Annotated in this window: 114 protein-coding genes (2 of these 114 running past the window's edge); 55 read left to right on the top strand and 59 right to left on the bottom strand. The window is 44.8% G+C overall.

What is annotated here, in order from left to right; translation table 11 throughout:
- The 5 genes from doeB to R7O13_RS01080 all read left to right on the top strand — a co-directional run.
- Positions 1 to 615, top strand: partial view of a N(2)-acetyl-L-2,4-diaminobutanoate deacetylase DoeB gene (gene doeB / locus R7O13_RS01100; protein WP_005373782.1) — the 3' portion only. 393 nt of this gene lie to the left of the window's left edge; the window shows 615 of its 1,008 coding nt (coding positions 394–1,008); the start codon falls outside the window, past its left edge; its stop codon occupies positions 613 to 615.
- A gap of 124 nt (positions 616 to 739) precedes the next feature.
- The gene (locus tag R7O13_RS01095; RefSeq protein ID WP_054576150.1) at positions 740 to 1,219 is read left to right on the top strand and encodes an Lrp/AsnC family transcriptional regulator; all 480 of its coding nucleotides are present in this window, start codon (positions 740 to 742) and stop codon (positions 1,217 to 1,219) included.
- A gap of 155 nt (positions 1,220 to 1,374) precedes the next feature.
- On the top strand, positions 1,375 to 2,895 hold the full coding sequence (locus tag R7O13_RS01090) for an NAD-dependent succinate-semialdehyde dehydrogenase (protein ID WP_017633578.1): 1,521 nt from the start codon (positions 1,375 to 1,377) through the stop codon (positions 2,893 to 2,895).
- A gap of 41 nt (positions 2,896 to 2,936) precedes the next feature.
- Complete coding sequence (locus tag R7O13_RS01085; protein ID WP_005373789.1) at positions 2,937 to 4,340, top strand: aspartate aminotransferase family protein; 1,404 nt, start codon at positions 2,937 to 2,939, stop codon at positions 4,338 to 4,340.
- 172 nt (positions 4,341 to 4,512) lie between these two features.
- Positions 4,513 to 5,034, top strand: a complete 522-nt coding sequence (locus tag R7O13_RS01080; protein WP_318302749.1) for a DUF2058 domain-containing protein — start codon at positions 4,513 to 4,515, stop codon at positions 5,032 to 5,034.
- Positions 5,035 to 5,126: 92 nt separating this feature from the next.
- Here R7O13_RS01080 and R7O13_RS01075 read toward each other — a convergent pair whose 3' ends face one another.
- From R7O13_RS01075 to R7O13_RS01065, 3 genes are all read right to left on the bottom strand, one after another.
- On the bottom strand, positions 5,127 to 5,741 hold the full coding sequence (locus R7O13_RS01075; protein WP_065275154.1) for a LysE family translocator: 615 nt from the start codon (positions 5,739 to 5,741) through the stop codon (positions 5,127 to 5,129).
- A gap of 77 nt (positions 5,742 to 5,818) precedes the next feature.
- On the bottom strand, positions 5,819 to 6,211 hold the full coding sequence (locus tag R7O13_RS01070; RefSeq protein ID WP_017819813.1) for a ribosome recycling factor family protein: 393 nt from the start codon (positions 6,209 to 6,211) through the stop codon (positions 5,819 to 5,821).
- A 19-nt stretch (positions 6,212 to 6,230) separates the two neighbouring features.
- Entirely contained in the window at positions 6,231 to 7,100 is an 870-nt protein-coding gene (locus R7O13_RS01065; RefSeq protein WP_005373812.1) for a LysR family transcriptional regulator, read from the bottom strand.
- Between the two features lie 105 nt (positions 7,101 to 7,205).
- Between R7O13_RS01065 and R7O13_RS01060 the strand changes: the two genes are divergently transcribed.
- Complete coding sequence (locus R7O13_RS01060) at positions 7,206 to 8,462, top strand: adenylosuccinate synthase (protein WP_005387066.1); 1,257 nt, start codon at positions 7,206 to 7,208, stop codon at positions 8,460 to 8,462.
- 370 nt (positions 8,463 to 8,832) lie between these two features.
- Complete coding sequence (gene ansB, locus R7O13_RS01055; protein ID WP_318302747.1) at positions 8,833 to 9,897, top strand: L-asparaginase 2; 1,065 nt, start codon at positions 8,833 to 8,835, stop codon at positions 9,895 to 9,897.
- A 76-nt stretch (positions 9,898 to 9,973) separates the two neighbouring features.
- Here ansB and R7O13_RS01050 read toward each other — a convergent pair whose 3' ends face one another.
- The gene (locus tag R7O13_RS01050; protein WP_005373820.1) at positions 9,974 to 10,810 is read right to left on the bottom strand and encodes a pyruvate, water dikinase regulatory protein; all 837 of its coding nucleotides are present in this window, start codon (positions 10,808 to 10,810) and stop codon (positions 9,974 to 9,976) included.
- Between the two features lie 251 nt (positions 10,811 to 11,061).
- On the opposite strand from R7O13_RS01050, the gene ppsA reads away from it, so the two are divergent.
- The 4 genes from ppsA to tyrS all read left to right on the top strand — a co-directional run bounded on the left by ppsA (position 11,062) and on the right by tyrS (position 16,726).
- Positions 11,062 to 13,434 carry a phosphoenolpyruvate synthase gene (gene ppsA / locus R7O13_RS01045; protein ID WP_005373822.1) on the top strand — a complete coding sequence of 791 codons (2,373 nt, stop codon included), beginning with the start codon at positions 11,062 to 11,064 and terminating at the stop codon, positions 13,432 to 13,434.
- A 170-nt stretch (positions 13,435 to 13,604) separates the two neighbouring features.
- A complete protein-coding gene (locus R7O13_RS01040; RefSeq protein WP_005373824.1) occupies positions 13,605 to 14,384 on the top strand; it encodes a hypothetical protein in 780 nt (259 codons plus the stop codon).
- A 193-nt stretch (positions 14,385 to 14,577) separates the two neighbouring features.
- Entirely contained in the window at positions 14,578 to 15,384 is an 807-nt protein-coding gene (locus tag R7O13_RS01035) for a response regulator transcription factor (RefSeq protein WP_021707696.1), read from the top strand.
- An 82-nt stretch (positions 15,385 to 15,466) separates the two neighbouring features.
- A complete protein-coding gene (gene tyrS, locus R7O13_RS01030) occupies positions 15,467 to 16,726 on the top strand; it encodes a tyrosine--tRNA ligase (protein ID WP_213866893.1) in 1,260 nt (419 codons plus the stop codon).
- 106 nt (positions 16,727 to 16,832) lie between these two features.
- Here tyrS and R7O13_RS01025 read toward each other — a convergent pair whose 3' ends face one another.
- Together R7O13_RS01025 and R7O13_RS01020 are read right to left on the bottom strand one after the other, a co-directional pair.
- On the bottom strand, positions 16,833 to 17,867 hold the full coding sequence (locus R7O13_RS01025; protein WP_213866892.1) for an ABC transporter substrate-binding protein: 1,035 nt from the start codon (positions 17,865 to 17,867) through the stop codon (positions 16,833 to 16,835).
- 137 nt (positions 17,868 to 18,004) lie between these two features.
- Entirely contained in the window at positions 18,005 to 18,370 is a 366-nt protein-coding gene (locus R7O13_RS01020; protein WP_054576155.1) for a DUF6559 family protein, read from the bottom strand.
- Positions 18,371 to 18,536: 166 nt separating this feature from the next.
- On the opposite strand from R7O13_RS01020, the gene R7O13_RS01015 reads away from it, so the two are divergent.
- The gene (locus tag R7O13_RS01015) at positions 18,537 to 18,791 is read left to right on the top strand and encodes a hypothetical protein (protein WP_017819806.1); all 255 of its coding nucleotides are present in this window, start codon (positions 18,537 to 18,539) and stop codon (positions 18,789 to 18,791) included.
- A gap of 101 nt (positions 18,792 to 18,892) precedes the next feature.
- Here R7O13_RS01015 and R7O13_RS01010 read toward each other — a convergent pair whose 3' ends face one another.
- Entirely contained in the window at positions 18,893 to 21,301 is a 2,409-nt protein-coding gene (locus R7O13_RS01010; RefSeq protein ID WP_318302745.1) for a beta-mannosidase, read from the bottom strand.
- 303 nt (positions 21,302 to 21,604) lie between these two features.
- Between R7O13_RS01010 and R7O13_RS01005 the strand changes: the two genes are divergently transcribed.
- Positions 21,605 to 23,191 carry a BCCT family transporter gene (locus R7O13_RS01005; protein ID WP_005373846.1) on the top strand — a complete coding sequence of 529 codons (1,587 nt, stop codon included), beginning with the start codon at positions 21,605 to 21,607 and terminating at the stop codon, positions 23,189 to 23,191.
- 62 nt (positions 23,192 to 23,253) lie between these two features.
- On the opposite strand, the gene R7O13_RS01000 is transcribed toward R7O13_RS01005, so the two are convergent.
- Entirely contained in the window at positions 23,254 to 23,982 is a 729-nt protein-coding gene (locus tag R7O13_RS01000) for a UTRA domain-containing protein (protein WP_005387087.1), read from the bottom strand.
- Positions 23,983 to 24,192: 210 nt separating this feature from the next.
- Here R7O13_RS01000 and R7O13_RS00995 point away from each other — a divergent pair, with 210 nt between their 5' ends.
- From R7O13_RS00995 to R7O13_RS00955, 9 genes are all read left to right on the top strand, one after another.
- Complete coding sequence (locus R7O13_RS00995) at positions 24,193 to 25,260, top strand: ABC transporter substrate-binding protein (protein WP_005373851.1); 1,068 nt, start codon at positions 24,193 to 24,195, stop codon at positions 25,258 to 25,260.
- Between the two features lie 12 nt (positions 25,261 to 25,272).
- Entirely contained in the window at positions 25,273 to 26,097 is an 825-nt protein-coding gene (locus R7O13_RS00990) for an alkaline phosphatase family protein (RefSeq protein ID WP_005373854.1), read from the top strand.
- A complete protein-coding gene (locus R7O13_RS00985; protein ID WP_318302743.1) occupies positions 26,094 to 26,984 on the top strand; it encodes an ABC transporter permease in 891 nt (296 codons plus the stop codon). The genes R7O13_RS00990 and R7O13_RS00985 overlap by 4 nt, the downstream gene beginning before the upstream one ends.
- 2 nt (positions 26,985 to 26,986) lie before the next feature.
- The gene (locus tag R7O13_RS00980; RefSeq protein WP_005373859.1) at positions 26,987 to 27,775 is read left to right on the top strand and encodes an ABC transporter permease; all 789 of its coding nucleotides are present in this window, start codon (positions 26,987 to 26,989) and stop codon (positions 27,773 to 27,775) included.
- Positions 27,772 to 28,791 (top strand): ABC transporter ATP-binding protein, encoded by a 1,020-nt coding sequence (locus tag R7O13_RS00975; RefSeq protein ID WP_318302742.1) that lies wholly within the window; start codon positions 27,772 to 27,774, stop codon positions 28,789 to 28,791. The genes R7O13_RS00980 and R7O13_RS00975 overlap by 4 nt, the downstream gene beginning before the upstream one ends.
- A 2-nt stretch (positions 28,792 to 28,793) precedes the next feature.
- Entirely contained in the window at positions 28,794 to 29,453 is a 660-nt protein-coding gene (locus R7O13_RS00970; protein WP_005373864.1) for an HAD family hydrolase, read from the top strand.
- Positions 29,454 to 29,645: 192 nt separating this feature from the next.
- A complete protein-coding gene (locus R7O13_RS00965; RefSeq protein WP_025767986.1) occupies positions 29,646 to 30,302 on the top strand; it encodes a TetR/AcrR family transcriptional regulator in 657 nt (218 codons plus the stop codon).
- On the top strand, positions 30,289 to 31,617 hold the full coding sequence (locus tag R7O13_RS00960) for an HlyD family secretion protein (protein WP_318302740.1): 1,329 nt from the start codon (positions 30,289 to 30,291) through the stop codon (positions 31,615 to 31,617). The genes R7O13_RS00965 and R7O13_RS00960 overlap by 14 nt, the downstream gene beginning before the upstream one ends.
- Positions 31,614 to 34,715 (top strand): efflux RND transporter permease subunit, encoded by a 3,102-nt coding sequence (locus R7O13_RS00955; protein WP_318302739.1) that lies wholly within the window; start codon positions 31,614 to 31,616, stop codon positions 34,713 to 34,715. Before R7O13_RS00960 ends, R7O13_RS00955 begins: the two co-directional genes overlap by 4 nt.
- A 507-nt stretch (positions 34,716 to 35,222) precedes the next feature.
- Here the strand turns inward: R7O13_RS00955 and R7O13_RS00950 are convergent.
- The 5 genes from R7O13_RS00950 to R7O13_RS00930 all read right to left on the bottom strand — a co-directional run bounded on the left by R7O13_RS00950 (position 35,223) and on the right by R7O13_RS00930 (position 42,397).
- Positions 35,223 to 36,062, bottom strand: coding sequence for a DNAase (locus R7O13_RS00950; RefSeq protein ID WP_318302738.1), 840 nt, complete (start codon positions 36,060 to 36,062; stop codon positions 35,223 to 35,225).
- 170 nt (positions 36,063 to 36,232) lie between these two features.
- Positions 36,233 to 37,081, bottom strand: coding sequence for a DNAase (locus tag R7O13_RS00945; RefSeq protein WP_213898019.1), 849 nt, complete (start codon positions 37,079 to 37,081; stop codon positions 36,233 to 36,235).
- A 395-nt stretch (positions 37,082 to 37,476) separates the two neighbouring features.
- The gene (locus tag R7O13_RS00940) at positions 37,477 to 37,743 is read right to left on the bottom strand and encodes a hypothetical protein (protein WP_054574537.1); all 267 of its coding nucleotides are present in this window, start codon (positions 37,741 to 37,743) and stop codon (positions 37,477 to 37,479) included.
- A gap of 324 nt (positions 37,744 to 38,067) precedes the next feature.
- A complete protein-coding gene (locus R7O13_RS00935) occupies positions 38,068 to 41,226 on the bottom strand; it encodes an efflux RND transporter permease subunit (protein WP_318302737.1) in 3,159 nt (1,052 codons plus the stop codon).
- Between the two features lie 13 nt (positions 41,227 to 41,239).
- On the bottom strand, positions 41,240 to 42,397 hold the full coding sequence (locus tag R7O13_RS00930; RefSeq protein ID WP_005387110.1) for an efflux RND transporter periplasmic adaptor subunit: 1,158 nt from the start codon (positions 42,395 to 42,397) through the stop codon (positions 41,240 to 41,242).
- A gap of 518 nt (positions 42,398 to 42,915) precedes the next feature.
- Here R7O13_RS00930 and R7O13_RS00925 point away from each other — a divergent pair.
- Both R7O13_RS00925 and R7O13_RS00920 read left to right on the top strand, forming a co-directional pair.
- A complete protein-coding gene (locus R7O13_RS00925) occupies positions 42,916 to 44,433 on the top strand; it encodes a phospholipase D family protein (RefSeq protein ID WP_318302735.1) in 1,518 nt (505 codons plus the stop codon).
- A gap of 90 nt (positions 44,434 to 44,523) precedes the next feature.
- Positions 44,524 to 45,111 carry a class I SAM-dependent methyltransferase gene (locus tag R7O13_RS00920; RefSeq protein WP_186585497.1) on the top strand — a complete coding sequence of 196 codons (588 nt, stop codon included), beginning with the start codon at positions 44,524 to 44,526 and terminating at the stop codon, positions 45,109 to 45,111.
- Positions 45,112 to 45,165: 54 nt separating this feature from the next.
- Here R7O13_RS00920 and R7O13_RS00915 read toward each other — a convergent pair whose 3' ends face one another.
- On the bottom strand, positions 45,166 to 45,636 hold the full coding sequence (locus tag R7O13_RS00915; protein WP_186585498.1) for an ASCH domain-containing protein: 471 nt from the start codon (positions 45,634 to 45,636) through the stop codon (positions 45,166 to 45,168).
- Between the two features lie 200 nt (positions 45,637 to 45,836).
- Here R7O13_RS00915 and R7O13_RS00910 point away from each other — a divergent pair, with 200 nt between their 5' ends.
- Positions 45,837 to 46,682, top strand: coding sequence for a tetratricopeptide repeat protein (locus R7O13_RS00910; protein WP_005373890.1), 846 nt, complete (start codon positions 45,837 to 45,839; stop codon positions 46,680 to 46,682).
- 13 nt (positions 46,683 to 46,695) lie between these two features.
- Positions 46,696 to 47,091 (top strand): DUF2391 family protein, encoded by a 396-nt coding sequence (locus tag R7O13_RS00905; protein ID WP_005373896.1) that lies wholly within the window; start codon positions 46,696 to 46,698, stop codon positions 47,089 to 47,091.
- 9 nt (positions 47,092 to 47,100) lie between these two features.
- On the opposite strand, the gene soxR is transcribed toward R7O13_RS00905, so the two are convergent.
- Positions 47,101 to 47,535, bottom strand: a complete 435-nt coding sequence (soxR, locus tag R7O13_RS00900; protein WP_005373898.1) for a redox-sensitive transcriptional activator SoxR — start codon at positions 47,533 to 47,535, stop codon at positions 47,101 to 47,103.
- Between the two features lie 201 nt (positions 47,536 to 47,736).
- Here soxR and R7O13_RS00895 point away from each other — a divergent pair, with 201 nt between their 5' ends.
- The 5 genes from R7O13_RS00895 to fusA all read left to right on the top strand — a co-directional run bounded on the left by R7O13_RS00895 (position 47,737) and on the right by fusA (position 54,464).
- On the top strand, positions 47,737 to 48,945 hold the full coding sequence (locus R7O13_RS00895) for an MFS transporter (protein ID WP_158155742.1): 1,209 nt from the start codon (positions 47,737 to 47,739) through the stop codon (positions 48,943 to 48,945).
- A 170-nt stretch (positions 48,946 to 49,115) separates the two neighbouring features.
- Entirely contained in the window at positions 49,116 to 49,997 is an 882-nt protein-coding gene (locus R7O13_RS00890; RefSeq protein ID WP_005387199.1) for a LysR family transcriptional regulator, read from the top strand.
- A 101-nt stretch (positions 49,998 to 50,098) separates the two neighbouring features.
- On the top strand, positions 50,099 to 51,103 hold the full coding sequence (dgcN, locus tag R7O13_RS00885; RefSeq protein WP_318303088.1) for an N-acetyltransferase DgcN: 1,005 nt from the start codon (positions 50,099 to 50,101) through the stop codon (positions 51,101 to 51,103).
- Positions 51,104 to 51,153: 50 nt separating this feature from the next.
- The gene (gene dgcA / locus R7O13_RS00880) at positions 51,154 to 52,146 is read left to right on the top strand and encodes an N-acetyl-D-Glu racemase DgcA (protein ID WP_318302733.1); all 993 of its coding nucleotides are present in this window, start codon (positions 51,154 to 51,156) and stop codon (positions 52,144 to 52,146) included.
- 293 nt (positions 52,147 to 52,439) lie between these two features.
- The gene (gene fusA / locus R7O13_RS00875) at positions 52,440 to 54,464 is read left to right on the top strand and encodes an elongation factor G (RefSeq protein WP_318302731.1); all 2,025 of its coding nucleotides are present in this window, start codon (positions 52,440 to 52,442) and stop codon (positions 54,462 to 54,464) included.
- Between the two features lie 75 nt (positions 54,465 to 54,539).
- Here fusA and R7O13_RS00870 read toward each other — a convergent pair whose 3' ends face one another.
- The gene (locus tag R7O13_RS00870; protein ID WP_005373920.1) at positions 54,540 to 54,734 is read right to left on the bottom strand and encodes a hypothetical protein; all 195 of its coding nucleotides are present in this window, start codon (positions 54,732 to 54,734) and stop codon (positions 54,540 to 54,542) included.
- Positions 54,735 to 54,921: 187 nt separating this feature from the next.
- Between R7O13_RS00870 and R7O13_RS00865 the strand changes: the two genes are divergently transcribed.
- Positions 54,922 to 55,734, top strand: coding sequence for an aminoglycoside phosphotransferase family protein (locus R7O13_RS00865; RefSeq protein ID WP_165439083.1), 813 nt, complete (start codon positions 54,922 to 54,924; stop codon positions 55,732 to 55,734).
- Here the strand turns inward: R7O13_RS00865 and nqrM are convergent.
- The 3 genes from nqrM to R7O13_RS00850 are packed head-to-tail and all read right to left on the bottom strand — an operon-like array spanning position 55,712 to position 56,716.
- On the bottom strand, positions 55,712 to 55,921 hold the full coding sequence (gene nqrM, locus R7O13_RS00860; protein ID WP_017635136.1) for a (Na+)-NQR maturation NqrM: 210 nt from the start codon (positions 55,919 to 55,921) through the stop codon (positions 55,712 to 55,714). The genes R7O13_RS00865 and nqrM overlap by 23 nt on opposite strands.
- Position 55,922: 1 nt before the next feature.
- Positions 55,923 to 56,429, bottom strand: coding sequence for a NifB/NifX family molybdenum-iron cluster-binding protein (locus R7O13_RS00855; protein WP_137282820.1), 507 nt, complete (start codon positions 56,427 to 56,429; stop codon positions 55,923 to 55,925).
- A complete protein-coding gene (locus R7O13_RS00850) occupies positions 56,426 to 56,716 on the bottom strand; it encodes a DUF134 domain-containing protein (protein WP_005373924.1) in 291 nt (96 codons plus the stop codon). Before R7O13_RS00850 ends, R7O13_RS00855 begins: the two co-directional genes overlap by 4 nt.
- Positions 56,717 to 57,214: 498 nt before the next feature.
- Between R7O13_RS00850 and R7O13_RS00845 the strand changes: the two genes are divergently transcribed.
- The 4 genes from R7O13_RS00845 (at position 57,215) to ompV (ending at position 61,128) form a co-directional block, all read left to right on the top strand.
- A complete protein-coding gene (locus R7O13_RS00845; protein ID WP_318302728.1) occupies positions 57,215 to 58,114 on the top strand; it encodes a proline/glycine betaine ABC transporter permease in 900 nt (299 codons plus the stop codon).
- Positions 58,107 to 59,336: a quaternary amine ABC transporter ATP-binding protein gene (locus tag R7O13_RS00840; RefSeq protein ID WP_213961014.1), complete on the top strand. Its 1,230-nt coding sequence runs from the start codon at positions 58,107 to 58,109 to the stop codon at positions 59,334 to 59,336. Before R7O13_RS00845 ends, R7O13_RS00840 begins: the two co-directional genes overlap by 8 nt.
- Before the next feature lie 260 nt (positions 59,337 to 59,596).
- Positions 59,597 to 60,130: a copper resistance protein NlpE gene (locus tag R7O13_RS00835; protein ID WP_005373930.1), complete on the top strand. Its 534-nt coding sequence runs from the start codon at positions 59,597 to 59,599 to the stop codon at positions 60,128 to 60,130.
- Between the two features lie 221 nt (positions 60,131 to 60,351).
- Positions 60,352 to 61,128: an outer membrane protein OmpV gene (ompV, locus tag R7O13_RS00830; RefSeq protein WP_017635134.1), complete on the top strand. Its 777-nt coding sequence runs from the start codon at positions 60,352 to 60,354 to the stop codon at positions 61,126 to 61,128.
- A gap of 75 nt (positions 61,129 to 61,203) precedes the next feature.
- Here the strand turns inward: ompV and R7O13_RS00825 are convergent, their stop codons facing one another.
- From R7O13_RS00825 to R7O13_RS00815, 3 genes are all read right to left on the bottom strand, one after another.
- Positions 61,204 to 62,871, bottom strand: coding sequence for an ABC transporter substrate-binding protein (locus tag R7O13_RS00825; protein ID WP_225491676.1), 1,668 nt, complete (start codon positions 62,869 to 62,871; stop codon positions 61,204 to 61,206).
- A gap of 160 nt (positions 62,872 to 63,031) precedes the next feature.
- On the bottom strand, positions 63,032 to 63,646 hold the full coding sequence (locus R7O13_RS00820; RefSeq protein WP_005373936.1) for an outer membrane beta-barrel protein: 615 nt from the start codon (positions 63,644 to 63,646) through the stop codon (positions 63,032 to 63,034).
- Positions 63,647 to 63,826: 180 nt separating this feature from the next.
- Complete coding sequence (locus R7O13_RS00815) at positions 63,827 to 64,711, bottom strand: LysR family transcriptional regulator (protein ID WP_005387224.1); 885 nt, start codon at positions 64,709 to 64,711, stop codon at positions 63,827 to 63,829.
- A gap of 93 nt (positions 64,712 to 64,804) precedes the next feature.
- Here R7O13_RS00815 and R7O13_RS00810 point away from each other — a divergent pair, with 93 nt between their 5' ends.
- Positions 64,805 to 65,686 (top strand): DMT family transporter, encoded by an 882-nt coding sequence (locus R7O13_RS00810; protein WP_005373940.1) that lies wholly within the window; start codon positions 64,805 to 64,807, stop codon positions 65,684 to 65,686.
- A 63-nt stretch (positions 65,687 to 65,749) separates the two neighbouring features.
- On the opposite strand, the gene R7O13_RS00805 is transcribed toward R7O13_RS00810, so the two are convergent.
- From R7O13_RS00805 to pncB, 4 genes are all read right to left on the bottom strand, one after another.
- The gene (locus R7O13_RS00805; RefSeq protein ID WP_154204187.1) at positions 65,750 to 66,529 is read right to left on the bottom strand and encodes a methyltransferase domain-containing protein; all 780 of its coding nucleotides are present in this window, start codon (positions 66,527 to 66,529) and stop codon (positions 65,750 to 65,752) included.
- 170 nt (positions 66,530 to 66,699) lie between these two features.
- Positions 66,700 to 67,218: a glycine zipper 2TM domain-containing protein gene (locus R7O13_RS00800; protein ID WP_005373945.1), complete on the bottom strand. Its 519-nt coding sequence runs from the start codon at positions 67,216 to 67,218 to the stop codon at positions 66,700 to 66,702.
- 214 nt (positions 67,219 to 67,432) lie between these two features.
- A complete protein-coding gene (locus tag R7O13_RS00795; RefSeq protein ID WP_033906302.1) occupies positions 67,433 to 67,792 on the bottom strand; it encodes a hypothetical protein in 360 nt (119 codons plus the stop codon).
- A gap of 320 nt (positions 67,793 to 68,112) precedes the next feature.
- Positions 68,113 to 69,423 (bottom strand): nicotinate phosphoribosyltransferase, encoded by a 1,311-nt coding sequence (gene pncB / locus R7O13_RS00790; protein ID WP_042523435.1) that lies wholly within the window; start codon positions 69,421 to 69,423, stop codon positions 68,113 to 68,115.
- A gap of 297 nt (positions 69,424 to 69,720) precedes the next feature.
- Between pncB and R7O13_RS00785 the strand changes: the two genes are divergently transcribed.
- The 4 genes from R7O13_RS00785 to R7O13_RS00770 all read left to right on the top strand — a co-directional run bounded on the left by R7O13_RS00785 (position 69,721) and on the right by R7O13_RS00770 (position 72,566).
- Positions 69,721 to 70,446: an NUDIX domain-containing protein gene (locus R7O13_RS00785; protein ID WP_005373953.1), complete on the top strand. Its 726-nt coding sequence runs from the start codon at positions 69,721 to 69,723 to the stop codon at positions 70,444 to 70,446.
- A 32-nt stretch (positions 70,447 to 70,478) separates the two neighbouring features.
- Positions 70,479 to 71,132: an isochorismatase family protein gene (locus R7O13_RS00780; RefSeq protein ID WP_213901398.1), complete on the top strand. Its 654-nt coding sequence runs from the start codon at positions 70,479 to 70,481 to the stop codon at positions 71,130 to 71,132.
- A 29-nt stretch (positions 71,133 to 71,161) separates the two neighbouring features.
- The gene (locus tag R7O13_RS00775) at positions 71,162 to 71,518 is read left to right on the top strand and encodes a VOC family protein (RefSeq protein ID WP_042523322.1); all 357 of its coding nucleotides are present in this window, start codon (positions 71,162 to 71,164) and stop codon (positions 71,516 to 71,518) included.
- A 154-nt stretch (positions 71,519 to 71,672) separates the two neighbouring features.
- Entirely contained in the window at positions 71,673 to 72,566 is an 894-nt protein-coding gene (locus tag R7O13_RS00770) for a DMT family transporter (protein ID WP_005373960.1), read from the top strand.
- On the opposite strand, the gene R7O13_RS00765 is transcribed toward R7O13_RS00770, so the two are convergent.
- Positions 72,567 to 73,307, bottom strand: a complete 741-nt coding sequence (locus R7O13_RS00765) for a DNA-binding transcriptional regulator YciT (RefSeq protein ID WP_054865466.1) — start codon at positions 73,305 to 73,307, stop codon at positions 72,567 to 72,569.
- 210 nt (positions 73,308 to 73,517) lie between these two features.
- Between R7O13_RS00765 and R7O13_RS00760 the strand changes: the two genes are divergently transcribed.
- On the top strand, positions 73,518 to 73,997 hold the full coding sequence (locus tag R7O13_RS00760) for a peptide-methionine (S)-S-oxide reductase (protein ID WP_017635126.1): 480 nt from the start codon (positions 73,518 to 73,520) through the stop codon (positions 73,995 to 73,997).
- Positions 73,998 to 74,035: 38 nt separating this feature from the next.
- Here the strand turns inward: R7O13_RS00760 and R7O13_RS00755 are convergent, their stop codons facing one another.
- From R7O13_RS00755 to R7O13_RS00740, 4 genes are all read right to left on the bottom strand, one after another.
- A complete protein-coding gene (locus tag R7O13_RS00755) occupies positions 74,036 to 75,091 on the bottom strand; it encodes an NAD(P)H-dependent flavin oxidoreductase (RefSeq protein ID WP_017635125.1) in 1,056 nt (351 codons plus the stop codon).
- Between the two features lie 187 nt (positions 75,092 to 75,278).
- Positions 75,279 to 76,682 (bottom strand): ethanolamine permease, encoded by a 1,404-nt coding sequence (gene eat / locus R7O13_RS00750; RefSeq protein ID WP_213872737.1) that lies wholly within the window; start codon positions 76,680 to 76,682, stop codon positions 75,279 to 75,281.
- Between the two features lie 11 nt (positions 76,683 to 76,693).
- Positions 76,694 to 77,578 (bottom strand): ethanolamine ammonia-lyase subunit EutC, encoded by an 885-nt coding sequence (gene eutC, locus R7O13_RS00745; RefSeq protein ID WP_137282829.1) that lies wholly within the window; start codon positions 77,576 to 77,578, stop codon positions 76,694 to 76,696.
- Complete coding sequence (locus R7O13_RS00740; protein WP_025768012.1) at positions 77,571 to 78,983, bottom strand: ethanolamine ammonia-lyase subunit EutB; 1,413 nt, start codon at positions 78,981 to 78,983, stop codon at positions 77,571 to 77,573. Before R7O13_RS00740 ends, eutC begins: the two co-directional genes overlap by 8 nt.
- Positions 78,984 to 79,167: 184 nt before the next feature.
- Here R7O13_RS00740 and R7O13_RS00735 point away from each other — a divergent pair, with 184 nt between their 5' ends.
- Positions 79,168 to 80,118 carry a helix-turn-helix domain-containing protein gene (locus R7O13_RS00735; RefSeq protein WP_213886201.1) on the top strand — a complete coding sequence of 317 codons (951 nt, stop codon included), beginning with the start codon at positions 79,168 to 79,170 and terminating at the stop codon, positions 80,116 to 80,118.
- A 44-nt stretch (positions 80,119 to 80,162) separates the two neighbouring features.
- Here R7O13_RS00735 and R7O13_RS00730 read toward each other — a convergent pair whose 3' ends face one another.
- Entirely contained in the window at positions 80,163 to 80,690 is a 528-nt protein-coding gene (locus R7O13_RS00730) for a TetR/AcrR family transcriptional regulator (RefSeq protein WP_005373975.1), read from the bottom strand.
- Between the two features lie 122 nt (positions 80,691 to 80,812).
- Here R7O13_RS00730 and R7O13_RS00725 point away from each other — a divergent pair, with 122 nt between their 5' ends.
- On the top strand, positions 80,813 to 81,034 hold the full coding sequence (locus R7O13_RS00725; RefSeq protein WP_213872739.1) for a hypothetical protein: 222 nt from the start codon (positions 80,813 to 80,815) through the stop codon (positions 81,032 to 81,034).
- 98 nt (positions 81,035 to 81,132) lie between these two features.
- Here the strand turns inward: R7O13_RS00725 and R7O13_RS00720 are convergent, their stop codons facing one another.
- A complete protein-coding gene (locus R7O13_RS00720) occupies positions 81,133 to 81,504 on the bottom strand; it encodes a VOC family protein (protein ID WP_213917181.1) in 372 nt (123 codons plus the stop codon).
- A 59-nt stretch (positions 81,505 to 81,563) separates the two neighbouring features.
- Positions 81,564 to 82,454, bottom strand: a complete 891-nt coding sequence (locus R7O13_RS00715; RefSeq protein ID WP_005388706.1) for a LysR family transcriptional regulator — start codon at positions 82,452 to 82,454, stop codon at positions 81,564 to 81,566.
- A gap of 109 nt (positions 82,455 to 82,563) precedes the next feature.
- Between R7O13_RS00715 and R7O13_RS00710 the strand changes: the two genes are divergently transcribed.
- Entirely contained in the window at positions 82,564 to 83,175 is a 612-nt protein-coding gene (locus R7O13_RS00710) for a LysE family translocator (RefSeq protein ID WP_033906294.1), read from the top strand.
- Between the two features lie 131 nt (positions 83,176 to 83,306).
- Here R7O13_RS00710 and R7O13_RS00705 read toward each other — a convergent pair whose 3' ends face one another.
- From R7O13_RS00705 to R7O13_RS00695, 3 genes are all read right to left on the bottom strand, one after another.
- Positions 83,307 to 83,516, bottom strand: coding sequence for a hypothetical protein (locus R7O13_RS00705; RefSeq protein WP_318302717.1), 210 nt, complete (start codon positions 83,514 to 83,516; stop codon positions 83,307 to 83,309).
- A gap of 105 nt (positions 83,517 to 83,621) precedes the next feature.
- Positions 83,622 to 85,220, bottom strand: a complete 1,599-nt coding sequence (gene groL / locus R7O13_RS00700; RefSeq protein ID WP_053304624.1) for a chaperonin GroEL — start codon at positions 85,218 to 85,220, stop codon at positions 83,622 to 83,624.
- 33 nt (positions 85,221 to 85,253) lie between these two features.
- The gene (locus R7O13_RS00695) at positions 85,254 to 85,544 is read right to left on the bottom strand and encodes a co-chaperone GroES (protein WP_005373989.1); all 291 of its coding nucleotides are present in this window, start codon (positions 85,542 to 85,544) and stop codon (positions 85,254 to 85,256) included.
- A 267-nt stretch (positions 85,545 to 85,811) separates the two neighbouring features.
- On the opposite strand from R7O13_RS00695, the gene R7O13_RS00690 reads away from it, so the two are divergent.
- Positions 85,812 to 86,162, top strand: a complete 351-nt coding sequence (locus tag R7O13_RS00690; protein ID WP_025768015.1) for a rhodanese-like domain-containing protein — start codon at positions 85,812 to 85,814, stop codon at positions 86,160 to 86,162.
- 93 nt (positions 86,163 to 86,255) lie between these two features.
- Here the strand turns inward: R7O13_RS00690 and R7O13_RS00685 are convergent, their stop codons facing one another.
- From R7O13_RS00685 to R7O13_RS00670, 4 genes are all read right to left on the bottom strand, one after another.
- Complete coding sequence (locus tag R7O13_RS00685) at positions 86,256 to 86,654, bottom strand: GFA family protein (protein ID WP_005388696.1); 399 nt, start codon at positions 86,652 to 86,654, stop codon at positions 86,256 to 86,258.
- Positions 86,655 to 86,905: 251 nt separating this feature from the next.
- A complete protein-coding gene (locus R7O13_RS00680; RefSeq protein ID WP_005373992.1) occupies positions 86,906 to 87,169 on the bottom strand; it encodes a DUF3012 domain-containing protein in 264 nt (87 codons plus the stop codon).
- 194 nt (positions 87,170 to 87,363) lie between these two features.
- The gene (gene fni, locus R7O13_RS00675; protein WP_005373993.1) at positions 87,364 to 88,383 is read right to left on the bottom strand and encodes a type 2 isopentenyl-diphosphate Delta-isomerase; all 1,020 of its coding nucleotides are present in this window, start codon (positions 88,381 to 88,383) and stop codon (positions 87,364 to 87,366) included.
- 238 nt (positions 88,384 to 88,621) lie between these two features.
- Positions 88,622 to 90,421, bottom strand: coding sequence for a sodium:proton antiporter (locus tag R7O13_RS00670; protein ID WP_318070575.1), 1,800 nt, complete (start codon positions 90,419 to 90,421; stop codon positions 88,622 to 88,624).
- Positions 90,422 to 90,861: 440 nt separating this feature from the next.
- On the opposite strand from R7O13_RS00670, the gene R7O13_RS00665 reads away from it, so the two are divergent.
- Positions 90,862 to 93,525, top strand: coding sequence for a DUF2339 domain-containing protein (locus R7O13_RS00665; RefSeq protein ID WP_395228943.1), 2,664 nt, complete (start codon positions 90,862 to 90,864; stop codon positions 93,523 to 93,525).
- An 88-nt stretch (positions 93,526 to 93,613) separates the two neighbouring features.
- Here R7O13_RS00665 and R7O13_RS00660 read toward each other — a convergent pair whose 3' ends face one another.
- Genes R7O13_RS00660 through flgB form a run of 12 tightly spaced genes read right to left on the bottom strand, consistent with a single transcriptional unit; the run spans position 93,614 to position 103,604 of the window.
- Positions 93,614 to 94,654 carry a flagellin gene (locus R7O13_RS00660; protein WP_005373996.1) on the bottom strand — a complete coding sequence of 347 codons (1,041 nt, stop codon included), beginning with the start codon at positions 94,652 to 94,654 and terminating at the stop codon, positions 93,614 to 93,616.
- Positions 94,655 to 94,672: 18 nt separating this feature from the next.
- On the bottom strand, positions 94,673 to 95,572 hold the full coding sequence (gene flgL, locus R7O13_RS00655) for a flagellar hook-associated protein FlgL (protein ID WP_005373998.1): 900 nt from the start codon (positions 95,570 to 95,572) through the stop codon (positions 94,673 to 94,675).
- 13 nt (positions 95,573 to 95,585) lie between these two features.
- The gene (gene flgK, locus R7O13_RS00650; RefSeq protein WP_005374000.1) at positions 95,586 to 96,959 is read right to left on the bottom strand and encodes a flagellar hook-associated protein FlgK; all 1,374 of its coding nucleotides are present in this window, start codon (positions 96,957 to 96,959) and stop codon (positions 95,586 to 95,588) included.
- Complete coding sequence (locus R7O13_RS00645) at positions 96,960 to 97,508, bottom strand: rod-binding protein (protein WP_005374002.1); 549 nt, start codon at positions 97,506 to 97,508, stop codon at positions 96,960 to 96,962.
- 10 nt (positions 97,509 to 97,518) lie between these two features.
- Positions 97,519 to 98,655 (bottom strand): flagellar basal body P-ring protein FlgI, encoded by a 1,137-nt coding sequence (locus tag R7O13_RS00640; protein WP_086026720.1) that lies wholly within the window; start codon positions 98,653 to 98,655, stop codon positions 97,519 to 97,521.
- Entirely contained in the window at positions 98,640 to 99,311 is a 672-nt protein-coding gene (gene flgH, locus R7O13_RS00635; RefSeq protein WP_017635111.1) for a flagellar basal body L-ring protein FlgH, read from the bottom strand. Before flgH ends, R7O13_RS00640 begins: the two co-directional genes overlap by 16 nt.
- Before the next feature lie 32 nt (positions 99,312 to 99,343).
- On the bottom strand, positions 99,344 to 100,129 hold the full coding sequence (gene flgG, locus R7O13_RS00630; protein WP_005374008.1) for a flagellar basal-body rod protein FlgG: 786 nt from the start codon (positions 100,127 to 100,129) through the stop codon (positions 99,344 to 99,346).
- Positions 100,130 to 100,153: 24 nt separating this feature from the next.
- Complete coding sequence (gene flgF / locus R7O13_RS00625; protein ID WP_005374009.1) at positions 100,154 to 100,885, bottom strand: flagellar basal-body rod protein FlgF; 732 nt, start codon at positions 100,883 to 100,885, stop codon at positions 100,154 to 100,156.
- A 12-nt stretch (positions 100,886 to 100,897) separates the two neighbouring features.
- Positions 100,898 to 102,094 carry a flagellar hook protein FlgE gene (flgE, locus tag R7O13_RS00620; RefSeq protein ID WP_017635110.1) on the bottom strand — a complete coding sequence of 399 codons (1,197 nt, stop codon included), beginning with the start codon at positions 102,092 to 102,094 and terminating at the stop codon, positions 100,898 to 100,900.
- 27 nt (positions 102,095 to 102,121) lie between these two features.
- On the bottom strand, positions 102,122 to 102,805 hold the full coding sequence (gene flgD / locus R7O13_RS00615) for a flagellar hook assembly protein FlgD (protein WP_005384410.1): 684 nt from the start codon (positions 102,803 to 102,805) through the stop codon (positions 102,122 to 102,124).
- Positions 102,805 to 103,239 (bottom strand): flagellar basal body rod protein FlgC, encoded by a 435-nt coding sequence (flgC, locus tag R7O13_RS00610; RefSeq protein ID WP_005374012.1) that lies wholly within the window; start codon positions 103,237 to 103,239, stop codon positions 102,805 to 102,807. The genes flgD and flgC overlap by 1 nt, the downstream gene beginning before the upstream one ends.
- A gap of 2 nt (positions 103,240 to 103,241) precedes the next feature.
- Positions 103,242 to 103,604: a flagellar basal body rod protein FlgB gene (flgB, locus tag R7O13_RS00605; protein WP_005374013.1), complete on the bottom strand. Its 363-nt coding sequence runs from the start codon at positions 103,602 to 103,604 to the stop codon at positions 103,242 to 103,244.
- 77 nt (positions 103,605 to 103,681) lie between these two features.
- Here flgB and flgA point away from each other — a divergent pair, with 77 nt between their 5' ends.
- The 4 genes from flgA (at position 103,682) to R7O13_RS00585 (ending at position 106,082) form a co-directional block, all read left to right on the top strand.
- Positions 103,682 to 104,479, top strand: coding sequence for a flagellar basal body P-ring formation chaperone FlgA (flgA, locus tag R7O13_RS00600; protein ID WP_064369423.1), 798 nt, complete (start codon positions 103,682 to 103,684; stop codon positions 104,477 to 104,479).
- A gap of 136 nt (positions 104,480 to 104,615) precedes the next feature.
- Positions 104,616 to 104,897: a flagellar biosynthesis anti-sigma factor FlgM gene (gene flgM, locus R7O13_RS00595; RefSeq protein ID WP_005374016.1), complete on the top strand. Its 282-nt coding sequence runs from the start codon at positions 104,616 to 104,618 to the stop codon at positions 104,895 to 104,897.
- 20 nt (positions 104,898 to 104,917) lie between these two features.
- On the top strand, positions 104,918 to 105,355 hold the full coding sequence (gene flgN, locus R7O13_RS00590) for a flagellar export chaperone FlgN (protein ID WP_005374018.1): 438 nt from the start codon (positions 104,918 to 104,920) through the stop codon (positions 105,353 to 105,355).
- Positions 105,336 to 106,082, top strand: a complete 747-nt coding sequence (locus R7O13_RS00585) for a lytic transglycosylase domain-containing protein (RefSeq protein ID WP_136976309.1) — start codon at positions 105,336 to 105,338, stop codon at positions 106,080 to 106,082. Before flgN ends, R7O13_RS00585 begins: the two co-directional genes overlap by 20 nt.
- Before the next feature lie 435 nt (positions 106,083 to 106,517).
- Here R7O13_RS00585 and R7O13_RS00580 read toward each other — a convergent pair whose 3' ends face one another.
- Positions 106,518 to 107,036: an NUDIX hydrolase gene (locus tag R7O13_RS00580; RefSeq protein ID WP_005374021.1), complete on the bottom strand. Its 519-nt coding sequence runs from the start codon at positions 107,034 to 107,036 to the stop codon at positions 106,518 to 106,520.
- Between the two features lie 277 nt (positions 107,037 to 107,313).
- On the opposite strand from R7O13_RS00580, the gene R7O13_RS00575 reads away from it, so the two are divergent.
- Both R7O13_RS00575 and R7O13_RS00570 read left to right on the top strand, forming a co-directional pair.
- Positions 107,314 to 107,580 (top strand): DUF333 domain-containing protein, encoded by a 267-nt coding sequence (locus R7O13_RS00575; protein WP_005374023.1) that lies wholly within the window; start codon positions 107,314 to 107,316, stop codon positions 107,578 to 107,580.
- Between the two features lie 249 nt (positions 107,581 to 107,829).
- Positions 107,830 to 108,486, top strand: coding sequence for a hypothetical protein (locus R7O13_RS00570; protein WP_005374025.1), 657 nt, complete (start codon positions 107,830 to 107,832; stop codon positions 108,484 to 108,486).
- Here the strand turns inward: R7O13_RS00570 and R7O13_RS00565 are convergent.
- Complete coding sequence (locus R7O13_RS00565) at positions 108,476 to 109,318, bottom strand: YdcF family protein (protein ID WP_213895810.1); 843 nt, start codon at positions 109,316 to 109,318, stop codon at positions 108,476 to 108,478. The genes R7O13_RS00570 and R7O13_RS00565 overlap by 11 nt on opposite strands.
- A gap of 131 nt (positions 109,319 to 109,449) precedes the next feature.
- On the opposite strand from R7O13_RS00565, the gene R7O13_RS00560 reads away from it, so the two are divergent.
- Entirely contained in the window at positions 109,450 to 110,820 is a 1,371-nt protein-coding gene (locus R7O13_RS00560) for an L-serine ammonia-lyase (RefSeq protein ID WP_017819764.1), read from the top strand.
- Positions 110,821 to 110,941: 121 nt separating this feature from the next.
- On the opposite strand, the gene R7O13_RS00555 is transcribed toward R7O13_RS00560, so the two are convergent.
- Positions 110,942 to 111,178 (bottom strand): hypothetical protein, encoded by a 237-nt coding sequence (locus R7O13_RS00555; protein ID WP_017819763.1) that lies wholly within the window; start codon positions 111,176 to 111,178, stop codon positions 110,942 to 110,944.
- Positions 111,179 to 111,426: 248 nt separating this feature from the next.
- Between R7O13_RS00555 and R7O13_RS00550 the strand changes: the two genes are divergently transcribed.
- The gene (locus tag R7O13_RS00550; RefSeq protein WP_005384388.1) at positions 111,427 to 112,302 is read left to right on the top strand and encodes a LysR family transcriptional regulator; all 876 of its coding nucleotides are present in this window, start codon (positions 111,427 to 111,429) and stop codon (positions 112,300 to 112,302) included.
- A gap of 68 nt (positions 112,303 to 112,370) precedes the next feature.
- Here R7O13_RS00550 and R7O13_RS00545 read toward each other — a convergent pair whose 3' ends face one another.
- From R7O13_RS00545 to R7O13_RS00535, 3 genes are all read right to left on the bottom strand, one after another.
- Positions 112,371 to 113,240, bottom strand: coding sequence for a LysR substrate-binding domain-containing protein (locus R7O13_RS00545; RefSeq protein WP_213893576.1), 870 nt, complete (start codon positions 113,238 to 113,240; stop codon positions 112,371 to 112,373).
- Between the two features lie 200 nt (positions 113,241 to 113,440).
- Positions 113,441 to 114,421, bottom strand: coding sequence for an OmpA family protein (locus R7O13_RS00540; RefSeq protein WP_104980396.1), 981 nt, complete (start codon positions 114,419 to 114,421; stop codon positions 113,441 to 113,443).
- 454 nt (positions 114,422 to 114,875) lie between these two features.
- Positions 114,876 to 115,343: the end of a M14-type cytosolic carboxypeptidase gene (locus tag R7O13_RS00535; RefSeq protein WP_017819760.1), read on the bottom strand. The gene runs 657 nt beyond the window's last position; 468 of the gene's 1,125 nt are visible here — the last part of the coding sequence; its start codon lies beyond the right edge, outside the window; it ends in the stop codon at positions 114,876 to 114,878.

Genomic DNA, 115,343 nt, shown 5'->3' with positions numbered 1-115,343 from the left:
TACCTAGTTCCTAAGTGCGATTTTGCGTTAGACATTCACTCAGGTGGTAAAACGTTAGATATCGTGCCGTTCGCCGCTGCCCATCGTCTCGACAATCTCGATCAAGAAGAAGCCTGCATATTAGGTGCAAAACTGTTTGGCGCACCTTACACCATGATCTTGCTCGAAATGGACGCCACCAGCCTGTATGACACTGCCGTGGAGTCTCAGGGAAAAATCTTTGTTACCACCGAACTAAGAGGAGGCGGAACCAGCACTCCAGAAACCATCGCTTATTCCGACCGTGGCATTCGCAACTTCTTACGCTTCTCAGGCAACTTGCCCGGTGACTACGAACAACCAACCCAACCAACTAAGTTATTAGATATGCCTGATGCAAGTTGTTATGTGCAAAGCCAGCACCACGGCATCACAGAATACTTATTTGATCTTGGCGATACCGTCAAAAAGGGCGATGTATTAGTGAGAATCTTCTCGACCGAGCGCACAGGTACCGCCCCCGTTGAGTACAAGTCACAGCGCAATGGTATTTTCGCGGCGCGTCGTTTTCCTGCTATGGTGAATATCGGTGACACTATCGCAGTTATAGCCGAAGACTGCGGCGAGATAGGCTGATTGAAAAGCCAACTAAAGAAATCAAAACAAATGGCATACCAGAAGCAAACTGGAAAGCACCTTATAACAGCGACCAGTCATCAGCCTTTCATGAAATGATTAGTATTCTACAGGGAGACTCATTATGCGCCTCGATCGCTACGACGTAAAAATTCTACAAATACTTCATGATAATGGTCGTATCACCAAATCTCACCTTGCCGAGGCCATCAACCTATCCGTGAGCCCTTGCTGGGAGCGCGTCAAAAAACTGGAAGAAGCAGGCATCATTGAAGGCTACGGAGCAAGAGTAAATACCGATATTTTGTTCAAACGAACGTCGGTTATGGTTGAAGTTACGCTCAAAGAACACAACGCCCAAGCGTTCAAACGCTTCGAGCAACTGGTTCAACATTCACCAGAAGTCACTGATTGCTATGCCACGGGCGGTGGTGTCGATTACATCCTTAAAATTCAGTCAGAAGATATCGACCAATATCAGCGGCTTATCGACAACTGGTTAGACTCAGATGTGGGCATTGAGCGCTACTTTACTTACATTGTGACAAAAACAATCAAACGTGATGCGGGCACATTCGAAGTAAACCAAAACGCTTTGTTATAAAAGGGAAAATGCGCATCAGACGTGAACAGAAAAAACACCATATTTAACGGCACTAAAAAGAAAGTTCTGACGTTTTAAACCTCGGTATCAGAAATTATTTCGGTCACTTCTCCATTACAGTTTCATTATGGACAACGATGCTGGGAGAAGGACTCATGACAGCACTGCACAGCTTACATGCAGAGGAATTAAAAGCCTCGCACGACATGATGGCGATAATGAAAGACGTACGTTTGGTGAGAGGTTTAGCGTACGTAAATGGCAAATGGGTAAGTGGTGATCAATTTCATCCGGTGGATAATCCAGCAGATGGCACGGTCATCGGTTACATCACTAAGCTTTCTCAGCAACAACTCTATCAAGCGATTGATGAAGCCGACCAAGCCTTTCGTCAATGGCGAAAAATGCAAGCAGAAGAGCGCGCTGAAATTCTCATGCGTTGGCACGACCTGATTCTAGAATCAAAGCAAGATCTTGCTCATTTGATGGTGATGGAGCAAGGAAAAATACTAGGTGATGCTGTAGGTGAGATTGACTACGGCGCATCCTTTGTTCGTTGGTTTGCCGAAGAATCACGCCGCTGTTATGGCGAAACCATCCCAAGTCATATTCCGAATGCGCAGCTATCAACGGTGCGCGAGCCAATTGGTGTCGCAGCACTGATTACGCCATGGAACTTTCCTAATGCCATGATCACACGCAAAGCCGCAGCCGCACTAGCAATAGGCTGTCCGGTGCTCATTAAGCCCGCCAGTGAAACGCCTTTTTCTGCGTTAGCGTTGGCAGAGTTAGCAGACCGAGCTGGCTTTCCACCTGGTGTATTTAACGTGATCACTGGCGATGCGGTGATGGTGTCACAAACCTTGTGTCACTCCGATAAAGTCAAAGCGCTCTCGTTCACAGGCTCAACTCGAGTAGGCAAACTATTGCTACGCGACGCGGCACAAACCGTGAAGAAGTGCAGTATGGAGCTCGGTGGTAACGCCCCTTTCATCGTGCTGCCAGATATGGATGTCGAGCAAGCAGCCAAAGCCGCCGTGGATGCGAAGTTTCAAACCGCAGGACAAGACTGCTTGGCCGCAAACCGTATTTTCGTCCCTGACGATAAGTACGAAGCGTTTTTGGAAGCGTTTGCCAAAGAAATGAGCCACATCGTTTTGGGCAATGGCTTAGACGAAAAAACCACCATGGGACCGCTTATTAATCGCACTGCGGTGGATAAAGCGCATGATTTGGTGCGTGACGCGCTCGACAAAGGCGCGCGATTGGTAGCGGGATACCACCAGCCCGTACCAGGCGAAAATTTCTTCGCGCCGACATTGCTAGCCGATGTAACCCCTGAAATGGCGGTGTATCGCGAAGAGAATTTTTGTCCTGTGGCAGGCGTATTGCCTTACCAAGACTTAGATACCGTGATTGAAATGAGCAACGACACTGAGTACGGCTTAGCTGCCTATGTTTATGGTCACGATATTCACCAAATTTGGCACTGCATGCGCGGTTTGGAGTTTGGCATGGTGAGCGTGAACTCCGTCAAAATGACAGGCCACCCTATCCCATTCGGCGGCGTGAAACAGTCTGGTCTTGGACGAGAAGGAAGCCGTCACGGATTTGAAGAATACAGTGAAATCAAATACTGCTGCTTAGGCGCTTTACCAACCGTCAGTGGCAGTTGAGGCACGAAATATGGATATCCAATTATTCGAGGAGAAGGATCATGAGTAACAAAACCCAACAACTTTTAGAGATCGATCGTCAGAGAGTATTTCATGCCTCAACCCACCTGAAGCAGTATGCGGCCGGGGAGCTTTCGGGAAGAATTATCTCGAGCGGAAGCGGAATACGCATCACCGATTCAGAAGGCATCGAGCTGATAGACGGCTTTGCCGGGTTGTATTGTGTAAACATTGGCTATGGCAGGACCGAAATGGCCGATGCGATTTATGAGCAAGCCAAAGAACTGGCGTACTACCACACTTACGTCGGTCATACGAACGAAGCGCTCGTGACACTGTCAGATCGCATCATCAAAATGGCGCCTGAAGGCATGAGCAAAGTTTACTACGGCATGTCAGGCAGCGACGCGAACGAAACTCAACTTAAGTTGGTGTGGTATTACAACAATGCTCGTGGTCTACCAGAGAAGAAAAAAATCATTTCGCGTGACCGCGGCTACCATGGTTCAAGTATCGCGTCCGGTTCAATGACAGGTTTGCCGCTGTTCCACGCCCATTTTGATTTACCACTTGAGCGCATCAAACACACCATCGCGCCATATTATTATCGCCGTGAAGACGAAAGTATGTCTGAGCTCGAATTCTCTCAATATTGCGCAGATCAACTCGAAGCGATGATCTTGGAAGAAGGCCCAGAAACGGTAGCAGCAATGATTGCAGAACCAGTGCTCGGTACTGGCGGTATTGTGCCACCACCAGCAGGGTACTGGCAGGCGATTCGCAAAGTACTCGACAAATACGATGTACTCTTGATTGCGGATGAAGTGGTGTGTGGCTTTGGTCGCCTCGGCTCCGATTTTGGCTCACTCCACTACGACATGAAACCAGATCTCATCACGGTAGCGAAAGGGTTAACCTCAGCGTATCAACCGCTGTCTGGCGTGATCGTCGGTGAACGAGTTTGGAGTGTGCTAGAAAACGGCACCGACCAATGGGGCGCTATCGGACACGGTTATACCTACTCTGGTCACCCAATGGGGGCGGCAGCCGCGAACTGCAACCTCGATATCATTGAACGTGAAGGCTTAGTGCAAAACGCGGCCGAAGTCGGCGCTTACTTGCAGCAACGTATGGCAGAGACGTTTAACGATCATCCATTAGTCGGTGATACTCGTGGCGTTGGCTTGTTGCATGCGTTGGAGTTTTCTTCAGACAAGCTTCGCCGAGCACACTTTGATCCAAACTTGAAAGTAGGCCCGCAAATCGCGGCGGCCTGTTTAGAGCAAGGCTTAATCGCTCGCGCTATGCCACATGGTGACATCCTCGGTTTTGCTCCACCGCTTATCGCGAATCGTAACGATATAGACACCATTGTCGACAAAGCGCATCAAGCGGTAAACAAAGTGATGGATAACCTCGTCACATCTAAACAGTGGCAGCCATAACCCACCTAGATTTCAGTAATGCTCGCGGGCTTTGGAGAAGGCCCGCTTTGCATTTTCCATTAAAGAGACAACAAGCCAACCAAACATTTTAGACCCATAGAAAGCACTATTATTTACTACAAGTGGCAATAGTGGGTAAAATGCCCAAAATTGCGCACTAACTGGATGAAACATGGCAAAACTTACCCTTCAAGAACAAATGCTGAAAGCTGGCTTAGTTAATGAAAAGAAACTAAAGAAAGCGAAGAAAGGCTCAAAAAAATCACGCGTTCAAGCACGCGAAGTAAAAGCGGCGGTTGAAGAGAATAAACGCCAACAGTTAGAGCGTGATAAACAATTGAGCGAGCAGCAAAATGCTGAGCGATTAAACAAAGAGATCAAAGCGCAGATCAATCAATTGATTGAGATGAACAAGATCGACTTAAAAGATGGCGACATCAAATACAACTTCACTCACGGTACGCTAGTGAAATCACTTTATGTAGATTCACTTATCCGCGAGCAGTTGATCAAAGGTATTTTGACAATCGCAATTTTTGGTGAAAGCTATGTTGTCATTCCACGTGGAGTAGCGAATAAAATTGCTCAACGTGATGAGTCCGTCATCATCGAACAAAAAGAACCTGAATCGGACATTCCAGCAGAAGACGATCCATACGCAGATTTCGTCGTGCCTGACGATTTGATGTGGTAACAATAAATAATCGATGCATCAACTAAAAGAGCCGCTGATGTAACATCAGCGGCTCTTTTTATAGAAAAATAATCTACGGAGATGATGTGTTGTTATTGCTTACTTAGTAGCAAATTCGCCCCTGATGCAGCTAAAAACAACGAACATCCGCGATTGAAACGTTTCGCCATTTTTGGATTTGAAAACCAGTGCCTCAAGTACAAACCAAAGATGGCATAGATTGAAATGGCGACCATTTCTAATATCAAAAACGTGGAGCCAAGGGCAAAAAACTGCTCTTGAACGTTGGCATTGGCATCAACAAATTGCGGCAAGAATGCAGTAAAAATAAGTATCGCTTTCGGGTTGCCAACAGCGAGCGTAAATTCTTGCTTCGCAAGTCCTGCGTAATTGCGCGAATTGTCCAAGTCAGAGATCGGGCTGGACTCTGAACGCCAAAGGTTAAAAGCAATCCACAGTAGATACAGCGCTCCTACCAACTTTATTGCCAAAAATAGCATTTCTGACGTATACAAAATCACAGCCAGACCTGATGCAGACAACGCAATCATCGCTGAAAAAGCAGCAATTCTGCCTAAACTGGCCGTAAACGCGGCCCTAAAGCCGTAACAACGCGCATTATTCATTGCCAATAAATTGTTTGGGCCTGGAGCCATATTTAGAGCGAAGCAAGCAGGAATAAAAAGGAGAAGCTGCCAAATATCCATAATAAAATGGTCTTAGTGAGTGATTTTGATCGGTACCCTAACATCTGTTAATAAAGTGAGTAAACCACAAACCGATCTTAAAGCAACTCAGCATCAAATCGTGCCGTGCGAGCTTGAACTAACGTGCAGTTCGTTTCAGCCATCAGCTCCGCTAGGGTGATGTTTGGGTTTTGTCTCACCAAACGTATCAACTTCACGTCCAAAGGTTCCAATTTGTCTTGGTGAGCAAGTAGAGCTTGTTCGATCTTGTTGATCGCAAATCGCATCGTCTCTGCTTCTTCGTTTTTGAGATGCTCTAAAAACGCTTTTACATCCAAAGCCTCGCCTGAGATTTGCCAATGACGAGATCGTCTAATTCGCTTAAGATCGCACTGTTTTTCTGCTGCGAGTGTTTTCGCTCGCTTGGCATGGTCGCCCCCAATACGGTGAATCAAGGATGGGAGCGAAATCGTAATCTTCGTCTCTTTCATGGCCTTTTCTTTCATCGCCTTAGCCCTCAACCACCGACACATTCTCGCCAACCCAAGCCAACAACTGTTTTGCCGCTTTGGATAACACCTGATTTTGACGCACGATGTAGCCGAAATCAGTGTTTGGAAAACTTGGCAAAGGCGTAACTTCTCGAGAAAGCTTTAATCTCGGATCGAGCGAAAAATCCGGCACAATAGCAGTCCCAAACCCCGCTTCCGCCCAGTCGATTTGTGCTTCCACACTGCCCACTTCCATCACGCGATGCTTAGGCAGATTTAGTTCAGGTAAAGACGCATCAATCAGCTCTCGGGTTCGAGTATCGTGCCCTAGCAGGATCAGCGTCTGGCTCTCTTTTCGATTGTCTTGCCACTCAAAAATGTTATCGCCAAACGCACACCAGTGAATTTGCGTGAGAGGCGTAAAATGCAGCGGTTGACTCTCTTTTTGTGCGATAACAAAGCCGATATCGGCACGCGCACTTTTCACCAAATCCACCGCTTGAGAAGATGTGGTATTGAACAATGCCAAGTCGATCCCCGGATATTCACTTTTGAATTGCTGAAATGGTTTGATAAGCAGTAAACGTGAAACAATATCGCTCGCCGCAATAGAAAGCGTCCCCTGCGTAAGATCGTTGATGGCATTGAGATCCGACTGACAAATTTGCAGCTCATTAAGCATCCGCTGCGCCGTAGCTAACAAACGCTTCCCCGCTTGCGTCAACTGCACGGGATTTCGCTCAATCAATTTCGTGCGCGTGGCTTGCTCCAACTGCTTGATATGCAAACTTACGTTCGGCTGCGTCATGTGCAGTTCCGTCGCTGTTTTACCAAAGTGTTTTACCTCTGCAAGAGTTACGAAGGTTCGCAGCCAGTTCAAATCTAACATTGCCAATTCCGATATGAAATTCTTATCAAGTTAATGAGTATAATTAATTTCTCTTATTATGGCGAACACCTTAAGATTTTTGCATCTGTTTTTGGAGATTAAATTATGTCGTCTATCGTTGTTGTGGGTGCAAACTGGGGTGATGAAGGCAAAGGCCGCATCGTTGACTTTTTGGCAGAGCAAGCTTCTGCGAGCATTCGTTTCCAAGGTGGTAACAACGCGGGTCACACCGTGGTTAACGATCTAGGTACGTTTAAGCTGCACCAGCTACCAAGTGGCGTATTCAACCCAGACTGTTTGGCAGTGTTAGGTCCGGGTATGGTTATCAGCCCTGCGTTGCTGTCTCAGGAGATTGCGGAAGTTGAAGAAGCGGGCGTAAAAGTGAATATGTGCATCTCTGATCGCGCAACACTGTGTCTACCTCTACACGCACTAGAAGATACGCTAGAAGAACAACGTTTAGGCGACAAAGCATACGGTTCAACTCGTCAAGGTATTGCACCTGCGTATGGTGACCGCGTAATGAAGAAAGGCATCCTAGTTGGTTGGTTGAAGCAACCAGAAGTATTGGTTGAACGCCTTCAATTCATGATGGATTGGAAACTGCCGCAACTGCGTGCACTTTACCCGACGTTCGAGTTTGAACAAACCGCTGAAGAACTGGCGAACTGGCTGCTAGAAGTCTCTGCACCTTGGCGCGATTCAATTTGCAACGTAACGCTTCCTCTAAAAGAACTACAAGCGAAAGACAAAACTCTATTGTTCGAAGCGCAGCTTGGCGCGGGTCGTGACCTTGTTTACGGTGAGTACCCTTGGACAACATCTTCTAACGTTGTATCAATGTACGCGGGTATCGGTAGTGGCCTTCCGGCACTTCGTCCTGAACGCGTTATTGCGGTTGCAAAAGCATTCAGCTCATCAGTAGGTACTGGTACGTTGATCACTGCAATGGAAGAGCAAGACGCTTTCCGCGAACTTGCTGGCGAGTTCGGTGCAACTACGGGTCGTCCACGCGACATGGGCTACTTCGACGCAGTCGCTACGAAGAATGGCGTTGAACTGCAAGCCGCAACTGAAATTGCACTAACGAAAGTAGACTGTTTGACTGGCCTTAACGATCTGAAAATCTGTGTTGGCTACGAAGGCGACCACAGCAAAAACCCAATCTGGCCTCAAACTGCCTCTCTTGCGCCAATCTACGAGAAGATGGAAAGCTGGAGCGAGGACATCACAGGTTGTCGTAAGTTTGAAGAGCTTCCAGTAGCAGCACAGAAATACGTTCTACGCATTGAGGAACTCATGGGCGTACCAGTAAAAATGGTGTCTGTGGGTCCTGGTCGTGAACAAATGATTATGCGATAAGATGTGAATTAACACATCATTGGCAAGCGGCTTTTATCTGTTCCGGGGTAAAGCCGCTTTTTTTTACACTGTAAACTTTGGAAAATTGCACGGCTGAATTCATGTTTAATAACCTCATCACGAGACTCCTACCTCCTTTATTTATAAATCAATAAATTATAGGACTTAACACGTTGTGCACGTTACTAGCACATCTCACTTGTTAAAGAAGCACGTCAATTAGGTTAACTGGTTGATTTGATATTCTTTAAGTGATTAGTTGATCACGATCTTCATCTGCAATTTGTTGAACTAGTACTCAAAAAATCTAACCCGCTGTTTTTAGGATAGATGAGTTCCCCAACATCCAACCTAACAGCAGGTGATTCCCATGACGAAAAATCTTTTCCGCCTCAGTACGATAACCCTTGGTTTGTGCCTTAGTTCTTTGTCTTTCGCGCAATCCGATCTTCCGAACATTAAAATTCTTGCCACTGGCGGCACCATAGCAGGCGCAGGTCAATCTGCAACAGAATCAAACTACACAGCAGGTAAAGTCGGCGTTGAATCATTGATTTCTGCGGTGCCGAGTATGACCAAGATTGCCGATATTTCTGGAGAGCAAGTGGTCAGTATCGGTTCACAAGATATGAATGATGAAGTGTGGCTAAAATTATCGAAAAGAGTTAATGAGCTACTCGCTCAAGATGATGTTGACGGCATCGTCATTACTCATGGTACGGATACGTTAGAGGAAACCGCTTACTTCCTTGATCTGACCGTCAAGAGCAAAAAGCCTGTCGTGATCGTCGGTGCAATGCGTCCTTCCACCGCAATGAGTGCTGATGGACCAGTCAACTTATACAATGCAGTCGTAACAGCCACCGATGAAGATTCAGAAGGACGTGGCGTGCTAGTCGCAATGAATGACACGATTTTCGATGCGCGAGATGTGACAAAAACCAATACAACCTCCGTCAGCACTTTCCAGTCACCCAACTTTGGTGCTATCGGCTACATTCATAATAGCGATGCCAAATATCAACGAAGCCCAGAGCGTAAACATACGACAGAAACCCCATTCGATGTATCAAAGCTTACTAAGTTGCCTAAGGTCGGTATTGTTTATAACTATGCAAATGCCTCCAATTTGCCAGTGAAAGCCTTTGTGGATGCGAAGTTTGAGGGCATCGTAAGTGCTGGTGTCGGTAATGGTAACTTGTACCACACTGTGTTTGATGAGCTAGAGAAAGCGAGTAAAGATGGCGTTGTTGTTGTAAGAAGCTCCCGAACGCCTAGCGGCTCAACCACTTTGGATGCTGAAATTGATGACGAAAAATATGGCTTTGTTGCCGCTGGTACATTGAACCCGCAAAAAGCACGTATCTTACTGATGCTGTCACTGACTCAGACCAAAAACTATCAAGACATCCAAAAGATGTTCCAATACTATTAATTCTGTCTAAGGTTCATTTGATAGAGGAGGTACACACCTTACCTCCTCTTACACATCGCGACATGAGCGTCTCTTGTTAGCCAAACAAGCGACGCTTCATTCCTGCTTTTTCCAGAATACGCGTAGTAATTTCCTCAACAGACAGAGAGGACGTATTGATATATGGGATCGCCTCTCTTCTAAACAAAGCCTCAACAGTGTCTAGCTCCAGCTTGCACTGCTCTGTGCTAGCGTAATCACTTCCAGACAAACGATTCTCACGGATTTCAGTCAAGCGCTCGGGATCGATCGTCAGCCCAAACAACTTATGACGATGGATCTCAAATTCAGGCAACAAACGCATCATCTTCACATCTTCCGCAATGAACGGATAGTTCACAACACGTAAACCAAATTGCATCGCCATGTACAAGCTAGTCGGCGTTTTTCCGCTGCGCGATACTCCCAGCAGGATAATATCGGCTTGTTCCAACCCTTTTAGCGTGATGCCATCATCATGCGCCAATGTGTATTCAATAGCCGCAATACGGTCAAAATAGGTGTCGGAATCTTTCCCCACGCTGCGAGAACGCTGCAACTTAGGCTTTGGTGCCATCTGAATGTCGTCTTGCACTTTCTGCACAATACTCTCCAAAACATCGTAACTGTATGCCGGCGCTTCAAGCAGCATTTCACGTACTTCTGGAACGACAATTGAGAAAAAGACCAGAGGTTTGACGCCATTGCGCTGGTAGGAAGTTTCAATTTCTTTGACTACGTCAGTAGCTTTGTCCTGGCTTTCAACAAACGGAAAGGTTTTTTCGTTAGGAATGAACGGAAATTGACCGAGAACAACATGCCCTAATGTCTCACATGTTATCGCCGTACCGTCAGAAACATAGAACACATCACGACTTTGGTTATTTATTTGCATTTCTGTTTAATTTTTCAAAATCTTTTGAGTAGGATGGTACACATAATATTAATAAATCAGTTTGGCTTTCAGTTAGGTTCACCACAGCTTTAAAAATTCTTTTGAATTTTTTTCAGCCAGAACGTAATCGTTTGCCTTTGATATCAATCTAAATGAAGCAATGTATGGTCAACGTGTAATAACCGCCAACATGCGTTTGTTTAGATCGATTTAAGTCCCCCTACTAAGCTGCAATGTTTCTGGAGAAAGACATGCAAAAGAACACCCTCTGGTTCAATGGCCTATCCATGGATGATGTCGACAAAGTCGGCGGTAAGAATGCTTCACTTGGCGAAATGGTTTCTAACCTAGCAAACGCAGGCGTTTCTGTACCAAATGGTTTTGCGACAACCTCATACGCGTTTAACCAATTCCTTGACCACGAAGGTTTGGATGAGCGTATTCACCAATTACTCGATGAACTAGACGTTGAAGATGTAGAAGCTCTGCGTAAGACAGGTGCAAACATTCGTCAATGGGTATTAGAGGCCCCTTTCCCTGCGGACCTTGAACAAGAAATTCGTGAAAACTACCAAGAACTGATCGAAGGCAATCCTGAGCTTTCAGTCGCAGTTCGTTCATCTGCTACGGCAGAAGACCTACCTGATGCTTCTTTTGCTGGTCAGCAAGAAACGTTTTTGAACGTGAAAGGCATCGACGCAGTACTAGAAGCAACTAAGCACGTTTACGCTTCTCTATTTAACGACCGTGCGATTTCTTACCGCGTTCACCAAGGGTTCGACCACCGTGGCATCTCGCTATCTGCGGGTATCCAACGAATGGTGCGTTCAGATAAAGCCTCGTCGGGTGTTATGTTTACACTAGACACTGAATCGGGTTTCGACCAAGTTGTCTTCATCACCTCTTCATGGGGTCTAGGCGAGATGGTCGTTCAAGGTGCAGTAAACCCTGACGAGTTCTACGTTCACAAGCCAATGCTTGAAGCAGGCGAACACCCAATCGTTAAGAAAACATTTGGTTCTAAGTTGATCAAAATGATCTACTCAGATAACCAAGAAATCGGCAAACAAGTTGACATCGTTGATACTTCTGATGAAGAGCGCAACACGTTCTCATTGAACGACGACGAGATTAAAGAGCTCGCAAAACAAGCAATGATCATCGAAAAGCACTATCAGCGTCCAATGGACATTGAATGGGCAAAAGATGGCATTGATGGCAAGCTGTACATTGTTCAAGCGCGTCCTGAAACCGTATGTTCACAAACGGAACAAAACGTGATTGAGCGCTACGAGCTACAAAACAAAGCGGATGTTTTAGTTGAAGGTCGTGCAATCGGTCAGCGCATCGGTAAAGGCGTGGTTCGCTTGGTTGACTCTCTGGACCAAATGTCTTTAGTCCAAGAAGGTGACGTGCTAGTTACAGACATGACTGACCCAGATTGGGAACCAGTGATGAAAAAAGCATCTGCAATCGTAACCAACCGTGGTGGCCGTACTTGTCACGCTGCCATCATCGCTCGTGAGCTTGGTATTCCTGCAATCGTTGGCTGTGGCGATGCGACAAGCAAGTTAACCGATGGTGCAACCGTGACCGTATCTTGTTCTGAAGGTGAAACGGGCTACGTTTACCAAGGTGAACTTGAATTTGATGTAAAACGCTCTTCTGTTGATGAACTGCCACTGCTACCAACAAAAGTGATGATGAACGTGGGTAACCCTGATCGCGCGTTTGACTTCGCACAAATTCCAAATGAAGGTGTTGGTCTTGCTCGTCTTGAATTCATCATCAATAAGATGATTGGTATCCACCCGAAAGCATTACTTAACTTTGATGCACAAAGCGATGAGCTAAAAGCAGAAATCACTCAGCGTATTCGTGGTTACAAAGATCCTATCGATTTCTACGTAAGCAAGCTGACAGAAGGTATCGCAACCATTGCTGCGGCATTTTGGCCGAAACGTGTTATTGTTCGTATGTCTGACTTTAAGTCTAACGAATACAGCAACTTGGTTGGCGGTAAAGCATACGAACCGCATGAAGAAAACCCAATGCTTGGCTTCCGTGGCGCGTCTCGTTACATTTCTCCAGTGTTTGAAGACTGCTTCGAGCTAGAAACTCAAGCAATCAAACGCGTTCGTAACGAAATGGGTCTGAAAAACGTTGAAATCATGATCCCATTTGTGCGTACACCAAGCGAAGCAGCATCAGTGATTGATTTGCTAGCGAAGTTTGATCTGCGCCGTGGCGATCAGGGTCTTAAAGTCATCATGATGTGCGAACTGCCATCCAACGCGGTCCTTGCCGATGAGTTCTTGAAGTACTTTGATGGCTTCTCGATTGGCTCAAACGACATGACTCAGCTAACGCTTGGACTTGATCGTGACTCTGGCGATGTTGCACATCTATTTGATGAGCGCAACCCAGCGGTTAAGGTGATGCTTCAGATGGCGATTGATGCGGCAACAAAAGCAGGCAAATACGTTGGTATTTGTGGTCAAGGCCCATCAGACCACGACGACCTAGCGGAATGGCTAATGGATCAAGGTATTAGCTCTGTATCACTAAACCCAGATACGGTTATCGATACTTGGTTAAAACTCGGTAAAGTTAGCAGCAAGTAACACACGATAAACTCTAGCCCTCACACTCCCCTTGTGAGGGCTTTGTTATTCACACGTCATTTCACAATCAGTTCGTGATTCCTCTCTCAAGTTCGTCATTTAGTCAATTTCATTATCAAAGTCTGATGACCTAAAATGAATGGTATATCGATAACTCCAGAGAGAATTTGATGAAAAAGCCTATCGCACTCCTTACTACATTGATGCTCCTGGCATCCCCTGCTTATGCCGATTGGGATGAAATTTCCAATAAAATGTCTGAGCTTGGCGACGCAGTTTCTGATACTGCCCAAGATGCTTGGGACGACACCAAAGCGTTTTCAAAACAAGCGTGGCAAGATTTCACGAATTGGTCCGAGGAAGCGATCAATACCGCAGGCGAATGGACAGAAGCCAGCATCGAGAAAAGCAAAGAATGGATAGATGCTGCCGACAAAAAAATTGATGAGCTGATGGAAGGCGATACGCCAGAAGAAGCTCGCCAAGCCGTGGACTTAATGGCAGATAGCGCTTTGCTCAAGTTATTTAATGAAAAGCCGGAGGCAAAAGCTATTTACGACAACGCGTACGGCTACGCGGTCTTTGATTCTCGTAAATTATCTTTGCTGTTTCACACCAACTCAGGGTCAGGAGTCGCAGTGAATAAGGAAACAGAAGAACGCACTTATATGAATATGTTTGGTTTGGGCGTTGCACTTGGGGCTGGCGGCAAATTTTACCAACAAGTGGTTCTGTTTGAGAGCAAAGAAGATTTTGATACGTTCGTCAACGAAGGATGGGAGGCCACAAGTGAAGCCTCTGCTGTTGCGGGCGAAGATTCAGAGCAACTTTCAAAACAATTTAACAGCGGCGTCGCCGTCTATCAGTTGAACGCTAAAGGTTTGCTCATCGATGCTAACGTGTCTGGTTCTAAATATTGGGTTAACGAAGAGCTCACTAACTCGCAGTAATGCATAGCAACTAATCGCTTAAATAAAACCGTTGTTATGCACCCTTATCAATAAGTTAACGGGGATATGATTCCTCAAAACTGAGCACTTACGCAACTTTCTCTATGGAAGTCACCAGAAGATGGCGACTTCCCTTTCTCGTTGGATTGCTTTTGGTTATGCTTGCGCAAAACCACCTGCAATTCGGTATCCCATGCCTGACAATAACTTTAATAATCTGCTAGCAGAAGCAATTTCTGCTCTTAACACGCCTAACTTTACTCCTAAACTTATGCGTGTCATTCGCACTCTTTTTCATTTTGATTGCGCAGTTATTTTAGGTTACCGAGAAGGTAAACATCCTATTTATCTCTACGACTCAATTGAGAACGAGCGAGAGTTACTTTTTCAACGCTACCTTACTGACTCATTTCAAAATGACCCTTTTTTTCTCAAACTAAACGAGACAAAGCAACAAGGCGTATTTACGCTCAAAGACGTGGCGCGTAAAGGCGTTGACTTCACCTCATACTGCGAGCAGTTCTATCATCAAACAGGGTGGAAAGACGAGCTTAGCATGCTAGTCGAAGTTGAATCTGGCCGTTGGGTCATGCTGTACTTCGGATATATGACTGATGGAAAATACTTTTCTCAGCAACAAATCAATAAGCTAAAGCCCTATTTCCCGATAATTCAGTCGCTTTGTCAGCAGCATTGGAAACAAACGGAATTTACCTTTTCTGAGCCTGTTTTTGCACAGAGTGCTTATTCTGGCAGTATGCGATTAGCCATTGAGCAAGCTTTAGCAACGTTTGGCGTAGAATCACTCACCCGTCGCGAACAAGAGGTGGCTTCGCTTCTCGCTCAAGGGTTTGACACCAAAGAAATTGCCGCGCGGTTACACTTAGTTCAAGGCACGGTCAAAAATCATCGAAAGCGAATTTACTCGCAATTAAATGTGTCTTCATTGAGTGAGTTATTCCAGCTTTTCCTCAATCACCTCATTCTCCATTCAAGATAAAAAACTGTCCCTTAAGAGATATATCGAGAAAAGGTGTCGCGTTTTAGTCTGAATGTAACAACCACTAAAACAGACAAAAAGAATGACGACACCATTACTGCAAGATTTACAAGATCGTGGCTTGATCGCACAAGCCAGCGATTTGGAAGAAATTCAGACACTTCTCTCACAGCCTCAAACCGTTTACTGCGGCTTCGATCCTACAGCAGGCAGCTTGCACATCGGCCACCTCGTGCCTTTGATTATGCTTAAGCGCTTTCAAGATGCCGGACACCAGGCTATAGCCTTGATTGGCGGTGCAACGGGCATGATTGGCGACCCAAGCTTTAAAGCGACTGAGCGCAGTCTGAACTCAGAGGAAATCGTCTCAGGCTGGGTTAACGATCTTTCTAATCAAATTCAGCAGTTGATGAACCTCCAACTGACCAAGCCGATGATCATGGTGAACAACGCTGACTGGATGAAAGCGATCAATGTGATCGACTTCTTCCGCGATGTGGGTAAGCACTTCTCGATCAATACTATGGTCAACCGAGACTCGGTAAAACAACGCCTGCAACGACCTGACCAAGGTATCTCCTTCACCGAATTTAGCTACGCCCTACTGCAATCGTACGATTTTGCCGAGCTAAACCGTCGATACGGTTGCCGTTTGCAAATCGGTGGCAATGACCAATGGGGAAACATCGTCAGCGGGATCGATTTAACTCGCCGTCAAAATGGTGAGCAAGTATTTGGCTTAACTCTGCCGCTGATCACCAAATCCGATGGCACCAAATTTGGCAAAACTGAAGGTGGTGCAGTATGGCTAGATCCTAGCAAGACCTCTCCTTACGCGTTCTACCAGTTCTGGCTTGGCGCAGAAGACGCCGACGTTTACCACTTCCTGCGTTACTACACGTTCTTGAGCTGCGAAGAAATTGCCAGCATTGAAGCGCAAGACCAAGCAAGCCAAGGTAAGCCACAAGCACAACGTATCCTCGCTGAGAAAATGACGCGATTTGTTCATGGCGAAGAAGGCCTAGCTAGCGCCGAGCGCATCACTCAAGCTTTATTCAGCGGTAATGTGCAACAACTGAGTTTGGGTGAATTAAAACAATTGGAGTTGGATGGTTTACCAAGCATTGAGAGCGCACAGCAAGATTTGGTTGAGCTGTTGATTGAGTCGGGTTTAGCAAGTTCGAAGCGTGTTGCACGCGAACACATCAGCAACAACGCCATCAGTGTAAACGGTGAAAAAGTGGCGGCTGATAACCCAAGTTTGAGCTTCCCACTGTTTGATCAATATTGGTTACTGCAACGCGGTAAAAAGCACTTCTGCCTCGTGAAGCGTGCCGCGTAGTAACACTCGAAGTACAAAGCCCATAAAAAATTCCCCTCACCGCTTTCGTGATGAGGGGAATTCAAATTTGAACGATTTTAAGCCTAACAATAGACAAAGGCGTTGCTTATTGCGTTCTTAAACGGTGCCAGTACTTTTCGTAAATCGCTAACGTTTCTGCGCCAACATCATTAATAAACTCGCCTTTTTTCATGTCTTCTGATGAAGGGAAAATAGTACGGTTGTTTTTCAATTCTTCTGGCAATTTGTCACGCCCAGCGTTCGTTGCCGACGCATAACCCAAACTGGTCACGATTTCCGCTTGGTTCTCTGATTGGTACATGAAGTTAATAAATTTATGCGCCAATGCTTTGTTTTTACTGCCAGACGGAATAGTGAAGTTGTCCATCCACAATACCGCGCCCTCTTCCGGCATCACGAACTTCAGCTCAGGCATTTCAACCTGTCCTTGGAATGCGTTGCCGTTCCATTGCATGCCGACCGATGTTTCACCGGACACGTAAGGGACTTGCGGCGCATCTGAGTTGTACAGTAATACGTTGTTTTTCAGCGCGACTAGAGAATCAAAAGCCTGCTCGATTTCTGCTTCGTCTTTTGTGTTCACGCTATGGCCATTTTTCTTCAGCGCCATACCGAACACATCGCGAACGTCATCAATCAGCATGACTTGTTGTTCGTATTGAGACTCCCATAAGTCTGCCCATTTGGTCACTGGTTGCTCAACCATGGATTCGTTGTAGCTGATCCCGGTAATGCCCCAAATATAAGGCAGCGAGTAATCATTTTTCGGATCGTGCGCTTGGCCAAGTAAACCGTCCATTGTGTCTTGCATGTTTGGCACTTGAGCGTGATCTATTTTCGAAAGCAGCCCTTCTCGCCCCATTTTTTCAATGAAGTACGCAGAAGCAAAAACCACATCGTAGCCAGAACCTTTTAGCAATTTTAGCTTGGTGTACATTGATTCATTATTCTCAAAGGTCGAATAATTAATCGTAACGCCTTCTTGTTTTTCAAACGCTTTTAACGATGATTCCGGCAAATAGCCACCCCATGCATAAACGTTCAACGTTTTGCTATCTGCATGAGCAAACATGCTGAGCACAAGAGCACTCAGCCCCAATCCTTTGATGATTAATTTCATGGTATGCAATCCAACCAGTCCAGCGACGCGCTGGGATTCGGGTGCATAATTAGGTAATTGTTACCCAATTGAAAGAAAATTTAATTAATCTTTAACAGCAAAAATATTTATCGAATTTATAAAATTAACGCATGTTTTTAATAGCGACTGTGCATACCAAAATGATGAGACATTCCATCTTCCATTCGACCGCCTTTCCAGCCACCAGAGCCGAGTAAATTAAGCACATCTTGAGCGGTATAATCGGCACCAGAAAAGAAATCATGCGCCACGTCTGAGCGTATTGCTTGCAATTCTGGTTGGTTTTCCAAATCAAGATCTTGCGGATTCGCATACAACGCCAACGCAATTTTTTGTTGGCACGCGCTTAAGCTTAACTCGCTGGTGCTCGTCTTTACCTGACCAACCGAAAAGTACTCACGACTGCCGTATCCCACTATCAATCTGGTACTCATTAGCTTAATCACTTTCTTAATGCGGCGACGTTGTATAAATCTCAACATGTTTTGTTATTCCTGTATTAAGTTGGCTATGTCGTATTCTTTTGTTCGAATTAAAACACTCTGTTTTATCCGCGAAATTTCTCTAGCGCTTTTCGCGATGATCGGTTGTATAATACGATCCTGAAATATTTTGTTACGTTACCTCGGTAACCCCTGAGACTGCAACATGAACAACAGCAGATGGGTCGGCTTTATAGGCGGCACGATTGTCTTACTTAGTACCTTTATCCTCTTCGGATCTTCCGTCCACTCTGCTTGGTACCGAATCCCTGCGGAAGCCATTCATGGTATCGCCTTCACTTTGGCTTTTGGTTTAGGGTTAAACAGCCTGCTGGCGTACGCGACGGCAGTGATTACTCTTGCTGCACTATTCTACATTGGCTTTGTCGTTAGCTATCGGGTCCATCAGAAACTTAAATAAACTTCTGTCTCAACCTGAGCTTAATAACGGATACTTAATAACTAAAAAGGGAGCAAATGCTCCCTTTTTAGTTATCAGCATATAGATGTTCTATGCCCGCTTTAATCATTAAGGTGGTATACCCTCAACGACTGCTGCATACCTGAAACATGATCACCTAAATACTCAACCGTCATTGGAACCTTGGCCAACAGAGTAAAACTAGAGTCACTGAACCTTCCATCAGCATCACTCTCCAAATGAACAAAAAACGCAGGCTTATCCGCAATCAATGTAATTCGCCTCCCTTCAATAGAGACATCTATATTGGCTTTCGCTATCGGCAAGGTTTTTAGCTCGTGAGTACTAAACCATGTGTTGCTTATTCTGTCTTCACCGATTTGCGCTTCAACATAGAAGAAGCCTGACGTAAGTTCATCCTTCTCGATCAATTCATCCAACTGCCACAAAATCGTATTGCTGTCTGCTATGACTGTTTGTTCTAAGCTCCAACATTGCTTTTCTTCCCCTTGCCAATCTACCCACTTAAGCAGTGCGTTGACGCTTGCGGACTCTTTTGCATCATTGAGCAAATGTAGGCTCAACTTGCCTGTATGCTCGGAAAATACCAAATACTGCGGCGCAAAAAAGCGTTTTGCATGGTAGTGCAACTGCTTCCATCGACCACTGTATTCCAAACTAGACCAAGAACTGACAGGCCAATTGTCGTTGAGTTGCCAGTACAGCATGCCGCGACAAACTGGAGAAATGGCACGCCAATGATCGCAAGCAGTTTTGATCGCGATTGCCTGCTGAACTTGACTTAAATACAGCATGCTCTCAAATCCAGAGGGAAAACGAAAATAGCGCGTGAACATCTCTGTGATAATACTATTACCACGAGGGTTCTTCTGATGTTGTTCGAAAGTTGGGGATGTAATATTCCAGTCTTGCTCAGGGACAAACCGCTTAACTTCAGCAAAAGATGGCCAAGATTGAAAACCAAACTCAGAGCAAAAACGAGGATTCACGTCAAGGTAGGCACTGAATGATTTTCCTGAATGCCAAACGTCCCAAAAGTGCATATCGCCTTTACTATCATCATGCCACGCATCACCGAAATCCAGTTCACCATTACATGGGGAACTTGGCCAGAAACGGCGAGTGCTATCTTGCTCGGTAATCTCCTTCTCAATCATGCGGTTGAGGCGATCGTAGTTAACCGTGTATTTGACTTTGCTGCGCTTAGATTCGTCATACCAACCAATAGCTCCAATCACCTCATTGTCACCACACCAAAGTGCGATTGATGGGTGCTTCTTAAGCCTCGGGATTTGGAATCTAAGTTCTTCTTCTACGTCTTTTAAAAACTCGTCGTTTGATGGGTACAACGAGCAGGCGAACATCATGTCTTGCCACACCAACAAGCCAAGTTCATCACAAAGGTTATAAAAGGTTTCACTCTCGTACTGACCACCGCCCCATACGCGAATCATGTTCATGTTGGCGTCAACCGCACTTTGCAAAAGGTTGCGATAACGTGTTTCGTACTCTCGCCCCGGCATTGCGTCAATAGGGATCCAGTTGGCACCTTTAGCATTAATCGGTACGCCATTGACGATAAATTCCATTGCAGAGCCGTGCTCATCAGCTTGGTTATTTAGGGTTAACTGACGCAAACCAATGTTGTGCGTTAACTTTTGCTCTCTGCAAGAAATGGTAATGGGATAGAGATACGCTTCGCCATAACCCGATGGCCACCAGCGTTGAGGCTCCAAAATGTGGAACTGGCAATGATAGTGACCACTTCCTTTTGTTTGAATACATTGACGCTCACCATTAAATTCAACCATCATTTCATGGCGTTGACTGTCCGTTTCCACTTCAACTACTACATCAAGAAACACACTCCCATCGGCTTGCCATTGCTGCTCTGTCGAGAAGCCTTTGAGCCAAAGCTCATTCACAATGTCGATTTGAATGGGGTCGTAAATACCCGATACCATCAAGCAAATGCCCCAGTCCCATCCGGAATGGCATTGTGTTTTGCGGATCAAGTTCATGTGTGGAATTTGGTTGTTGCCCATTGCCGATGGAATAGGGAATGGCAGTTTTTTTGCTCTTGCGATACCTTCTAAATCCGCCCGAGCAAACTCAACCCGAATCGTGTTAGTACCTTGCTTTAAATGCGGTTTAATATCCACACGTTGCTGGGTAAACATGTTGCTGCAAGTTAGTGCTAGCTCACCATTAACATAGAAGGTTGCCAAGGTATCGACACGAGTTAGCGTCATCCAAATTTGCTTGGCAGACAACGTAAACGCGTCGACTTCAAACTCACGTGAGATATGCCACTCACACTCTTCAATCCATCGAACTTTGTTTTCATTATCGGCAAAATAAAGATCTGGAATCTGCTCTGCTTGTAAAAGCGCCGACACATTATCGCCCGGAATAAACATTGGAATTTCAAGATTGGGACGCTGTGGCGAGGTAAGCATCCACTGCCCGTTAAGTTCGAAGTGAGCCATCGAGTTAAACCTTAGCTTGGGAAAAACATGTTTTCTCAATGTAATCCTGACAATCCCATGCAAAAACAAGGGAAATGTTAATTACATACGAAATGCGGTGCATTTCACGTAAAAACTCTTTCTTTTGATCTCTACCCAAAAATCAGCAACTTGGCTAACCTGTTAAAAATTAATCGAAATCTAAGGTTATATTTGCAACTTCGACATGTTAACATCATCGGCTTTTTGAACATCCTCACACTTTTCGTTGAAACGATGTGAGGGGAAATGCACGGCTTCATAGCCCTAAAAAGCGAAGTAATTATGTCAAATATGACGAATGCCGCCTCCCACACAGCGCCTATTCAGGATGCTGACTATTCTGCTATTCATCCCCCATCTTTACTCAAGCGCCTCGAACTAACCAATCCTGTCTTTTGGTTAAGTGGTAGCTTCCTCACTCTATTCGTTTTACTTGCTCTAACGAATACCGACTCTCTAACCGCAATGGTTAACACCGGCTTCGGCTTTGCTACTAAATATTTCGGAGCTTACTGGCAAGTACTGCTTCTTCTGAATTTCCTAATTGGTTTGGCTCTTGCGTTTGGTCGCACTGGTTATGTGCGCCTAGGTGGTCTAGCGAAACCTGATATTGATAACTTTAAGTGGTTGTCAATCGTACTCTGTACTCTACTTGCAGGTGGTGGTGTGTTCTGGGCCGCAGCTGAGCCTATCGCGCACTTTGTGACTGCTCCGCCTCTATACGGGGAAGCCTCACCGAAAACTGCCGCAATCAATGCCCTATCTCAGTCTTTTATGCACTGGGGCTTCTTAGCTTGGGCGATCCTTGGTGGTCTATCTTCCATTGTCTTAATGCACTTGCATTACGATAAAGGCCTGCCTCTTAAGCCGCGTACTCTGCTTTACCCTGTGTTTGGTGATAAAGCCATTAAAGGCTGGATTGGTGATGTTGCTGACGCATGTAGCATCATTGCAGTAGCAGCAGGAACCATCGGTCCTATCGGCTTCTTAGGTTTACAAATTAGCTACGCGCTAAACTCATTGTTTGGCCTGCCAGATACGTTCGTAACGCAAAGCATGGTTATCATGGCGGCGATCCTGATGTATACCCTTTCCGCACTGAGCGGTTTGAGCAAGGGTATTCAAATCGTCAGTCGTTACAACATCATTTTGTCTGTACTATTAATTGGTTACATCCTGTTCTTCGGGCCGACAAGCTTTATCGTTGATGGCTACGTGCAAGGCGTTGGTCGTATGGTGGATAACTTCTTCCCTATGGCACTTTACCGTGGTGATACAGGCTGGCTAAGTTGGTGGACAGTATTCTTCTGGGGTTGGTTTATCGGTTATGGCCCAATGATGGCGATCTTTATTGCTCGTATCTCTCGTGGTCGTACAATTCGCCAATTAATCATGTCAATTAGCATCGCGGCACCGCTGATTACTTGCTTCTGGTTTAGTATCGTTGGTGGCAGTGGCCTTGCGTTTGAACTTGATAACCCTGGTTTGATTTCATCTGCGTTTGAAGGCTTTAACTTGCCTGCAGCACTGCTAGCGATTACTGGTGAATTACCTTACCCAATGATCATTTCGGTTCTGTTCCTGATCTTAACGACAACATTTATCGTGACGACGGGTGACTCGATGACTTACACAATCAGTGTAGTGATGACGGGCTCAACAGAACCAAACGCAGTGATTCGCTCGTTCTGGGGTCTGATTATGGGTATTGTCGCTATTGCGCTCATCTCAATGGGCTCTGGTGGTATTTCTGCATTGCAGTCTTTCATTGTGATTACCGCCGTGCCTGTGTCTTTCATTTTGCTGCCAAGCATTTGGAAAGCACCCGGCATTGCAAGCAGAATGGCGAAAGAGCAAGGCCTCGTTTAAACCGCCTCTCTAACCAATATGCGAAAAAGAGCCCTTCATTGGGCTCTTTTTAATTCTGCGCTTTATCCTACGCTATCAATGCGAATCATCACTGCGTCTGGACGCCAATACTCGAATTCGCAGTCCATTAAATGCCCATCTTGTTTGTAGTTTACCCGCCGAATTTTCAGAACGGGTTGTCCTTCAGCTAGGTTCAACGCCTTAGCGACATGAGCAGGAGCTGACGTGGGAATCACATCAAAACGAGAGCGCTTTGTCTCGTAACCATACTTCTCACGATAAATGCCCGTCAGGGACATGGTGAGGTTCTCAGACAATATACCCTCAAACAGTGCCGCTTTGAGCACGTTCTCAACAAACAATACCGCTCGCCCATCAATAAAACGTAACCGTTCAATTACATAAATTGGGGTAATTCGCTCCACCTCTAACGATTTGGCATACTCACCTGCGGCCATTTCACTTCGCACGTTGAGTAACTTAGTTTCTGCAATACGATGCTGCTCTCGAATCATCTGATGGAAGTGAGAACGAGACAACGGGTTGTAACAGATACGCTCAGGAGATACATACCAACCCCGGCGCTCTTCTCGATAAATAAGACCTTCAGTTTCTAAAGACACCAACGCATCTTTGATAGTGATTCGAGTTGTAGAAAACAGCTCACTGAGCTCTCTCTCTGACGGCAGTTTTTGTCCTTCCGACATGATGCCGGAAAGAATCTGCTGTTTTAAGCTGCTTCTAATTTTTCCTAATTGGGTACCAAATTGTCCGGTGCCTGTCGCTCTCATTCTGATCTAGTCCAAGGATAATTTGACGAATAACATAAGGCGTTTACGTAACAAAAATATGACATTAATCAACAGAACACATACTGAACGTATGAAATATAAGTGCCATATAAAATCAGCAAAACTGTCAAATTACTTGCGCTAAATCGTCACATTCCATCCATAGCATACAAAGCGAACTTACTGACCTAGTCCAGAAGGATGGAGACAATGAAAACTTTGCTAAGTCGTTCAATTACCGCACCAGCGGCAATCATTGCGGTAACGCTCGCTACGCCAACAGTAGCGAAAGAAGCCGATATTGAATCTTTGGTAGCAGCAGCACAAAAAGAAGGGGCGGTTTACAGTGTGGGTATGCCTGACAGTTGGGCAAACTGGAAAGACACTTGGGCTGATTTAAAGTCAAATTACAACCTTAAGCACCAAGACACGGATATGAGCTCGGCTCAAGAAATCGCAAAATTCGAAGCTGAGAAGAAAAACGCGACCGCAGACATTGGTGACGTAGGCTTTGCCTTCGCACGTGTAGCGGTAAAAAAAGGCGTCACTCAGCCATATAAACCAACAACTTGGAATGACATCCCAGATTGGGCAAAAGACGAAGATGGTCATTGGGCACTTGCTTACACTGGCACTATTTCTTTTATCTCCAACAATAACCTCGTAAAAGACGCGCCAAAAACGTGGGATGACCTATTAAAAGGCGACTACAAAGTGACCGTAGGTGACGTAGGCGTAGCAGCACAGGCAAACAACGCGGTTCTCGCCGCAGCGTTCGCCAACGGTGGGGACGAATCCAACCTCAAGCCTGCGCTCAAATTCTTTTCTGAACTCGCGAAGCAAGGTCGTCTTTCATTTACCGATCCGAACATCGCCAACCTAGAAAAAGGCGAAGTGGAAGTGGCGATCATGTGGGACTTCAATGCATTGAACTACCGCGACAAAATTGACCGCGACCGCTTTACAGTGAGCATTCCTCAAGATGGCTCTGTGATTTCTGGTTATACAACCATAATCAATAAATACGCGAAGAACCCTAATGCAGCAAAACTTGCTCGTGAATACATCTTCAGCGATCAAGGGCAAATCAACTTAGCAGAAGGTTATGCGCGTCCAATCCGCACCAACATCACACTGCCTCAAGCAGTGCAAGACAAGCTAATTGCTAATGACCAATACAGCAATGTTCACCCAGTGACTGACTTCTCAGCTTGGGAAAAGTCCGCACGTAAGCTGCCACGTCAATGGCAAGAAAGTGTCTTAATCCACCAGCAATAAGAGTAAGTCGTTATGAGCAATAAGGTCATCCTTGTTGTTCTAGATGGACTGAACTATCAGGTAGCCCGTGATTGCATGGGCTACCTCAATGGTCTTCTAGAACAAAGTCGTTCCCAACAAGAAACTCGCGCAACGCTTTATCCTGTGCAGTGTGAGCTGCCCTCTATGTCTCGCCCACTTTATGAGTGCATTTTAACGGGCGTTCGCCCTGTAGAAAGCGGCATCGTAAACAACAATATCGTTCGTCTATCCAAACACGATTCCATTTTCAGTTTGGCAAAAGCCCAAGGAAAAGTGACCGCTGCGGCTGCCTACCACTGGGTAAGTGAGCTTTATAATCGCGCGCCGTTTGAACCTGTTCGCGATCGTTTCACGCATGATGAAACCCTGAATATCCAGCACGGCTGCTTTTACCATTGGGATCATTATCCTGATGAAGCCTTGTTCCTGGACGCAGAGTATTTACGCCGCAACTATCAACCTGATTTCTTACTGATCCATCCGATGAATATCGACGATACAGGACATAAGTTTGGCCTAGACTCTCGCCAATACCGCAATTGTGCGCGAGGTGCAGACATTATTCTTTCCAACTACATCGATCAATGGCTTGCTGATGGGTATCAAATCATTGTGACTAGCGATCATGGCATGAACAACGATCTTTCTCACGGTGGGATTTTACCTGAAGAGCGAGAAGTTCCCCTGTTTGTCATTGGTGATAAGTTTACCCATCAAGATTGTCATATTAAGCAAACTGATATTTGTGGCACCGTTTGTCAATTGCTAAACCTTGACCACACGAAGCCATACACTCAGGAATTGTTAGCACTATGAGCAGTTCAGTCCTCTCCCCAAGCTCCAGCGAATCACGCTCAAATTTGGCAAGTACTTGGTTAAAGCGCTTTAAGCCAGCCATTTGGTTGGTGCCTTTCGCGCTGTTTTTCTACCTATTTCAACTCGCACCGATGATTTGGGTACTGTTAAACAGCTTTATCTACGATGGCGAGTTTGCCTTCGATAACTACATTGAAGTGCTCGACTCCGCCTTTATGATGCAGGCGTTTGGCAACAGTTTGTGGTTAGCTGTATGGTCGAGCATTTTTGGCTTAGCCATTGCGACTCTGTTGGTCTCTTCTCTGCGCAGAGTCGATTCTAAAGTCCGCGACGGTGTGATTGCGTTTACGAACATGAGCAGCAACTTTGCAGGCGTACCTCTGTCATTCGCTTTTATTATTATTTTGGGCACCAACGGGGCGATTACCCTTTTGCTCAAGCAGTATGGCTTACTAGGTGATTTCGACCTTTATGGTAAATGGGGCCTGCTGGCCATTTACATCTACTTCCAAATCCCGCTGGCGGTATTGTTGATCTACCCTGCGTTCGACGCGTTGAGTGATGATTGGCAAGCTGCTGCTGCGCTACTGGGAGCCAAAACATCACAGTATTGGGCGAAAATCGCGCTGCCAGTGCTCTCACCAGCCTTATTCGGTACCTTTATTATCTTAATAGCCAACGCAATTGGCGCTTATGCGAGTGTTTATGCGCTGACCTCCGGTAACTATAACGTCATCACAATTCGAATTGCGAGTCTGGTATCGGGAGACCTGTTCCTTGAACCTAATCTCGCCGCTGCAATTTCGGTGATTCTAATGGCGTTACTTGCCTTTATCACAGTGATTAACCAATGGCTCATTTCGAAAAGCTCTGCAGGTAGGAAGTAGTCATGAACAACGTTAATACTCGATTCCATAAAACGGTGGTTTATTCCATTGTTGGGATCATGCTCATCCCGATTTTAGCGACCTTTGTCTATTCGCTTTCATCACGCTGGGGCGCCACGGTGCTTCCAGATGGTTTCACTTTTGATTGGTACGTTAAATTGCTGACCGACCCACGCTTTTTGCAAGCATTTGGGCGTTCGCTGTTTATTTGTATTGCTTCGCTAACCCTCAGTGTGATTCTAGTTCTGCCAGCGATATTCGTGGTGTTTTACTACTTTCCAAGGCTCGATAAGCTCATGAACGTATTGATTTTGCTACCATTCGCTGTACCACCAGTGGTGTCCTCCGTCGGCTTGCTTCAACTTTATGCTGACAGTGAAATCTCCCTTATCGGTACTCCTTGGATTCTAGTAGGTACTTACTTCACCATCGCGTTACCGTTCATGTATCGTGCGATTTCTAATAGCTTCGAAGCAATTAACCTTAACGATTTAATGGACGCTGCACACTTGCTAGGAGCAAGCACAACCAAAGCGTTTTTGATGGTCATTTTACCTAACCTCAAAAAAGGACTGATGGCATCGCTTTTCCTTTCATTTTCATTTCTATTGGGAGAGTTTGTGTTCGCCAATATTTTAGTCGGCACACGTTATGAAACCCTGCAAATCTACTTGTATAACATGCGTCAGACGAGCGGCCACTTTACGTCTGCCTTAGTGATGACTTACTTCCTATTTATTTTTTTACTGACTTGGTTGGCAAGTCGTTTCAGCCGAGGAGTCAAACAATGAGCTACGTAACAGCGAAAAATCTGACTAAACGTTTTGGTGATAACACCGTATTTGAGGACATTCACTTTAACATCGAGCAAGGTGAATTCATTACGCTTTTGGGCCCTAGCGGTTGTGGTAAATCGACACTACTTCGCAGCCTTGCTGGGCTTAACCCTGTCGATGGAGGCGAGATTTGGGTAAACGGAGAAGATATCACGCATCAAGTCCCGCAAGAGCGTGGTATTGGGATGGTCTTTCAATCGTATGCGCTGTTTCCCAATATGACCGTCGAAGGCAACATTGCATTTGGCTTAAAAATGAAAAAGCTTGCGAATGATGATATTCGACGTGAAGTGGCTAAAGTCATCAAACTGGTGGATCTGGCAGGTAAAGAAAAACACTATCCGCATCAACTTTCTGGTGGTCAGCGCCAGCGTGTCACACTCGCTCGAGCGTTGGTGGTGAAACCTCGCATATTATTGCTTGATGAACCACTTTCTGCGCTTGATGCCAAAATCCGCAAACACCTTCGTCAGCAAATCCGAGATATTCAGAAAGAGATGAATCTCACCACTATCTTCGTAACTCATGACCAAGAAGAGGCGATGATTATGTCTGATCGTATCTTCCTAATGAGTAAAGGAGAAATTGTTCAAGCAGGAACACCTGAAGAAATTTATACTCATCCTGCTAACGAGTTTGTGGCCGGTTTCATGGGGCACTACAACCTTGTAGAGGCCAATAAAGCCAAGCAACTCTTCAACATTGATACCGAATGGAAAGTGGCGATTCGCCCAGAGTCTATATATGTAAAAGAGCAAGGTCGTCAATATGATAGCCACATCTCAGCGCCACAAGTAGGTACGATCACCAACCACCAGCTTCTAGGTAATGTTATTCGCTATCAAGTGAACGTTGAAGAGTGTGAGCTCACTGTTGACTTGCTTAACCGCTCTTCAGAACGCTTACTAGCGAATGGCAGCCAACTAGAGCTACTCTTTAACCTAAACGAAATTCAACCAGTGAGAGCCTAAACATGTCCAAACCTTTGTATGTTTTTGATATGGATGAAACCCTAATAAACGCTGACTGCGCAATGATTTGGAACGAGTTTATGGTTGATAGAGGCATCGCGACTGATCCTTTATTTATTATGGAAGATCAGCGTCTAATGGCCTTGTACTCTGAAGGCAAAATGGACATGGAAGATTACCTAGCGTTCTCCATGAAGCCACTAGAAAACATGCCGATTGAAGAAGTAAACGCCTTGGTTGAAGAATGTGTTGAAAGCCATATTCTGGCTAAACAGTTTCCTCAAGCCAAAACCCTGATTGAGCAACTGTCTCGTGATGGTATAGATATGGTTATCATCTCTGCCAGCGTCACTTTTTTGGTGGAAGCCGTTGGTCGCCGTCTTAATATTCCAACCGCACTCGGAATTGATTTAATCGAGAAAAACAACCGTTATACTGCTGAAATCGACGGTATTCCGAGTTATCGTGAAGGCAAAGTCACGCGATTAAAACAGTGGCTAGAAAATCAGCCTGAGCCTTATTCCGAAATCCATTTCTATACCGATTCAATCAACGATTTACCGCTTTGTGAATACGCGAACTACGCTTATCTGGTAAATCCATGCCCACAACTAAAAGAACACGCCAACAGACCGAATTGGAGTGTGTTAAGTTGGGGGTGATCTAGCCTCAAAAGGCCGTTCTTCCTAAGTAAATACTTTTCTATTTGTTCAAAGAGCAGTTCTTTCTGCTCTTTTTTACTTCTCTTCATCACAAATTAATCACTTGATTAAATACTGATTAATTTTTCACATGTCGCATGAGAAATCAGCGTCTTATAATTAATCAAATGTTTAATATTTTGAGAGAAGATTGTGACGGAAGCGCATCGAAGGGCGGGAAGACCCACAGATAATATCGACGCACGGGAAAAACTGATTTTCCACGCGCGCGAACTCTTCACCATTATGGCTTATGACAAGGTCTCTACTCGCCTAGTCGCGCAGAAAGCAGGCGTGAACGTGGCGATGATTCGTTACTACTTTGGCAACAAAGAAGGCTTGTTCGAGACCATGTTGCGCGAAACACTGTCACCGATGCAAAAGCAGATGCAGACGTTGGTATCCAACAGTAACGAGCAAAACTTTCTCGATCTAATGCGTACCTACTACCGCGAAATGATCAAGGTACCACAGTTCCCACGCTTAGTTGCCCAAGTTATGCATATGCCCCCATCGGAAACCCAACGCAAACTGCTCGAAAAAGTCTTCGCAGATATCAGCAAGCCAATGCAAGGCGTGATCTTTGATAAGTTGATTGACAGTGGCGTTTTACGAAAAGACGCCGACCCTCAACTTTGTCGCGTCTCTTACATCAGCTTGATGGTGTTTCCTTTTATGGCACCACCAGCACTGCTCGCCATTCATGGCATTGAACTTTCTGAAGCCTTCTTGAACCGATTATTCGAACACAACATACAACTGATGAAACATGGATTTTTAGACTCGGGCGACCAATATGAAGATAAATAAAAAGCTGCTGTTCTTTCCTGCTCTTGCGGTGGGGGTCGTCATTCTGTTTTTGGCGATTAGCCTCAAACCAGATTTGCCCGTAAAACCCGCTGGAGATCGTGCACGGTTGGTCGAGACGATTCCACTTGAGCTGAAAGCGATTGCACCTGTTGCTATTGGCTTTGGTAAAATCGCACCGAAAGTTGAATGGAAAGCGATAGCCGAAGTGACCGGTAAAGTGGTTTACCGTCATCCGCAACTGGAAAAAGGACAAGTGCTGCAAGCAGGAACGGAAATCTTGCGAATCGACCCACTCGATTACGAGTTGAAACTGGTTCAAGCTCAAGCCGATCTCAAATCTGCTCAAACCTCTCTGGCTAAGCTGAACCAAGAAGAAGCGAATCTCAAAAGCACACTCAAGATAGAAGCCAACCGTCTGGTTATCGCCAACAAAGAGTTAGACCGTAAACAAAACCTACGTAAGAAAGGCTTAACCTCGCAATCGGATGTAGATCAGCAAGAGCAAAGCGCGCTCTCTCAACGTAAGTTAGTACTGGATATTGAAAATCAAATTGGTTTGATGCCGGATGAGAAACGAGTCGCGGAAGCCCTAGTTAAAGTTAATGCATCAAAAGTGGATGAGGCCGAACGCTCGCTTGATAAAACCATCATCACGCTTCCTTACGATTTGCGTATTGCTGACGTAGAAATTGAGAAAAAGCAAGTGGTTAACCTCCAACAAACCATGGTGACAGGACATGGTATTGATGTCATGGAAGTGGAAGCTCAACTATCCATTCATGACATGCAAACTTTGGCGGCGAGCATCGGTGAGTTTGTCCGCGATGAATCTGGTATTCCACAACCTGATATGAATGCGATTCATGCCAACATTGAACTCAGCAGCGGTAACCTCTCTGCAAGCTGGCCTGCGAAAGTTGCACGCATCAGTGAAACGGTTGATCCAAGCCAAGCGACTGCCGGTGTGATTCTGGAAATTGAACAAGACTACCGTGCATTAAACCCAACGTCTGCGCCTCCATTGGTGAACGGCATGTTTGTGCGTGCCTTGATTGAGGGACAAGAGAACCCGAGTTGGGTCATCCCAGAGCGTGCGCTTCATGGCAATAAGATTTACCTGATGGGCGATGACAATCGTCTGCAAGTCGTCACGGTTGAAGTGTTATATCGTCGCAATAACCAAGTGGTGATCGATGGCGAATTGGAGCAAGGCCAAAAGCTGATCATCAACGATTTGCTGCCTGCGATTAACGGCATGCTATTGAAAGAATCACCTGAACAGTCAGAAGCCACTGTTGAGGAGTCTGATTCATGATCCGATTCTTCGCCAAGCACCCAACAGCAGCCAATTTGCTGATGCTAACGCTGTTGATATTGGGGATATCTTCACTTTCCACGATTAAGCGGGAAACCTTTCCTGAGTTTGATCCGCCCTACATCCTAGCTGGTGTGGTTTACCCCGGCGCTTCCCCTCAAGAAGTCGAAGAGAGTATCTGTGTCCGAATGGAAGATGCTGTTGATGGCCTTGCTAACATTGAAGAAACGCAATGTGAAGCGATTGAAGGCTCTGCACGTCTTATCTTAAAACTGAATGAAGAAGCCGACATCGGCCGTATGCTGGTCGACGTTCAAACTCAAATCAACTCGATTAATGACTTCCCACAAGAAATTGAGTCTCCCGTAGTCCAAGAGTTGGATTGGAATGAGCCAGTTGTGGATGTCGCGATCACCGCAGACACCACATGGCCAGAGTTAAAAGCTTACGCAGAACAACTAAAGCGCACATTAAAGCTCGATTACGATGTGTCTTTGGTTGAAGTTGCTGGCTTCTCTGACCACCAATACCGAGTAGAATTAGATACTCAAGCTATTCGACAACTTGGCTTGAGTGTTGGTGATATTGCTGAGCAGATTGGTCGTCAGAACGTCAAGTTGCCAAGTGGTAATGTCGAAACGCCAGATAAGAACTTTCTGATCCGCTTTGACGAACGACGCGTGACGCCAGAAGAGCTTGAGACTATCGTCGTGGGCTCTGGTCCAAATGGATCAATCATCCGTCTAAGAGACATTGCGACGATTACCGACCGATTTGAATTGGACGAACAGAAAGTCCTCTTTGATGGTCACCCTTCTGCCCTACTAAAAGTCAGCAAAAACAAAGAAGACGATGCACTGCGCATTAAAGAACGTGTTGCTCAATTTGTCCAAGAACAACAAGCCATCGCGCCAGACGGTGTGATGCTACAAATGACTAATGACCTTTCATCCGTGCTTTGGGATCGCCTGACCATGATGGTCAAAAACGGTTGGCAAGGTATCATTCTGGTTTTCGCCACCATGTGGTTGTTCTTTAGTTTTCGCTACTCTTTTTGGGTCGCGGCTGGTTTGCCCGTTGCCTTCTTGGGTGGGTTATTTTTGATGGCGCAACTTGGCCTGTCCATCAACATCATGTCTTTGGTCGGGTTACTCATGGCCATCGGTATCATGATGGATGACGCCATCGTTATTGCCGAATCGATTGCCGCTCACCTCGACCGAGGAGAAGAGATCGATGATGCCGTTATCAAAGGAGTGAAAAAGGTACTGCCAGGGGTAATTTCTTCCTTCCTAACTACGGTGTGTATTTTTGGTAGCTTGTTATTCCTGCAAGGTGAAATGGGTGCGGTACTTAAAGCAGTTCCTCAAGTTCTGATCCTCGTTTTGAGTTTGAGTTTGGTGGAAGCCTTCTTGATCCTACCTAACCACCTTTCTCATTCGCTACATAAACAAAAGCAAGAGCGAAAAACACCGAAGTTCAAACAAAAGCTGCTCGCTTCTTTTGAAAACTTCCGCAACACCACCTTGGTCAACGCAGTAGATAAAGTGGTCGAGTATCGCTATGCCTTTATGGGTGGCGTGGTTGCCTTGCTTCTTATCTCCGCGGCCACGTTAGTAGGTGGTTTACTCAAGTTCCAACCCTTCCCTGAATTGGATGGCGACATTGCAGAAGCGCGTATTATTCTTCCTCCGGGTTCTTCTCTGTCTCAAACGGAAGCTGTCGTCGATAAGATCGTCGCTTCCGCTCAAAAGCTAGATAAAGAATGGACAGAGAAAGTGGAAGACGGCAATCCATTGGTTCTACACATTACCAGTCAATTCAACGCTAACGCCGACGCGAATGAATCTGGCCCTCACATTGCCACGGTACGTCTGGATTTGCTGGGCGCCGAGAGTCGTAACACACTCATCGATGAATTTATCGATGCATGGCGTGAAGACATTGGTGAACTTGCCGATCCTATCTCGCTGGTATTTAAACAACCGACCATGGGGCCGGGTGGACGAGCGATTGAAATTCGAGCGAAGCATGATGAACTGGATGCGCTCAAAGCCGCCTCTATCGACATTCAACAATACTTAAATGAGTTTGACGGTGTCCATGGCGTGTTGGATGACATGCGTATGGGTAAAGAAGAAGTCTTGGTAAAACTGCGTCCGGGCGCAGAAGCTTACGGGATTAACGGCCAACTCATCGCCAATCAATTGCGTGCAGCTTTCTTTGGCCAAACCGCAGACGAGATCCAAGTTGGGGTAGAAAACATTTCAATCGAAGTTCGCCTCGATAAAGCACAAGCCGGTGACTTACAGCAATTGGCAAACTTTCCGATTATCTTGTCCGATGGCAGTCAAATCCCCCTCGCAACCATTGCAACTTTGGATTTCCAGCGTAATTACGTAAGAATCCAGCGCATTGATGGCTTGCGCACAGTGAGTATATTCGGCGATATCGACAATACGAAAGCCAACTCAACCGCCATTATTCGTCAGTTCCAACAAGATGAAGCACCAAAGCTTATGCAAAAGTATCCTGGTCTTCGCTTTGATTTTGAAGGCGAAGCCAAAGATACCGCTGAAACTGGGGCATCAATGGGTAAAGGCTTCTTGCTTGGTTTGTTTGGCGTGTTTGCGATTCTGAGTTACCAATTCCGCAGTTATTTGGAACCATTCGTCGTCATGCTTGCGATTCCCCTCGCCTTTATTGGCGTGGTATGGGGACACATCCTACTCGGTCACTCGTTGAGTATGCCAAGTATGATGGGCTTCGTCTCATTAGCGGGGATTGTGGTGAATGACTCGATTCTGTTAGTTCAGTACATACGCCATCATGTGGATGAAGGGGATAATGTGCATGACTCGGTAGTCAAAGCCAGTCGGGAACGCTTTAGAGCAGTATTCCTAACATCAATGACCACTGCAGCAGGTTTGCTTCCGTTACTGACTGAAACCAGTTTGCAAGCACAGGTTATCCAACCACTGGTTATCTCCATCGTGTTTGGTATTTTCGCATCCACTCTGCTGGTGTTGTTTATGATCCCTGCTGCGTATGCCATTTTAGCTGACTTCGGCCTAGTCCATAAGCACGAAGAAATCTAAAACGACTGATAAGTAAACTTATCAAAATGAACAAGAGCGGATTAGGTCGCTTTTCGTTCAATACCAACACGTTAAAAAACACACAATCACTTAACAAACAGAGGGTTATTGTGTCTCATTAAGTGTGAATATGAACAGTTAAGGATTAAGTATGTTGAGTTTTATATAACCAAATCAAATAACCAACACAAGATTTATAATATGTCTTATTGTCAAAAACGGAATTTCACAGAGTAAAAATACACGTAGGCAACACATTCACAATTTAAACTCACGATAATGAAAACATTGATTGAAGAATTAACATTTTAACAATCATTACAACAATGTTAACTTTAGCCTCGTTGGTCGCGCTGGTGGTAAGCCTCTCACCAAGCCTATTGTCAGTTTTATATGGACGTTCGACCACCTCCAAAATGAATAGACACCCAATTTGGTGCCCTTTTTTCGCCCGTGAAAGCATTCTTCGCGGGCTTTTTTCTTTAAGTTAAGTATGAACGCTCTGGATCAACTTTTTTTTGTCAACCTTTCGGATTTGGAGGTAGTATGTGAATCAATAAGCGGAGACAGTGCTAGCAACTCTAAAACATTTTTTTCAAAGATTTCATCCGCGTGTCTTACCCAATCTAAAAACTTTTTTTGAGCAAACATAGGCTCGATTTCATATAAAAATTCAATACTAAAGTAAAACTCATTTTTGATAGGCAAATTGTACACTCTTCGATAGTCTTTTTTATACTCCAAATTTCCTTCTACATATTTTGAAAATGTATTTTCACCAATCTTGATATCTTGGCATTTGATTGGAGGGTAACCACGAAGAAACTCTCCTACAAGGAACTCTTCTTTCGCTCTCTTTTTTTCTTCGTTTATCGGGTCCATTCCCCAACGATGATTTGCGTACGCAATGGCATCATTCATCAACTCTGTATGATCACCTTTTCGAGAGCCGTCAGGTGACTCTACAGCATGATAAAAATCCATGTACTCTTTCTCTATAAATGAAGATAGTTCATTAACACTAGTAATATATTTATCTGAAGATTTAATCCTTAACCGAATATATAAACCACCTTGTTTATTGATTGGTAATAGTGGATTTATTATTTTATTTTGAAAAGAGAAATAAATCGTGGCCAATTTTATAAACTTTTCATGCCGCTCTACTTTTGAATCAATATTGAACCGTTGTAATTCAATAAAATCTTGGTATACATGTCCTTCATATATGTTGTTCGGACACTCAAATGACAGCACTAAGTCATCTATCTGGAATACATTATGTAACAAGTTTGCAAAATCTGGCTTTCCTCGAAAGCCATCTTTAAAGATTTTGATAAAATTCATATTTATATCTCTTGTTATTTAAATATGTATTGATATTTGTGATAAGCTCTATACTAAATCCATTGGCTTTATATGCGCCATGGCGTACAAAGGTAAATAGACATCCAATTTGATTCATTTTTCTCTCATGGCTACATACTTTGCTAGCTTTTCTTGACACTGACGCTGTGTTACTCAGCCTTAGTTTTTTCGTTCAATCCCTTTACTGCTTTGGCTGTATACGAGTCGATGAGCGGAGACAAATCCAGTAATTCCAATACTTTTTTTTCAAAGGTTTCATCCGCACTTCTCACCCAATCTAAAAACTTCTGCTTAGCAAACATCGATTCGTACTTATACCAAAACTCGATGCTCAGGTAGAATTCATTTTTTATGGGTAAATTGTATACTCTTCGTAATTCACTCTTATACTTAAGATTACCTTCTGAGTATTTTGAGTATTTGTTTTTTCCAACTTCAACTATCTCACACTTTATTGGTGGATAACCACTTAAGAAACCTCTAATTAAATATTCTTCTTTTTCTCTTTTTCGGTCTTCACTTTCTGGAATTTCTCCCCATTGTTTATTCGCACGCTTAGTCAATTCTTTCATCAAGTCTGTATGATACCCCCTCATAGAGCCTTCACTTTGCTCCGGGGCATGATAAAAATCATAATATTCTCTCTCTAAAAATGAGGACAATTGACTAATATTATCAATATCTTCTCCAGTAGATTTAACCCGTAGCCTAATATATAACCCACCTTGTTTGTTAATAGAAAGCAAAGGGTTTAATATTTTCTTCTGAAACAAAAAATATACCGTAGCTAACTTTACAAACCTTTCATGCCTCTCTATTTTTGATTCAACATCGAACTGTTCTAAATTAACAAGATCCTGGTATACATGTCCTTCATATATGTTGTTCGGACACTCAAATGACAGCACTAAGTCATCTATCTGGAACGCATTATGTAATAAGTCAGAGAAATCCGGCTTTCCTCTAAAACCATCTTTACACATTTTAATAAAACTCATATGTCTATCTCTTACTCTTCAAATATGCATCAATACCTTTAAACGAACGCCTGCAATATGAGTTCTAATTCAAGTAAAGGTAAGCCACATACTAAGGTATTATGAAGGTCAAAAAGGAGATCGGATCTTTTCAAAATTTTAAATATCTAACATCACCTCCACTTTACTGAAATCTACACTTTTAAAAGTTACATCCGCTCCATCCAGCAATAGCTCATCAAACACGCCAACTATTGATAATAGGCTTGAGGATCTGATCTCCACCCATGAAATGAGAAACAAAAAAGCCAGCCTTAAAAGGCTGGCAAGTAGAGCAACAAGGTCAGTGCTTACTGCTAACTAACACCGAACTCGTATTGGATTCATTTTCGTCTGTTAGTCTCTTTTATCGGCGTTTATGACTTGCTTGCTTTCTCTTTGTGGCACGTTACCTTTACTAACTGTTCTTGCTCATCTTTAATGTTTTTCACGATACGCTCATCACGTGCGTGAATGGCATCCATGTTCATTTGCTGAATATCTGCTATAGCTTCATGTTTCATCTCAGATAAGTCCTGACGTAAATCTGAGCTCCACTCCTCTTTGTCTAAAGTGTTAGCAGCAGCGATTGGTGATGACATTACAGCAATAAGACTTAGAGTAGATAGAAATACGCTTTTCATAATAAGCTCCTTGAGGATTAGCAGTTAATTTTAATTACAATTTATATATTGCACATACGATGCCAACTTTTATTTTGTTATTTTTCAACAACTTAAACAAACCCTCATATTCAACGTTATCTTCGTCTGGTAAATTTCGCTAACCAAGCGTCAAATTAACCATACGAATTTAAAACATTAGAAACATACACATTAGAAATGCTTTGTCAGGCAGTTTTCTCATCAGATAATTACGTAACTGCCCACTAAAAAATCGCTTTGAATCAAAATGCGGAAACAAAAAAGCAGCCCGAAGGCTGCTCCTAATCGTTAATACCAAGCTTGTTAACTCGATACGCTTGCTTCAACGCTCGACGTCACTGGCGACTTTCTGAAACGATTAATCAAACGATGGATAAACCTCTTAATCGATCTGAAAATATTTTTAATATCTTCAAGCATTAAATACAAACAAGGCACCAACACTAAAGTCAGAACCGTTGCGTACAACACCGCAAAGCCCAAAGCGACAGCCATCGGTATGACAAAACGCGCCTGCAAACTCGTTTCAAACATTATCGGCAATACACCCGCAAACGTCGTTATTGAGGTGAGCGTGATAGCTCGAAAACGAGCACAACCCGCCTCAACAACCGCTTGTTTGATGTTCATACCCCTTTCTCTCACTTGGTTTACGTAATCTGTCATAACCAGAGAGTCGTTGATAACCACGCCAGCAGCGGCGATCAAACCAAATGTCGACATCATACTGATGTCTAAACCTAGCCAGAAATGGCCCCAAATCGCCCCCGTCAGACTAAACGGAATGACGGACATTACAATCAAAGGTTGGGTATAACTTTTTAACGGTACAGCTAACAAGATGTAGACGATGATCATACCTGCAATAAAGAACAAAATCTGTTCATTACGCTGCGCAGCCTGCTCTTCAATATCACCACCCAATTCTGTTTTCACACTCGAGAACGCTTGCTTCATATCCGGTAAGATATTGTCGTCAATGACCTTCACGATTTCTTGAGGTTCAACCAATTCTTCGTCTATCGAACCATAGACATAAACGGTTTGATACCCGCCTTCACGTCGAATGCTACTCACGCCCGGCTGCTCGTTGATCTTCACCACATCACCTAGCATGACCTTCTTACCTGCTGGTGTTGTAATCACGGCGTAACGCAATGATGAGAATGCTTCACGCGTCAGTTGCGGGTAACGCACCATAACTTTAATTTCTTCACCATCACGAATAATGCGCTGTGCTTCGCCACCATAAAAGCTGCCACCAACTTGCTCTGCGATCATGGTGAGATCCAGACCGAGATCGTACGCTACAGGCGCAAGAGACAGGAGTACTTCTTTGCTTCCAGAATCAATAGAAGATGAAATATCATATAACCCTTCTTCCAGCTGTAAACGCTCTATCAAGTAACGCCCAGCCTCGTTGAGCTCATTGATGTTAGAACCAAACAACAAGTAGCCAAACTCATCTCTGTCACCACCACCCGCACTCTGCTCGCGGATTTTGATGCTCTTCATACCTGGAATAACAGGCATAGCTTCACGCCAACGTCGAGCCAGTTCAAATGTATTGAACGGGCGTAACTCTTCATCAACCAGAGGTACTAATACACGACCTTCGGTGCGGCTTCTGTTGTACGACAGCACATCACGAATCATTCCTTGACCATGTTCTGCAATGGTCTCAGATTCGATCTTTTGCATGACACGTTCAATAGTCTTGAGTGCACTGATTGTCTGCTCACTTGAAACGGTATCATTCATTTCAATAGTGATCGCAGGATAGTCAGTCGGCACTTTAGGGTTAGGGATCACCCGAACATAATTCGCGTTGATCAAAGCCGCGCTGATCAGCAGTAAACCACAGAACACCGCAAACACTGTCCAGCGCCAATGGGTGCATGTTGTTACAAAGTTCCGATATGGACCATTTACAAAACCAAAAAAACGTTGGTTAAATCGGTCACGCCAACCACCTGGTTTAACTGGCTTAAAATGAGTATGCGCAAGGTGTGCAGGAAGGATCAGCTTCGATTCAATCAAACTGAAGATCAAACACAGAATCACGACACCAGCAATGCCGTAAAAGAAAGCGCTATCAATACCACTCGAAAGCAAGAATGGTGCGAATACTGCAATCGTTGTCAGAACACCAAATGTCGCTGGCGTAGCAACACGTTTGACACCGCGTACCACGTTCTCGACACCGCCGCCCTTTTCTTCGATTTCACTGTACGCACTTTCTCCCATGACGATGGCGTCATCCACCACAATTCCGAGCACCATGATGAAAGCAAACAGCGAGACGATGTTCACTGTAATACCCAAAGCTGGCATCATCATTACAGCACCGAGGAAACAGACAGGTAGCCCAATCATTACCCACATAGCCAAGCGGAAACGTAGGAAAATGGTCAGCATAATCGCGACTAATGCAGCGCCTTGCAGCAAGTTTTTCAACATCATGTCGAGACGCCCATTTAAATAATAAGTCGTATCAACTAAGACTTTGAGCTTAACATCCTGCGGCAATGTCTTGTTTTTTGCTTCAATATAATTACGAACGGACTGTGCAACAGGGATAATGTTCTGATCACGAGTGGCTTCAACAGACATGTAGATCGCATTTTGCCCTGAGTATTCAAAATAGCGCTCTTCTTCCGTAAAGCCATCTTTGATCGTGGCGATATCTTGCAGTAAAACCTTCGCACCATTTGCGCCAAGCTTTACAGGAATATTTCTAAACTCATCACCACGGTAGTATTGGTTTTCAATCCTTACTGCAATCATCCCTGAGTTTGTTTTTACTTCGCCCGCAGAAAAGTTGGCTGAGTAACGGCTGATCGCGCTGCTGATACCGCTCAACGTCAGGTCGTATTTACGAAGAACAAGTGGGTCAACTTCAATCGCTATTTCTTCTTCTGGCGCACTCAGATACACCAGCATGACGTTTTCTAACTGAAGTAATTCATCTTCGATTTGCTTAGCAATCGGTTTAAGCTCCTCGAGCGGTCGGTCCCCAACTAACCCCATTTCGATTACATCTTGGCGCCATTCAACTTGGTAGACATTGATTGGTTCCATACCCGCTGGTAAGTTAGACAAGGTATCAATACGTTGGTTTACATCATCTAAGACACGCTTGATATCGGCATTAACGTCTACCTCGATGGAAACATACGCGCTACCTCTAGAGGCCGTTGAGACTGCTTTTTTAATCCCGGTGACGTCTTTAATCGATTCCTCGACCTTAACGAGAATACTCTCTTCTATCTCTTGAGGAGAAGCGCCAGGATAAGTCGCACGAACATCAATGTAGTTCACCTCAATATTCGGAAACATCTGCCTTTGAATAAAGAGAAAGCTCACCACACCCATGATAATGATGAACACCATCAAAAGGTTGGCAGCGACGGGGTTATTCGCAAAATAGGCAATTAAGCCCTTTTGTTTAGTATCTTCCATGACATACTCCTACTTACTGTACGACGGTTTCGGAGTCGTCACTCTTTTTTGCGATTTGTACCGCCATGCCTTTTTGAGGGTACTCGGGCAAGGTCAGTACCAACTTATCACTTTGCTCTAAACCTTCGCCCACCAACAAAAACTCACCTTCTGCTCTCAAAACCGTGACAGTTCTGGGTTGAAGTTGATTATCGCCATTCACCACCCACACGGTACGGTTTTTAACTAATTCCTGTGGTAAGCGATAGATATGCTTAAGTTCCTTACCAGTGAAGCTCACTTCAACGTAGGAGCCGAATTTAATTGGAGGCTGCTGGTTATCGACACCGTATGGGTCCGCGATTTGAATGACCATGTTAATCATTCGGGTAGCACTATCAATCATGCCTAGATCACGAACTACTCGACCTTCTCTAGTGGTAGAAAACACACCTTGCTGCGTCACTGTCGCAGTGAGTTCACCAATGGATTCGGGTAAAAATGCACTATCAAAACCGGCAATGGGTACGTGCACCTCTGCCACTTCGATGTTGTTTAACGTGGCAACTCGAGAACCAGATGTAACAAATTGACCAACACCAATATCACGCTCAACAACCAGCGCATCGTAAGGTGCAACGACTTTGCAATTTTCTAACTCTCTTTTTGCTCGTTTGAGTGCCGCTTGAGCCGACTTCACTTGCGCTTGTGCGCTCAAAACGTGAGGCTTGCGTAAATACAGATCCGTCACTTGCTTATCGCTCAGTCTCTTTGCCTGACGTTTTGCCACTTCGGCTTTCGCTTGTTCCTCAATCAAGTTTGCGCGTGCACTAGCTAAATCGGCTTCAGCTTGTAAAACCGACGCTTCATAGTTGTCACTTTCAATTGTGAAAAGAACCTCTCCTCGTTTTACGATGCCACCCGTCACAAAATTCGGGTGCCAACTCGTAACTTCACCACTAACTTGCGCGGAAAGGTGTGTTTTTTCAAAAGGGACTAATTCACCGTGACTGGTAATCACCACTTTGTGATCGGTAGGAAAAAGAGAAGAAGCCTGAACAGTAGGCTCTGTAATTGCATCTTTGGTTGACTCTTTTTCCGGCGCAGTTGCGGCAATTGCAGCATATCCTGCATAAGAGCCTCCAACGACGACGAAGGGTAAAAGCCAACGTAATATGGGTTTTGCTAACATCGAAAATCCTTTTTTATTGTTGTTTTCAACACCACACTTTTATTCAGTCCATTGCTCCCGGTAAGCATGGTGGTGAGAGAATTGAATTTGAATATACATCAAAGCGGCGCTTGCCTAGTCTTTTAAGCAGCGAACTAGATAGTTATTGCCAATTCAAAGTTAATAAAATTAACAAAAAATTAACCAACTGCGCAAGTTGCTCTGACTTAACTTTTATTCTAAATGGCAAATGACATGCCAAGCATTTATTTATTAAAAATCATATGGTTATATAAAAATCATTATTTTATCCAGTGCGCTATTGGTCATAATCACCAGATATTAGTGATTATGACCAATACGGCCATAATGATAATTAAAATAAATGATTATCTGCGCTTTAAAAGTTGAACTTAGTTCAGGCTCTATGGCAATTCATCGATTAATCGCTCGTTATCAAACGGTTCTGGGTGCATGTGGCGTCAGCTTAAGTCTATAATTTGGAGTAGGTAACACTCTGTAAGACAAGGAAATGTGCTTTGTTACAAACGCTCGCCAAGTTGCTCTTCCCCTCGCTGCTCACTATTTTATCGGCATGCTCATCCGTATCGTTGAATGACGCCAGTGAAAAGTCCACCAGCTTTCAGCTCGGTTATCAAAAGGATTCTGTTCTTGCGCAGTACTTTGAAGCTTACGGGAGAGACCCCAAGTCCATAATTGGCTTTGCACCGTTAAATCAGGGACACGATGCCCTTCTTGCTCGAACCTCTTTGATCGAGTCCGCCCAGAAAAGCCTTGACCTTCAATACTATATTTACCGTGGTGACGAAACGAGTCAGCTAATAACGTGGCGCTTGTATGAAGCGGCAAAGCGTGGTGTTCGAGTAAGACTGTTGCTTGACGATATGCAAAAGCGAAACGACGATGTGATGGCAGCCCTCAATGCACATCCTAATATAGAAATCCGCTTATTTAACCCGCATCAGTATCGCGACTCCCGTTGGTTCGCTCTTGCTAGCGATTTTGAACGCCTTAATCGTCGTATGCACAATAAGTCTCTGATTGCAGACAGTGTTTCCGCCATTGTCGGAGGTAGAAATATCGGCAATGAATACTTCTCTTTTGAATCGCAAGTTGAGTTTGGTGATTTTGATCTTCTGCTCTATGGTGAGGCGGTACAACAAACTGCCGATCAGTTCGACCTCTACTGGAATAGCGCCTATTCGATACCAATGGAATGGATTACACCGAATTCACAGCAAATTACCGACCAAGCGATTCAAAAGCAGGTCAATAAACTCCGGTTAGAGGAAAAGTTTTCAACCGGCCGCTATGACTTCACTCAACTGGATATGTACCAAGATCTAAAACAAGGCAAACTCAAGCTCTACTGGGGAGAAGCGAAAGTATGGTTTGATCTGCCCGATAAAGTCGCAACCCGAGAGAGCCAACTTATTGATAATTTGTCGGAACTGGTTAAAAGTGTTGAGGATTCATTTGTGCTCATTTCTCCTTATTTCGTTCCTACTAAAGTAGGTACTCAAGCATTAAGTAACGCGGCCAAGCGAGGCGTTGATATCACGATTGTGACCAATAGCCTCGCGTCTAACGATGTGTTTGCCGTGCATGGTTGGTACGCAAAATATCGAAAAGATCTACTCGAAGCTGGAATCAAGCTTTGGGAAGTAAAAGCGAGCGCAAAACTCAAAAGTAAGTGGAGCCTCACGGGGAGTAGCAGAGCAAGTTTACACGCTAAAGCAATGACGATTGATAACAAAACACTTTTCGTTGGTTCAATGAACTGGGACCCACGTTCGGCAGCTTTGAATACCGAAATGGCCGTTGTTATCGAACAGCCAGAATATGTGCAAATGTTTCTAGAACAACTGCCGAATCAACTGTCGAGTAACGCCTACGCCTTAACTCTGCGCGACGGGGACATTGTCTGGATCGACGTAAAAACAGGCGAAGAATACGACTCCGAACCAGAAGCAGGAGTATGGCGAAAAATGGGCGCTTGGTTCTCCGGAATATTACCGATTGAAGATCAGCTATAACAGTTGCCAATACTGCAAATCTCCCCAGTCAAGCAAAACAAAATGGACGCTAGTTTTGGGCAGGGGACACAACCAACATAAGGAAGTTCAATGCCAGCGCAATGGAATGAATACTATCAGAAGATTTTAAGCCAACCTCACCGCCCAAACGTGGAAAATGCCCTGAACCTACTTAAGATAGAAGGCAAAGTCGCTCTTGATATTGGCTGCGGAATAGGTCGAGACAGTCACTTTCTCCTCGAACAGGGATTTAAGGTTCACGCATGTGATAGCAATGAAGATGCAGTAAAAACTTGTTTAACACGCTTTGAAGGTAATAAGCGATTTTCAGTTTCGCAGTGCTGTTTTACTGAGTTTAATTATCCTCAGTGCAGCTTGGTTATCGCAAATGCCAGTTTGTTCTTTTGCCCTGACAAAGGCTTCAAACAAGTCTGGACAAAAATAGACAGCGCATTACAACCGGGCGGTATCTTCTCCGGTGATTTCTTGGGAGTGAAAGACTCCTGGGTTACCTTCGAAATGCACCCAAACATTACCGCATTAACAAAAAAGGAAGTGGAAAGCTTATTCGAAGGTTACGACCTCATTTCATTGCATGAAAGAGATGAAGACGGGACCACTGTAGTCGGAAGCCAAAAACATTGGCACATGTTTAGTGTGACCGCTCGAAAGCGCTAAAAATGGTCTCTCAGTAAAGAAAGCAGCACTTCAAATCAGTGCTGCTATCAGAGATTAATTGACGGGATACACCACTTCAAAACGCTCTAAAACCAGCGTACGTTTCTCATGCCAATCGATGTTCAACTCATCGCATTCAGCTCTAAAAAATGCAGTATGAGCATCACGCCACCAGTTTAAGGTTCTATCACCTTCGCCTTCTGCGAAGGCAAACTCTGCGGTTACATCCTCATATTTGCATGTACTTACGTCAGTAATTCGTATCACGCAAACTGGGTCCCCATCCCAATTCGTCACTACTTGTAAATGACCGACTTGGGGCATGATTTCACCATGCTCTCGATACCAAAGCTCCAAACTGCACGATGCAGTTTTCTGTCCAATACGAACCAAATCTGCGCATACATTCGCGTTGTATTCATCGGCACAATAATAGTCAGCACTGACTGATGGTACAGCTTCCCTTTGTTCTGGTGATAATAATTCTAGGAATTGTTCTAAGTAATCCTTAGCTCGCGCGTCCATGCTCACTCCATTAATCATAAATTCGCAAGGAGGATAAAAGATATCACAACAAATAACCACCAGGAACAAACTGAAAAACAACAAGAATATGACTTCTACGTAGACGACTGTGATTTCTTTTGTAATAACTTTGCTAAACGTTTGTGCTATTTGCTATTGTTGCATGGTCTATCTGTACTCTTCTCGTGAAAGGACGTTATATGCGCTTATTTATTGGTATTTTTTTCTCGCTGATACTTGCCTTGCCAACAATGGCATCGGAGGAAAAGTATTCAGAATCGGATCTGTTAGATAGACCATTAATGGAACGCTATATTTTAGATGAACTAAAAGCGCTGCGTCAGGACTATCAAAGCCTAGAAAAGCGAATGATCACAGAGATCACCGATCGCGAGCTAACGGTCGCAGATAAATCGTTGAACTATGCCAACGTGACCGTTACATACTTCTTCTACATCATTGCTGGTGTCGCATCGCTGATTGCCTTTGTCGGATGGCAATCTCTGCGTGAGTTTAAACACAACACCAAAGAGATGGCTGATAAACGATTGGAGAAGATCGCCCAAGAATACGAGAAAAAGTTTGTCGCCCTTGAGCGAGATTTAAAACGCAAAACTCGCATTATCAGTGAAAACAACAAAGAGATTGAGAAAATCAACGAGATCCATAACTTATGGCTACGTGCACAAAGCTCTCAAACTCCAGAACAACGTATTGAAATCTATGATGAAATCTTATTAATTCGTCCAGGTGATTTAGAAGCGTTGACTTACAAAGCCGACGCAGCGATGGAAATCAACGAATACCATTGGGCACTTAGCATTTGTAACCGCGTACTTGAAGTCGATTACACCAACGGCCCTGCACTGTATCAACGCGCGTGTGCATACTCTCGCCTTGGTATCGAAGAGCAAGCTATTGAAGACTTGGAACGCGCAATTGAATACAGCCCATCCATTCGTGATTTACTTGCCGAAGAACGAGACCTCGAATTGCTGCACGGTAATGAGCGTTTTGAAAAGCTCTTACATCTAGCAAGCGAATAATGGAATAAACAGCATGAGCAGCCACTTTAATCTAGAAGACGCTAGCCAAGTATTGGTTGGCGCTTTTGCCCTAGCAGTCCCGATCTCATTTTCGGAGGAAGCGTGGCGATTGGGTGAGAGCCTACCAATGGCAAACTTGCTCATGCTGTTAAGTCTTTCTGTCATTTTCCTCAGTTTTTTCGCGTATCAAAGCGTGTTTCAAAGCCACATCAAGAATCGCGTATCCATCTTTATTTTTCGTGTGGTTATCGCGTACCTCATTGCGGCCGTTGTGGTAGCGTTAGTTCTTTTCTGTCTTGATAAGCTGCCACTCATGAATGAGCCTTTGGTTGCGATAAAGCGCGTTATCGTCATCACAATGCCTGCTTCGATGGGCGCGATCGTAGTCGACAGTTTCGACAAAGAATAGAGATAATCGCTACTCTTCTTCTAACGTTAAGTTCGACCCCGAGTGGTCTTTCCCTAATACATCTTCTGGGTTTCGCAGTGCGCAGGTTTCTAACGACAAGCACCCGCAGCCAATGCATCCTCCTAAATCGTTTTGCAACGCTTTAAGTTTTTGAATCTTTTGTTCTAACTGTTCATGCCAATGGCTTGCCATTTCTTCCCATTGCGCTTTGTTAGGGGCTTGGTGTTTCGGCAGTTCATCTAACGCATGTTTAATTTCTTCTAACGACAACCCAACTTGCTGCGCTGCTTTGATCACCGCAACACGGCGCAACACACTGCGATGGTAGCGACGCTGATTACCTTGATTTCTCCAGCTCGAAATCAGTCCTTTTTGCTCGTAAAAATGTAGGGCAGATACTTTCACTCCAGAACGTTTTGCCACTTCTCCTACGCTGATTTCCATCCTTGACTCCCTGCGTATCAATTTTGTTAAAAAAATGCTTTACCTCAAGTTTACTTGAGGTTTTAAAGTTGCACCATCTTAATTAACGCTAAACCCCGGCGATCTCAAGATAATGTGTTCAGCGCGAACGACTTGGTTGTTAACCACAAGACAGTTGGACATCAACCTTTTGAAAGCCATTGGGAGTTAGAGGCAAACATAATGAAAAATAAAACTCAGCCGTACTTAGCTGGCCGCTTCTTCGACAGCATTTCCTCTGGCTTATTCATGATGGCGCTGCCATGGGTCATGCTTTCCGAACCTAACATGGGCACTTTCGTCGCTTTAGTTTCTCTGAGCTGCACCGCGATTTCTTTTCTAGCAACGCCTTTCTTTTCCACTTTAATTGACCGACATTCACGCAAAGTACTACTCGTGCTCAATCAATGGATTCAATCGGGTATGGCTTTGGTGGTGTTCATTGCTTATTGGTTAGGGTTTGAGTCACACTGGTTGCTGGCTTTTGCGCAATTGGTGTATTGGGTTTCGAGTAATTTTGCATGGACGACCAACAATGCCTTCACCCAAGAAAATTATCAGCACCATGAGTATGCGAAAATTTCGGGTCAGCAAGAAATTGTAATGCAATCCACGACCCTCGGAGCTGGCGCGTTGGGTATTGTTTTGCTTGAAGTGTGGGGCATGAAAGAGTTTGCTTTGTTTGCGGCCAGCGCCTCTGCGTTAGCAGCGATGTTCTATATTCTGACGCCTTATACTCAACAATTAAGGGCATCAAAATCCGTTGCTTTCATCGCGCAACTCAAAGAGAGCAAACAAATATTCCGTCTCGAACCCCGATTTTATGGCTTTATTCTGCTCTCTTGCCTCTCTTATCCTGCATTGACGTATTTGAGCAAACTGGTGCCGATTTGGTTTTCTGAACAAGGCATCTCTGGCGATTGGTTTGCAGGGTTCAACATCAGTTTTGGCCTCGGCTCGTTGCTAACCGGCTTTATTGTCACCAAAGTGCTAAACCGTGCCTCCCATAGCCACATTATGTTCGCTTCGATGGTTATGGTCTCTTTTGCGCTTATCGGGATGAGTTTTACGATGAGCCCGCAGATCATCTTGTTGTTTACGGCGCTGTTTGGCGTATTTAACGCGCTAAATCGCATTGCGAGAGTCAACTGGATGCATCACACCGTAGCGGTTCATCAACGAGGTCGCGTCGATGGCGGCATCAGCATGTTTGCCACCACCATTCAATCTCTCAGTTACGTCCTGATTGCAATATTGAGTCATTACGAACTAACACAATACGGTTTTGCAATCGCAGCTGCTGTCATGGTGTTAGCAGTGATTTTAATGGGATTACTCAGCCGAGACGTCGAGCCGTTTAACGACCTGCCCCTTCATGCAGCAGCAAAGTGAAGCATAGAAATTGAGAAGTTGGGAAATTGAGAAGTTGAGAAATTGAAAAAGCGAGATAGGAAGGCAACCAACATCGTCTTCCTATTTTTTACGCCAGCACTTTTACCTCTATCGCTTATCAGCAAGGTTGGGTATTCTGAGGTGACCAACATGAGCAGAGGGAAATCTCAGTGAACTTAAGGCAATTAGAAGTCTTTTACGCCATTATGCAAGCAGGAACGGTGTCAGGCGCGGCTCGCTTACTGCACGTTTCCCAACCTAATGTCACTCGAGTTCTCGCCCATACAGAACAACAACTGAGCTTCGCTTTATTTGAGCGTGTAAAGGGCCGTCTCGTTCCAACTCAAGAAGCCAAAGCCTTATTGCCAGAGGCTGAAAAAGTCTATCAACAACTCGGACAATTTCGCTCTCTGACCAACAAAGTCAAACAGGGAACTCAACATTTACGAGTTGGTGCTCCGCCTGTTTTGGCCGCACACTTGTTAGCGCCGACTGTCGCGTTGTTGTCGAAAGAGCACAGCATCTCCTTTGAGCTCTTAACGGCCAATCGCGATGAGCTGTGCTCAGGATTACTGAAACATGAACTGGATGTCGCCATTGCGTTCGGTGAAGAAACACCACCAGCGATCATGGGGCACGTGTTATTGAAAGAAAACTTAGCACTGATCGCTCCTAAAAGCGCAGCGATACCCGCAGAAAAAACCGTCATTTTAGAAGAACTCATCAGTCACGATTTACCCATTATCGGTTTAGATAGCCGAGACCCTCTGGGCTTATTGCTGCATCAAACCTTATCAGCGCGTGACGAACATTATCAACATGCCATTACCGTCCGCAGCTACTCCGCGGCGGCTGAACTGGTGAAAAACGAAGCAGGATTCGCGATTGTAGACCCTTGGACTGCAAAACAATATCGCCAAGATAATGCCGTTTCCGTGCATGCTTTGGAGCCAAATATGTCCTTCTCTGTCTCTATTTTATTCGCAGAGCACACACCTCAATCCATTGCGACAAAGCAATTTATCACCGCCCTAAAACAACAGATGGTTTAAAGGTATAACCTGAAGTTATACCTGCCTAACAAATAAGCATTCGGTTTCCTAAATCAGTCTGGCTACATTAATGAGCAATAACGATGACGAAGGGAACCATCATGCAAATTGCTCAACCTTACCTACTTTTTCTTGGCGATGTAACCGATCCACTCGCAGCAAAAACCGCGCGTGGCATATATCAATGGCGACCTGAGATTTGTCTTGGCCAAATCCGCCTGACGCCAGAAACCGTATCGCTTGGTTTAACCGACATGACACTACAACAAGCGCAGCAGCAAGGAGCAAAAACGCTGGTGCTTGGCACTGCAAATCCAGGAGGCGTCATTCCCGAAGCTTGGCAAGCAACCTTACTTGAAGCGGCAGAGATGGGATTTGAAATTGCATCGGGCATGCACCAACGTTTGGCGGAATTTGCTCCCCTTGCCGATCTAGAACAACGCGGATTAACCAAACTGTATGATGTTCGCCATTATGATGCCCCGCTCAAGGTCGGCAATGGCAAAGCTCGCGAAGGCAAGCGAGTACTTACTGTAGGGACAGATTGCTCCGTTGGAAAAATGTACTCTGCCCTTGCCATTGAGCATGCATTGAAGCGTAAAAACTGTCGTGCAGAGTTCAAAGCAACGGGTCAAACCGGAATTCTCATCGCAGGCAGTGGCATTTCGATTGATGCTGTAGTTGCCGATTTTATCTCCGGCGCAGTAGAAGCGGTCAGCCCTGAGTTCACCGATCACGATTGGGACATCATCGAAGGGCAAGGTTCATTGTTTAACCCTTCGTTTGCTGGCGTAAGTTTGGGCTTACTTCACGGCGCACAAGCTGACGCTCTGATACTGTGCCATGAGATTGGTCGCCCGCACATCCGCAACTTACCACATGCGAGCTTGCCAACCATTGAACAAACGATAGAAGCGAATCTGGCCGCTGCTCGCCTAACAAATCCAAACGCTCAATTAGTGGGTATTTGCTTGAACACTTCGGCGATCAGCGAAGAAGATGCAGCCCAGCTATGCCAGGATTGGAGCGACAAATACCAGGTGCCCGTCACCGACCCTGTGCGTTTTGGCGTTGATGCGGTTGCAGATAGGCTCCTTACGATTTAAGAAACATTTACGGTTTAGAAAATAACTGCGGTTTAGGGAAAACTAGTGAGATGAAAATTCATGTAGAACCTGTCACGCTTGCCATGGCGACACCATTTCGCATCTCTCGCGGCAGTCGGACAGAGTGCCACGTAGTCCGCGTGACAATTGAACATCGAGGCATGACAGCCCAAGGTGAATGCACGCCATACCCACGTTATGGTGAATCGGTTGAATCGGTAATTAAGGCGATTTCTCACGCCTCGCATGAACTGCAAAGTTTGTATGCCAAAGGCGAAGCTGATGTCATGGTTCTCAAAAGCCAGCTTCAATCGTTATTGCCCGCGGGGGCGGCAAGAAATGCATTGGATTGCGCCCTTTGGCATCTTCACGCGCTTTTGAGCCACAAGCAACAGGTTCACGACCTCTTTACGTTACCAGAGGCGATTGTGACGGCGATGACGGTTTCTATCGACACGCCGCAAGCGATGGCAAAACAGGCACAAGCTTACCTTAGCCAAGGCGCAAAACTGCTTAAGGTAAAACTGGATGGTGAACACGTGCTTGAGCGCGTTGCAGCAGTACGCGATGCTGCGCCGCACGCGCAAATTGTTTTAGATGCGAATGAAGCGTGGCAAGGCCTCGACCTCGCGACGGTATTTGCTCAACTCGAACCGCTAGACATCACCATGATCGAACAACCGTTGCCACAAGACTGCGATGACGTACTCGCCAGCATTCCGCACCCCATTCCACTTTGCGCCGATGAAAGTTGTCACACCAGAGAGCAATTGCATCAGTTGGTTGGCAAATATGAAATGGTGAATATTAAGCTAGATAAAACTGGCGGGCTCACTGAAGCACTATTATTAGCCGACGACGCCCAAAAACTCGGTTTTAGCCTCATGTCCGGTTGTATGTTGGGGACGTCGCTGGCGATGCGAGCCGCGTTACCTATTGCTGCTCAGGCAAGCGTTGTCGATCTTGATGGCCCGGTGTTACTAGGACAAGATGTAACGCCAAGCTTGGTTTATCGCGACGGCGAAATCGTTCTTTCCAAATAGCCTAAACAATCCAGAGGTTTTGCTCCAAAAGTCAGAACCTCTGAGTTTATGATCTCGATTAAAAAACAATCAGCTCCATCATGAAATAAGTCACATAAATTATATGGTTATTGAGGCATGCTAAGATTACTGTGGTCCAAGAAGGTGGTCTTATGCATCGAGTCATCCGGAAAATGACGTGGAAAACGAATAGGCGGTAATCCCGCCCTACTCCAATGCAGTGCGTGGGTTTCTATAACAACCCACTTCCTAGCAATTCGTAGGTTTTTCACGCCATCTTGCAAGGAGGCTCTATGCCTATCAATAAAATACGCAATATCGCTTTTGTCGGTCAAACCGGGACCGGTAAAACCACACTGATAGAAAAACTGCTCTTCACCTGCGATGCCACCCACCATTTAGGCAGCGTAGAAAAAGGCGATACTGTTACCGACTTCGACCCTCAATCCATCCAATATCAACACAGTATTGAAGCAACGCCAGTCGCACTGCGTTGGAATAAACACCGGCTCAATATCATCGACACTCCGGGACAAAACGAGTTACTTGGCCGTACTATCAGCGTTTTTCCTGCCGTTGAAACATCTGCCCTTGTCATCGACCCTCAAACCCCACTTAACCAAACTTCCGATCGCTTATTCACCTTTGCTAAAGAGCAGCAAAAATGTCAGATGATCATCATCAATAAGCTCGATAACCACGGTAATCAGTTAGAAAGATTGATGGAGAACATCGTTGAGCATTTTGGTGACCACTGCTTGCCGATCAACTTACCTTCGGCTGACGGGGAATCTGTAGTTGACTGCTATTTCGAACCAGAATTGGGACGAGAAACCTTACTTGCAACGGTAGATGAAGCTCATGAGACCTTAATTGACCAAGTTATCGAAGTCGATGAAGAACTGATGGAACTATATCTGGAACAAGGCTCCGAACTCACCGCAGAGCAACTGCATGATCCGTTTGAAGAAGCACTAAGAACTGGACATGTGATTCCGGTCTGTTTTGTCTCAGCACAAACCGGCGCGGGCGTCGAGTTGCTGCTGCGCACCTTGGCGGAGATCATGCCCATGCCAAACGAGGGTAACCCTCCTCTACTGGAAAAGAACGGCAAAAAAATCAAAGTAAATTGCGAAACCTTAGAGCACACCGTCGCACACGTGTACAAAGTCAGCGTCGACCCATATATGGGAAAACTTGCCTACTTACGTGTGTATCAGGGTGAAATCAATGCGGGCAGCCAGCTTTATATTGGCGAAAGCAACAAGGCATTTAAAGTTGGGCACTTATATCAACTGCAGGGCAAAGATAGAACCGAGATCCCTCGCGCGCTTGCAGGCGACTTCTGCGTTTTAGCCAAAGTGGATGATCTCGAATTCGATTCAATCGTTCATGACTCTCACGAAGAAGATGGTGTTCAACTCAAAACATTGGACCTTCCTGACTCCATGTATTCTTTGTGCTTGAAGCCTCTTAAGCGTGGAGATGAGCAAAAATTAGGAGATGTGCTGAATAAAATTGCCAGTGAAGACCCTTCTCTGCGCATCGAACATCGCGCTCGCACCAACGAAACCATCATCAGCGGCCAAGGGGAGTTTCACCTCAAAGTCGCATTAGAAAAGATGGCGAACGTGTACAAACTGGACGTCGAAACCTGCCAACCAAGCGTCGAATACTTTGAAACCATCACCAAACCTGCCGAAGGGCATTATCGACACAAAAAACAAAGTGGCGGTGCAGGCCAATTTGGTGAAGTGCAATTGAAGGTTCGTCCACTCGAACGTGGTGCCGGATTTAAGTTCATCAACAAAGTGGTGGGTGGCGCCATTCCAACCGCGCTCATTCCTGCTGTTGAAAAAGGTATTTTGCAAGCGTTAGAGGAAGGCGCGATTTCTGGCAACCCAATTAAGGATGTGGAAGTCACCGTTTATGACGGTAAATATCACTCCGTCGATTCGAAAGAAATAGCGTTTGTCATCGCAGGTAAGAAAGCCTTTTTAGATGCGATTAACAACGCAGATCCTATTGTGCTAGAACCCATTGTCCAGATGGAACTGCACATCCCAACCGCGAACGTTGGCGATGTTTCTGGAGATTTATCTGGAAACCGAGGCTTAATCGAAGGCACCGAGCCAATCGACAGCAGCTTCACCTTACTCAGAGCCAAGTCACCAGTAAACGAGCTGCAAGATTACGCTCGTCGATTACGAGCTATCACGGGTGGTGAAGGCAGTTTTAGTATGACTTTAAGCCATTACGAGCCCGCGCCACCAGCAGTGCAAAAACAGGTCTGCCAAGGCAGTGCACAACAAGGTTAATTCCCTACGATTCAAATCAATCACATAAACAAAAAATCGCCCTCATTTTGAGGGCGCTTTTAGGTAAAAGAAAAATTATTTATCGAGAGACAAACCTATCTGACTGATTTTGCTTTCAAACTCTTCGATGCTGTTCGCTTTGTAAGTCGGAGCACCGTTAAAGTAGCGCGGTTTCTCTGGCAGCATCGCATTTTTCAGCTCTTGTTCTTGATCGATATTGTCATGGTAAACCGTTACACGATTTGGAATATCCTGCTTCATTACAGCCATTTTGGTTCTCCTTTATTAAGACGAATAGTAAGCGTAGAACGAATTTATCGGAGTACAGGCGAGACTGTGTAAAATTTAGACACTCACAGCAAAATCATATTTAAACAGTTGCATTTAATATTTTTGAGGCACTTTGTCGTGGCTATTGGAAAACGTGAGTGCAGCGATTAAGGTGAGCTCTCTCTACATGAAGACAGGAAGTCCGGTGTCGCAACAAGAACTCAACCAAATGGGCAGTGCCAAAGTTTTTCTCATCGAAAAAGACGGCGTCCAAGTAATAGAAAAACGTAACCCTACTCAAATAGAAGTGGCGTTTTATCAACGCTATGCCGAGCAGTTTAACGCGCTTGGAATACACGTACCGCGCTTGATTCAACTCGACGACCAGAAAAACGTTCTGTACATTGAATACGTTCCCCACGCAGTCGAGCAAGCATTCTTACTTGAAGATGATCGAGTCATTGAACAACTCGTCAAACTGCACCGACTTCCACCAACATCAGATGGTGTTTATCACCGCCACCAGTGGACACCACAAGCGACTCAACAAGCACTCACTACACTTAAACTGGGCTCAGAGACAGAACAGTTCTTCCACCAACTACAACAACGAGCGGCGCACCTTTTTGATAGGCAGAACTTGATCTCCGGAGACTCGAATGCTGGAAACTGGGGACAGCGCGAAAATGGCGAGCTAGTGCTGTTCGACTGGGAACGCTTTTCTACAGGGCATGTCGCGATAGATTTAGCGCCGCTCATCGAGGGCATGGGCACATTTGATGATTACTTGAAGGTGGCAGGCAAGTATGTAAAGTGCGCCGAGAAAGGTGAAACAACAGAATTGGCGCGCGATATCGGATTAGCAAAAGCGTGGATCGTTGTCGAGGTAGTCAACATACTGGTCTCCAGAAAAAATCCGCAGACCAGCAAATATTTGGACTGGTTTCGACGAACCTTGCCGCAATGGGCCAAAAGCCTTAGCGCTCAGGTGATGAGTTAGGCTCTGAGATTTGATATAAACGCCTTTCAGGTTCTGCGCATGAGGTTTCGCAGTTGCATACTTTATCAACACCGACGTTGTTTAAACCGCCGCAACTTCCTTGAATACGCTTGTTATGAAAAATGACGCCAAGTGACATCAACAAAATGATTGCGAGAAAACCAAGAAAGGTAAATAACCAAACCATATTAACCTGCCTTATTAGCCATCGACTCTAGCTTAAGTATAGCAGGGCTAGATGTTGCTTTGAGTAGCGCCTTAGGTCTTGCCAACAAGGAGGGTTTTGATTTTTGGCCACCACAACCACAGGAGCCGCAGCCGCCTTTTTGTTGGTGAACACTTTTCTTATGATTGTTTGATGGGCGTCCTTGAGAGGGCTCAATCAAAGGCTCTCTTGGAACCGCAAGCACATCTTCCAAGGAACTACGAGTAGACAGCCTAAATACTGGCGTGCCACTGCTAAGTAGCTTTGCCAATACACGTTCACCAATATTTCGCACAAGAACAGCATCCACATTGTACCCTTGTAGAGACTGAATCAACTGAGACTTCGCATTGCAACCCGCTTGTGGCATAGAAGCAATGTTCGCTAAGTTTTTTAGCATACCGTCAGTATCAGAATAAATAGCGATGTATGGTGCTTTTACAAAGTGGTTTGCCACCCGCTCACCATCATTAGGAATAGCATAAATCATAAGTTTGACTCCTCATTCGGAAAAACTAATGCATGACCTTCAACTAAACTTTTTGCGACTTTCAATCTTGCACTTTTTACTGTGTTACCAAAAGTTTGTCTAGAAACGCCCATCTGCTCCGCAGCTTGCTGCTGGCTAAGCCCCTCTAAGTCGGCTAAACGTAGCGCTTCTAACTCTTCTGGTAATATGGCGACTTGCTCCAACTGATTAAATGGAATGCCATTGGGCTTAAAGCAATGGTGAGCCGCACGTCCGCATATTCGTCTTTCTATCTTTGGTCTTGCCATCATTGTCCCTCAAAAACACAGAGTCAAATTACGCCTTAAACTGGCATATGCCAATAACATTTTTAGCACATGCCAATAAACTAAGTTTGCAAAAATCAACACGACAAATACGTAATACATCAGCATTAATTAGACATCTAATAATTTAGAAATTTCGATGACAAACGAGCAAAAAGATCAATTCTAATTAACCGGATAATAAAAACGTTAGTTTGCGCAGATTTTTCATACAAATACACGCTAATGTGTTCATTTTATTGAAGAAGAAAAACTATAATCCAAGCAAATCATTAGTTTGAACACTAATGATTGTTTTATTTAAAGGATGTATACCTAAGGACGAAAAAGAGAAGTTTGACGACATTGGCCTGAGCTTAAAGGGTAATACTTTCGATACAGAACCTGTCGAACGACCATTACTTGGCCTAGATGCCCTACTCTTCTTGCCAAATTAAGTTTCTTGAAAGCGCTTAGGTATATCAGAAAAAGGAAGTACATATGTCTGACTCAAATTGGCTCAGCGAATTCCCGGAAATGGATGCCTCTGATCTCAGGGCGATTCGCAAAACACTCGACGGCGCCTACAGAGATTTCTCTCGCGAGTATGGTGAACTCATTGAGTCTCTGTTTGATCCGCTCCTGGCGTTTCTTGTCTGGTTTGAAAAGCTTCTGATTTCTACACCTTGGTTCATTATTTTAGGTGTCTGCACCACTCTCGTTTATGCCGCCAGTCGCTCTTGGAAACTGGCCGCTGCATGTTTTGGTTCGCTGATTCTGATTGGCTATTTTGGAATGTGGGAAGATACTATGCGCACGCTCAGTATCATCATTGTATGTACTATGCTTGCCATCGCACTTGGTATCCCTATCGGCATCGCTATGGCGCGCTCTAATCGCATTCAGTCGGTGGTAACACCATTACTCGACGTCATGCAAACCATGCCGGCATTTGTGTATCTCATTCCAGTTGTGATGTTATTGGGCATCGGGAAAATTCCTGGCCTTATCGCAGTAGTGATCTACGCGATTCCACCGGTTATTCGTTTAACCAATTTGGGCATTCGTCTAGTTGATAAAGAAGTATTGGAAGCCGCAACCGCATTTGGTGCCAGCACTCGGCAACGGCTTTTTGGGGTTCAGCTTCCGCTTGCAATGCCAACCATCATGGCGGGAATTAACCAAACGATCATGATGGCACTGTCAATGGTGGTCATCGCATCAATGATTGGGGTAAAAGGTTTAGGTCAGCCTGTTCTAAAGTCTATTACCAATCAATATTTCACTCTTGGTCTTCTCAATGGTTTAGCCATTGTCGCCCTAGCAATCCTTTTTGATCGTGCTTCACAAGCGTATGCGAAACGCACTCAAGCTCATTTAGGAGACTCAAAACATGACTAGTCCACTTATCGAAATCAGCGGTCTGTATAAAATCTTCGGCCCCAAGCCCAATAGCGTGATTGAGCGCGTTAAGTTGGGACATAGTAAAGAGCAGGTTTTAGCGGAAACAGGCCACACGGTCGGACTAAAAGACATCAACCTGCAAATTCAAAAGGGTGAAATTTTTGTCATTATGGGATTATCCGGTTCTGGAAAATCCACCATGATTCGCCACTTCAACCGATTAATCGATCCAACCATGGGGCAGATTTTGGTAGAAGGGGTGGATGTCATGCAACTTTCGAACAAAGAGCTTGAACAGTTTCGCCGTCACAAGATGTCTATGGTGTTCCAGCGCTTTGGCTTGCTGCCTCATCGCACTGTTATCGACAACATCGCATATGGTTTGGAAGTTCAGGGAATGAATAAAGAGGCGCGCTTAGAAAAAGCAAATGAATGGTTAGAAACCGTTGGACTGACGGGTTATGAGCACCAGTATCCTGCTCAACTATCGGGTGGACAGCAACAGCGTGTGGGCCTTGCACGGGCACTGGCTACCGACGCCGAAATACTGTTGATGGACGAGGCTTTCTCGGCATTGGACCCTCTGATTCGGAGCGAAATGCAAGATCAGCTGGTAGAGCTGCAACAGAAGCTGCACAAAACCATTATTTTCATTACTCATGATTTAGATGAAGCGCTTCGACTTGGCGATCGCATCGCGATTCTTAAAGACGGTGAACTTGTCCAACAAGGTTCACCAGACGAAATTTTACTGCATCCTGCCGATGAGTACGTTGAAGCCTTTGTAAAAGACGTCAATAGAGCGCGAGCACTGACGGTCGAAACGCTGATGCAGCCACCTTCGTACTGTGTTCGCGCTGAAACCATTGAAGATGCACTGAGTGAAATGAAACGTGTTAAACGTGATTATGCCTACCATGAGACCAATGCAGGCTATCAAGGCGTGATAACACAGCAAGGATTGCTAAACGCAGCGAAGTTAACTCATATATCAGATTGGCGTGATGATATCTATGAAGAGGTGCCTATCATCTCTCCACATTTAGCCATTGAGCAAGTGCTGACTGAAGTCACGTCGTGTGAATATTCACTGCCCGTCATCGATGAGCACGGCCATTTGAAAGGCGAATTAAATCGTCAGGTTATTGCGGAGCTGTTTTCTGATCAACGAAGCACAAAACGGGGCACTTCACGCTCAAGCTTCAATAACGTCTCTTAGATGATGTTGATAATACAGCTCACAACAATGTGGGCTGTTATCAATTAACTCGCTCACAATCCCCTTTTAGATATTTGTCTGTGGGCTCAAGCTTGATACCCAAAGCAACATTTACATTGTTCTGATTTTCCTGACAATTTCATGCTCATATCCGGTTTTATTGACATAGTTAGATCATTCTATTGCTTTTTGATGACGCAAATCCTCGATAAATGTCTACTATTACTCTCATACAAAATCTTGATTTAAAGAGGGATAAAATGAAAAAGACAATGTTGGCACTAACAGGCGCGGTAATCATTCTTGCAGGCTGTCAAGATGAGAAACCTGCCGAAACAAGCGCAGTTGAAGTACCTCAAGCAACGGAAACTGAAGTCACCACCAGTGCAGACGTTACGACTGAGACAATTGACACGTTACCAGTAGAAGAAGAACAAGTAATTACTGAAGAGACTTTTGTAGACTCTGAACACAACGCACAAAGTGCTCTGGACTGGAACGGCACCTACAAAGGAACACTACCTTGCGCGGATTGTGCTGGTATCGATATGACCATCACACTAAATCAAGATGGCACTTACGTACTTGAAGAAAGCTACCAAGACAAAGAAGACGGTCAATCAAAATCTGAAGGTCAATTCACTTGGGACGCAAATGGCAGCATCGTAACGTTGACAAATGAAGATGCACCAAACCAATACTTTGTTGGTGAAAACGTACTTATGAAGCTAGACATGAATGGCGAAAAAGTAACGGGTGACCTAGCACCACTATACAACTTAACGAAACAGTAAGAAGTTAGTATCAATACCTGATAAATACCCCAAATCCGAGCCACCCCAGCTCGGATTTTTCGTTATTTTAACGAAAGCTATTTCAGCAACCTTTCTATTCTGAAGCAACATTCTGCTTCTTACCCTGATTGTTCATTACATTTCCATACGCTTTGCCGATAGATGCTTACAACGTTATTTTGTACAGTGTTCAAAACAAAACAGAACAACTCGGAAAAATGATGAAAAAAACATTAATTGCACTACTTACTCTGACAGCTGCTGGCTCAGCTTTCGCTGGCGATACTTACATTCGTAACGGTAACATCTACAACAACGAAGGCGGTTGGAACGTAGAAGCTGGTGTGGCTCAAGGCAGCGATCTTTTCAAAGATCAAAAGCATAATACAGCACCAATTCTCAACGGTGGTTACCATGGTGACGACTTTAATGCCGACCTAAGTGGCATTAACTACCGCTTCTTCGGTAACACCAATGAGTTAATCAACATGAGTGCCTACCTTGTAGGTAGTGGTGTAATGCGCGACGGTGATACAGCGAAAAGCCTGAAAGGCACAGATAAACGCCGTTTCGCCGTCGATCTAGGTTTAAACGCAGACTTTACACTGGATCAAAACAACGTCATTTCTACATACCTTCAGCACGATATCAGCGGTGCTTACAAAGGTTACTTAGCGGGCGCGACTTACTTCCACATCATGAAATTCGGTAGTGTTGATTTTGTTCCTTTTGCTAACCTAACTTATCAAAGTGAAGACTACGTAGATTACTACTTTGGTGTGAAACAACGCGAAGCAAACGCAAACCGCAAAGCATACAAAGGTGATTCAACGGTAAGCTATGGTGTGGGCTACAAACTTGTTATGCCAATCAACGACAACTGGCAAGTAAGCCAAATGACACAATACACGCGCCTAGGCAGCGGTATCAGCGACTCTTCTATCGTTGATAGCGCAAACCAATGGGTTGTTGGCGCAAGTGTGTCGTACAACTTCTAATCCGATACGCCCTTATAAAGCCATCATTTCGATGGCTTTATGCGTTGGACATTTGCATAATCTTGAACACCGACTCTAGTGTGAATGAGCAATCCATAACCTATGTAAATCGCTATAGCCTGTATTCTTCACCTGCACACCTCGCACTTGCTGTGTTTTTGTCACTTCTTCGTAGCCAACAAACAAAGGCAAATATAGGTACTGATCGCGCAGCGCTTTCTCTAGGTTTAATAAAGACTGTAGCGAGTGATCATCTGCCATCGCCCTGCGAACCTTTTCTCTATGGCTTAACATCTGGCTTTGATCAAAACTAAAACGCAGTCCAGTTGCTATCGACAGCCATTCGAAGATGCCATATTCAAATGGTGCTTCCATGACTTCCTCAATGAAGAGCAAATCTGCTTGGTGAGACACTACCTCAGGAAAACTAATGTCATCAATAACAATGATCTCTAACTCTAATCCCGTTGCACGAATCACACTGTGCAACCATTCGGAATGACGAATTAAACTCGGAATCGTCCAGACAGGTTCAGCTAATACCACTTTACCTTTCAGTTTAGGTATCACAACACCATCTGTTATTGATAAATCTTGCTCATGAGTCTCTAACTGAATGCTGTCAACGGCACTTGGCGCATCATAAATTTGCTTTTGCACATGGATGTAATCAGCGAGTTGATACCAAGTCTCTTTTGTGAGTTGGGATTCCACGCGTTCGCGGTAGGTCAGATATGAAAATGCGCTAATTTTTTCCACTTCAACGTGATCGGAGCTTTGGTTAAAGCTCAACATATTTAAGGTTTTAACATCACCATGAGACAGCGTTATTTGATCTAACAATGCGCGTGCTGAAAAATACTCTTTGTGCGCTTCAAGAGTCATACTCTCCTGGTTCCAGCCGCTGATTTTAAATGGCCCAGTCCCTATGTGGTAGGAATAACTAGAACCGAAAGAGACGACATCTCGACACAGAATAGACGCATGAGGAGTTGCTAGCATGTATGGAAACAACTTGTTCGGATACTTCAATATGATTTTTAAGCAGTTAGATGTTTCTGCAACCACGCTATCAATGCATTGCCAGAGCTCGTGAACTGGTCCTTTTATCTCCCTAAGTCTTTCTATACTCCAAACCACATCCTGTATGTTAAGGGGCTCGCCATCATGGCGATATATGCCTGGCCGCAACCATAACGTCATTACCTTGCCTTCCATTTTCCATTCGTGTGCTAACGATGGCTCGATACCACCATTGGAATTTTGGGTCAGCAATACGTCATAAACGCTTTTCGCGACGTGTAATTCAGTGTGACGGTAAGTATTCGCAGGGTCGATTTTGGATACCCAAGGGTAAGAAGAAATCAAAATAGCGTTATTTGATTCATTCAATCGATTCACTTTTTCAGATGCGATAGTTAGTGCTCTAACCGCGGTTTGACCGAACCAATCAATAAGTTTCGTTATTGAGTTCATTCTTCCTCTGCCAAGCTCCTCAACCAAAAACTCGGTCATCGCTTGTTGGAGGGAAATATTAATACTGAGACGGCTAGCGTTACTTCGGCCAATCGCAGGTTGCCAATCGACCCAATCGTAAGTGGCAAGCTTTTTCATCACAATAGAAACATTGCGCCTCGACGTGCAAACCACCGCTTCTAGCTCAGAAAGCGTAACAAGGTGATACTGGTGAGGTTCAAAGTGCTTTAACAGTAGATCCAGATACCTAAGATTGACATCGTTCACAAAGATTCCTAAGAGTTATTCCAAAGCAAAAAAATAGCACAGGACGCTTAGCAACTAAACTTCCTGTGCTATATCTAAACAAATTCAAATCTTGGACTCAGCTCGACCAACAGAAGTCACAAACGTTTACTAAGCCAAGAGGTAACTTGAATAAGTATTCTTAGAAACGGTAGCTCATACCTACAGAGAATACATTGATGTCTGCATCAACCGTTACTTTTTCATTGCCAAATTTCGCAATGTCTAGCTCAGGCATCATGTATTCCCATTCAACTTGTAGAGCAAAGTTTTCAGTAATAGCGAACTCTGCGCCTAAACCGTACATGCCTGTTACAGTGCTGTCAGAAATGGTGGTATGGCCTGCGCTACCGTCAATCACAGAGTTGCTAATTTTGAATTCAGCATTGAAGTAAGAAAGACCAGCTTTAGCAAAAAGGTTGAAACGATCGCCAATCGGTAGAGTCGCTTTTGGCTGAATCGATAGATACTTCATATCACCAACAGTAACAACTTTGCCGTCTAAAGCATCGTAGCCACCAATGGCTGCTTCTAGAGAAATGTATTCGTTGAATTTGTAACCACCGAATACTTTGCCTGAAAGGCTTGAGTCATCTTCAAGTTTAAGTTTAGTGCTAGCGTTAGTACCACCACCATTGATAGAGCCATTAACATCACCAAACGATGCTTGACCTACAGATGCACCAACGTAAGGAGCTGCGTTTGCAACAGAACATGTTGCTAGAAGGGCTGTCATTAGCCATGTTTTTTTAAACATTGTATTTCACTGCCTGTTAATTATTGAGGTTGTGTTTTGCCCATCCTTAAGCATGCCATGCTATCCATTTCACTTGGTTTCAAAACCAAGTGGATGTTAATGAATAAAAACTCAATAAAACATGAAATATTTAGACACAACTTTGCCACTTTCTTTCTTAATTTTGACAATTTAGTCATTTCACAAGCATTGCTGCTTCAACCAGTTAGTGAGCTTGATGATTTCCGCTTGCTTGGCTCGACTCTTTTTATGAATAAAATAAAAGCTGTCGCCGGTTTCCAATCCATGAGAAGGGATATACACCAAATCGTGCGCTTTATCTCTTTCATTAAGCATAAAATCATTCGCAAATGCGATGCCTTGGTCATAACGCGCCGCCTCTATTGCCAACAACATATGACTAAAATGTTGAACATCGACATCTTTCGGCAAGGTGTAACCGCCCGCTCTGCACCACTCAGCCCAGTCTTTTCCTCTCTCACGATAAATTGAGTCTGTCGACAAAATAGGGTATCGCCAAAGCGCTTCTGGAATCGGTTGATCTTGCAACTCTTTCCAAATTTTATGGCTGCAGACCGGATACAGCGTCTCCGCGTATAACTTTACCGACATGTAGTTTCGCTTTGGCTTTTCTACCGTGATAAAACAATCGCCAACGCTGTCTGTCTGTTCAGGATCACCAACGACCATATTGAGTGTCAGATCGATTTCTGGATGTAAGCGCTTAAAATCAGACAAACGAGGAATAAGCCACTTTACGGCAAGCGAGCTATAAATCGCCAACCGTATGCTGCCTTTGTCCCCTTCTCGCACCTTTTGGCTGGCCATCGCAATTGAGCTAATTGCTGGGCTAATATCCTCTAAATAGCGGGTGCCCGTATCGGACAAAGAGAGCTTTCTGCCTTGACGGATAAATAATGATTCACCCAAATAATCTTCTAATAGTCGTATCTGGTGACTAACGGCACTTTGCGTCACATTGAGTTCTTCAGCAGCAAGCGAAAAGCTAGAGTTTCTGGCAACAGATTCAAAACAGTGAACCGCTCTGAGTGGTGGTAATTTCATTATCTAAAAATCTCATACTTAAACTAATAAATATCACTTCACTTCATCCTATGACATCACCTACTCTTTGGCAAAGAAAGAGGAGAGGAAAAAGTGAAAGTTACATCGGTCGGAGCAGCGATGCTGCTATTAATTGTTGGAAATCTCATTGCGGTGCTTTCGGACTCTTTAATTAAAAGTGTCGGAAATGAAGTGCCTATTTTTCAATTTGTCTTTTTCCGACAAATTTCAGCGGTGCTTTTCCTGCTGCCAGTCTACTTGCTAACAAAAAATGCGCCTTTTCTTGAAGGGTTTAAGTGGCATGCTGTTCGCGCTCACGTATGGTTACTTGGTGCAATATTCATGGTTTTGGCGATCTCATCTTTACCACTCGCAACTGCGAACGCGATCTTTTACGCCGCGCCATTGATCATGTTGCCGCTTGCAGCAATCTTTTTTGGCGAACAGCTATCTAAACAATCGGTCGCCGCAGCGATAATGGGCTTTGCCGGTGTATTGGTCATCATTCGTCCAGACCAAATCGATTGGGCAGCGATCTCAGCTTTAGTTGTTGCAATTACTTTAGCAATCAATAACTTGCTCATTCGAAAACTGCCAAAAAATCAGTCTGTGATGCAAACATTATTGATGACAAACTTGGCAGGTATTCCAGTAGCCTTCTTGCTTGTTCTGATCGAAGCAGAACCTTGGGACTGGAGTGCTTTCCCTGTTGCTGCTGGCTCAAGTCTGTTCATCATGATTTATGCAGCAACATGTGTCATCGCTTACCGCTCGATCGATAGCAACAAAATTGCCAGCGCTGAATACAGTGGCTTAATTGGTGCCGTGTTTGTGGGATTGATTTGGTTTGGAGAAGTGCCAGATATATTTATGGCAATAGGAACCATTATGATTGTTGTGCCTCTGGTTTGGCTTTCTAAACGAGAACGTCGTAAGAAAAAGTTGCAAGAGCAACAAGAAGCGCACGTTACTTAAAGTTGTGCTCTAACCCAAAGACTAAAAAACCGAGCCGTAAGCGCTCGGTTTTTTTATGTGGCTCTAATCGGTTTTTACGTAAGCGACTACGTGAGATAAAAACTGCCTTGCAAAGCGATCATTAAACCGGATGCGATATTCATGCTCGGCTTCCGACACTAGACGCCAGCCTTCAGCAAAGTATTCTTTGATATCATCAACCGCCTCTTCTTTATTTTTGATGTGTTTCGCGTTCCACTGATAAGTGCAAGAGACAACGATCAGCCCACCCACATTGGTGGTTTTTTTTAGAGCATTGATCACGCTAAGTGGCGACTCACATTGATCAATCACATTTAAACATACGACTAAATCAAAGCGAGATTGGAGAGTATCGAGCTCAAAAGGCTGGTTAATTAGCGTCAAATCAACATGAGCACATTTCTGTACGATACCTCTATTCTCTACCTCTAAAGTGTTTAAGGTGTTCACATCGTGAAGGTAAGTAAGCCCGACGCGTTGTTCTTCTATTAATAGTTGCTTCAAGCCATCCATTAACCTATTTGAAGGCTCCACAAGCGTCGCTTCTTTAAGGTTAGGTAAGCGTTGCACTAGCTCATAATAATTTCTTCCCAGCGCCGCCCCAACCTCAAGTAGGGAATAAGGCTGAACGCTGCTTTCGATTACCGCTTGCGCAATAAAATCAGCAACTTGGGAGCAGTGAGGTGATGACAAAAAAGAAAGTGGGACTTGTTTTGAACGACTGGTTATCATCTCAATCTGTTGCTCCTCAATGAACTTGTCGAACCATTGCGCCTCGAAATAACCAGCCAAACCGTGCTCGGTCAGGTAAAAATCTTCCATGTTTTTTCCGTTCGTACTTTAAGAAAAGTGATTGTATCGAACGCGGAAATTAACGGGTATTTCTGGCCGCACATTCCAATGGGAAAACAGATGAAAACGCCGCTTATGTGAAAAAGCCCTTTCATCTCAAAGATAAAAGGGCTTGTTAATCGCTTCGGTTAAGTCGCTAACTATTGTGGTAGAACAACGTTACCATCTTGAATTGGGAACGTTTTTGTCGCTGGCTTGCTCGCCAAACGAACCGTCGTTGGTGCACCTGAAACTTCGTAAGTGACGTCGTAACCCACTACTTTATCAGATGTCGTATATTCTGTATGACACTGTTTTTTCGTCGTTGTTACTACATCACCTTTTTGCACATTTTCCTGGATCTTACGACCTGTCAGTGCACCAGCAATCGTACCAGCTGCAGTTGCAATCACTTTACCTGAGCCACCACCGATTTGGTTGCCCAGCGCTGCTCCAGCTGCTGCGCCACCAACCGTACCAATAATTTTATTGTCATCCGCAGGGGCAACTTGCTCGGTTACTACCACGTCTTTACATACTTGGTGCGGCTTTTTCACCGTTTCAGTCACCGCTTCAACCAAAGTAATGTTTGCTTGAGTTGGAGCTGGTGGCGTTTTGTCTTTACAGCCTGCTAGTACAGCAACAACTGCCGTTGCAATTGCGATAGATTTCATATTCATGATTTACATCCCAGTATGGTTTGCTTTGATGAGCGTTATGGTAAATCGCAAAAGGGAAATCACATCAGACGAAAACAAACCCTCTGTTATTAACAAGTAAAGAAACACTGTTTTATAAGAGATACGTCAAGAAACACTCAGCAGAATGTCAACAGAGCTAAAACTGTATCACTACTGATTATGATTGGGCTGGACTAGTCTATGAGATTTATTTTTAAGCCAAGCTCAAAAATAGTTCGTCATCCGTTAAATACTTATGACGGTGGCTTAGATTACGCACGTGCATAAACATAAAATCAGGGAAACCAGGCGCTATAATGTTATTTGGTTCCCAGCATACACCGCCAACAAACACATATCGCCCCTGCTTGCCATCTTCGTGAAGGGGGTTATTAAGAGGAGAAGAAAACTCTGCTCGGCAACCTTCAACCACACAAACAATTTGTCCTTTAAAAAGGCCAATCACGCGCTTTACAAGATTTGCCTTGATACCACACTTCCATGCTTGGCGAGTGGCCATCTCATAGCCATATTTTCGGATCGCTTTCTTTTGCAAATGTACTACTAGGTTCATTTTGACTCCTGATTCAAGCAACTACGTGAAGCCCAAAGTCATAAAAGCAGATAGACGTCTATACCCGAGTGAGCTCATGGTACGTGGGAATAAACTACGTGATTAGACTGAGTTTAGTGTCGGATGAGATACACCGTCCACGATGCTGTAACGTATCGATTTACACCTATCAAAGGCAGATAACACATCAACTTTTGAGTGCTTTCCTGCGCTGTATCTGGTTACTTCTGTATATTACTATAACGAAATCACCCTCCACGTTTACCTATATAAATTTGTCGTAACGATAGAGGGTGCTTATCATGGAGAGAAGATAACGCCTACGCGTCGATGAGATAATTTTGACCTTCAGTTTCTAAACGATCAATCATTTTACGACACTCATTTAAATCAAGAGGTTGTTCAAAGCGGCGCTTGAGATTCATCAAAAAGAAGATATCTTCACACATGGCTTTCTCAGGTTCGTCACTAATTTTGGCGACCGGTGAACCATTGCAAGTGACCATTTTTATCACGATAGAAAGTGGCTGGTAGGCTTCACCATCTTTATTGACATAATCACCCATATCATTGGCAAGAAAAGTACCGATACCAAAACTCACCTGAATACGTCCTTGGAAATACTCGCAAATATCTAACGCTTGTTCGAAGTTAAGTCCGTCGGTAAACACCAGTGTTTTTGTTAATGGGTCTATATTCAGCGACTGGTAGTGTGCAATCATTTTTTCACCCCAGCTATAAGGGCAACCACTATCGTGACGTACACCGAAGTACGCGTTACTTAGTTCTTCATCAAAGTCTTTAAGGAAAGCATCGATACCAATCGTATCGGTTAACGCAATACCTAGTGCACCATTAAACATTTTTTGCCAACGTTGCAACGCCACTTTTTGCGAATCTCGCACATTCACCAGAGCTTGGTGTCCCATAAACCATTCATGAGCAACGGTGCCGATAGGCGTCAAATTCAGCTCTTTTGCTAAGTGATAGTTACTTGTTCCTGTCAAACATTCCGGCACTTCCTGGCACAAATATTCCAGCATAGTGCGCTGAGCTTGGAAGGAAAAACGTCGACGCGTCGACATGTCAGAAAATTTAAAGTTAGTAATGTTACGACGTTTTAGTTCCGACTTTAGGTGTCGAACTTTCTCTTCTAAAACAGTGGTAAATTGCGCAACAGGGATATCTGACCAACGCTGACGGCTACGAACTTCAGACACGATGCTCATGATGATCGTTTCGTACAAGATGGTGTCTCGCCACAAACCGTTAATGGTAATTCTTAACTGGCTTGAGCCATCAGCCATGGCTTTGTTATGGAAAGAGACATCGCTTTGTGGGTTGAAACGGAAATGGCGCAGTGCATCAACAAAGTCAGGATTCAGGTAAGGCGCGACACGCTTAATATATTCAATTTCTTCTTGCGTAAATTGAATATCTTGCAGTTTAAGGACTTCGGCTTTTACCTCGGGCAAAAGCTCAGAGAGGTCTTCCTCACTGCGCACGATAAATTTATATGACACCATCGCATCAGGGTAAAGTGCTGTTACAGCACTCATCATATTGACTTTGTAGACATCGAAATCCAAAGCGCTTTGAATGATGCGGGAAGAAAATAGTTTGGTGGTCATTAGGTGCCCTTCTACATGCCCTTCCTGGGTATATAACTTTTTGTTACTAACTAATTTGCGTAAACAATAAACACCCATCTATAGTTTGTCAACTTTTGTTACTAACCACTCATTTTTATAAGGTTTTTTGTCTAGAATTCGAGCAAGCATTGTGAATAAGTCAGAGTCATCCGTAAATTTATGCTCAAACCGTATTACGAACACTACCAAAAACGTTTCTAACAACTCGTTACTTACCCATTGATTGACCACTTGTTATGCGCTAGATTACTTACAAATCAATATTAGGACCCAACCATGATCGTATCTGTCGACATTATTCCATTCAGGCTATCTGGCTGTGCCGATAAGGGATTGGAAGTGTTGTTGATTAAACGTTCAAATCCAAATCGGCCATACCATGGAGTCTGGGCACTACCGGGCGGATTTGTCTTTGATAAAGACTTAACCAGTGAAGGCGGACGCCCGGCCGATGAAAACTTTGAAGCGGCGCGTCGCCGAATTTGCCGTGAGAAAATCCATACCTACCCTCGCCATTTTAGCGAAGCGTTTATCGACGGTGATCCAAAGCGCGATCCAGAAGACTGGAGCTTAAACATTACGCACTACGCCTTAGTTGATCGTAACAATGTAGAGCAAATAAATAATGCAGGTGTACCGGAATGCCAACTTAAATGGTTTTCGCTACAGGCTATTCTCAATGGAGAAGAAACCCTCGCATTTGATCATCAAAAAACCATTGAAAAAGCGTGGCAAAAGCTTCGTGCATCCATTGAATACACATCGGTTCTTTTGTTTGCATTAGACAAAGAGTTTTTGGTTGCGGACATCATTTCTGCTTATCAAGAGTTTGGTATTGATATCAGCCGAATGACGATTAAGCGCCGCTTGATAGATTCGGGCGTACTAAAACCCACTAATAAAGTCGCTTCAACCAACAAAGGCAAAGGTGGAAAACCCGCAATGGTATATACGCTGACTAGCGACGAAGTAACCTTTTTTCAAAACTGTTTGCGTGGATAAACGCAGACAATCAGACAGACAAGGAGTCTGCCATGACTGTTCGAGTAAACTATCAAACTACAGCAGTGATCGACGTTGATCCAGAGAAAGGCTTTAGTGAGTTATGTCCAGATGAACTGCCCGTTGCAGGTGCGTTGGAAATCGTACCGGAGCTTCTGAGTAATCATGCCAAAGGCCGATTAAAACTGGTCAGTCGTGACTTACACCCACCAAAAGCAAAGTGGGATGCAGAATCGCCATCCAATATGCTTGAGCCCGTTGGTTTACCGAATGTGGATATAAAGTGGAACCGTCACTGTGTGCTTGGCACAACAGGTTCTGAGCTGCTAGATGGTTTACCACCCGTGTTGGACTACGATTTTCAAGTTAATAAAGGCATGGATCCTGATGCGCACCCTTACGGTATTTTTTTCCATGATATTGCCGACACCAAAACGACAGGTGCGCATGAATTTCTAAAGTTCAACGGGATTGATACCTTAGTTATCGGTGGCCTTGCCTTAGACTTTTGTGTGAAAAAATCCGTCATGCAAGCGCTGGAACTTGGCTACAATGTGGTAGTTAATCTTGCTTCAACTCGTGCGGTGCTGCCTGATAATGTAGAGAATGTGCTGACAGAGCTCAGAGATAATGGCGCATTATTTGTCGAAAAAGCGGACGACATCATCGTAGAAAAGTTCGCTTAGAAACGATAGTAACCGAGAAGGATTTCACCATGCATCAACATGAAAAATTGAATTACGTTGAATTTGGTTCCACTAATGTCAGTGCGACCAAACAATTTTTTGAGCGTGCTTTTGACTGGAGCTTTACCGATTATGGTCCAGAATATTCTGCATTTTCAGGACAAGGGTTGGATGGCGGATTCTTCAAATCTGAGTTTATAAACCAAACCGCAAATGGTGGCGCACTTTTAGTATTTTATAGCTCAGACATTCAGGCCACTCAGACAAAAGTAGAGCAGCATGGTGGAAAAATTATCCGCCCTATTTTCGAATTCCCCGGCGGCTGTCGATTCCACTTCACTGAACCGAGTGGAAATGAATTCGCAGTATGGTCAGAGAGCCATTAAGTGATCACAAATCAACAACACACCATCAACGTGAGCCCAAGCTAGCCAGATCCGGAACTGGCATTACATTTCTGGTTGACCTCATCCTTGGTTTAATTCACTGTTAGCGCAACAATTAATCGATGAGGCGCTAGACCTCGACCAAGGATGTCAAATGACTGCCGTCAGTTTTTTTCGCTTACTCTGCCTCGCTGCTATTTGGGGTGGCTCGTTTCTGTTTATGCGAGTCGCCGCCAACACATTCGGGCCGGCTTACTTAATCGAATTTCGAGTTACATTTGCCGCCGTCGCTTTGTTATTGATCGCCGTATATTTGAAGAAGAAACTCACGTTAACTGCGCATACTAAACACTTCTTTATTATTGGCTTATTCAATAGCGCAGTTCCATTTTTACTCTTTGCGTACGCAGCCCAGACACTGAATGCATCAACTTTAGCAATATTGAACTCAACCGCCCCAATATGGGGAGCACTAGTTGGCTTTGTTTGGTACCGCAGCCCACTCACAGCGAAATCTGTTCTCGGTATGCTAATAGGCATTGGAGGCGTTGCAGTCTTGGTCGGCTTAGATACTTCAACCATAGGTGAAGAAGCCATGCTCCCTATTGCCGCCAGTTTGATGGCTTCTTTCAGCTATGGCATTGCTACCAACTACACTAAAAATGCGCCACAAGTACCTGCTTTTGACAATGCTCACGGCAGCATGTGGGCGGCGGTTATTTGGGTACTGCCGCTGCTACCATTCTTACCAATGCGTGCAGAACCAAGTCATTTCGAATGGAGCTCTGTTGTCACGCTCGGCGTTGTATGCACAGGGTTCGCTTATTTGCTCTATTTCCGCTTAGTTTCTGATATCGGCCCAGCGTCAGCACTGACTGTCACTTTTCTTGTTCCTGTTTTTGGTATCTTATGGGGCTACTTGGTGCTAGATGAGCCCGTCGGCTCTAACACCATCATAGGAACAATTCTAGTGCTTAGCGGCACTATGCTAGTCACCGGTTTCTCCCCAACAGCAATGCTCGCGAAGCGAAAACGGAGCGTGGCTTAATCAGCCTAATATAACTTCCACACCTCGCTTTTTGATTTGTTCAAGGTCGCTTTTCGGAGCGGCTTTGTCAGTCAGCAGCACTGATATTTCGTCAGTCTTACCAATTGATGAGGGATAAATTTGCCCAAATTTACTAGAATCCGTTAGAACAATATTGCGCCTTTTTTTCGCAATGATGGTTTCTGCGATCTCAGCGCGCATCATGTCGCGGCTAGTAAAGCCAGTGTCTTGATGGAAGCCGTCAATACCCAAGAAGGCCGTGCTGAAATGAATGTTCTCAATACACAACTTAGTCAGCGGTCCGACCAAGCTCTCGCCTTGGTGCTGATACACGCCACCAAGCAAGATAATGTTGGCAGAAGTGTTACGGATGAGATGGGCGATATACGCCGATGGCGTAATGATGGTCACATCGCCGCGCTCAGCCAAAGTCCGAGCCAACAACGCATTGGCACTGCCCCCTTCAATCAGCACTGTCTCATTCGATGCGACCAAATCCGCAGCTTGGTTTGCGAGCGATTGTTTAATATCGAAACGAACTTCCAGGCGGGCATCAATGTCATCACTTTGCAACGCGGTAGCTGCGCCGTGAACGCGCTTTAGGTAGCCCTGTTGCTCCAGAAAGTTCAAATCCTGTCTGATGGTCACGCCCGACACGCCAATGATGTCAGAAAGCTCCGTGACTTGAACGCGTTTACGGTCGTTCACTAATTGCAGAATTTCATTTTGTCTTGGGTTCACAGATTCGCTCCTTATTGATGAGCTTACAGTATACTCACCTGATGTTTCATATGAAAAGAACTTGAAAGGAAAAAGCACGTGGTCTGATTAGCCAAGCTGCACCTTGCGAATATCGCTCCCATCAACAGATAATAGGGCAACGAAAATGGGATGGAAGAAGAGGGGTTAGCTCCCTACATCCCAACAACGGTAAAGACTAGGATAAAAGTGATGGAAGAAATTTACTTCGCTGGCGGCTGCCTTTGGGGCGTGCAAGAATTTATGCGCCACCTTCCGGGCGTAATCAACACAGAAGCAGGGCGAGCAAATGGCACAACGGATAACACTCAATCCGAATACGATGGCTACGCAGAGTGCGTGAAAACCCAGTTCGACCCTGAGCAAGTTTCGGTTGAAACTTTAATGGGGTATTTGTTTGAGATAATCGACCCTTACAGCGTTAACAAGCAAGGTGAAGACGTAGGTAAGAAGTACCGTACTGGTGTTTATAGCCAAAACGAACAGCATCTCACCATCGCGAAAGCGTTTATCGCAGCGCGACCGGACGCCGACAAGATCGCCGTAGAAGTACTGCCACTTACAAATTATGTGCCAAGTGATGATGAGCACCAAGACAGACTCACAAACTTTCCGAATGATTACTGCCACATCCCATTAGATTTACTACATAAATACAGGGATAACTCGTAACCATTCAGTCAGCATCGCTTTAAAAGGCAAGATGCATATCAGTTTAAATCGATGCCTTCCACTAATGACAATGTCATTTCTGCCGCCGATATTTCCTTACAACCCGACGAGTTTTGTCCGCACCACAACGGTGTGAATTCATCTCGGTTTTGCTTTTCCATAAGCGCTCTTAGTTGAGCCATTTCAATGGAGGCGTATGGGAATTTCGGCGCAAACTCACTGATGTAGCCTAGCTCCGACATCGCGCGATTCACAATGCCTCTCGCTGGTCGGCCCGAGAAAACATTGGTCACAGCGGTATGTTGCGCGCGTTCACTGGCAATGGCATATCGATGTAAAGACGATGTTTTCGCCTCATCACACAACAAATAGGCGCTGCCAACTTGAACGGCACTCGCTCCTAATCTCAACGCGGCTTCCACCCCTCTTCTATCAGCGATTCCGCCTGCAGCAATAACAGGCAAATTCACCCGTTTGGCGATTTGTGGTAATAACGCAATCAAACTTAATTGAGTAGTTAAATCATCCGATAAAAACATACCTCGGTGTCCACCAGCCTCCAAGCCTTGGGCGATAATACCGTCAACGCCTTTTGCTTCTAGCCAAAGTGCTTCGTCCACCGTGGTCGCTGACGAAAGGATCTTCCCTCCCCACCCTCTAATTCGAGCTAACAGATCATCGTCTGGCAAACCAAAGTGGAAACTGATCACTGGCGGTGCAAATGGTTCAATCGCGTCAGCAATATCATGATTGAAAGGCATCCTTGTCGGAGCGTTTGGCTGAGCCTGAACGGTTGCATCAACCTCGGAAAAATACGGTTGCAGCGTTTTTTGCCACTTTTCGTGCTTGTTGCCGTCATACTCCGGCATTTCATGGCAAAAGAAATTGAGGTTAAACGGTCGGTTAGTTGCCTGCTTGATAAGTTGAAGTTCTTTTACGATGGCGTCTTTGTTCAGCATTCCACAAGGTAACGAGCCAAGCCCGCCAACATTACTGACGGCTATGGTCATTTGGCTGTCTTGCACACCGGCCATTGGTGCTTGAATAATCGGTAACTCTGTTCCCAAAAGTGTATTAAATACCTTGTTTATCATGCTCTTTCCTTGAAAACTTAACCTTTACCTGTGATGGATCTTCGCCATCGTTATCCAGACTAGACTTTCACATGATTAACCGCTTATAAAGTTAAAGTGATGCATTTGTGCGCTATGCACTTTTGATAGAAATGACAAAGGGAGCCTATGGCTCCCTTGATATGCTGAATAACAAGAATCAAAGTGACTATCGTACGACATCTGATTCAAGCTCTAGCTCTGCTACAGACAGCATGGCAAACTCTTCCTCGGCGGTTGCTGCCACCAGTTTGTTGCGGCTGTATAACCCATAATAAACACCACCGATAAGAAACAATCCCATTGTCATGAAAAAGGCTGAGGGATCAAAAGCATAAACACCTGTCATTGCGATCAAAGAAAGCACCAGAGAAATACTCGACGTAATTATCCCACCAGGCGTTTTATATGGACGAGTTAATTCCGGCTGTTTAATTCGCAATAAAATATGGCTCAAGGACATTAATGCGTACGATACAGTCGCACCGACAACAGCCATCGCCAAGATTAAGTCCCCCTCACCCGTAAGTGAAACCAAGAACCCAAAAACGCCCGGAACCAAAAGCGCACGAGAAGGCACTTTTTTGTCACTGGTTAATGACAAAGTTTGCGGTAAATAACCCGCGCGGGAAAGCGCAAACACCAAGCGACTGTAACCATAAATGATTGAAAAGAAAGAAGCGATAAGGCCAGCCAATCCAAGTAAGTTCACGGCCATTGCTACCGTTGAATTGCCCGTAAGCTTTAGGGCGTCAACTAATGGCACCGCGCTATCGCCTATGACCTTTGAGCCAACCGCACCAGCCAAAAGGACGACTACGATAGTTGCGGTTAGCAATAAAAACAGCATCGCACCAATGATGCCTTTGGGAACATCTTTTGCCGGATTTTTTGCCTCCTCTGCCGCTAAAGGCACACCTTCAACCGCAAGAAACAACCACATTGCAAATGGCAACGCAGCCCATACGCCATACCACCCAAACGGCAAGATTTCTGTTGCCTGAGCCGTCGCCGGAGCAATATCGAATAAGTTGTTAACATCAAAATGACCAATAAGCACAGCAGCAGTAATTAGAATAGCTAGCACAGCCAAACCGCTGATGACCATCATTACTTTGAGAGCTTCGCCTACCCCTGCCATATGAATAGCGATAAAGACGGCGTAGAAAAGTGCGTAAACAACAGGGCCATCAATACCAACCAATTCATTCACTGCTGAGCCAATAAAAATTACTATCGCAGCAGGTGCGAGCGCATATTCAATCAAAACTGATAAGCCAGTGAAAAAGCCACCTGTCGGCCCCATCGCCTGTCTTGCGAAGCTGTAACCACCACCCGCAGCAGGAATCGCCGCAGACATTTCAGCTAAAGACAATACTAGCGTGAAATACATTATTGCCATCGCGATAGCAGCAATAAGAAATCCTCCCCATCCTGCTTGAGCGATGCCAAAGTTCCAACCGGCAAAGTCACCAGATATAACATACGAGACACCTAAGCCAGCAAGTAAAATCCAACCTGCGGTGCCTCTTTTTAGCTGCCTTTTGGCCAAGTACTCCTGATGTTTAGACATAGTAAATCCTTCTACTTTGATGAAATTAAAAAGTTGTCGCTGTGTTTATCTTCAACGCTTGCGCCACTTGGCTCATTGATATCGGAGCGATCTTTCAGGTTCACTCCTGACAGTTGTAATTTTCGAGCCTCCTTGAGCAAGTAAAATGCGCGTTCACAGGCATCGTCATAGTTGAGCCCCTGAGGGCGCACATTGGAAATGCAGTTTCTTTGGGAATCTTTAGAGCCTCGTTTAGCCCCCCAAGTGAGATACATACCCATGCTATCCGGAGAGGTTAGCCCGGGCCTCTCTCCAATTAAAACCAGCACGGCCTTGGCGTTAAAACATTCACCAACATCATCCCCTACCGCTACTCTTCCTTGCTTTACGATTGTGATAGGTGCGAATTTCCATTGATGTTCATCATCAGCGCTTAAAAGAGAAATCAATCGAGTAACCACAGGCACGGCATGGTTTTGAATTGCGACGGAAGAAAGTCCATCAGCAATAACAATCGCAAGATCAATGTCAGTGTTATGCTCATTTGCTATCAAGTTGAGCGTTTGCCAAGAAGATTCATCAAGCAGCCTTCCTAAATCGGGCCTTTGCAGGTACATAAGCCGGTCACTCACTTGACTGCTCACTACCACTGGAGGTTCTAGGGTATTTTCAAGAATCGAGTAAGAGTCCGACAAACCAGCAACGAGAGACTCAATATTCAAACTGCAATGCACTGCATCCATAGCTTGGGCATGATCCAGCTGAAATGAGAGTAACTCGTTGGTTGGTACACTGTTTCCGCTGCGACCCAGAGCGATCCGAGCAGAGGTGAAGTCGCGTAACTTGCCCCACGGGTTGTGTGTGACAACTCCAGACTCATCTTGTGGGGACTGAGCAATGGTGATTACTTTACCCATGAGAATACCCCTTATTCAGTTGGTTAATTGCTCCCGAAAACGAGCGAGAGATTTGCTCACTTAACCGAACGTCTTGCACGCTCTCGAAAATCTGCATCTCCATTAACCATTTTTCAAACTCTGGTGCTGGCTTCAAACCGAGTACTTTTCTTGCGTAAAGGGCATCGTGAAATGAGGTAGTTTGATAGTTGAGCATGATGTCATCAGACCCTGGAATACCCATGATGAACGAGCACTCGGCCACACCTAATAGTGTCAGCAAGTTATCCATGTCATTCTGATCGGCATAGGCATGATTGGTGTAACAGATATCGCAACCCATAGGTAAACCAAGCAACTTCCCACAGAAATGATCTTCAAGCCCAGCACGAATGATCTGTTTGCCATCAAACAGATACTCAGGGCCAATAAACCCAACGACAGTATTAACCAACAAAGGATCGAACTGTTTCGCGACAGCATAAGCGCGGGCTTCACAAGTCTGCTGATCGACCCCATGAAATGCATTCGCAGACAGCGCTGTACCTTGTCCGGTTTCAAAATACATCACATTGTTTCCTACGCTACCTCGATTCAAAGACAACGCGGCTTCATGGGCCTCTTTCAAAATCGACAAGTCGATTCCGAAGGTATCATTCGTCCCTTGCGTGCCGCCTATCGACTGAAAAACGAGATCGACTGGTGCACCCATTTCAATGGCTTCGATCGTGTTCGTGACATGAGTTAACACACAAGACTGAGTCGGTATTTGATAGTGTTGAATCACCTCATCCATTAAGTTCATTAACTTAATAGCTTGAGGTACATTATCTGTTGCCGGATTGATACCGATAACCGCATCGCCATTTCCGTACATCAGACCATCAAAAATGGTCGCTGCGATACCGTTGAGAGAATCAGTGGGATGATTCGGCTGTAAGCGAGTAGACAGGCGACTCGGCAAACCAATCGTATTCCGAAAAGCCGTGACAACTTGGCATTTTTTAGCAACGAGAATCAAATCCTGGTTGCGCATAATCTTACTGACTGCGGCCACCATTTCTGGTGTTAAACCTTGACGAATTTTAGCCAACGTTTCACCATCGGCTTCTTCACTCAGCAGCCAATTTCGAAAATCTCCGACCGTCAAGTGCTCAATCGGCTTAAAGGCTTCAAGGTCATGCGTATCGATAATTAGGCGAGTGATATCGTCGCTTTCGTATGGAATAACCGCCTCGTTAAGAAACGTTTTAAGTGGTAACTCAGACAGCGCCATTTGTGCGACTACACGTTCTGCCGCTGACTGAGCACAAACCCCGGCTAACGCATCGCCTGAGCGCTCGGGTGTCGCTTTCGCCATCAAGTCAGCTAATGACTTAAAGGTATAGACTTTACTTCCTTGTTGCCGACGATAAGTTGCCGTCATTGCTCTTCCTCTTCACTATTTGGTTCGCTTTTTGCTGAACTATCAATAAGCTTTAAGAAAGTATTGCCAAATGTGTTCCGTAGCGTTATCAAAAACTGGCAACATTTATAAACCAATAATAAACAATGAGTTATGTAAATACTGCTCCAACATGACTCACAAAAAAGGAATGAGCATCACAAGGATGAGTAACCAAATGCCCCAAACTGCACCAATGCTGTGCATCCATCACACTAAGGATGCAAACCAACAAGCTGCGAGTCTGATAAACTGGCAACAGGAATATGACCAACTCAGCGATGGTCGATTTTTAGGTCAAATTCGAGAACGACGATTTCCCAATTTACATGTATTTCGTGAAGACAGTAACCGCTCGCTAAGACAGCAATGCAGGGTTGAACAGGGAGGTATTTGGTTGGGTTTGAGTGCGGAAAATAAGCCGCTACACCTAAATCACAGTCAGTTTAATTCAAGCCAACTTTTGCTTAGGCAAGGTGGCGCTGATTTTGAGTTAATGACACCGGAGCAGTTTTCTATCTATGGAATAGTGCTCGACAAAAACTTCGTTCACATCATAGAAAATCAACTTGAGCTTGGGAGTATCCAAAACAACACATTACACTTAACGGGTTTGACGGAAAAACACATTCAACAACTTAAATACTACTTAGGCACGTTACTTGGTTCCGCCGAGCCAAGATGGTCTGAAACCACACATCAAGCAATCTTAAAAGACATTGTGCTGGAGTTGTTCTCACTCAGTTCACTGCACACGAGCCATCCGATATCAATCTCTCATCGTCAACACGTGATGCAGCGTATAAAACAACAGCTACAGGATCTAGACTACCGTACACCAATAACCGTCAGTGAACTGTGTGACGCAGTACACGTCAGTCGTCGCACACTACAGTACACCTTTGAACATTGCTGTAATACTTCCCCAAAGCAGTTCATACATCGAATGCGCCTGAATCAAGTACGTAGAGTGCTACAAAGCCCTGAAGATAATCGAACAATTGCAGAAATTGCTTTTGACTTTGGTTTTTTCCATCTCGGGCAGTTCAGTCAAAGCTACAAGCGGCTATTTGGTGAGACGCCAACTGAAACGAGAAAATGGGAGTCCAGCAAATAAAATGACAGGCAGTATATTCTTTCAGATCCTGCGTTGGGGCCATGTTATGCAGTCGCAATGATTTGCTGAAACTTAGCATGAAGCTCTTCAAGTGCCGCTTCAACATCCGGTTCTGCACGGCTCAAGTGCGAGATTAACGTCATAAAATAGCAGTCAAAAATCAGCGGTATTTTCCCCTCAAGGACGGAGCTTCCGTTTACAGATTGAAACAAAGCTTGGTTAAACGACTGATAATAATCCAAATCCCAAATCACCTCTTTCAACAAAGCTCGGCTCAGCTCAACGTTCGCAAAATAGTAGCGATAGTATTTCTCCGTCAGCGCCAAACCAATGTCGATATCGGTTTTACCTTCCACACTGACTAGCGTTTCTTGGCTGATCTGTTGCAGTTGCGCCAGCATCCCTTCGCGCAAAATCGACAGTTTAGTCGGGAAATGGCTAAACACTGTGCCATCGGCTACTCCTGCTTCTCTCGCTATCTGCCTTGTGGTCGTCATGTCATAGCCATTTTGAGCAAAAGATGCCCATGCGGCTTTTAGAATTTTATCTCTGGTTTGTTGTCGCTTCGTCATTGATGTGTCTGCTTAATGAGCCTGAAAGGATCATACCTTGCGTGGTTGAGATTGACAAATTGAGCGCGCTCATTTATAAAATTGAGCATGCTCATTTTATATAAAAACAAAAGGAATCGCTCATGTACGTATTAAACAAACTAGGCCAAGGATTGATTTTCTTCCCGACCATCTTCTGCTTTTCGTATATTTTAAGACCGATATTAATGGTCATCCTTATTCCAGGAGGACTCGCACTTTTGGCGTTAATCGGTGGCGCAGAAGTCAGAGCGGAACTCAAAGCCATGCTGCTTGAGGAGTTTTTTGGCGTTAGCCCATCGCACACCACCTCGAAAAGGGCGTGAGTGCGCTACAAACGTTGGCAAGGCTAAGTAAAAAAGAAAACGCGCAGATATCGAGATCTCAATACCTGCGCGTAGATGTGGTGAAAATAAGACTGGCGTTAGTCAGTATTCATGTTCTGACCAATTCGCCATAAAACGCCGCTAGGGTCAAACAAACAACATTCGCGCATGCCCCAAGGTTGCTCGACCAGCTCAGTCAAACGCGAACCAAATTCTTCATGACCCACTTTGGATAAGTGCTGATGCCAGCTTTCTGCGTCTTCTACGAGCAAGTGCATCATGAAGTTATTGCCGTGTTCTGGCTCATAAAAATTCTGTAAAAGAAACGCGCAGCTACCATGAGAGAAGTATGCTACATCACCGAAGTCCGATGCCATTTCAAAGCCAATCGCCTCATAAAAGCGTTTTGATAGCGCGTAATCTTTCGCCGGAACAAATGATTTGATTTCAACAATATTGAGGTTTTCCATTTCCAATTTCCTAAGCCTTTTTCCATAAAACTGACTGACGTAATCTCGCTCTATGCCTTCTATTCGCCTTGCGTAATCTGCTGTGATGACAGTGGCACACACTCTGCCATTTGCGTTTGTAACCACGTGATAAATTTATGTTCGAGTTCTGTACGCTTTTTATCTTGACTCAATAAAACGTAATTACAACTTGATGGAGAAAACCCAAATGGTGCGACCAAATTACCACGCTTAATATCGTCCATGACAAAAGGATACGATCCCATTGCGACGCCTAAGCCATCCACTGCGGCTTGTATGCAAAAATAAAAATGCGCGAATGATTGCTGAGTGTTGCCGTTGAAAGTTTCACAACGTGTTGATTGCTGCCAATCCGCCCAAGCATTCGGTCTGGTTTGGCTATTCAACAATCGAGCTGCTTTCAAATTGTCTTTAATGGATTGCCAATACTCAGGAGAAAATACCGGCCCCACCCACTCTTCCACAAGAATGGTTTTGTCGTAATCGTGATGCTGCGCAAAATCGTCTCGACGAATCGCCATCGAAAGCCCAGTTGATCCTAATGTTACCGGGCCACCAGCCGTCGACAAACGAACATCAGCACGGTGTTCATCATTAAACGCGGCCAACCTTGGCATCAACCAGCGCATGGTTAATGTCGGTTCACAAGACACTTCAAGATGCTGATGCTTCTCTTGAATAAGCGTATTCACGCCTGTTTCTAGCGTTTGGAATGCCGTTTCTGTGTATGTCTTGAGTAATTCGCCTTCTGCCGTCAACACGACTTTCCTGCCCTCTTTGAAGAACAAAGGTTGAGACAGATATTGCTCAAGTTGCTTGATCTGCTTACTCACGGCTCCGTGGGTAATGTTCAGTTTGTCAGCCGCTTCAGTGTAGCTTGAAGAACTCGCCGCAACGTGGAAGACATAAAAAGATTTCAGGTGACGCATCTGTGAGTTTTTCTCACCAATATGGGAATGTTTTTCGATTATAGTCAGTAATAAAGACGCCTACAATTCCGCTACATCCCAGACTTCATCATTCAAACAGGAAACCGATATGGAATTTGTAACTCTTGCGTTATTAGGTGTGCTTATTGTCATTAGCCCTGGCGCAGACTTTGTTTTGGTATTAAGAAATAGCTTAAATCAAGGACGAAAAGCAGGCGTATACAGTGCGATTGGTATCAGCATGGCGATCAGCATCCACATCGCTTACTCCATGCTAGGGATCAGTTACTTAATTTCACAAAATGAATGGTTGTTTAATCTCGTGCGCTATCTTGGGGCCGCTTATCTTGTCTACCTTGGGATTAAAGGAATATTCTCCTCGCAACCTGCATCAAACTCAGAAACCATTCAACAGAGCGAGTATTCAATGTGGCGATTTTTCATGCAGGGATTTCTGTGTAATTTACTCAATCCCAAGACGATGCTGTTTTTTCTGAGTATTTTTAGCCAAGTGATTTCTCCCGACTCTAGTCAGCAACACATCGCCTTTTTTTACGGGATTTATATGATTGCGCTGCATGGTATTTGGTTTTCTATCGTTGCTGTTTTATTCACGTCATCCCAGCTACAAGCTTTCTTGTTGAAGATTAAGCATCGACTCAATCAAGCATGTGGGGCGGGATTAATCATTTTCGGCGCAATGCTGGGCTTAAAGGTGTAGTGCGCTTGCGGTCCGATTACCCCAGTTCAAATTGATCATTGAACAAGTGGCAGTAATCAATTAAAAATCTACATTTTCAATACTTTAAATTAGAAAAAAACAGCCAACGTGCGCTGGCTGTTTCGATACAGTTAATGGATGACCCGAGCGTCCCCTTTAAATAACTGAGACAGATCGATAGTGAATATCATCACTATCGGACGTTTAGGCAGAGCATTTTCGATCGAAAACTCTGGCCCAGCTGGAACGAGGGGGAAGTGAATAGCAGTCGGCCACGTTGACGAAGCTTCATTACCGCCCGGCTCAGATATTGAGAAAGAAAACGCAGGTAAACGGGTCATAACACTTACCTCAAATGACTGATTAGCGGGCTCAAGCGAGCCCGCTTAGGTTTTGCAATGTTATTGTTATTTTAACGCTTACTTAATCACTAACGGTTGATGACGTTAGATATCAAGTTCTTTGTCTTCAACGTGGTTGGTGATCATCGCTTCAGTGGTGATCATCAAGCCAGCAACAGACGCTGCGAATTGAAGCGCTGAACGTGTTACCTTCGCAGGGTCCAAGATGCCCATTTCGATCATGTTGCCGTATTCACCTGTTGCAGCGTTGTAACCGTAATCGGAATCACCAGCTTTGACAGCGTTCGCCACAACAGAAGCTTCGTCACCTGCGTTAGTTGCGATTTGACGAAGAGGCTCTTCCATTGCACGTAGCGCAACTCGGATACCCACGTTTTGGTCATCATTGTCGCCTTTTAGATCCGCCAATTCTTTCGCGATCTTAGTTAGAGCTACACCACCACCAGCAACAATACCTTCTTCAACCGCTGCGCGAGTAGCGTGTAGCGCATCGTCCACGCGATCTTTCTTCTCTTTCATCTCAACTTCGGTTGCAGCGCCGATCTTGATCACCGCTACGCCGCCAGATAGCTTCGCAACACGTTGTTGAAGCTTATCTTTGTCGTATTGAGAAGTGGTTGTTTCGATTTGTTTTTCAATCGAAGCCACACGATCAGCAATCGCGCTTGCTTCTGCTGCGCCACCCACAATGGTTGTTGTGTCTTTGGTAATGGTCACTTTCTTCGCACTACCTAGTTGCTCTAACGTTGCTTTTTCGAGCTCTAGGCCGATTTCTTCAGAGATGACCGTACCAGCAGTTAGTACCGCAATGTCTTCCATCATCGCTTTACGGTTGTCACCAAAGCCAGGCGCTTTCACCGCGGTCGCACGCACGATGCCGCGCATGTTGTTCACAACCAATGTCGCTAACGCTTCACCTTCGATGTCTTCAGCAATGATCAATAGCGAGCGAGAAGATTTCGCTACTTCTTCTAGTACAGGCAATAGCTCGCGGATGCTGCTGACTTTTTTGTCCACCAATAAGATGTATGGGTTGTCTAGCTCGACGCTGCCATTTTCTTGGTTAGTGATGAAGTATGGCGACAAGTAACCGCGGTCAAATTGCATACCTTCAACCACAGACAATTCGTTGTTTAGACCTTGGCCTTCTTCAACCGTAATCACGCCATTGCGACCCACTTTCTCCATCGCTTCTGCAATGATTTCACCGATCGCGCGATCGCTGTTTGCAGAAATGCTACCCACTTGGGTGATAGATTCTTTGTCGCTGCATGGCTTAGACATTTCACGTAGTTTCTCAACCGCCGCTTCAGTGGCTTTGTCGATACCACGTTTTAGGTCCATTGGGTTCATGCCAGAGGCTACCGCTTTAAGACCTTCATTGATGAAAGATTGCGCCAGTACGGTAGCGGTCGTTGTACCGTCCCCCGCTTCATCATTCGCTTTGGACGCCACTTGTTTCACCATTTGTGCGCCCATGTTTTCGAACTTATCTTTCAGTTCGATTTCTTTCGCTACAGACACGCCATCTTTGGTGATGGTTGGCGCGCCGTAAGATTTATCAAGCACAACGTTGCGGCCTTTCGGGCCTAGTGTCACTTTTACTGCGTCCGCCAGTAAGTTCACACCTTTCAGCATTTTTTGACGTGCGTCATTAGCAAATAATACGTCTTTTGCAGCCATGGTTATCTCCTCAAAAAACTACTACAAAAATAATTACTCAACGATTGCTAACACATCAGATTCGGACAGAATTAAGTATTCTGCGCCGTCAATTTTCTCGGTTTTCACGCCGTAACCGTCATTGAAAATGATTTGGTCGCCCACTTTGACTTCCATCGCAGCGCGTTCGCCATTTTCAAGACGTTTACCTAAACCAACAGCAATGACTTTCCCGCGGTTTGATTTTTTCACCGACTGAGAAGTTAAAACGATTCCCCCTTCAGATTTATTTTCCACCTCTTGTCTTTCAACAATTAGCTTGTCATTTAAAGGACGAATTTTCATTTTTAAGTGCCTCCTACTTGGAACCAAAAATAAAAGACAAAATAAACATCAAGATGGATTTGCGAGTCGACAGCTCGCTTTCGATGAAAATAATAAGGTCGAAAAATTAGAGTTCAAGAGGTGAATTTGATAAAAATTTTTTATTAAATTAAATAAAATTTTCTATCGAATTATCGCATTCACAACCACTTAGCATCTCTTTATGATGGAAAATGTGCTCAATCAAATCTAGAGTGGTTACGTACTCTTAAAAAGGATAATCAAACAATGAAAAAGGCCGTATCTCTATTTCTTGCAACGTTATGCGTTGGCTTCCTCTCACCCAACGTGTCAGCTTCTGAACGCGCTGAACAAGGTTGGCAATTGATTGACGAGGGCGCGATGATTGTCGATGTGCGCACGCCGCAAGAGTTTTCTGAAGGGCATTTGGATAATGCCGTCAACTTCCCTTTATCTGAACTTGATAAACATTTTCAAGACGTCGATAAAGATCAAGCTATCGTGTTGTACTGTCGCAGTGGTAACCGCTCTGGCAAAGCGTATCAATACTTACAATCGCAAGGCTTTACGAATCTGCACAATGCAGGTGGCTTTGAAGAACTACAAGACGCCAAATAGTCGTCTCCGTTCTAATATACAAAGTAAAAGCACAGAGCGCGTCGCAAGCGTATTGTAACGCGCTCTGTTTCTAAATACTTATCTACAACAACTCTATTTTGGCCCTGCATCAAATTGAGTCAGGTTATCCGATATCTCGAGCCACGGCGCTTTCGACGCGACAAAAATATGGAAATCGGGCTTGTGAGAAGGTGTGTCATCCAAGATACCAAGGCGAATATTGACGATCCCATTGTTCTTTTTCGAATACAGGCTCGATCCGCAGTGGCGACAAAAGCATAGCATGGTATTTTCGCTTTTCTGATAAGTTTGAATATCTTCTTTCCCTTGGATAATAAGCAGTTTATCCAACGCAATACCACCGGCAGATGAATAGTCAGAACCTGTGAACTTGCGGCATTCAGAGCAATGGCAATTTCCCATGTACTTAAATTCATCTGCCACTTCCAACTTTACCTTGCCGCACAGACATGAGCCTTTTAGTACTTCCATTTGAATTCCTTTTTGTTATGAATCTAATTGAATTAGATGGCTATCTCGACACCATGCCATTGCAATACGAAAAATTAAAGACAGGCAATACAGGTTTTCAAAAATGAAACGAAAATGTAAAACTTTCCATTCAGAGGGAAGTGCGCTGACACGTGAAAAATCGAGCTATTTTAGATACAAAAACACCAAGCAATAACGCTTGGTGTTTACCTCACAGAATGTCGCCTCAGAAAAGGCGCTTTCCGCTGTGCTTAAAAAATGCAGTGTTTAGTAAAGCTGGTCGCTTCGTTTGCAGTCCAGTCACCTTTCGGCTTATCTTTCAGGTTTTCACACCATTGCTCGCTGCCGACACCATCTTGCAGAACACAATGCTTTGCAAAGTCTACCGCGTTGTCTGCTGTCCATTCTGTTTTTGGCTTATCGCGCATGTCGTTACACCAGCCTTCAGTGCCCACTTCATCACTACAAGCGGTCAAAGCAGAAGCCGCCAACATCAGCATGACTAGTTTTTTCATAAATTTAAGGTTCCAGTTGCAAACAATAGTAAAATTAAACTCAATCTCTTCAACACGTGCCCATTCAAGTGTCTGAATAAAGGCGTCACTAGCTGAAGTGACTTTTGTATCAACTATAACGAAATTATCAGTCTACGTGTTAAGACATCGAAAAATTATTGAGCGACTCTGTGTAAAGCGCGCCATTCTAAAAGCTATAGGCAGCGCGCTTTTGTTAGCTCACCAACCTTAAAAGAGCCAGTACCAAAGCACGTTAAACGCAGCTCTAATGCCATTTGTTCAAAGTGATCGACGACAGACTGCGTGCTGATCGTCGCAGCTTTTAATACCGCACCAGCTTGCCCAATGAGATTAGCACCCAAATGAATGGCTTTCGCCGCTTCAAGTCCGTTATGAACACCTCCCGAGGCGATCAAGGGTAATGTAGGATGCAGTGCGCGGATTTGAGCCAAACATGTTGCTGTAGGGACACCCCAATCGCGGAAAAGCTCGGCTGCACGCTGCATTTTCGGATTATCTTGGCAATACCCTTCAACCGCACTCCAGCTTGTGCCACCCGCGCCCGCAACGTCAATTGCATCCACACCAGCATCAATTAATCGCTGCGCAACGTGTCCGCTAATACCAAAACCGACTTCTTTGATAATGATAGGAACCTTCACGCGAGATTTAAGCATCTCAATTGCCTGGAAAACACCAACCCAATTGTGGTCGCCATTTTTCTGAAACGCTTCCTGCATTGGATTAACGTGCACAAACAAGGCATCGGCTTGAATCGCCTCAACCGCACGTTGCGCATTATCGAGTTTACCTTTATCGAGCAATTGAGCGGCTCCAAGATTGGAATACAACGGTACTTCTTTCGCCAACTCACGAATGGTTTTACCCAAGCCCGAATGCTGACTTTCTTCTAAGCTAATCCGTTGCGAGCCCACACCCATGGCAATACCTAATTCACTTGCTGCTTCAGCTAAACGACAATTGATCGTTTCTGCGTCTTTTGCTCCGCCAGTCATCGAGCTAATCAAAAACGGTAGCGCTAATTGATGACCAAGAAACTCTGTCGATAAATCGATCGCGTGAAAGTCACATTCTGGCAGCGCACAGTGTTCAAACTCGACAGACTCAAAACCCGCCGTTTTATGCTTCATGCTCATATCATGATGTAAAACAGCATCTAGGTGTAAATCTTTTCGGTTAGTTTGCGGAGCCATAATGTCACCCTAAAGTAAAACAGTCGCGCAGTATTGCGATCCTTATCAGTAACGTCAATGCGAATTTTGTGAATTTGCCGGATTACTTTTCCGAAACGAGTAATGAATCTCGACTGCCCCTGACATTATAAGAAAAGAAACTCGCTTTCCGTTTTAAACAAGCCGGCAAGTTTCTCTTCAAATTGAGATAATCAGCGTACGATACCCATGATGAAAATGGATCACATTGCTCTGTAGTTTACTTTACGCTGTCCGACAGAATTAGCGACACAACAGTGCTTGTCGTCGTTGGTTCAAACTGTTCGGGATCATCACAGAATTGAATTTTTCCTTTTTCTTCTACATGGAACAGCGGTACAACTGAACTACCTTTGTGATGCGCTAAATAATCTTGATACGTGAAGTTATCGCTCAATTTCGTGTGTTTAACCTCTGCACCACGACTTAACATACTGGCTAGCTGGGTATAGCTTACATTGCCGCCCATCAGCAATTTACCATGGTACTCCTGAGCCACGGAGTGCTTCTCGCTGCCATTGCCGTTGGTTTTCACTTTTTGTAAGCAGTGAACTTTATCTTCCCCAAACTCGTCGACGAATTGCATGCAAGCCATAATGTTGAAATGCTGATCGGGCGTTAATGCAACCACTTGACCTATTCCTATCAAGTTCAAGTTGTCGTCCGCGTGACTAGAAATAGGGTTGCCGTAATAGTAATCCAACCCCAACATACGAACCTGACTGATGTACTCCCAGTTTGAGTCAGTCATTAATACGCGGCGGTCATAACGCGCCAGCGCCTGCCCTATTTCTCTTGCTACTCGGTTAGCTCCAATCAACAAGAAGCCGCGTGGTGCTGGCTCTGCAACGCCCAACGTCAGCGCTACAGGACGTGCCGTCGCACTTTGTAACACGACCGTTCCTATAATCACCATGAAGGTCATAGGGACCAGTAAAATCGCTTCATCAATGCCGTATTCGGTCAATTTGATCGCGAAAAGAGACGAAATCGAAGCAGCAACAATACCGCGCGGTGCAACCCAAGACAAAAACAGCTTATCTTTAAGACGCAAGTTGCTGCGGAAGGTTGAAAGAAAAATCGATAACGGACGCGACACTAACTGCATAAATACAAACAACAATAACGCACCGCTACCTAGCGCAGCAAAATCATCCAGACTGATTCGAGCCGCAAGGAAGATGAACAATCCGGTGATCAGTAAAATGGTTAAATGCTCTTTAAAGTGCAGAATTTGCTGAATATTGATGTCTTTAGCGTTTGCGAGCCACATACCCATTACGGTGACGGTTAGTAACCCAGCTTCAGACTCAATGTGGTTAGAGACCGAAAATACACCTAGAACCACCATCAAAACCGCAAATGGCTGCAAATATTCCGGTAGCCAAGAGCGACGCATGATCGTCGCAACTGCATAGCCTGAGGCCGCACCTAGCATGACACCGACAGCAATGATCGTCCCAAACACTTCGACGCTATTTATCGCGCTGTGAGATACGATAAACTCGTAAACCATCACAACAAAAAGCGCACCGAGCGGGTCAATCAAAATCCCTTCCCATCGCAAAATGTTAGCAAGCGTACTGTTAGGTCTTACGGTTCGTAGAAGTGGCACGATGACCGTCGGCCCTGTTACTACGGTTAAGCTGCCGAACAACATGGCAAGCTCCCAAGTAAAGCCGAGGAAATAGTGTGTTGCGATACTGGTCGCCGCCCACGAAATGATCGCCCCGATGGAAACAATGCTCCATACCGAACCACTCACGCCACGAATTTCTTTAAAATTTAAGGTCAAACTGCCTTCAAATAAAATCACTGCCACCGCCAAAGAGACCAACGGAAAGAGCAAATTACCTAATATCTCATCAGGATTTAACCACTGCATAAATGGCCCGACGATCAGCCCTGCCAACAACAAAAATAAAATCGCTGGCAAACGCAATCGCCAAGCTAACCATTGGCAACCTAAACCAATAACCCCAACCGCTGACAGCACCAGCGCTTCATTACCCACTTGCATCAATAATTACCTGTTTTTGCCTTTTTTCGCGTGAATGCGCTATACCCGAATACATTCAGCCTTACGGTCAAATAGAAACAACCGAACGTGCAAATCAAACGACTGACCTTCGATGACATCGCTACGAAACGCACATGTTTGAAGTCCTTTGGCGATCGCATCAGAACTATGAATATAGTTGACCCCCAATGACTTAACGACTCATTTTTGTTCATCAGGTCTTAAAGTGGCACACAAGTGTGCGACTTTGTCGAATTCATCATTACGCATTGAGTTTCATTATGTAGAATGATTTCTGAAGAAAGCGCGGAACCTAGCACTATATGAGGCTAAGGCATAGAGCATGAACTAAGCTTTAGCGTAAGTGCTCAAAGTTAAGAATCGTGGGTCACGCGACGTACGCAAGGAGAAATGGATTGTACGTAATACTAGCACTGTTCATGGCGTGTCTCGCCATCCTCATCGGAGTGAAAGCCGCCAACCGAGCTGCACTTTTAGAAAAAGAACTAACCAAACTTCGTGAGGAAGTCACATCACTACGAGCCAGTGTCCATGGGGGCTCAAACCCACAAGCGCACCAACAATCCAGCATCGAAAAAGACACACCATCTGTAGCGACGTCACCTCACATAGAATCACCACAGAAAAATGTCTCATCCTCTGGGGAACATGATCCAGCTGCCAACCTAGACTTGGACCAGAGCGCTGCGAATCAAGGGTACGCCCAGACAAGAGAAGTGCAACTGGATGTTTTTAGTCAAGAAAATGAGTCATTCCTTCAGAGTAAAGTTCAGAGCCTGCTTAGCAACATTCAAGAAAATTGGTTGGTTTGGGTAGGCGCATTGGCCATGCTGATCGGTGGAGGTTATCTCGTACAGGTGATTGGTAGTCACATCCAGTTTTCGCCATTTATGCGAGTGTCCTTTGCCTTTGTGATCTCATTACTTATGGTGCTTGTTGGCGAGTGGTTTCACCGTAAAGAACAACAGAATCCGCAACGGGCAGCACGAGCCCAAGGCTTTACGTATGTTCCTGCTGCTGTTACCGGTACGGGATTAACGGGCATTTACTGCACCGTCATTTTTGCCTTTGTGGTTTATCAAATGCTAACGCCGAGTATCTCGTTGATCATCTTGGCTTCAGCGGCATTTTTCAGTTTAGCATTATCATTGCGACAAGGGCCGTTAATGGCCGTGCTTGGCTTAATTGGTGGCTACACAGCACCACTGTGGATTGGGGGTAATGAACCCAACTACTTTTTGTTAGCCGGATACATCTGCGCAATTTCGTTCGCGGCGACCTTATTGATGCAAAAAGTGCGTAGGTCATGGATTACGCCAAGTATCGCGATTCCACATGTCATTTGGATGTTGCTGTTGATTGAGAGTACACCAACAGAACTGTTGTTCTCGTGGCTCGCGATTTATCTCTCCATCACTTTGTATCTCATTTTCGCGGTTCCGAGAATGGGTTGGATGCTCAATCCTCGCTTTCGTCACTATCAAAGCAAGTGGACAAACTCGCCGACCGCTACCGCTCTCGCAACTGCTTTATTGACCTTTTCTGCCGTCACCAGAATGCCGGATCTGAACACTCTACAAATGGCGTACTGTTATACGCTGCTTGTTGCGATCATCTGGCTACCAGCACTTCGTACAGGCTGGTCATTACGTGTATTTTTGCCATCCATTCTCGTCTCAGCAACCGCGCTGATTGTTCTTACCATCGCTTTTAATGCGCTGTATATGTTAGAGCGAGAAGCTAGCATCCTATTCGCATTGGCGGTGAGTATTGCGCTGATCTGCTATCGAACATATTGCCAATCACTTAGTGACCGTTCGCAACTCAGTGGGCTGCTTCTGCTGGTACTGGCTCCCGCGATGAGCTTAATTACGTTGTTTTATATTGACGAATTTATGCAAGGCTACCTGTGGTATTGGACTGCATTCTGCGCATTGATGGCCACTTACTACGTTGTGCTTGGTCAGCGTGCACGTTCGTTGGCATTAGAATGCTCTGCCGTTATGCATGCTTTAATCGTAGGTATCGCTTTTGTTTGGTTGAGTGATACTTGGTTAACAACAGCAATCTCAATACAAGTTGCGATAATGGCCTTACAGGCTCAAGTCGGGTTATTTCGACCTGCGAGTTGGGCGATTAAAGTGGCAATGGGAATACTGGTTATCCGACTCACGCTGCTACCTTTCATACCCGAATGGCAACCGGTAGAAGCTGGGCATTGGGCTTGGGTTCTGGTGAGTTATCTGCCTTCTCTCTTCATCTTGTCTTATGCTCGTTCAACACTAAAACAAGTGGACCGAGAACTGACCAACTGGTTTGAAGGGGCGTTTTTACATGTATTCTTAATGGCATTGTTCACCCAAACTAACTACTGGTTAACGGGGCAATATGGTTACTTGGGGAACATCGACTTCACAAGTGCGGCAGTCTTTGCCAATCAAGCATTAGTTATGGGTTTGGTATACAGCTACCGCAGCCAATTTGCGCAACACTTAAGCCGTATCTACGAAATCTATAGTTACTTGCTTTGGTGCGCGTTCGCTATATTGATTATTTTGCTTAATACGGCAGAATCGCCGTTGGTGACTGATAACGTCTCGGCACAAGCACTTCCCATCTTTAACATGCTGAGTATCGGCTGGCTGTTACCAGCTTGCATCCTGCTTATCGCAATCTTTAAACGCTGGAATACGTTGCAAGTTCATCGATTTGCGATTGCTAGTCTAGGCTTTTTACTTGCAGCCATTTGGTTGGGGATGTCTATCCGTCAATTCTGGCAAACCACATCGATGATGCTGTATCAGCCAACCAGCATGGCAGAGTTGTTCAGTTATTCAGTGGCTGGCTTGCTCGTAGGTGGATTGCTGACTTGGCGCGGCGTGACCCAACAGGGGCTGATGATGCAGCGTGTCGGTCTAGTGGTCCTTGCCGGTGTCGCACTGAAAGTATTCTTATGGGATGTGAGCTCTCTGGATGGGTTCTGGCGAGCAATAAGCTTCTTAGGCTTAGGTGCATCTTTGATAGCACTTGGATGGCTATTCCAGAAATTGAATCGTTCGGTGGCAAAAGCACTCGAGCCCTAGACGAGTCAAAGAGAGATTCCCGACAGTGCGCTGTTTTCGTTATTGGGGGACGATAACAGTGTAAAGCCGGGAATCATTGGAGTGTTCGTTACTTCAGTAAAGCGACCACGGTATGACGACGCACGTTTGCTTGCGCATTCAATGCCTGAAAAGTCGAAGTAAACTCGCCAGACTTTTGCATGAATCCATCCAGTTTTGCATTCACCTCATTGACTGAAAGCTGTGCGGTTTTGGTTTGGATAGAACGCATTTGAGTATTCAGTTCACCATGAAAAGCTTTCGCTTCTTGCAAACTCGTTTGAACTTGTTTCAGATGCTGATTTACTTTGGCAATCGTCTGCTTGATGCCGTCGCGTGAGCCTAGATCAAACCCGAGCTCCGCAATACCATCTGGCTCAGACTTTAAGTTCAAAACGTTAGGCTGTCCCGCAGGGAATCGGTGCCCTTCCCCCGTTACCATCACCTTTTGCTGCATTTGTTGATAAGCGTTGTCTCTGGCTTCAAATAAAATGCTGCCATCATCGGCTAATGAGGCTCGCATTCCTAACGCAATCAAGCTGCGATCCAGCATTTTGACCGTTCGCTCACCGTCTGATTGTCCATCAAACTGAATCATCACCGCTTGACCTTGAGGAAAATCCAAACGGATTTGCTCGGCCTTGTCGCTTAAGCGATGAACATTCAAACCTGGAATAGAAAAGCGACGAATGTCCGCTTTATCCAGTTTTAAGTGCAGTTCGTTATTTAGGACTTTCTGGCCATCGAAACGTGCTTGCTCAACGACTTTTTGGATGGTGGCTTTAGAACGAACCAATGTATCCTGCAAACCAGGAACATTTTGTACGCCTTGATTAATAGCTTGCGTCAAACCACGTTTAATTTGCGTGAGCTCTTTGCCAATCACCTGCAGCGATTTGGACGCGATCTGAACCGCCGTGGCTTGCTGCTGACCCTGCGTAAGCTGAATACCAGATACAGAGTAGGCTGACGCAGTGTCAGCCTGAATTTGCGCCGGGCGCGGTTTAATTGCCGTACTTGAGTCTGCAGAACGGGTCGGCATGATAGAGGCTTGTTCTTGTCCACCTAAGCGTATGCTATGGGGTCTAACCTCTACTGTACTCATTACCATAAAAAGAACTTCCTAACCTTATAAACGGTCAAACAGCGACAAACCATCGATCTTCACATAGCTTGCTTGCGTTGCTTGCAAAGCGGCCATGTAATTACTCAATCGTACCGACGCTTCACCATAGTCCAGAGCAGAGAGGTCTCCAGATACTTTGTCAACGAACAGCTTGTTTTCACTGTGCGCGCCACCAACAAGATCTAAGTTGTTGTGTCGACCACCAATCTCAGTCATGGTCCCTAGTACGTTTGAAAAAGTATCGTCGATAGCGCTGATACTCGCCTCAACTTCAGCTCTGAAGTTGGCGGTAGGGCTCTCAAACTCTTTGATCAGCGCATCAATTTGGTTAAGCACGTTATGGCCTCCCCCAAGGTCCAATATTTCTTTTGCAGTCATATTGGAATCCATCGTGACACCTTTAGCAATTGTTACTACGCGCTTGTCACTATTACCTTCAATTACGTAGCTGCCACTCGCTTTACTTACAGCCGCAGTATCCGTTTTAGTACCAGAGAAAAGGTAGTGCCCTTCTTCATCCTGCGCGTTAAAAGACGACTCAATAGAATCACGGTAACTCTTAAGCTCTGTAATCATACCGCCACGACTTTCGTCAGTAAGAGAGCCGTTCGCACCCCAAAGCGCGATGTCTCGCATGCTTTTTAAGCTTTCTTTGATCGAATCTAAATGGGTTTCTTGACTCGATAGCGTCGTTTTTACGTTTTCAATGTTGTTTTTGTACTGAGCAATCGCACTGGTTTCTCGGTCTAAGTTAAGCAACTTGATCGAAGCCATTGGATCATCAGACAGCTTGGTCAAGCGCTTGCCAGTAGACATCTGTTGCAGAGCTTCGCCTAGTCCCGCGCTATTGCTCTGCAAGCTGTGCAACATCATTTGACTAAATTGATTGTCACTAATTCGCATCTAAACTTTCCTCTTAGAATAACTGCAGAATAGAATCTAGCAGTTGATTTGCTGTGCTGATCACTTTCATGTTGGCATTGTGCGCATTAGCAAACATCATTAGGTTAGCCGCTTCTTCATCGCTGTTTACGGAACTAACATTATCGCGAGCTGCGTGCGCTTGCTTGTTCATGGCTAACTTCGCTTGATAATCAGCATTAGCTTGGCGTGCTTTAATTGCGGTTTGACCCACCATTGAACTAAAGGCATCGTTCAAGCTTACTGAGCCGTAACCTGATACCGCCACTGGCTTGTTGCTTAACTCGATCAATGATTGCAACGCATCTGCGTTACCAGGTGTTCCATCACTTGAGAACGCAAGCTCATCTGGAGTTAGCTTGGTAATATCCAAACTGGCTGCAGGGTTTGCTGGGTCATAGCTGAACAAAGGTTTACCTGGGTTGCCATTTAAGTCTTTGCCAGTTGCAAGCACGGCGTTGTATTCATCCGCGAGAGCTTTCGCCATGTCATTCAGAGCCAATTGGTTTGGTTTCAACACTTCGGTTTGATAGTCATTAATCGCACCTAATTTGCCACCAAGCGAGTCACCAATCGCAAAACTTTGATTCGAGAACGTGACGTGTAAGTCCGCCAAGTAAGGATCACTCGGGTCAGGAATGGCTTCCAGTTTGCCATGGTCCGTACCCATCACAAGCGGTTGACCAGAGGTTAGTGTGACCTGAACACTGCCGTCATGCTGCTGTGTTGTTTTGATTTCAATGGTTTGAGATAACTCACCGATTAACCTATCTCGTTCATCCATTAACTGTGATGGGTTACCACCTGTACCTTGCATCTCTACCAGTTGCTTGTTCACCTTCGCGATATTTTCCATAAGGCTATTCGCGTGGTTAAGCGCTGCATTACGTTGGTCGCTCATGTCTTTATGTTGATTGTATAAAGACTCGGTAAGCGTATTAAAACGGCGGGCCAAAGCTTCAGATTCGTTAATGATCTGCTGGCGGTAGGGTATGGATTCTGGCTTAACGGTCGCATCGTTAAGCGCGGCGTTTAGTGAGTCCAAGCCAGCCGATATACTGAAACCATCGGCACCAAGCGTATTCTCCAGCTGACTCATGTTACTGGTGTATCCAGATGCGTATGCCGCCATACTGTTAGTCGACCACGTTTGCTTAATCAGAAATTGATCAGTAACGCGGCGAATGCTAGTGACTTCTACCCCTAAACCTGGACTTAAGCGATTGGCTTTACCATCATCGACAGACGCCATCAACGCTTGTTGACGACTGTAACCCACGGTATTCACGTTTGCCACGTTTTGCGCGGTTACGTCTAGGGCCACACGGTTCGCGCCTAAACCTGAAAGGGCAATATTAACTAGGTTCATTTACAGCTCCATTTTTCTGATCAACGGCTGAGAAAACGCGGTAGTCATACCGGCCTCACCGAATACCTGTTTAACAGAGGCGACGGCTTGAGAAGCGGTATTAAATAGGCTTGAATTCTTCTCCACCTCTTTAGAATCTACTTGTGAGATAGATTCAGAATTCGAAGCTTTACCATCGTTAGCGGATGAGATGTTGCGCGCAGCATCGAAAGCAACCTCACGCATAGACGGGCTCAGCTGCTGGATGAGCATATTGGCAATGCCTGAGCTCTGTTTCTTTGCTAGTTCCATCGCCAGCTGACCGTCATACATATCACGGAATACCCCTTGTTGCTGACTGGCGAACGGGCTGTCTTTATCAGCAAGAGCATCACTACTGCTGCGCATTTGGCGTAACACCATTTGTAGGAACATTGCCTCAAATTGACCTGCGACGACTTCAAGTGCGCCTTCTTGATCACGACTATGCTTGATGTTAGCCAATGCACTATTGTCGTGATAAAGCATCGAATTTAACTGAGTTTGTTCATTGGTACTGTCTAGCTTCATCCTTAACTCCTTATATCACGACCAATTCAGCGTTCAATGCACCCGCTTCACTCAAAGCTTGCAGGATAGACATCAAGTCTGTAGGCGTGGCACCTAAACTATTTACCGCATTAACTATGGTGTTAAGTTCCGTGCCTGGAGGCCAAATCACCATCTGAGCGAGATCTTCATTCACATCAAGATCCGTTTGGTTAACGACTTTCGTATCGCCATTTGCAAACGCATTAGGCTGACTAACTTGTTGTGATTCAGAAATTCGCACGGTTAAGTTACCGTGACTTACTGCTGCTTCACTCACTTTGACACTCTTACCGATAACCACGGTGCCAGTGCGAGAGTTAAAGACAATACGAGCAGGTTTACGGCCTTCAACAACGCTCATTTCTTCAAGCATCGACATCATGACGACACGCTGCTGTGTATCTTTTGGTGCACGCATATCAATGCGCGCTTTATTGATCGCAACTGCAACGTTAGGTCCAAAAGTGTTGTTAATTTCACGCGCAATATTTTTTGCTGTAGTGAAGCTAGGCTTGCGCAGGTTTAGGGTGATTTCATCACGTTGATTGAAATCGGTTTTAATTTCTCTCTCTAAAGTCGCACCATTCGGAACGCGACCCGCCGTTGGTGTGTTTACTTCTACTTTGGAGCCACTTCGCCCCTCTGCAGATAAGCCCCCCACAACCACGTTGCCTTGCGCAATCGCGTACACTTCGCCATCAATACCACGTAAAGGCGTTAGCAATAACGTACCACCACGAAGGCTCTTTGCATCACCGATTGAAGACACAACCACATCCAACGTTTGTCCTGGGCCTGCCATTGGATCAACGGACGCTGTCACACTCACAGAAGCCACATTTCGTAGCTTAGGGTTCATACTGTCATCAATTTGAACCCCAAACTGACGTAGCATGTTGGTAATAGATTGAGAGGTAAATTTCACTTGGTTTCGGTCACCTTGGCCGGCTAAGCCAACCACCAAACCATAACCAACCAGTTGGTTTTCTCGAATGCCGCGAACATCGACCAAGTCCATGATCGGAATTTCCGCTTCAGCACGTGAAGTGCCTGGTAGTCCCAAGGTCAACACCAATAGGAGAGACATAAAGAAAGATTGCATTGTCTTCATTAGAAAGGTACCCATGGGCTGTTGAAGAACTGAGTTAGCCACCCGGCTGCGTTGCTGTCAGCTAGCGCTCCGCGACCTGCGTAGGTAATTCTTGCATCAGCAATTCGTTGAGAAGAAACTTGGTTACTGCGGTTAATATCATCCACACGGACGATACCGGTTAGACGAATAAACTCGTCGCCTTGATTCAGACGAAGCCATTTTTCACCGCTGATACGCAATACGCCATTAGGTAATACTTCGTGTACCGTTACCGTAATGGCACCTTGAAGCTTGTTGCCTTGTGAACTTGATGCACTGCCATCGAAGTTACGTTTGCCATCCACGCTAACCCCTAACTCATCGATAGTTTTCGTGCCTATGGTCGGCGCCACAAAGTTAATTGCTGAACTTTTACCGAACTTAGTACCCGCATTTTTACTCGATGAGGTTTCTTCTGATAATTGAACCGTTAATACATCGCCAACTCGGTAAGCACGACGATCCTGGAACAGAGTCATCGTGTATTGGTGACGATAAAGGCTACCAGATTGGGTTTCCGGCAGCGTGTAATCGAGCGTTGGTGGTGCATATTCCTCAGCATTCGGCTCAGGCGGAATAAATTCCTGACGGCCAGCACATCCCACCAGCAACACGGCGGCTACTGCCCAACTCTTAGAAAGCCATTTCATTGCTTTTTCCTTCATCATCACCAATTTCATACTTACATTGATTGCGAAACAAACTTCAGCATGTCATCTGCAGCAGAGACCACTTTCGCATTCATCTCATACGCACGTTGAGTGGTGATCATGTCGACCATCTCTTCTACTACTTGTACGTTTGACCCTTCCAGTGCACCTTGCTTGATAATGCCGGCGCCATCAGCTCCTGCAATCAGCTCATCAGCTGGACCGCTGGCTTCCGTTTCACGGAATAAGTTGCCACCCATGGCCTCTAAGCCGGCTGGATTGATGAATTTTGCAAGTGTAATTTGACCAAGCTGCTGAGGTGTTGGATCGTCTGCTGTTGTTGTAGTCACTGTGCCATCAACACCCACAGAGAAAGAGACCGCATTGTCTGGGATCTGGATTTGAGGCTCTAAAGGCAGGCCCTGACTGTTCACCATTAAGCCTTCTGAGTTTCGATGGAACTGACCATTACGTGTATACATGATCTGTCCGTCCGAGTTTTCTATTTGGAAGAAACCCTGACCCATTACAGCAAGATCCAACTCTTGCGTTGTGTTTTGGGTATTACCTTGCGTGAACACTTTTTGTGTGCCAACAACGCGAACACCGCTACCTAGCTGAATACCACTTGGTAGTTCGTTAACTTGGTCTACTTGTGCGCCTGGTTGACGCTGAATGCTGTAGAAAAGATCTTCAAATACAACTCGGTCACGCTTAAAGCCAACCGTGTTTACGTTTGCTAGGTTGTTAGAAATGGCAGTCATCTTCGTGTCTTGCGCTGCCATGCCTGTCTTACTTACCCATAATGCTGAATGCATTTTTTACTCCTTGCGGGGCGAGACTTAGCTCGCCGCCATTAATTTGTTACCAGCTTTTGCTAGAGTTTCCGCCGTTTTCATCATGCGAACTTGCATTTCAAAGTTGCGCGTCAGCGACATCACACTAACCAATTCATCAATAGCAGATACGTTACTGCCCTCAATGTGCTCAGGAGAGAGTTGCACGGTTTCATCTGCCGCGAATGGCACGCCATCTACGCTGTGCAGCAAGCTATCGCTCTCTTTTTGCAGTTGATTAATTTCCGGTTTAACCAACTTCAAAGTGCCTGCCACAATTTCTGCGCCGCCACCTGGTGGGATCACTGAGACTTGACCACGCTCGCTGATTTCAATCTTTTGATAATCCGGCACAACCAAAGGACCATTGTCACCGAGGACAGGGAACCCATTGATTGTTAGAGCGCCAAAAGTATCGACCTGAATATTGCCTGCACGGGTGTAAGCTTCGTTACCCGCTGGGGTTTCTACAGAGAGATACCCCTCACCCATAACCGCAACGTCCAACGGACGTCCTGTTTTCACAATATCGCCAGCGTCGAAACGTGTTGAGGCAGAGTTGGTCACAACCATAGTGCGACCATCAAAACCTGGGCCTTGCATCTCTACACTACGCACACGCTCCATATCCGCTCGAAAACCCGCAGTATCAGCATTTGATAAGTTGTTTGAACGAACGTGCTGCGCTTTAAGAACTCGGCTGGCACCCGACGTTGCCGTAAATAACAAACTATCCATGCAAAACTCCCATTACACCGCGTTAAACAAAGCTTGAGTAAGCTTGTCGCTGGTAGAAATTGTCTTTGCGTTTGCTTGGTAGTTGCGTTGTGCAGTCATTAGAGCAACAAGCTCGCTGGTTAAGTCAACGTTAGAACCTTCTAATGCACCCGGAGTTAGGTCACCCATCGTACCTGAACCCGGAACACCCATAATTGGAGCACCTGAGCTAAAGCTTTGAGTCCATGATGTTCCACTCACTTTCGCTAAGCCTTGTGTGTTTGCAAAATCAGCAAGAACAACCTGACCTTGTAGCTGTGATTGGCCGTTAGTGTAAGTCGCGTAAACCATGCCGTTACCTTCAACGCGTACACCTGCAAGTTCACCTGATGTGTAACCGTTAGGACTATTAGTACTTACGCCAAAAGCTGCACCAAATTGCGTGCTGCCTTTCAGGTTAATGTCTACACTCATCGCGTTCGCGCCTGCTGCAGGGAATGAAACATTAAACGGTGCAGTCGGTGTTGAAAGCGAGCCATCTTTACCAAACGTTACAGGCACAGTTGCTACTGGCGTCGTACCGCCATCTACTTGAACGTTCACTTCCCACGAGTTAGAAGCAGTCTTAGTAAAGTACTGAGTTACCGTGTGCGAGTTACCCAATGAGTCGTAGACTTTTGTTGTGTAAGACGAGTTAAATGAGCTTGGATCTTTTGGATTGAATGGCGTTACGGCTTTATCAATAACAGACGCGCTTGCGTCGAAGTTCGCAACAAAATCTAAGCTGTCTGTTGCTTTAGCATTCAGTGAGGAAGTCGATACCTGAATATTACCCACAGAACCTGTCATTAGGTTGTTGTTGCTATCGACACTGTAACCTTGAAGCTTTGCACCGCTGTTAGCCGTAACAAAGTTGTTCTTATCCGTTGAGAACACACCTGAACGTGTGTACAACATTTGGCCCATATTATCTTTAGTAACAAAAAAGCCACCGCCATTAATAGCTAGGTCCATCGCACGGCCAGTTCCTGTGATACTGCCGTCTTTGTCGAAGTTCTGTGAAATTGACGCGACTTCCACACCACCAGGTTGCATGCCGTTATATACAGCGGAGAATTCTGTGCGGCCACCTTTAAAACCATACGTTGATGCGTTGGCAATGTTGTGGCTGATTGTGTTTAGCTCTGTGTTGGTCGCGTCCAGACCACTTAGTGCGATGTTAAAACTCATAAATAGACCTCTGATTTCCGTATTTGGTTAAGCACCAAACTGAGTGATTTGATAGAAAGGAACGTTGCCAACGCCATGGACATTGACTAATGCTGCGCCACCGGTATTAGGAATGCGCACTTGCTCAACAGTGCCTGCCATCAGCACATTTGGACTTGCTTGCCCTTCTTGCACTTCTACGGCCACTGAGTATTTGCCTGGTTTAAGACCAAGTTCTTCAGGATTAATTGAAAAGTCGACGTCACCTTTGCCGTGAGCACCTAGTGGCACTTTAGTTGATTGACCAAATTCATCTTTAACAACTAACGTGACTTGGTTTGAGCTATGAGCGAGTTCGATTTTTCCGTTTTGTACGTCTTCACCAAGCTGAAATTCATCCGCATTGACGTAAACCGTTTGCCCAACAAGGCCCGCTGTTGACAGCACTTGCATGTTGTCCAGTAACACCATGCTCTGTTGCATTGTCTTAGACATATTCTCGGTACTTTGTACCTGCGAGAACTGAGCCAATTGACCAACGTATTCCGTACCATCAAGGGGATTAAGTGGGTCTTGGTTTTGAATTTGAGCCACCATCAAAGAAATAAACTCATTCTCCAATGAAGAAGCACTGTTCATGTCTTTAGGGTTTGGTGAGATACCGTTGCTGTCTTTTGCTTTTGTATTTACTGGAGCGTCAGACGATAAAGGGGTGTATTGTGCAATACTCATTAGCTACCCTGCCCTAATCTAAGCAGACCTTGCTGCATACTTTTTACATTGGCTAATACTTCAACATTCGTTTCGAAGCTGCGTGTTGCGGACATCATGTCTGCCATTTCAGCAACTACATCAATATCTGGGTAAAACACATAGCCTTCATCATTAGCCAGTGGGTTGTTCGGCTCAAAACGCTTCTCTGCATCTCCAGCATTTTTAACAACGTCAACAATGCGAACTTCTGCATTGGGATAAGCTCCATTTTCTGTTGTCATTTGCGTTTTTTGGTACACAGTCGCAAATACTGGCTTAAGCGCTTTATAAGCATCTTCTGGATTTGCAGATACTGCATCTGCGTTTGCTAAGTTACTGGCTACCGTATTCAGACGCACAGTTTGTGCTGTCATCGCGGAACCAGTGATCGAGTAAATATCAGTGAATGACATAATTAACGTCCCTCAATCGCTTTCGCTAAGCCATTAAATTTCATGTTGAGAAACGTCAGGCTAGTTTGAAAGTCCATGTTGTTTTGCGTGAATTTTGCTTGTTCAACACCAAGCTCTACGGTGTTGCCATTTTTGCTATTCTGGTAAGGCACCGAGTATTGGGCCTGAACCTGGAACTTTGGCACCGGTTTGTTCACACCACCTGCCGTTACTTGGTTCATTACGGTGGTGAAACTTAGGTCTTTCGCCAAATACCCAGGGGTGTCAACATTTGCTAGGTTACTGGCGAGGACTTTGGTACGCTGAACGCGAAAATTAAGTGCCTCTGGATGTACTCCTAAAGCATTTTCAAATGTGATCGCCATGCATCTTCCTTACAGTTGGCTCGAATACGCCAACATATAAACAAGATACGTGCCATAAAAAATAGCCATATATATCAATGATTTACAAACAAGGATGGAAGCCAAACTTCCGGTTCTCGGAAAGCATTAAAAACAAGAGGAAAGTGTCTACTTCCTCAACAATAATGCTGACGTTACTCGCTTTGACATCAGAACAAGCATTCGCCAACACCAATGACAAAACCCTAAGCGTTGAAGAGATAAGGTCCGTTGTAGCAACGGATTTCGAACAAGAGGTGGATCGCGTAGCGCTCTCCAATCAGTGGGGGAAGTACAAACTGGACTTCGACATGTGGGTGCCCGGTTCCGCCAATCACTTGCCAGAATGTCAATCGCCTTTAGTTATCACAGGTCGTGACAACAACACGTTGCCAGTCGGTAACCTCAAGCGCTCAGTCAGCTGCGACAATATCGCATCACCATGGCGAATTAACGTTACGATAAAGTCTTCGCTGACTCTGCCTGTTTTGGTCGCGACAACCACGGTTGGCCGAAATGAAGTCGTAACGGCTAAACACATAAAGCTTGAAACCCGAACCATCTCTCGCCAAGACGATTTTTATACTCGCCCCGAGCAAGCAGTAGGCTTAGAAACCTCTCGTCGTTTGAGGGCTGGACAAGTGGTTAATCCATCCAATTTGTCGGCCCCACCTCTAATCGAGAAAGGCAATGAAGTCATAGTCATTGCGAGCAAAAATGGATTTAGTGCCAGCACAAAAGGAGTCGCCTTAGAAGATGGAGCGAAAGGGCAACAAATTGACGTGGAAAACCCAAGTTCGGGCAAGGTCATAAGAGCAGTCGTAACTGGATTAAACCAGGTTCATACTCAATTTTGATTTTTTGACTCGGGGTAACATTTTTTAATTTTGGCTCTCGTCAGTAACACTGAACTTCGAGTACAAAAAAAATATTTAATGTTTATCACATTCTAACCGCCTACTTAATTTAGAACATGATGATGAGGACCACAGCATGAAAATCGACAAAGTCGCGGGCGGTCATGTCCCACAAACAAAATTACAGCAAGCAAGCAAACAGCCTGTCGACGTCGTCGAACAGAGCAAAGTACACGAGCCTGCATTTCAAGCGAATACCGTAGCGATAGATCGCGCTCAAGCTGAAATGGCATCACTACCTGATGTTGATATGGAAAAAGTAGAACAAGTACGCAACGCATTAGCGCGTGGTGAACTTAGCCTAGATACAAAAGTGCTATCCAAGGCAATCATGCAGTTCCATACAGGTCACGAGTAATAAAACGCTAGGAAGACATCATGGCAAGCGCAGTATCGCAGCGAATTCAACAATTTGTTCGCTCTATATCTGAGGATATTAAGCTTTATCAACAACTGCTTCCTTTGCTTCAGCAGCAAAAGGTATTGTACTTAAAGTTTGATGGAGAGGCACTGAACGACAATGTTCAGAAACAAATGCCGATACTCAATAAACTCAGCCGCTCCGCCAATGACAGAAGCCAGTGTATGCGAGCGCTGGGGTTAGCGTGTAATGACGCCAGCGTAAAACGAATTTTCAATGCTTTGCCTGCCCAAATAGGTATGCAAGCTAGAAAACAATGGGCGCTATTGGAAACGTTGGTAAGTCAGTGCCAACAATACAATCAGAGCAATGGCCACAGCTCTGCGGCGTTCCATGAGTTGGTCAGTCAACTCAAACAACCTGTGCAACACACTTATGAAGATAAATCGTTCTAAACGATGTTCGTCTTGCCTACAGATTCAGTCGCCATCTCGGCTGAGTACTGTAGGCCTTTTTATTTTTATTGCCTTTCTGTCCTACCTTCCAATCACATGCCAGGCAAAACCAAATGCTGTCGATATTCAAACGCAGTATCAAGTATTAGCACCATACAAACCACAAATTGCCAAGCGTCTCGATTCATCCAAACCGGTAATTAACCACATTTTCAAACAGCTTCAAAACCACTCATTACCAAATAGCCTAGCCTTAGTGCCAATGTTAGAATCTTCTTACAACCCCAAAGCCGTTTCTCACGCTAACGCCGCCGGACTTTGGCAATTGATACCAACCACAGCGAAACGATTCGGATTAACGATAAATACAAAACAAGACGATCGCTTTGACACAGAAGCCAGCACAACGGCCGCGCTCAAGTACCTGGCGTTTTTATACAACAAATTCGATCAAAATATGGCTCTCACTTTAGCTGCATACAATGCCGGAGAAGGACGTGTTGCACGTGCTATTCAGCGAGCAGGAAGTCGAGATTTCCAACAACTCACGCTGCCTAACGAGACTCGCCAATATGTCAGCCGCTTCTATGCATTGGAAAAGTTGATAGATATCGGTCAGTTACAATCCTCATCATTTCAACCTTTACTCTTGTTTGCTCCAGACACTCCTATGATTTCACAACCGCTGGTCGACTTTAGCCGACTGCCTCCGCTAGTTAATTTGTGATAAAAGCTACGACAGAGCTCAATGTCAGAGAAACGTAAAATTACAAGATCCTGTTCGGCGAATTTGAAAACTCGTGATCTCTATGCAAACGTGTGCAAAAAAGTTGAGGTAAGGTATCTCAAAGATAAGAAAGAGTAGTGGTTTACCAAAAAAGCGCCCCAATTGCGCTTGGCAATTGGGTAGATATGCGTCACATTGCGTTTGCAAAAAACATGAAAACCAATGGTCAGACCTAATAATTATTTACACACTAAATGTAAAACAGCTATTGTTTTCATAGTTCGAAACAAATCTAACATATCAAGATGACGCTTCGCTTGCGCGTCTGGAATAAGTCCGGGTTCCGGGGGGGAGTCCGGACTTTTTTATTGCTCTAAAATCTTTGCCCACAATAGAGCCAACAGAAGCTAAGTCGTAATGATGCAAACTAGCTGTTTATAGTAATTCTTTAGAAATCAACTGAAGTAAAAACGTTTCGCGCTCAATGCTCATGCCTTTTTTCGGGCTTTCTGCCATCGTTTTTTCATTGTGTGCAATTGCTTCGTGTATGTTCATCCATACCGGGCGCATTCCATTTTTAACTTCGTAATCTTCATACGCCGTTTCGCCTAGCTCACGTTCGATTTTACATGTATAACAATACGACACCATGTGCATCACGTCAGCGTCATCCTTGTACCACGGACGAAACTCCTCAAAGATTCCGAAAGGCTTAATACCATGTATATTTTGGGCGCCCGTTTCTTCCTCTAATTCACGGACTAATCCAGCAATGACATCTTCACCATCATCAATACCACCGCCTGGTAGCGTGTAGTCATGGTAACGTTCTGTATAGAGCAACAGCACATCTTCACCATCAAGTACAATGGCTCGCGCTGCATTGCGCTGAAAAACAATTTTGTCATCCAAATGCTCTATGTCTGGATGAACGGTCGATTTTAAATGTCTCATCGAAAATACCACGGTCAATGTTTTGTGCGCATATTACCGAATTTCACACTTTAAATCATTGTTGTAGACCAGGTACGTTCGAGCGCTTGTCAGGAAGTGATTGATATGACCTTCACAACAATACGCCTAGAACAGAAGTGTGACGTGCTAATCAGCAATAAATGAGAATATCTAAATTCTTATACGTCCCTCTTACTTTTAACATCGATAAGACAATAATCTCTTAAAGTTGCCTATAATCAATACAATACTCGCCCACCCCATGCGGAGATAAAGAATGAAAAAGACAAATTTAATGATGGCTATGGCTGCAACATTGGTACTGGCTGGTTGTTCAACTTACGAGGGAGCGACCCGATCAACTGAGTATACCTCCGTTGCAAATCCCGCAGCCGTATACTGTGTTCAGCAAGGTGGTGAGCTGGATACCGTGTCGGAAAACGGCGAACGTGTCACTTACTGTGTGCTGTCGGACAATGAACGCGTCGAGCAATGGGAATACTATCGCGAGAATCACAAAGAAAATGAGGGTGACAACTACTAATTATTTTTATCGATACGTCACCTTCCCTCTATCACTTAGGAGCCTTTGGGCTCCTTTTTTATTTGATTTATCAAAGTGTTCTTACGTTGTTTTTACATATCTCTGACTTTACCGCACATCGACCCTATATCGAACAGTGTTCTATTCTTGACATTCCCCTGACATAACTTTCCACTTGGACAATAAAATTCCAAACACAGATCACACTAATTCACATTTCTTCCACATTTTCTGGGACAGGTGAGCAAGATGAAAACACAAATAGTAAAAGAAGCCGAGTCAGCCCCAAGCAACGTTGTTACTGAAAAATCAAAGCGCATTATTTATAAATCGAGTTTAAACGCCTTGATGATTGTCGCTATAAGTATTCTCGTTAACCTTAGTCTTCGTCTTGATTATGTCGTGTTGGGATCAAGCCTTGGCGAGCTTTCCGTTACAGAAACGCTCCAGCTTGTGATGCTTGCTATTGCATCATGGTCGTTTTTCAGCTTATCGAAACAACAGCCTCAGCTAAAGCATGCGGCTATTTTGATTGCAGGATTTTTTGCAGTACTGATTATTCGCGAAACGGACTATTGGACAGACATGATTCATCATGGCTCTTGGGTTTTCCCAGCACTTGCTGTCACCGCACTGGCTTGCGCCAAAGCTTACCAAGGTGGTAAAGGTACCATGAACGAAATGGCGACCATTTTAACGGTGCCACATATGAAGCTATTAGTTGGTGCTGTAATGCTATTATTAGTCTTCTCTCGTTTGTATGGTATGGGTAGTTTTTGGCAACAAGTGATGGACGAAAATTACATCCGTGATGTTAAAAATATCTCAGAAGAAGGTATAGAACTGCTTTGCTACTGTTTGATCGCATTAAGCGCCGTCCGCACAAAACGCGAGCTTAATGAATAGACTCTGGGTCAAAGAGACGGTTCAATGCCGTCAGTATCGGATGGAAGATACTTAATGCCTTTTCCGCAGCACCTACAGATTCATCCAAGGCCGTCATTTCGACGGCCTTTTTCATTTCTTCAATATGTTGCAAAGCCTCTTTATCGAGCGGTAAAGAGAGCAATTTGTGAATAGCATCTCTTGCGATCATAAGTGGCTTTTTTCGGACAATTGATAAATCTCGGAAAAATGCGCCATGCTTGATCCCTTCTAAATAAACTCGGTAGGTTGTGAGTTCATCGAGTAGCAAGAATGTCTCCGCCATAAGCCCTTTATGTGGGTATGGCACGCTAATATGTTTGCTGATATCCAGTGGAATATTGAGAGTCACCCCCATGGATTCGCAATCGGATTTAAGTACTCGTAATACGCCTTGCTCATCCATCAAATTCTGGATATCAATGATTCGTTCGAGGTGGTAGTCATTAGACAGCAAGATAACCTCAACCGGATGCCCCGACCATAACTCGAACAACCCACTTTTGCACAAAACTTGGGAAACATAACGCATGTTTTGAAACGTGTTCAACGACTCCGTTTCTAAGAGTATATGACGTTCAGGGAACGGATTCACAGAGTCTGCGTTTAGGGTTCTAAAATACGCGTACATCGCCTCTGCTTCAGAAACACTTTGTCCTTGCGTTACTCCGCCACAAAAAATAATCGCCGTTCGCTCTGTCGGTAGTGATGCAGTCCTACAAGACAAAGCTTCGACTCTTGTTATGCCCTCAGAGGTCAACCTGTTATTGACGAGGCGTTTACCTAAAACGATGACGATGTTGTCTAACTTCATTTTAAAATCTCGCGCTTAGTTGGCAGTGTTACAAAAATCTTCTTTCACTCCCGACCCACAAGCTTTAACATCTAGTTAACAACACTGTTCTAGAGACCTTTATAAAGGTTCACTGCTAAAGGAAGTCAATTATGCTGTCGATTTTCGATATATTTAAAATTGGTGTCGGGCCATCCAGCTCCCACACTAATGGTCCTATGCTTGCCGGATTCCATTTCACTCAGCTAGTTAGCGACTCTATGGCGAAAGTGCATCGGGTGCAAGTGGACCTTTATGGCTCATTGTCACTGACAGGTAGAGGGCACCATACAGACCGAGCCACGGTCCTTGGTTTGATGGGAAATAAACCTGATACCATCAAAATGAGCAGTGCCAAAAGTGCGCTACAAAATACCATAGACAATAATACGCTCATGCTCGCCGGTACACACCAGATTGAGTTTAGCTACGACCATGACATCGTCTTTCATAGCGACAACCTTCCCCTGCATGAAAATGGCATGACGATTACGGCATTAGACGCTGCTGGAGATCAAGTAGCGTTTGAAATTTATTACTCCATTGGGGGCGGATTCATCGCCACCGCCGACGAACTAGAGAACGGCACGCAACAAGATGAGGTCGCAGTACCATTTCCGTTTACATCCGCAGATGAGATGCTGGAAAAAGCCGAGACGAACGGTTTCAGCTTGGGAGGCATGATCCTCCAAAACGAACTCGCCTTTCGCTCAGACGAAGAAATTAACCAAAGAGCAGAGCAAATTTGGAAAGTGATGTCGCTCTGCATGCAACGTGGCTTCGATACGGAAGGGATTTTGGAAGGTGGTCTAAATGTCACTCGTCGAGCACCAAACCTTTTGAAAAAGCTCGAAGCCAACGCAGCAGTTGAAAACGATCCGATGGAGATCATGGATTGGATCAATCTCTTCGCCTTTGCGGTTAGTGAAGAAAATGCAGCAGGAGGGCAAGTCGTTACTTCTCCAACGAATGGCGCAGCAGGGGTGATTCCGGCGGTATTGATGTACTACCATCGCTTCATCAAAGAGCTCGATGTTAAACAGCTAAAAGACTTTCTCGCAGTCGCCGGCGCTATCGGCATCTTATATAAAACTAACGCGTCAATTTCTGGTGCAGAAGTGGGGTGTCAGGGAGAAGTTGGGGTTTCTTCATCCATGGCTGCCGCTGGCTTAACAGCGCTAAGAGGGGGCAGTAACGAGCAGATTTGTATTGCTGCGGAAATTGCGATGGAGCATTCATTGGGTATGACTTGTGACCCGATTGGCGGCTTGGTTCAAGTACCTTGTATTGAAAGAAATGCCATGGGAGCAATGAAAGCGATTAATGCATCGCGTATGGCATTAAAGCGCACAAGTAAATGCTTAATTTCGTTAGATAAAGTTATCGAAACCATGTATCAGACTGGTAAAGATATGAATAAAAAATACCGTGAAACCTCTTTGGGGGGCTTAGCTGTCATTCATATGGCACCGCCATGCGAATAATGGCAAGTGGTCATTGCGCTTAGCTTCTCACCATACGCTTATCTGGTAATTGTGATCTGATGATATTACATATAGAAATGCCGCGTTCTTCGCGGCATTTTCTTAACAAGAAACTATTCGATTAATCACGTCGACCACGAAGTTCAATTTTTTGAGTTGCAGCATCCGAATGGATTGTTACACCGCCATAGGCCATTTCATTGCGACCCTTCAGCGTCAATTGAGAATCTGCACGCTCTACGTCAACCTGATTTTTCGTTGCCATCGTCATATCAATCGTGCCCGTGTATGACCCATCGCCAGCAAATGCTACGTTTGTTGAGCAAATCATCAAAACAAGTGCGATTAGTTTTTTCATACATCACCTCTATTATCGTTCTAACTTTCTTTCGGTGGAAAAACTGTAACAACAGAAACGCGCTCATACGAGGAAAGCCATTATTTACCAAATGGAAATCCATGCTAATAAACTGGTGTAACCAAGAATAACTTATCGTTACCTTCAATAAATCAGGGATAAGGCAGCAACTTAAATTGACCGAGCGTTGTCTTTTCTTAAGAAATTCAGCGATATGATTTGTCGACAAAAGCCAAGCGAGACAATGTATGAGCGTTAATCTGGATATTCAAAATATTTTGGTATTAAAACGGATGTATGAGTTACGTAACGTCCGGTTAGTCGCAGAATCACTCGGTAAAACGTCAGGAGCAATCAGCAAAAATCTGACAAAGATGAAAACTCAGCTCAATGATCCGCTATTCGTTCAGACCAAAAATGGCTTTGAACCAACAGCTTTTGTGGAAGCGAACATTGCGCATTTTGAGCAAATAATCAACAGTATTGATTCCATCAAACCACAGCATTTTTCACCAGCTCATTTTGACGGTTCAATCACTATTTATGCCAACACATTGTTTTGGGAGTACTTTGGTGACAAGTTTTACTTGGAGTTACTAAAGCACGCCCCAAACGCAAAATTCTCATGTTTGCGCTGGGGTAGCGAAGCAAAAAAACGATTAATTGACGGTGAAAACGCCATTGCGATTCATTACTTTGATGAAGATCTGCCACAGTCAATTGTTCAGACCGAACTAGGGCGAGGAAAAGCGGTATTTTTTGTTCGACAAGATCATCCCGCTCAAAACTCCCAAGAACTAGAAGAATACCCTTTTATACTTTTTAAAACGCCGGGATGGAACGACTACCGATACCCAGTGTTGGAAAGGCTCAAACATATGGGTTTTAGAACCACACCTAAAGTGGAAATTGAGCATCCAGCGATGATTCAAAAAGTGCTTCTGCAAACGAATCATTTTGGCATAACGATGAGTGGACATGTTCCTAAGGGTTGCCGGAGTATCGCGCTTCCTGCTGGGCTAGAGCTTGATGTTCGCTACGTGATGAGCTGTCGTCGCTCTCAACAGCAAGCTCCGGTAAATCAGTGGTTATTAGATGTCATTAAGCATGTCGCTCAGTCCTAGACTGATGACTTGCTACTGCTAATAATAGCCAAACCACACATGCGCTCTACTTACTCGCTGAACGAACATTAAAGACTCTGTATTAACCATTGAGCAAAGGTGTTTACGTGTGATTTTTCGGATACTCGAACCACCATATAATGTGCACCAGAACTTGGCATATGCCAATTTCCAGCCTGGACTAATACGCCCTGTTGCAGCTCATCCTCAACAAGAAAGTCTCTTACCAGCAACACGCCAAGTTGATTAATCGCAGCATGAATAGCAAGCAATGAGTGTTCAAACTCGGCGACGACTTTGCTCACCTTCCCTTGGTAACCTTGGTGTGAAAGCCACTCTTGCCAAGATTCATGATAACCGCTAGTACAGATTTTAGGCGCTTTAGCTAACTGCGAGAGGTCATTTATCGGGTTTAAATGCATAAAGCCGGGGCTTGCGACAACAATCCAGTTTTCTTGGGTTAATCGTATGGCTTCTTGCTCTTGCCAATCTCCATCTCCGTTAATAATTTCGATATCCGCAATCGCACTGGCGTTTGGAACCGTATTAGCAGTGGTCGAGATTTTAAAGGAAATGTCTGGGAATTGTCGCTGAAAATCAGCCAACCTTGGCATTAACCACTGAGAGCAAAAGCTGTGAGCGACATGTAAGTTAACTTGCGTATTCTTGGGACGAGTAAATAAATGCTGCGTCGTGGTCGATAATGTTTGGAGCACATGATTAACCACAGGCCAGTATTCTTGTGCTGAGCAGGTCAGCGTAAGGTGCGTGCCCTTGCGCTCGAATAACGTCGCATTGAGCTGTGACTCTAGCGATTTCACCTGTTGGCTTACGGCCGCACGAGTCACATTTAGCTCCTCTGCGGCTTTTGTAAAACTCTGTAGTCGCGCCGTGGCTTCAAAAGCTCGGAGCAAATTGAGCGGCGGTAAACTTTGCATATCATTCTCCCAGACATTTAGCTGTCATGCTATGAACTGGTGATGACAAATTGATGAAGGTGCTGAGTTTACGTATGTTGAGCATATGTCAAAGCGTCCCGATATAACTATGTTTCTACACAACTACTTAGTTTGTTAAGCGGGATCAAAAAAGCCAGCGTGATACACGCTGGCTTTTGGAACTTTATCTTAAGCAGGAATTATTCTGCTTTTTCAGTTGTTTGGTATTCAAACGCAGGAACAACCACTTCAACACGACGGTTCATTTGACGACCTTGACGTGTCTCGTTGCTTGCCACTGGGTTAGCTTCACCCATGCCTTTCACTGTCATACGCTCAGCCGCAATACCTTTTGCTTGGAACTCGTCAGCAACGGCTTTCGCACGTTTTTCTGTGAGTTGCTTGTTGTAAGCAGCAGAACCTGTCGTATCGCTGTAACCCGTGATCTCAACTTGAGCTTGTGGGTAAGTATTCATCAAATCAACGGTACCAGAAAGGTTCGACGCGTCTTTCACTTCTGCACTTTCTAAGTCGAATTGTACTGTCGCTGTTGTTTGAGCAGGGTAAACGTGATCTACAATGCGTGTTGCAGGACGTGCTTCTACCGCCTCTTCAACGGCTTTTTCTTGAACGACTGGCTCAGAACCAAACTTGTAGTTGAAACCGATACCGAAGAAATCTGAATCCATGTCTTCAATTACATCATCAGACATATCTTGGTAGCGTTGGTATTCAGCACGTAGGCTCCAGTTGTAGTTGATTTGGTATTCAGCACCCAGAGAGCCAGTTGGTACGAAATCTTTCTCGTCACCAGCCATCATGTATGCAGCACCAACTTTCGCGAATAGATTCCAAGAATCCGTTAGTGGTAGGTTAAATTTAGGAGCAAGCGTCAATGCCCAAAGATCACCATCAACGGTGTTTAGGCCAGGCTTTTTGAAGTTTGCAGTGAAGTCACCAAGGTAATCAACACCATACTCTGCCGCAACGTACTTGTTGAAGCTGTAGCCTAAGTGCATAGATGCTGCAAAACTGTCGTCGTCACAAGGTTCGTTTAGGTAACACGCATCGTTTAGAGAGTTGTAACCTACTTTACCGCCCATGTAAGTGTCAGCAAGTGCAACGTTTGAGATCACACCACCAGCAAGTACAGTAGCCACTGCTATAGCGATTTTTTTCATTATTCTTTTCCTTTTTCTTGTACACAAAGCAACACATCGCGGCAGCATACTGCCGTAAAATATGAAGCCGTAACTTTCTCTTTTCTTCGAATAGAAATAGCTAAATAGCGTAGGAAAGAATCAAAAATGATATTCAAACGCCAATGACGTAAAACGGAAAAAGGTAACCTCAAGACCATCTATTCATGAGCTTCATCCGCATACCCAACCGAAAAATAAAGTTCGTTGCGTTGGTTTAGCCATAGTCAATTCGTTGCGGAGAATATCACAAAGAAGCCAACTTTCTGTGACACAAATCACCATAAAAAGCCACTTTCTCAAATTTAAGAATCATCATTTAAGCTTGTGAATGGCAACAAATTTTTACAGGGGAGCGTGGAGCTGGAGAGCACAAAAAAACAGCTCATTTAAATGAGCTGTTTTCGAAATAATGAAAAAGCGTTAACTCGTCGAGCTAAATTTTATCCGCTACGGTTAACGTTGCAGCTAATACATCTTGCCCAAACAAGACACTACGCTCAGGAGACCAACCATAAAGTGGATCTGGGTGATTGTTGTTATCTTTAAATGGCATTTCGATTGTGTAAGACAAGCATTTGAACTGCTCTGCAACCCAATTTGAACCGACCGTCAAATTCGCTTTACCAGGCTCATCTTTATCGTAACCAATCTCATCTTGGAACTCTGGCGTAATAGTCAGTAACGCTTGCTTAAATGATGTCTCTAAAGCGGCAAGATTTTCATCGTAAGAAGGAATACCTTCTGAGCCAGCGACGAAGTTATACGGAATCGCTTCATCGCCATGAATATCTAAAAACATGTCAACACCCGTTTCCAGCATGCGCTGACGCACAAGGTAGACTTCTGGGCTCTTTTCCATTGATGGCGTTTGCCATTCACGATTTAGGTTTACACCTACTGC

The sequence above is a fragment of the Vibrio sp. Y176 genome (genome assembly GCF_033438945.1).
Note: the sequence above shows the minus strand (reverse complement) of the source record. Positions and strands in the feature narration are given on the sequence as shown.

Coding starts and splice junctions, on each gene's coding strand:
- flgL (WP_005373998.1), bottom strand. CDS start 95,572: ATGCGAATTAGTGACAATCAATTTAGTCAAATGATGTTGCACAGCTTG.
- eutC (WP_137282829.1), bottom strand. CDS start 77,578: ATGGGTAAAGTAATCACCATTGCTCAGTCCCCACAAGATGAGTCTGGA.
- pncB (WP_042523435.1), bottom strand. CDS start 69,423: ATGACCACCAAACTATTTTCTTCCCGCATCATTCAAAGCGCTTTGGAT.
- R7O13_RS01000 (WP_005387087.1), bottom strand. CDS start 23,982: ATGAGAGCGACAGGCACCGGACAATTTGGTACCCAATTAGGAAAAATT.
- R7O13_RS00975 (WP_318302742.1), top strand. CDS start 27,772: ATGAGCTACGTAACAGCGAAAAATCTGACTAAACGTTTTGGTGATAAC.
- R7O13_RS01050 (WP_005373820.1), bottom strand. CDS start 10,810: ATGCAAATAAATAACCAAAGTCGTGATGTGTTCTATGTTTCTGACGGT.
- R7O13_RS01060 (WP_005387066.1), top strand. CDS start 7,206: ATGTCGTCTATCGTTGTTGTGGGTGCAAACTGGGGTGATGAAGGCAAA.
- R7O13_RS00835 (WP_005373930.1), top strand. CDS start 59,597: ATGAAAAAGACAATGTTGGCACTAACAGGCGCGGTAATCATTCTTGCA.
- R7O13_RS00680 (WP_005373992.1), bottom strand. CDS start 87,169: ATGAAAAAACTAGTCATGCTGATGTTGGCGGCTTCTGCTTTGACCGCT.
- flgG (WP_005374008.1), bottom strand. CDS start 100,129: ATGCATTCAGCATTATGGGTAAGTAAGACAGGCATGGCAGCGCAAGAC.
- ppsA (WP_005373822.1), top strand. CDS start 11,062: ATGCAAAAGAACACCCTCTGGTTCAATGGCCTATCCATGGATGATGTC.
- R7O13_RS01065 (WP_005373812.1), bottom strand. CDS start 7,100: ATGTTAGATTTGAACTGGCTGCGAACCTTCGTAACTCTTGCAGAGGTA.
- R7O13_RS00870 (WP_005373920.1), bottom strand. CDS start 54,734: ATGGCTGTAATGAAGCAGGATATTCCAAATCGTGTAACGGTTTACCAT.
- flgE (WP_017635110.1), bottom strand. CDS start 102,094: ATGAGTTTTAACATCGCACTAAGTGGTCTGGACGCGACCAACACAGAG.
- flgH (WP_017635111.1), bottom strand. CDS start 99,311: ATGAAATGGCTTTCTAAGAGTTGGGCAGTAGCCGCCGTGTTGCTGGTG.
- R7O13_RS01015 (WP_017819806.1), top strand. CDS start 18,537: ATGAACAACAGCAGATGGGTCGGCTTTATAGGCGGCACGATTGTCTTA.
- R7O13_RS00995 (WP_005373851.1), top strand. CDS start 24,193: ATGAAAACTTTGCTAAGTCGTTCAATTACCGCACCAGCGGCAATCATT.
- R7O13_RS00715 (WP_005388706.1), bottom strand. CDS start 82,454: ATGCGTCACCTGAAATCTTTTTATGTCTTCCACGTTGCGGCGAGTTCT.
- R7O13_RS00775 (WP_042523322.1), top strand. CDS start 71,162: ATGCATCAACATGAAAAATTGAATTACGTTGAATTTGGTTCCACTAAT.
- ansB (WP_318302747.1), top strand. CDS start 8,833: ATGACGAAAAATCTTTTCCGCCTCAGTACGATAACCCTTGGTTTGTGC.
- fusA (WP_318302731.1), top strand. CDS start 52,440: ATGCCTATCAATAAAATACGCAATATCGCTTTTGTCGGTCAAACCGGG.
- R7O13_RS01095 (WP_054576150.1), top strand. CDS start 740: ATGCGCCTCGATCGCTACGACGTAAAAATTCTACAAATACTTCATGAT.
- R7O13_RS00555 (WP_017819763.1), bottom strand. CDS start 111,178: ATGAAAAAACTAATCGCACTTGTTTTGATGATTTGCTCAACAAACGTA.
- R7O13_RS01080 (WP_318302749.1), top strand. CDS start 4,513: ATGGCAAAACTTACCCTTCAAGAACAAATGCTGAAAGCTGGCTTAGTT.
- flgM (WP_005374016.1), top strand. CDS start 104,616: ATGAAAATCGACAAAGTCGCGGGCGGTCATGTCCCACAAACAAAATTA.
- R7O13_RS00920 (WP_186585497.1), top strand. CDS start 44,524: ATGCCAGCGCAATGGAATGAATACTATCAGAAGATTTTAAGCCAACCT.
- flgB (WP_005374013.1), bottom strand. CDS start 103,604: ATGGCGATCACATTTGAAAATGCTTTAGGAGTACATCCAGAGGCACTT.
- R7O13_RS01010 (WP_318302745.1), bottom strand. CDS start 21,301: ATGGCTCACTTCGAACTTAACGGGCAGTGGATGCTTACCTCGCCACAG.
- R7O13_RS00705 (WP_318302717.1), bottom strand. CDS start 83,516: ATGACCCGTTTACCTGCGTTTTCTTTCTCAATATCTGAGCCGGGCGGT.
- R7O13_RS00665 (WP_395228943.1), top strand. CDS start 90,862: ATGGCGTGTCTCGCCATCCTCATCGGAGTGAAAGCCGCCAACCGAGCT.
- R7O13_RS00560 (WP_017819764.1), top strand. CDS start 109,450: ATGCTGTCGATTTTCGATATATTTAAAATTGGTGTCGGGCCATCCAGC.
- R7O13_RS00670 (WP_318070575.1), bottom strand. CDS start 90,421: ATGCAAGTGGGTAATGAAGCGCTGGTGCTGTCAGCGGTTGGGGTTATT.
- flgN (WP_005374018.1), top strand. CDS start 104,918: ATGGCAAGCGCAGTATCGCAGCGAATTCAACAATTTGTTCGCTCTATA.
- R7O13_RS00980 (WP_005373859.1), top strand. CDS start 26,987: ATGAACAACGTTAATACTCGATTCCATAAAACGGTGGTTTATTCCATT.
- R7O13_RS00945 (WP_213898019.1), bottom strand. CDS start 37,081: ATGAGTTTTATTAAAATGTGTAAAGATGGTTTTAGAGGAAAGCCGGAT.
- R7O13_RS00720 (WP_213917181.1), bottom strand. CDS start 81,504: ATGGAAAACCTCAATATTGTTGAAATCAAATCATTTGTTCCGGCGAAA.
- fni (WP_005373993.1), bottom strand. CDS start 88,383: ATGGCTCCGCAAACTAACCGAAAAGATTTACACCTAGATGCTGTTTTA.
- flgF (WP_005374009.1), bottom strand. CDS start 100,885: ATGGATAGTTTGTTATTTACGGCAACGTCGGGTGCCAGCCGAGTTCTT.
- flgC (WP_005374012.1), bottom strand. CDS start 103,239: ATGTCATTCACTGATATTTACTCGATCACTGGTTCCGCGATGACAGCA.
- R7O13_RS00540 (WP_104980396.1), bottom strand. CDS start 114,421: ATGAAAAAAATCGCTATAGCAGTGGCTACTGTACTTGCTGGTGGTGTG.
- eat (WP_213872737.1), bottom strand. CDS start 76,682: ATGTCTAAACATCAGGAGTACTTGGCCAAAAGGCAGCTAAAAAGAGGC.
- R7O13_RS00910 (WP_005373890.1), top strand. CDS start 45,837: ATGCGCTTATTTATTGGTATTTTTTTCTCGCTGATACTTGCCTTGCCA.
- R7O13_RS00545 (WP_213893576.1), bottom strand. CDS start 113,240: ATGCAAAGTTTACCGCCGCTCAATTTGCTCCGAGCTTTTGAAGCCACG.
- R7O13_RS01090 (WP_017633578.1), top strand. CDS start 1,375: ATGACAGCACTGCACAGCTTACATGCAGAGGAATTAAAAGCCTCGCAC.
- R7O13_RS00960 (WP_318302740.1), top strand. CDS start 30,289: ATGAAGATAAATAAAAAGCTGCTGTTCTTTCCTGCTCTTGCGGTGGGG.
- R7O13_RS00855 (WP_137282820.1), bottom strand. CDS start 56,429: ATGATTTATGCTATTCCTAATGATGGTGAGCGGGTGGCAAACCACTTT.
- dgcA (WP_318302733.1), top strand. CDS start 51,154: ATGAAAATTCATGTAGAACCTGTCACGCTTGCCATGGCGACACCATTT.
- R7O13_RS00905 (WP_005373896.1), top strand. CDS start 46,696: ATGAGCAGCCACTTTAATCTAGAAGACGCTAGCCAAGTATTGGTTGGC.
- R7O13_RS00820 (WP_005373936.1), bottom strand. CDS start 63,646: ATGTTTAAAAAAACATGGCTAATGACAGCCCTTCTAGCAACATGTTCT.
- R7O13_RS00645 (WP_005374002.1), bottom strand. CDS start 97,508: ATGAAGCTAGACAGTACCAATGAACAAACTCAGTTAAATTCGATGCTT.
- R7O13_RS01025 (WP_213866892.1), bottom strand. CDS start 17,867: ATGAAATTAATCATCAAAGGATTGGGGCTGAGTGCTCTTGTGCTCAGC.
- R7O13_RS00950 (WP_318302738.1), bottom strand. CDS start 36,062: ATGAATTTTATCAAAATCTTTAAAGATGGCTTTCGAGGAAAGCCAGAT.
- R7O13_RS00805 (WP_154204187.1), bottom strand. CDS start 66,529: ATGGAAGATTTTTACCTGACCGAGCACGGTTTGGCTGGTTATTTCGAG.
- R7O13_RS00550 (WP_005384388.1), top strand. CDS start 111,427: ATGAGCGTTAATCTGGATATTCAAAATATTTTGGTATTAAAACGGATG.
- R7O13_RS00935 (WP_318302737.1), bottom strand. CDS start 41,226: ATGGAAGATACTAAACAAAAGGGCTTAATTGCCTATTTTGCGAATAAC.
- R7O13_RS00695 (WP_005373989.1), bottom strand. CDS start 85,544: ATGAAAATTCGTCCTTTAAATGACAAGCTAATTGTTGAAAGACAAGAG.
- dgcN (WP_318303088.1), top strand. CDS start 50,099: ATGCAAATTGCTCAACCTTACCTACTTTTTCTTGGCGATGTAACCGAT.
- R7O13_RS00940 (WP_054574537.1), bottom strand. CDS start 37,743: ATGAAAAGCGTATTTCTATCTACTCTAAGTCTTATTGCTGTAATGTCA.
- R7O13_RS00865 (WP_165439083.1), top strand. CDS start 54,922: ATGAAGACAGGAAGTCCGGTGTCGCAACAAGAACTCAACCAAATGGGC.
- R7O13_RS01020 (WP_054576155.1), bottom strand. CDS start 18,370: ATGTTGAGATTTATACAACGTCGCCGCATTAAGAAAGTGATTAAGCTA.
- R7O13_RS00755 (WP_017635125.1), bottom strand. CDS start 75,091: ATGATAAACAAGGTATTTAATACACTTTTGGGAACAGAGTTACCGATT.
- R7O13_RS00780 (WP_213901398.1), top strand. CDS start 70,479: ATGACTGTTCGAGTAAACTATCAAACTACAGCAGTGATCGACGTTGAT.
- flgD (WP_005384410.1), bottom strand. CDS start 102,805: ATGAGTATTGCACAATACACCCCTTTATCGTCTGACGCTCCAGTAAAT.
- R7O13_RS00915 (WP_186585498.1), bottom strand. CDS start 45,636: ATGGACGCGCGAGCTAAGGATTACTTAGAACAATTCCTAGAATTATTA.
- R7O13_RS01075 (WP_065275154.1), bottom strand. CDS start 5,741: ATGGATATTTGGCAGCTTCTCCTTTTTATTCCTGCTTGCTTCGCTCTA.
- R7O13_RS00815 (WP_005387224.1), bottom strand. CDS start 64,711: ATGAAATTACCACCACTCAGAGCGGTTCACTGTTTTGAATCTGTTGCC.
- soxR (WP_005373898.1), bottom strand. CDS start 47,535: ATGGAAATCAGCGTAGGAGAAGTGGCAAAACGTTCTGGAGTGAAAGTA.
- R7O13_RS00760 (WP_017635126.1), top strand. CDS start 73,518: ATGGAAGAAATTTACTTCGCTGGCGGCTGCCTTTGGGGCGTGCAAGAA.
- R7O13_RS00990 (WP_005373854.1), top strand. CDS start 25,273: ATGAGCAATAAGGTCATCCTTGTTGTTCTAGATGGACTGAACTATCAG.
- R7O13_RS00710 (WP_033906294.1), top strand. CDS start 82,564: ATGGAATTTGTAACTCTTGCGTTATTAGGTGTGCTTATTGTCATTAGC.
- R7O13_RS01005 (WP_005373846.1), top strand. CDS start 21,605: ATGTCAAATATGACGAATGCCGCCTCCCACACAGCGCCTATTCAGGAT.
- ompV (WP_017635134.1), top strand. CDS start 60,352: ATGAAAAAAACATTAATTGCACTACTTACTCTGACAGCTGCTGGCTCA.
- R7O13_RS00740 (WP_025768012.1), bottom strand. CDS start 78,983: ATGACGGCAACTTATCGTCGGCAACAAGGAAGTAAAGTCTATACCTTT.
- R7O13_RS00970 (WP_005373864.1), top strand. CDS start 28,794: ATGTCCAAACCTTTGTATGTTTTTGATATGGATGAAACCCTAATAAAC.
- groL (WP_053304624.1), bottom strand. CDS start 85,220: ATGGCTGCAAAAGACGTATTATTTGCTAATGACGCACGTCAAAAAATG.
- tyrS (WP_213866893.1), top strand. CDS start 15,467: ATGACGACACCATTACTGCAAGATTTACAAGATCGTGGCTTGATCGCA.
- R7O13_RS01035 (WP_021707696.1), top strand. CDS start 14,578: ATGCCTGACAATAACTTTAATAATCTGCTAGCAGAAGCAATTTCTGCT.
- R7O13_RS00785 (WP_005373953.1), top strand. CDS start 69,721: ATGATCGTATCTGTCGACATTATTCCATTCAGGCTATCTGGCTGTGCC.
- R7O13_RS01070 (WP_017819813.1), bottom strand. CDS start 6,211: ATGAAAGAGACGAAGATTACGATTTCGCTCCCATCCTTGATTCACCGT.
- R7O13_RS00850 (WP_005373924.1), bottom strand. CDS start 56,716: ATGGCAAGACCAAAGATAGAAAGACGAATATGCGGACGTGCGGCTCAC.
- R7O13_RS00795 (WP_033906302.1), bottom strand. CDS start 67,792: ATGAACCTAGTAGTACATTTGCAAAAGAAAGCGATCCGAAAATATGGC.
- R7O13_RS00580 (WP_005374021.1), bottom strand. CDS start 107,036: ATGAGACATTTAAAATCGACCGTTCATCCAGACATAGAGCATTTGGAT.
- R7O13_RS01085 (WP_005373789.1), top strand. CDS start 2,937: ATGAGTAACAAAACCCAACAACTTTTAGAGATCGATCGTCAGAGAGTA.
- R7O13_RS00955 (WP_318302739.1), top strand. CDS start 31,614: ATGATCCGATTCTTCGCCAAGCACCCAACAGCAGCCAATTTGCTGATG.
- R7O13_RS00685 (WP_005388696.1), bottom strand. CDS start 86,654: ATGGAAGTACTAAAAGGCTCATGTCTGTGCGGCAAGGTAAAGTTGGAA.
- R7O13_RS00770 (WP_005373960.1), top strand. CDS start 71,673: ATGACTGCCGTCAGTTTTTTTCGCTTACTCTGCCTCGCTGCTATTTGG.
- R7O13_RS00660 (WP_005373996.1), bottom strand. CDS start 94,654: ATGGTAATGAGTACAGTAGAGGTTAGACCCCATAGCATACGCTTAGGT.
- R7O13_RS00800 (WP_005373945.1), bottom strand. CDS start 67,218: ATGAATATGAAATCTATCGCAATTGCAACGGCAGTTGTTGCTGTACTA.
- R7O13_RS00725 (WP_213872739.1), top strand. CDS start 80,813: ATGTACGTATTAAACAAACTAGGCCAAGGATTGATTTTCTTCCCGACC.
- R7O13_RS00930 (WP_005387110.1), bottom strand. CDS start 42,397: ATGTTAGCAAAACCCATATTACGTTGGCTTTTACCCTTCGTCGTCGTT.
- R7O13_RS00730 (WP_005373975.1), bottom strand. CDS start 80,690: ATGACGAAGCGACAACAAACCAGAGATAAAATTCTAAAAGCCGCATGG.
- R7O13_RS00895 (WP_158155742.1), top strand. CDS start 47,737: ATGAAAAATAAAACTCAGCCGTACTTAGCTGGCCGCTTCTTCGACAGC.
- R7O13_RS00565 (WP_213895810.1), bottom strand. CDS start 109,318: ATGAAGTTAGACAACATCGTCATCGTTTTAGGTAAACGCCTCGTCAAT.
- flgA (WP_064369423.1), top strand. CDS start 103,682: ATGATTTACAAACAAGGATGGAAGCCAAACTTCCGGTTCTCGGAAAGC.
- R7O13_RS00690 (WP_025768015.1), top strand. CDS start 85,812: ATGAAAAAGGCCGTATCTCTATTTCTTGCAACGTTATGCGTTGGCTTC.
- R7O13_RS00640 (WP_086026720.1), bottom strand. CDS start 98,655: ATGGGTACCTTTCTAATGAAGACAATGCAATCTTTCTTTATGTCTCTC.
- R7O13_RS01040 (WP_005373824.1), top strand. CDS start 13,605: ATGAAAAAGCCTATCGCACTCCTTACTACATTGATGCTCCTGGCATCC.
- R7O13_RS00735 (WP_213886201.1), top strand. CDS start 79,168: ATGAGTAACCAAATGCCCCAAACTGCACCAATGCTGTGCATCCATCAC.
- R7O13_RS00585 (WP_136976309.1), top strand. CDS start 105,336: ATGAAGATAAATCGTTCTAAACGATGTTCGTCTTGCCTACAGATTCAG.
- R7O13_RS00575 (WP_005374023.1), top strand. CDS start 107,314: ATGAAAAAGACAAATTTAATGATGGCTATGGCTGCAACATTGGTACTG.
- flgK (WP_005374000.1), bottom strand. CDS start 96,959: ATGAACCTAGTTAATATTGCCCTTTCAGGTTTAGGCGCGAACCGTGTG.
- R7O13_RS00985 (WP_318302743.1), top strand. CDS start 26,094: ATGAGCAGTTCAGTCCTCTCCCCAAGCTCCAGCGAATCACGCTCAAAT.
- R7O13_RS00840 (WP_213961014.1), top strand. CDS start 58,107: ATGACTAGTCCACTTATCGAAATCAGCGGTCTGTATAAAATCTTCGGC.
- R7O13_RS00570 (WP_005374025.1), top strand. CDS start 107,830: ATGAAAACACAAATAGTAAAAGAAGCCGAGTCAGCCCCAAGCAACGTT.
- R7O13_RS00845 (WP_318302728.1), top strand. CDS start 57,215: ATGTCTGACTCAAATTGGCTCAGCGAATTCCCGGAAATGGATGCCTCT.
- nqrM (WP_017635136.1), bottom strand. CDS start 55,921: ATGGTTTGGTTATTTACCTTTCTTGGTTTTCTCGCAATCATTTTGTTG.